Annotated in this window: 128 protein-coding genes, 1 tRNA gene and 2 riboswitches (1 of these 131 running past the window's edge); of the genes, 66 read left to right on the top strand and 63 right to left on the bottom strand. The window is 71.0% G+C overall.

Annotated elements, in window-relative coordinates; all coding sequences use genetic code 11:
- On the bottom strand, positions 1-182 hold the 5' portion of the coding sequence (locus VM685_RS11025) for a Type 1 glutamine amidotransferase-like domain-containing protein (protein WP_325460196.1). The gene continues 442 nt to the left of window position 1, outside the view; 182 of the gene's 624 nt are visible here — the first part of the coding sequence; the start codon lies at positions 180-182; its stop codon lies beyond the left edge, outside the window.
- Between the two features lie 68 nt (positions 183-250).
- Between VM685_RS11025 and VM685_RS11020 the strand changes: the two genes are divergently transcribed.
- Positions 251-562, top strand: coding sequence for a DUF1905 domain-containing protein (locus VM685_RS11020; RefSeq protein ID WP_325460195.1), 312 nt, complete (start codon positions 251-253; stop codon positions 560-562).
- Here VM685_RS11020 and VM685_RS11015 read toward each other — a convergent pair.
- Positions 559-741, bottom strand: a complete 183-nt coding sequence (locus tag VM685_RS11015; RefSeq protein ID WP_325460194.1) for a hypothetical protein — start codon at positions 739-741, stop codon at positions 559-561. The two genes, VM685_RS11020 and VM685_RS11015, sit on opposite strands and share 4 nt — an antisense overlap.
- 207 nt (positions 742-948) lie before the next feature.
- Here VM685_RS11015 and VM685_RS11010 point away from each other — a divergent pair, with 207 nt between their 5' ends.
- Together VM685_RS11010 and VM685_RS11005 are read left to right on the top strand one after the other, a co-directional pair.
- Positions 949-1,158 carry a hypothetical protein gene (locus VM685_RS11010; RefSeq protein WP_325460193.1) on the top strand — a complete coding sequence of 70 codons (210 nt, stop codon included), beginning with the start codon at positions 949-951 and terminating at the stop codon, positions 1,156-1,158.
- Between the two features lie 186 nt (positions 1,159-1,344).
- Entirely contained in the window at positions 1,345-2,304 is a 960-nt protein-coding gene (locus tag VM685_RS11005) for a hypothetical protein (RefSeq protein WP_325460192.1), read from the top strand.
- An 18-nt stretch (positions 2,305-2,322) separates the two neighbouring features.
- Here VM685_RS11005 and thiC read toward each other — a convergent pair whose 3' ends face one another.
- The gene (gene thiC / locus VM685_RS11000) at positions 2,323-4,167 is read right to left on the bottom strand and encodes a phosphomethylpyrimidine synthase ThiC (protein ID WP_325460191.1); all 1,845 of its coding nucleotides are present in this window, start codon (positions 4,165-4,167) and stop codon (positions 2,323-2,325) included.
- A gap of 39 nt (positions 4,168-4,206) precedes the next feature.
- Positions 4,207-4,314, bottom strand: a riboswitch (TPP riboswitch).
- A gap of 107 nt (positions 4,315-4,421) precedes the next feature.
- Here thiC and VM685_RS10995 point away from each other — a divergent pair.
- From VM685_RS10995 to VM685_RS10970, 6 genes are all read left to right on the top strand, one after another.
- Complete coding sequence (locus VM685_RS10995; RefSeq protein ID WP_325460190.1) at positions 4,422-4,871, top strand: DUF6491 family protein; 450 nt, start codon at positions 4,422-4,424, stop codon at positions 4,869-4,871.
- Between the two features lie 72 nt (positions 4,872-4,943).
- A complete protein-coding gene (locus VM685_RS10990; protein ID WP_325460189.1) occupies positions 4,944-5,396 on the top strand; it encodes a hypothetical protein in 453 nt (150 codons plus the stop codon).
- Positions 5,397-5,419: 23 nt separating this feature from the next.
- A complete protein-coding gene (locus VM685_RS10985; protein WP_325460188.1) occupies positions 5,420-6,436 on the top strand; it encodes a D-cysteine desulfhydrase in 1,017 nt (338 codons plus the stop codon).
- Positions 6,437-6,469: 33 nt separating this feature from the next.
- A complete protein-coding gene (locus VM685_RS10980; RefSeq protein WP_325460187.1) occupies positions 6,470-7,180 on the top strand; it encodes an aspartate/glutamate racemase family protein in 711 nt (236 codons plus the stop codon).
- A gap of 166 nt (positions 7,181-7,346) precedes the next feature.
- Complete coding sequence (locus VM685_RS10975) at positions 7,347-7,970, top strand: hypothetical protein (RefSeq protein WP_325460186.1); 624 nt, start codon at positions 7,347-7,349, stop codon at positions 7,968-7,970.
- 71 nt (positions 7,971-8,041) lie between these two features.
- The gene (locus VM685_RS10970) at positions 8,042-8,629 is read left to right on the top strand and encodes a hypothetical protein (RefSeq protein ID WP_325460185.1); all 588 of its coding nucleotides are present in this window, start codon (positions 8,042-8,044) and stop codon (positions 8,627-8,629) included.
- A 182-nt stretch (positions 8,630-8,811) separates the two neighbouring features.
- Here the strand turns inward: VM685_RS10970 and VM685_RS10965 are convergent, their stop codons facing one another.
- The 6 genes from VM685_RS10965 to VM685_RS10940 form a co-directional block, all read right to left on the bottom strand.
- On the bottom strand, positions 8,812-9,111 hold the full coding sequence (locus tag VM685_RS10965; RefSeq protein WP_325460184.1) for a hypothetical protein: 300 nt from the start codon (positions 9,109-9,111) through the stop codon (positions 8,812-8,814).
- A 77-nt stretch (positions 9,112-9,188) separates the two neighbouring features.
- The gene (gene ypfJ / locus VM685_RS10960; RefSeq protein WP_325460183.1) at positions 9,189-10,040 is read right to left on the bottom strand and encodes a KPN_02809 family neutral zinc metallopeptidase; all 852 of its coding nucleotides are present in this window, start codon (positions 10,038-10,040) and stop codon (positions 9,189-9,191) included.
- A gap of 67 nt (positions 10,041-10,107) precedes the next feature.
- Positions 10,108-10,464 (bottom strand): hypothetical protein, encoded by a 357-nt coding sequence (locus tag VM685_RS10955; protein WP_325460182.1) that lies wholly within the window; start codon positions 10,462-10,464, stop codon positions 10,108-10,110.
- A 49-nt stretch (positions 10,465-10,513) separates the two neighbouring features.
- On the bottom strand, positions 10,514-11,080 hold the full coding sequence (locus tag VM685_RS10950) for a tetratricopeptide repeat protein (RefSeq protein WP_325460181.1): 567 nt from the start codon (positions 11,078-11,080) through the stop codon (positions 10,514-10,516).
- 96 nt (positions 11,081-11,176) lie between these two features.
- On the bottom strand, positions 11,177-12,067 hold the full coding sequence (locus VM685_RS10945) for a DMT family transporter (RefSeq protein ID WP_325460180.1): 891 nt from the start codon (positions 12,065-12,067) through the stop codon (positions 11,177-11,179).
- A 56-nt stretch (positions 12,068-12,123) separates the two neighbouring features.
- Entirely contained in the window at positions 12,124-13,425 is a 1,302-nt protein-coding gene (locus VM685_RS10940) for an SLC13 family permease (protein WP_325460179.1), read from the bottom strand.
- A gap of 60 nt (positions 13,426-13,485) precedes the next feature.
- Here VM685_RS10940 and VM685_RS10935 point away from each other — a divergent pair, with 60 nt between their 5' ends.
- Positions 13,486-14,379, top strand: a complete 894-nt coding sequence (locus VM685_RS10935) for a hypothetical protein (protein ID WP_325460178.1) — start codon at positions 13,486-13,488, stop codon at positions 14,377-14,379.
- Here VM685_RS10935 and VM685_RS10930 read toward each other — a convergent pair.
- Entirely contained in the window at positions 14,376-15,434 is a 1,059-nt protein-coding gene (locus tag VM685_RS10930; RefSeq protein WP_325460177.1) for a hypothetical protein, read from the bottom strand. The two genes, VM685_RS10935 and VM685_RS10930, sit on opposite strands and share 4 nt — an antisense overlap.
- A gap of 166 nt (positions 15,435-15,600) precedes the next feature.
- Here VM685_RS10930 and VM685_RS10925 point away from each other — a divergent pair, with 166 nt between their 5' ends.
- Positions 15,601-16,023 carry a hypothetical protein gene (locus VM685_RS10925; protein WP_325460176.1) on the top strand — a complete coding sequence of 141 codons (423 nt, stop codon included), beginning with the start codon at positions 15,601-15,603 and terminating at the stop codon, positions 16,021-16,023.
- 83 nt (positions 16,024-16,106) lie between these two features.
- A complete protein-coding gene (locus tag VM685_RS10920) occupies positions 16,107-16,460 on the top strand; it encodes a DUF1428 domain-containing protein (protein WP_325460175.1) in 354 nt (117 codons plus the stop codon).
- On the opposite strand, the gene VM685_RS10915 is transcribed toward VM685_RS10920, so the two are convergent.
- From VM685_RS10915 to VM685_RS10895, 5 genes are all read right to left on the bottom strand, one after another.
- Positions 16,457-16,789 carry a metalloregulator ArsR/SmtB family transcription factor gene (locus VM685_RS10915; RefSeq protein ID WP_325460174.1) on the bottom strand — a complete coding sequence of 111 codons (333 nt, stop codon included), beginning with the start codon at positions 16,787-16,789 and terminating at the stop codon, positions 16,457-16,459. The two genes, VM685_RS10920 and VM685_RS10915, sit on opposite strands and share 4 nt — an antisense overlap.
- A gap of 47 nt (positions 16,790-16,836) precedes the next feature.
- Entirely contained in the window at positions 16,837-20,097 is a 3,261-nt protein-coding gene (locus tag VM685_RS10910; protein WP_325460173.1) for an efflux RND transporter permease subunit, read from the bottom strand.
- Complete coding sequence (locus VM685_RS10905) at positions 20,094-21,140, bottom strand: efflux RND transporter periplasmic adaptor subunit (protein WP_325460172.1); 1,047 nt, start codon at positions 21,138-21,140, stop codon at positions 20,094-20,096. Before VM685_RS10905 ends, VM685_RS10910 begins: the two co-directional genes overlap by 4 nt.
- 18 nt (positions 21,141-21,158) lie before the next feature.
- On the bottom strand, positions 21,159-21,518 hold the full coding sequence (locus VM685_RS10900; RefSeq protein WP_325460171.1) for a rhodanese-like domain-containing protein: 360 nt from the start codon (positions 21,516-21,518) through the stop codon (positions 21,159-21,161).
- Positions 21,519-21,868: 350 nt separating this feature from the next.
- Positions 21,869-21,952 (bottom strand) — tRNA-Leu (locus VM685_RS10895).
- Between the two features lie 133 nt (positions 21,953-22,085).
- On the opposite strand from VM685_RS10895, the gene VM685_RS10890 reads away from it, so the two are divergent.
- The 3 genes from VM685_RS10890 (at position 22,086) to VM685_RS10880 (ending at position 24,830) form a co-directional block, all read left to right on the top strand.
- Positions 22,086-22,418, top strand: a complete 333-nt coding sequence (locus tag VM685_RS10890) for a FeoA family protein (protein WP_414693355.1) — start codon at positions 22,086-22,088, stop codon at positions 22,416-22,418.
- On the top strand, positions 22,415-24,289 hold the full coding sequence (feoB, locus tag VM685_RS10885; RefSeq protein ID WP_325460170.1) for a ferrous iron transport protein B: 1,875 nt from the start codon (positions 22,415-22,417) through the stop codon (positions 24,287-24,289). Before VM685_RS10890 ends, feoB begins: the two co-directional genes overlap by 4 nt.
- A gap of 220 nt (positions 24,290-24,509) precedes the next feature.
- Complete coding sequence (locus VM685_RS10880; protein ID WP_325460169.1) at positions 24,510-24,830, top strand: hypothetical protein; 321 nt, start codon at positions 24,510-24,512, stop codon at positions 24,828-24,830.
- Positions 24,831-24,839: 9 nt separating this feature from the next.
- On the opposite strand, the gene VM685_RS10875 is transcribed toward VM685_RS10880, so the two are convergent.
- Genes VM685_RS10875 through hppD form a run of 7 tightly spaced genes read right to left on the bottom strand, consistent with a single transcriptional unit; the run spans position 24,840 to position 30,312 of the window.
- Positions 24,840-25,337, bottom strand: a complete 498-nt coding sequence (locus tag VM685_RS10875) for a MarR family transcriptional regulator (RefSeq protein ID WP_325460168.1) — start codon at positions 25,335-25,337, stop codon at positions 24,840-24,842.
- Complete coding sequence (locus tag VM685_RS10870; protein ID WP_325460167.1) at positions 25,334-26,338, bottom strand: fumarylacetoacetate hydrolase family protein; 1,005 nt, start codon at positions 26,336-26,338, stop codon at positions 25,334-25,336. Before VM685_RS10870 ends, VM685_RS10875 begins: the two co-directional genes overlap by 4 nt.
- Positions 26,339-26,353: 15 nt before the next feature.
- The gene (locus tag VM685_RS10865) at positions 26,354-26,626 is read right to left on the bottom strand and encodes a hypothetical protein (protein ID WP_325460166.1); all 273 of its coding nucleotides are present in this window, start codon (positions 26,624-26,626) and stop codon (positions 26,354-26,356) included.
- A 1-nt stretch (position 26,627) separates the two neighbouring features.
- Positions 26,628-26,999 (bottom strand): cupin domain-containing protein, encoded by a 372-nt coding sequence (locus tag VM685_RS10860; RefSeq protein WP_325460165.1) that lies wholly within the window; start codon positions 26,997-26,999, stop codon positions 26,628-26,630.
- The gene (locus tag VM685_RS10855) at positions 27,000-28,133 is read right to left on the bottom strand and encodes a homogentisate 1,2-dioxygenase (RefSeq protein ID WP_325460164.1); all 1,134 of its coding nucleotides are present in this window, start codon (positions 28,131-28,133) and stop codon (positions 27,000-27,002) included.
- The gene (locus VM685_RS10850; RefSeq protein ID WP_325460163.1) at positions 28,133-29,170 is read right to left on the bottom strand and encodes an isoaspartyl peptidase/L-asparaginase; all 1,038 of its coding nucleotides are present in this window, start codon (positions 29,168-29,170) and stop codon (positions 28,133-28,135) included. Before VM685_RS10850 ends, VM685_RS10855 begins: the two co-directional genes overlap by 1 nt.
- 41 nt (positions 29,171-29,211) lie before the next feature.
- On the bottom strand, positions 29,212-30,312 hold the full coding sequence (gene hppD / locus VM685_RS10845; protein ID WP_325460162.1) for a 4-hydroxyphenylpyruvate dioxygenase: 1,101 nt from the start codon (positions 30,310-30,312) through the stop codon (positions 29,212-29,214).
- A 114-nt stretch (positions 30,313-30,426) separates the two neighbouring features.
- On the opposite strand from hppD, the gene VM685_RS10840 reads away from it, so the two are divergent.
- Genes VM685_RS10840 through VM685_RS10825 form a run of 4 tightly spaced genes read left to right on the top strand, consistent with a single transcriptional unit; the run spans position 30,427 to position 32,505 of the window.
- Positions 30,427-31,005, top strand: a complete 579-nt coding sequence (locus VM685_RS10840; protein WP_325460161.1) for a YqaA family protein — start codon at positions 30,427-30,429, stop codon at positions 31,003-31,005.
- Positions 31,006-31,033: 28 nt separating this feature from the next.
- Positions 31,034-31,540 (top strand): disulfide bond formation protein B, encoded by a 507-nt coding sequence (locus tag VM685_RS10835; protein ID WP_325460160.1) that lies wholly within the window; start codon positions 31,034-31,036, stop codon positions 31,538-31,540.
- On the top strand, positions 31,537-32,100 hold the full coding sequence (locus VM685_RS10830; protein ID WP_325460159.1) for a demethoxyubiquinone hydroxylase family protein: 564 nt from the start codon (positions 31,537-31,539) through the stop codon (positions 32,098-32,100). Before VM685_RS10835 ends, VM685_RS10830 begins: the two co-directional genes overlap by 4 nt.
- 36 nt (positions 32,101-32,136) lie before the next feature.
- The gene (locus VM685_RS10825) at positions 32,137-32,505 is read left to right on the top strand and encodes an EthD domain-containing protein (protein WP_325460158.1); all 369 of its coding nucleotides are present in this window, start codon (positions 32,137-32,139) and stop codon (positions 32,503-32,505) included.
- Here the strand turns inward: VM685_RS10825 and VM685_RS10820 are convergent.
- On the bottom strand, positions 32,502-32,822 hold the full coding sequence (locus tag VM685_RS10820) for a hypothetical protein (RefSeq protein WP_325460157.1): 321 nt from the start codon (positions 32,820-32,822) through the stop codon (positions 32,502-32,504). The genes VM685_RS10825 and VM685_RS10820 overlap by 4 nt on opposite strands.
- 155 nt (positions 32,823-32,977) lie before the next feature.
- On the opposite strand from VM685_RS10820, the gene VM685_RS10815 reads away from it, so the two are divergent.
- On the top strand, positions 32,978-33,262 hold the full coding sequence (locus VM685_RS10815; protein ID WP_325460156.1) for a hypothetical protein: 285 nt from the start codon (positions 32,978-32,980) through the stop codon (positions 33,260-33,262).
- Positions 33,263-33,280: 18 nt separating this feature from the next.
- On the opposite strand, the gene VM685_RS10810 is transcribed toward VM685_RS10815, so the two are convergent.
- The 3 genes from VM685_RS10810 to VM685_RS10800 form a co-directional block, all read right to left on the bottom strand.
- Entirely contained in the window at positions 33,281-34,066 is a 786-nt protein-coding gene (locus VM685_RS10810; RefSeq protein WP_325460380.1) for a TIGR00730 family Rossman fold protein, read from the bottom strand.
- A gap of 58 nt (positions 34,067-34,124) precedes the next feature.
- Positions 34,125-34,745 carry a YceI family protein gene (locus VM685_RS10805; RefSeq protein ID WP_325460155.1) on the bottom strand — a complete coding sequence of 207 codons (621 nt, stop codon included), beginning with the start codon at positions 34,743-34,745 and terminating at the stop codon, positions 34,125-34,127.
- A 154-nt stretch (positions 34,746-34,899) separates the two neighbouring features.
- Complete coding sequence (locus tag VM685_RS10800) at positions 34,900-35,460, bottom strand: HNH endonuclease (protein ID WP_325460154.1); 561 nt, start codon at positions 35,458-35,460, stop codon at positions 34,900-34,902.
- A gap of 777 nt (positions 35,461-36,237) precedes the next feature.
- On the opposite strand from VM685_RS10800, the gene VM685_RS10795 reads away from it, so the two are divergent.
- From VM685_RS10795 to VM685_RS10785, 3 genes are read left to right on the top strand one after another with little or no spacing between them, the layout of a single operon-like run.
- Entirely contained in the window at positions 36,238-36,867 is a 630-nt protein-coding gene (locus tag VM685_RS10795; protein ID WP_325460153.1) for a TetR/AcrR family transcriptional regulator, read from the top strand.
- Between the two features lie 10 nt (positions 36,868-36,877).
- A complete protein-coding gene (gene gluQRS / locus VM685_RS10790; RefSeq protein WP_325460152.1) occupies positions 36,878-37,729 on the top strand; it encodes a tRNA glutamyl-Q(34) synthetase GluQRS in 852 nt (283 codons plus the stop codon).
- Positions 37,726-38,640 carry a DMT family transporter gene (locus VM685_RS10785; RefSeq protein WP_325460151.1) on the top strand — a complete coding sequence of 305 codons (915 nt, stop codon included), beginning with the start codon at positions 37,726-37,728 and terminating at the stop codon, positions 38,638-38,640. The genes gluQRS and VM685_RS10785 overlap by 4 nt, the downstream gene beginning before the upstream one ends.
- A gap of 106 nt (positions 38,641-38,746) precedes the next feature.
- Here VM685_RS10785 and VM685_RS10780 read toward each other — a convergent pair whose 3' ends face one another.
- On the bottom strand, positions 38,747-40,174 hold the full coding sequence (locus VM685_RS10780; protein WP_325460150.1) for a protein adenylyltransferase SelO: 1,428 nt from the start codon (positions 40,172-40,174) through the stop codon (positions 38,747-38,749).
- Between the two features lie 123 nt (positions 40,175-40,297).
- Here VM685_RS10780 and VM685_RS10775 point away from each other — a divergent pair, with 123 nt between their 5' ends.
- From VM685_RS10775 to VM685_RS10755, 5 genes are all read left to right on the top strand, one after another.
- Positions 40,298-40,942: a DUF47 domain-containing protein gene (locus VM685_RS10775; RefSeq protein ID WP_325460149.1), complete on the top strand. Its 645-nt coding sequence runs from the start codon at positions 40,298-40,300 to the stop codon at positions 40,940-40,942.
- 12 nt (positions 40,943-40,954) lie between these two features.
- A complete protein-coding gene (locus VM685_RS10770; RefSeq protein WP_325460148.1) occupies positions 40,955-41,962 on the top strand; it encodes an inorganic phosphate transporter in 1,008 nt (335 codons plus the stop codon).
- Entirely contained in the window at positions 41,962-42,408 is a 447-nt protein-coding gene (locus VM685_RS10765) for an NUDIX hydrolase (protein WP_325460147.1), read from the top strand. The genes VM685_RS10770 and VM685_RS10765 overlap by 1 nt, the downstream gene beginning before the upstream one ends.
- 93 nt (positions 42,409-42,501) lie before the next feature.
- Positions 42,502-44,163 carry a Na/Pi cotransporter family protein gene (locus VM685_RS10760; RefSeq protein ID WP_325460379.1) on the top strand — a complete coding sequence of 554 codons (1,662 nt, stop codon included), beginning with the start codon at positions 42,502-42,504 and terminating at the stop codon, positions 44,161-44,163.
- Positions 44,164-44,242: 79 nt separating this feature from the next.
- Entirely contained in the window at positions 44,243-45,328 is a 1,086-nt protein-coding gene (locus tag VM685_RS10755; protein ID WP_325460146.1) for a hypothetical protein, read from the top strand.
- Between the two features lie 4 nt (positions 45,329-45,332).
- On the opposite strand, the gene VM685_RS10750 is transcribed toward VM685_RS10755, so the two are convergent.
- A complete protein-coding gene (locus VM685_RS10750; protein ID WP_325460145.1) occupies positions 45,333-46,133 on the bottom strand; it encodes an SDR family NAD(P)-dependent oxidoreductase in 801 nt (266 codons plus the stop codon).
- A 1-nt stretch (position 46,134) separates the two neighbouring features.
- Positions 46,135-46,698 carry a carboxymuconolactone decarboxylase family protein gene (locus VM685_RS10745; protein WP_325460144.1) on the bottom strand — a complete coding sequence of 188 codons (564 nt, stop codon included), beginning with the start codon at positions 46,696-46,698 and terminating at the stop codon, positions 46,135-46,137.
- A gap of 116 nt (positions 46,699-46,814) precedes the next feature.
- Here VM685_RS10745 and nhaA point away from each other — a divergent pair, with 116 nt between their 5' ends.
- Positions 46,815-47,999, top strand: coding sequence for a Na+/H+ antiporter NhaA (gene nhaA / locus VM685_RS10740; RefSeq protein WP_325460143.1), 1,185 nt, complete (start codon positions 46,815-46,817; stop codon positions 47,997-47,999).
- Here nhaA and VM685_RS10735 read toward each other — a convergent pair whose 3' ends face one another.
- From VM685_RS10735 to VM685_RS10725, 3 genes are all read right to left on the bottom strand, one after another.
- Positions 48,000-48,944: an alpha/beta hydrolase gene (locus tag VM685_RS10735; protein WP_325460142.1), complete on the bottom strand. Its 945-nt coding sequence runs from the start codon at positions 48,942-48,944 to the stop codon at positions 48,000-48,002.
- A 62-nt stretch (positions 48,945-49,006) separates the two neighbouring features.
- Entirely contained in the window at positions 49,007-50,446 is a 1,440-nt protein-coding gene (locus tag VM685_RS10730; RefSeq protein WP_325460141.1) for an aldehyde dehydrogenase family protein, read from the bottom strand.
- A 140-nt stretch (positions 50,447-50,586) separates the two neighbouring features.
- Entirely contained in the window at positions 50,587-51,519 is a 933-nt protein-coding gene (locus VM685_RS10725) for an SMP-30/gluconolactonase/LRE family protein (RefSeq protein ID WP_325460140.1), read from the bottom strand.
- Between the two features lie 78 nt (positions 51,520-51,597).
- Between VM685_RS10725 and VM685_RS10720 the strand changes: the two genes are divergently transcribed.
- From VM685_RS10720 to VM685_RS10705, 4 genes are all read left to right on the top strand, one after another.
- Entirely contained in the window at positions 51,598-51,723 is a 126-nt protein-coding gene (locus tag VM685_RS10720) for a hypothetical protein (RefSeq protein ID WP_325460139.1), read from the top strand.
- 20 nt (positions 51,724-51,743) lie between these two features.
- Positions 51,744-52,481 carry an SDR family oxidoreductase gene (locus tag VM685_RS10715; protein WP_325460138.1) on the top strand — a complete coding sequence of 246 codons (738 nt, stop codon included), beginning with the start codon at positions 51,744-51,746 and terminating at the stop codon, positions 52,479-52,481.
- Between the two features lie 71 nt (positions 52,482-52,552).
- A complete protein-coding gene (gene folB, locus VM685_RS10710) occupies positions 52,553-52,900 on the top strand; it encodes a dihydroneopterin aldolase (protein WP_325460378.1) in 348 nt (115 codons plus the stop codon).
- 106 nt (positions 52,901-53,006) lie between these two features.
- Positions 53,007-53,402: a hypothetical protein gene (locus VM685_RS10705; RefSeq protein WP_325460137.1), complete on the top strand. Its 396-nt coding sequence runs from the start codon at positions 53,007-53,009 to the stop codon at positions 53,400-53,402.
- Positions 53,403-53,555: 153 nt separating this feature from the next.
- Here the strand turns inward: VM685_RS10705 and VM685_RS10700 are convergent, their stop codons facing one another.
- Entirely contained in the window at positions 53,556-54,443 is an 888-nt protein-coding gene (locus VM685_RS10700; protein WP_325460136.1) for a branched-chain amino acid aminotransferase, read from the bottom strand.
- A 78-nt stretch (positions 54,444-54,521) separates the two neighbouring features.
- Here VM685_RS10700 and VM685_RS10695 point away from each other — a divergent pair, with 78 nt between their 5' ends.
- The 4 genes from VM685_RS10695 (at position 54,522) to VM685_RS10680 (ending at position 57,604) form a co-directional block, all read left to right on the top strand.
- Complete coding sequence (locus VM685_RS10695; protein ID WP_325460135.1) at positions 54,522-55,013, top strand: MarR family winged helix-turn-helix transcriptional regulator; 492 nt, start codon at positions 54,522-54,524, stop codon at positions 55,011-55,013.
- Positions 55,014-55,015: 2 nt separating this feature from the next.
- Positions 55,016-55,717 carry a response regulator transcription factor gene (locus VM685_RS10690; protein WP_325460377.1) on the top strand — a complete coding sequence of 234 codons (702 nt, stop codon included), beginning with the start codon at positions 55,016-55,018 and terminating at the stop codon, positions 55,715-55,717.
- The gene (locus VM685_RS10685; RefSeq protein ID WP_325460134.1) at positions 55,717-57,093 is read left to right on the top strand and encodes an ATP-binding protein; all 1,377 of its coding nucleotides are present in this window, start codon (positions 55,717-55,719) and stop codon (positions 57,091-57,093) included. Before VM685_RS10690 ends, VM685_RS10685 begins: the two co-directional genes overlap by 1 nt.
- An 82-nt stretch (positions 57,094-57,175) precedes the next feature.
- A complete protein-coding gene (locus VM685_RS10680; protein ID WP_325460133.1) occupies positions 57,176-57,604 on the top strand; it encodes a DUF2147 domain-containing protein in 429 nt (142 codons plus the stop codon).
- Between the two features lie 82 nt (positions 57,605-57,686).
- On the opposite strand, the gene VM685_RS10675 is transcribed toward VM685_RS10680, so the two are convergent.
- Positions 57,687-57,815 (bottom strand): hypothetical protein, encoded by a 129-nt coding sequence (locus VM685_RS10675; protein ID WP_325460132.1) that lies wholly within the window; start codon positions 57,813-57,815, stop codon positions 57,687-57,689.
- A 12-nt stretch (positions 57,816-57,827) separates the two neighbouring features.
- Between VM685_RS10675 and VM685_RS10670 the strand changes: the two genes are divergently transcribed.
- Positions 57,828-58,064: a hypothetical protein gene (locus tag VM685_RS10670; protein ID WP_325460131.1), complete on the top strand. Its 237-nt coding sequence runs from the start codon at positions 57,828-57,830 to the stop codon at positions 58,062-58,064.
- Here VM685_RS10670 and proC read toward each other — a convergent pair.
- The 3 genes from proC to VM685_RS10655 all read right to left on the bottom strand — a co-directional run bounded on the left by proC (position 58,061) and on the right by VM685_RS10655 (position 59,854).
- Positions 58,061-58,855, bottom strand: coding sequence for a pyrroline-5-carboxylate reductase (gene proC / locus VM685_RS10665; RefSeq protein ID WP_325460376.1), 795 nt, complete (start codon positions 58,853-58,855; stop codon positions 58,061-58,063). The genes VM685_RS10670 and proC overlap by 4 nt on opposite strands.
- A 75-nt stretch (positions 58,856-58,930) precedes the next feature.
- Complete coding sequence (locus VM685_RS10660) at positions 58,931-59,434, bottom strand: YbjN domain-containing protein (RefSeq protein WP_325460130.1); 504 nt, start codon at positions 59,432-59,434, stop codon at positions 58,931-58,933.
- Between the two features lie 162 nt (positions 59,435-59,596).
- The gene (locus tag VM685_RS10655; protein ID WP_325460129.1) at positions 59,597-59,854 is read right to left on the bottom strand and encodes an accessory factor UbiK family protein; all 258 of its coding nucleotides are present in this window, start codon (positions 59,852-59,854) and stop codon (positions 59,597-59,599) included.
- Positions 59,855-59,975: 121 nt separating this feature from the next.
- On the opposite strand from VM685_RS10655, the gene lgt reads away from it, so the two are divergent.
- The 8 genes from lgt (at position 59,976) to VM685_RS10615 (ending at position 66,754) form a co-directional block, all read left to right on the top strand.
- Positions 59,976-60,842: a prolipoprotein diacylglyceryl transferase gene (gene lgt, locus VM685_RS10650; RefSeq protein ID WP_325460128.1), complete on the top strand. Its 867-nt coding sequence runs from the start codon at positions 59,976-59,978 to the stop codon at positions 60,840-60,842.
- Position 60,843: 1 nt separating this feature from the next.
- Positions 60,844-61,896, top strand: a complete 1,053-nt coding sequence (locus VM685_RS10645; RefSeq protein ID WP_325460127.1) for a class I SAM-dependent methyltransferase — start codon at positions 60,844-60,846, stop codon at positions 61,894-61,896.
- Positions 61,896-62,660 carry a peptidoglycan editing factor PgeF gene (gene pgeF, locus VM685_RS10640; RefSeq protein WP_325460126.1) on the top strand — a complete coding sequence of 255 codons (765 nt, stop codon included), beginning with the start codon at positions 61,896-61,898 and terminating at the stop codon, positions 62,658-62,660. Before VM685_RS10645 ends, pgeF begins: the two co-directional genes overlap by 1 nt.
- 67 nt (positions 62,661-62,727) lie before the next feature.
- Positions 62,728-63,663: a ribose-phosphate pyrophosphokinase gene (locus tag VM685_RS10635; RefSeq protein ID WP_325460125.1), complete on the top strand. Its 936-nt coding sequence runs from the start codon at positions 62,728-62,730 to the stop codon at positions 63,661-63,663.
- 121 nt (positions 63,664-63,784) lie between these two features.
- A complete protein-coding gene (locus VM685_RS10630) occupies positions 63,785-64,822 on the top strand; it encodes a hypothetical protein (RefSeq protein WP_325460124.1) in 1,038 nt (345 codons plus the stop codon).
- Between the two features lie 142 nt (positions 64,823-64,964).
- A complete protein-coding gene (locus VM685_RS10625; RefSeq protein ID WP_325460123.1) occupies positions 64,965-65,600 on the top strand; it encodes a 50S ribosomal protein L25/general stress protein Ctc in 636 nt (211 codons plus the stop codon).
- Between the two features lie 30 nt (positions 65,601-65,630).
- The gene (pth, locus tag VM685_RS10620; RefSeq protein WP_325460122.1) at positions 65,631-66,251 is read left to right on the top strand and encodes an aminoacyl-tRNA hydrolase; all 621 of its coding nucleotides are present in this window, start codon (positions 65,631-65,633) and stop codon (positions 66,249-66,251) included.
- Between the two features lie 53 nt (positions 66,252-66,304).
- Positions 66,305-66,754, top strand: a complete 450-nt coding sequence (locus tag VM685_RS10615; protein ID WP_325460121.1) for a hypothetical protein — start codon at positions 66,305-66,307, stop codon at positions 66,752-66,754.
- 6 nt (positions 66,755-66,760) lie between these two features.
- On the opposite strand, the gene VM685_RS10610 is transcribed toward VM685_RS10615, so the two are convergent.
- Together VM685_RS10610 and VM685_RS10605 are read right to left on the bottom strand one after the other, a co-directional pair.
- Complete coding sequence (locus VM685_RS10610; RefSeq protein WP_325460120.1) at positions 66,761-67,456, bottom strand: hypothetical protein; 696 nt, start codon at positions 67,454-67,456, stop codon at positions 66,761-66,763.
- Positions 67,453-68,445 (bottom strand): Tox-REase-5 domain-containing protein, encoded by a 993-nt coding sequence (locus VM685_RS10605; protein WP_325460119.1) that lies wholly within the window; start codon positions 68,443-68,445, stop codon positions 67,453-67,455. Before VM685_RS10605 ends, VM685_RS10610 begins: the two co-directional genes overlap by 4 nt.
- 191 nt (positions 68,446-68,636) lie before the next feature.
- On the opposite strand from VM685_RS10605, the gene ychF reads away from it, so the two are divergent.
- The 3 genes from ychF to VM685_RS10590 are packed head-to-tail and all read left to right on the top strand — an operon-like array spanning position 68,637 to position 71,114.
- On the top strand, positions 68,637-69,734 hold the full coding sequence (ychF, locus tag VM685_RS10600) for a redox-regulated ATPase YchF (RefSeq protein ID WP_325460118.1): 1,098 nt from the start codon (positions 68,637-68,639) through the stop codon (positions 69,732-69,734).
- A 22-nt stretch (positions 69,735-69,756) separates the two neighbouring features.
- The gene (locus VM685_RS10595) at positions 69,757-70,428 is read left to right on the top strand and encodes a dienelactone hydrolase family protein (RefSeq protein WP_325460117.1); all 672 of its coding nucleotides are present in this window, start codon (positions 69,757-69,759) and stop codon (positions 70,426-70,428) included.
- 5 nt (positions 70,429-70,433) lie between these two features.
- Complete coding sequence (locus VM685_RS10590) at positions 70,434-71,114, top strand: dienelactone hydrolase family protein (protein ID WP_325460116.1); 681 nt, start codon at positions 70,434-70,436, stop codon at positions 71,112-71,114.
- 7 nt (positions 71,115-71,121) lie between these two features.
- Here the strand turns inward: VM685_RS10590 and VM685_RS10585 are convergent, their stop codons facing one another.
- Positions 71,122-71,595, bottom strand: coding sequence for a hypothetical protein (locus VM685_RS10585; RefSeq protein ID WP_325460115.1), 474 nt, complete (start codon positions 71,593-71,595; stop codon positions 71,122-71,124).
- Between the two features lie 104 nt (positions 71,596-71,699).
- On the opposite strand from VM685_RS10585, the gene VM685_RS10580 reads away from it, so the two are divergent.
- A complete protein-coding gene (locus tag VM685_RS10580) occupies positions 71,700-72,485 on the top strand; it encodes a hypothetical protein (RefSeq protein ID WP_325460114.1) in 786 nt (261 codons plus the stop codon).
- A 73-nt stretch (positions 72,486-72,558) separates the two neighbouring features.
- On the opposite strand, the gene VM685_RS10575 is transcribed toward VM685_RS10580, so the two are convergent.
- The 3 genes from VM685_RS10575 to petA are packed head-to-tail and all read right to left on the bottom strand — an operon-like array spanning position 72,559 to position 75,294.
- On the bottom strand, positions 72,559-73,404 hold the full coding sequence (locus tag VM685_RS10575) for a cytochrome c1 (RefSeq protein ID WP_325460113.1): 846 nt from the start codon (positions 73,402-73,404) through the stop codon (positions 72,559-72,561).
- A gap of 8 nt (positions 73,405-73,412) precedes the next feature.
- On the bottom strand, positions 73,413-74,732 hold the full coding sequence (locus tag VM685_RS10570) for a cytochrome b/b6 (protein ID WP_325460112.1): 1,320 nt from the start codon (positions 74,730-74,732) through the stop codon (positions 73,413-73,415).
- A gap of 7 nt (positions 74,733-74,739) precedes the next feature.
- Positions 74,740-75,294, bottom strand: coding sequence for a ubiquinol-cytochrome c reductase iron-sulfur subunit (gene petA, locus VM685_RS10565; protein WP_325460111.1), 555 nt, complete (start codon positions 75,292-75,294; stop codon positions 74,740-74,742).
- Between the two features lie 206 nt (positions 75,295-75,500).
- Between petA and VM685_RS10560 the strand changes: the two genes are divergently transcribed.
- Positions 75,501-75,974: a tRNA (cytidine(34)-2'-O)-methyltransferase gene (locus VM685_RS10560; protein WP_325460110.1), complete on the top strand. Its 474-nt coding sequence runs from the start codon at positions 75,501-75,503 to the stop codon at positions 75,972-75,974.
- Positions 75,975-75,984: 10 nt separating this feature from the next.
- Positions 75,985-76,875, top strand: coding sequence for an oxygen-dependent coproporphyrinogen oxidase (gene hemF / locus VM685_RS10555; RefSeq protein WP_325460109.1), 891 nt, complete (start codon positions 75,985-75,987; stop codon positions 76,873-76,875).
- 7 nt (positions 76,876-76,882) lie between these two features.
- Here hemF and VM685_RS10550 read toward each other — a convergent pair whose 3' ends face one another.
- From VM685_RS10550 to VM685_RS10520, 7 genes are all read right to left on the bottom strand, one after another.
- The gene (locus VM685_RS10550) at positions 76,883-77,005 is read right to left on the bottom strand and encodes a hypothetical protein (RefSeq protein WP_325460108.1); all 123 of its coding nucleotides are present in this window, start codon (positions 77,003-77,005) and stop codon (positions 76,883-76,885) included.
- 57 nt (positions 77,006-77,062) lie between these two features.
- Entirely contained in the window at positions 77,063-77,761 is a 699-nt protein-coding gene (locus VM685_RS10545) for a type 1 glutamine amidotransferase (RefSeq protein WP_325460107.1), read from the bottom strand.
- Positions 77,758-79,008 (bottom strand): CCA tRNA nucleotidyltransferase, encoded by a 1,251-nt coding sequence (locus VM685_RS10540; RefSeq protein ID WP_325460106.1) that lies wholly within the window; start codon positions 79,006-79,008, stop codon positions 77,758-77,760. The genes VM685_RS10545 and VM685_RS10540 overlap by 4 nt, the downstream gene beginning before the upstream one ends.
- Positions 79,005-79,271, bottom strand: coding sequence for a hypothetical protein (locus VM685_RS10535; protein WP_325460105.1), 267 nt, complete (start codon positions 79,269-79,271; stop codon positions 79,005-79,007). Before VM685_RS10535 ends, VM685_RS10540 begins: the two co-directional genes overlap by 4 nt.
- 4 nt (positions 79,272-79,275) lie before the next feature.
- Positions 79,276-79,920 carry a CoA pyrophosphatase gene (locus tag VM685_RS10530; protein ID WP_325460104.1) on the bottom strand — a complete coding sequence of 215 codons (645 nt, stop codon included), beginning with the start codon at positions 79,918-79,920 and terminating at the stop codon, positions 79,276-79,278.
- The gene (locus VM685_RS10525) at positions 79,917-80,471 is read right to left on the bottom strand and encodes a DUF1285 domain-containing protein (RefSeq protein ID WP_325460103.1); all 555 of its coding nucleotides are present in this window, start codon (positions 80,469-80,471) and stop codon (positions 79,917-79,919) included. The genes VM685_RS10530 and VM685_RS10525 overlap by 4 nt, the downstream gene beginning before the upstream one ends.
- Before the next feature lie 78 nt (positions 80,472-80,549).
- The gene (locus VM685_RS10520; protein WP_325460102.1) at positions 80,550-81,062 is read right to left on the bottom strand and encodes an N-acetyltransferase; all 513 of its coding nucleotides are present in this window, start codon (positions 81,060-81,062) and stop codon (positions 80,550-80,552) included.
- A 220-nt stretch (positions 81,063-81,282) separates the two neighbouring features.
- On the opposite strand from VM685_RS10520, the gene VM685_RS10515 reads away from it, so the two are divergent.
- Both VM685_RS10515 and VM685_RS10510 read left to right on the top strand, forming a co-directional pair.
- A complete protein-coding gene (locus tag VM685_RS10515; RefSeq protein ID WP_325460101.1) occupies positions 81,283-82,539 on the top strand; it encodes an MFS transporter in 1,257 nt (418 codons plus the stop codon).
- Positions 82,540-82,572: 33 nt separating this feature from the next.
- Positions 82,573-83,505 carry an SDR family NAD(P)-dependent oxidoreductase gene (locus VM685_RS10510; protein ID WP_325460100.1) on the top strand — a complete coding sequence of 311 codons (933 nt, stop codon included), beginning with the start codon at positions 82,573-82,575 and terminating at the stop codon, positions 83,503-83,505.
- Positions 83,506-83,695: 190 nt separating this feature from the next.
- On the opposite strand, the gene VM685_RS10505 is transcribed toward VM685_RS10510, so the two are convergent.
- From VM685_RS10505 to trxC, 6 genes are all read right to left on the bottom strand, one after another.
- Positions 83,696-84,310 carry a GNAT family protein gene (locus tag VM685_RS10505; RefSeq protein WP_325460099.1) on the bottom strand — a complete coding sequence of 205 codons (615 nt, stop codon included), beginning with the start codon at positions 84,308-84,310 and terminating at the stop codon, positions 83,696-83,698.
- Positions 84,307-84,801 (bottom strand): GNAT family N-acetyltransferase, encoded by a 495-nt coding sequence (locus VM685_RS10500; protein ID WP_325460098.1) that lies wholly within the window; start codon positions 84,799-84,801, stop codon positions 84,307-84,309. The genes VM685_RS10505 and VM685_RS10500 overlap by 4 nt, the downstream gene beginning before the upstream one ends.
- 2 nt (positions 84,802-84,803) lie before the next feature.
- Positions 84,804-85,670, bottom strand: coding sequence for an NAD(P)-dependent oxidoreductase (locus tag VM685_RS10495; protein ID WP_325460097.1), 867 nt, complete (start codon positions 85,668-85,670; stop codon positions 84,804-84,806).
- Positions 85,670-86,461 carry an enoyl-CoA hydratase-related protein gene (locus tag VM685_RS10490; RefSeq protein WP_325460096.1) on the bottom strand — a complete coding sequence of 264 codons (792 nt, stop codon included), beginning with the start codon at positions 86,459-86,461 and terminating at the stop codon, positions 85,670-85,672. The genes VM685_RS10495 and VM685_RS10490 overlap by 1 nt, the downstream gene beginning before the upstream one ends.
- A 112-nt stretch (positions 86,462-86,573) precedes the next feature.
- Positions 86,574-87,659: an MBL fold metallo-hydrolase gene (locus tag VM685_RS10485; RefSeq protein ID WP_325460095.1), complete on the bottom strand. Its 1,086-nt coding sequence runs from the start codon at positions 87,657-87,659 to the stop codon at positions 86,574-86,576.
- Between the two features lie 72 nt (positions 87,660-87,731).
- Positions 87,732-88,181 carry a thioredoxin TrxC gene (trxC, locus tag VM685_RS10480; RefSeq protein ID WP_325460094.1) on the bottom strand — a complete coding sequence of 150 codons (450 nt, stop codon included), beginning with the start codon at positions 88,179-88,181 and terminating at the stop codon, positions 87,732-87,734.
- 83 nt (positions 88,182-88,264) lie between these two features.
- Here trxC and VM685_RS10475 point away from each other — a divergent pair, with 83 nt between their 5' ends.
- Entirely contained in the window at positions 88,265-88,726 is a 462-nt protein-coding gene (locus VM685_RS10475; protein WP_325460093.1) for a ribonuclease H, read from the top strand.
- Positions 88,727-88,730: 4 nt separating this feature from the next.
- Here VM685_RS10475 and VM685_RS10470 read toward each other — a convergent pair whose 3' ends face one another.
- Together VM685_RS10470 and VM685_RS10465 are read right to left on the bottom strand one after the other, a co-directional pair.
- Positions 88,731-89,189 carry a MarR family winged helix-turn-helix transcriptional regulator gene (locus tag VM685_RS10470; RefSeq protein ID WP_325460092.1) on the bottom strand — a complete coding sequence of 153 codons (459 nt, stop codon included), beginning with the start codon at positions 89,187-89,189 and terminating at the stop codon, positions 88,731-88,733.
- A gap of 96 nt (positions 89,190-89,285) precedes the next feature.
- Positions 89,286-90,314, bottom strand: coding sequence for a metallophosphoesterase family protein (locus tag VM685_RS10465; RefSeq protein ID WP_325460091.1), 1,029 nt, complete (start codon positions 90,312-90,314; stop codon positions 89,286-89,288).
- 149 nt (positions 90,315-90,463) lie between these two features.
- Here VM685_RS10465 and VM685_RS10460 point away from each other — a divergent pair, with 149 nt between their 5' ends.
- Both VM685_RS10460 and VM685_RS10455 read left to right on the top strand, forming a co-directional pair.
- Entirely contained in the window at positions 90,464-92,056 is a 1,593-nt protein-coding gene (locus VM685_RS10460; protein ID WP_325460090.1) for a carboxylesterase/lipase family protein, read from the top strand.
- 10 nt (positions 92,057-92,066) lie between these two features.
- Complete coding sequence (locus VM685_RS10455; RefSeq protein ID WP_325460089.1) at positions 92,067-93,677, top strand: carboxylesterase/lipase family protein; 1,611 nt, start codon at positions 92,067-92,069, stop codon at positions 93,675-93,677.
- A gap of 85 nt (positions 93,678-93,762) precedes the next feature.
- Here VM685_RS10455 and rnhA read toward each other — a convergent pair whose 3' ends face one another.
- Together rnhA and thrB are read right to left on the bottom strand one after the other, a co-directional pair.
- A complete protein-coding gene (gene rnhA / locus VM685_RS10450) occupies positions 93,763-94,209 on the bottom strand; it encodes a ribonuclease HI (RefSeq protein ID WP_325460088.1) in 447 nt (148 codons plus the stop codon).
- Positions 94,206-95,177 (bottom strand): homoserine kinase, encoded by a 972-nt coding sequence (gene thrB, locus VM685_RS10445; protein ID WP_325460087.1) that lies wholly within the window; start codon positions 95,175-95,177, stop codon positions 94,206-94,208. The genes rnhA and thrB overlap by 4 nt, the downstream gene beginning before the upstream one ends.
- Positions 95,178-95,262: 85 nt before the next feature.
- On the opposite strand from thrB, the gene VM685_RS10440 reads away from it, so the two are divergent.
- Positions 95,263-95,502, top strand: coding sequence for a hypothetical protein (locus VM685_RS10440; protein WP_325460086.1), 240 nt, complete (start codon positions 95,263-95,265; stop codon positions 95,500-95,502).
- 139 nt (positions 95,503-95,641) lie between these two features.
- Positions 95,642-95,860, top strand: a complete 219-nt coding sequence (locus VM685_RS10435) for a hypothetical protein (protein WP_325460085.1) — start codon at positions 95,642-95,644, stop codon at positions 95,858-95,860.
- 12 nt (positions 95,861-95,872) lie between these two features.
- Here VM685_RS10435 and ispH read toward each other — a convergent pair whose 3' ends face one another.
- Positions 95,873-96,823: a 4-hydroxy-3-methylbut-2-enyl diphosphate reductase gene (ispH, locus tag VM685_RS10430; protein ID WP_325460084.1), complete on the bottom strand. Its 951-nt coding sequence runs from the start codon at positions 96,821-96,823 to the stop codon at positions 95,873-95,875.
- A 128-nt stretch (positions 96,824-96,951) separates the two neighbouring features.
- Here ispH and VM685_RS10425 point away from each other — a divergent pair, with 128 nt between their 5' ends.
- Entirely contained in the window at positions 96,952-97,641 is a 690-nt protein-coding gene (locus VM685_RS10425) for a Tat pathway signal sequence domain protein (protein ID WP_325460083.1), read from the top strand.
- A complete protein-coding gene (argS, locus tag VM685_RS10420) occupies positions 97,638-99,422 on the top strand; it encodes an arginine--tRNA ligase (protein WP_325460082.1) in 1,785 nt (594 codons plus the stop codon). The genes VM685_RS10425 and argS overlap by 4 nt, the downstream gene beginning before the upstream one ends.
- 6 nt (positions 99,423-99,428) lie before the next feature.
- On the opposite strand, the gene VM685_RS10415 is transcribed toward argS, so the two are convergent.
- Positions 99,429-99,620, bottom strand: a complete 192-nt coding sequence (locus tag VM685_RS10415; protein ID WP_325460081.1) for a hypothetical protein — start codon at positions 99,618-99,620, stop codon at positions 99,429-99,431.
- A 48-nt stretch (positions 99,621-99,668) separates the two neighbouring features.
- On the bottom strand, positions 99,669-100,046 hold the full coding sequence (locus VM685_RS10410; protein WP_325460080.1) for a response regulator: 378 nt from the start codon (positions 100,044-100,046) through the stop codon (positions 99,669-99,671).
- 259 nt (positions 100,047-100,305) lie between these two features.
- On the opposite strand from VM685_RS10410, the gene VM685_RS10405 reads away from it, so the two are divergent.
- The 5 genes from VM685_RS10405 (at position 100,306) to gcvPB (ending at position 105,606) form a co-directional block, all read left to right on the top strand.
- A complete protein-coding gene (locus VM685_RS10405) occupies positions 100,306-100,536 on the top strand; it encodes a hypothetical protein (protein ID WP_325460079.1) in 231 nt (76 codons plus the stop codon).
- Between the two features lie 127 nt (positions 100,537-100,663).
- Positions 100,664-100,751, top strand: a riboswitch (glycine riboswitch).
- Positions 100,752-100,918: 167 nt separating this feature from the next.
- On the top strand, positions 100,919-102,058 hold the full coding sequence (gene gcvT, locus VM685_RS10400) for a glycine cleavage system aminomethyltransferase GcvT (protein ID WP_325460375.1): 1,140 nt from the start codon (positions 100,919-100,921) through the stop codon (positions 102,056-102,058).
- Between the two features lie 155 nt (positions 102,059-102,213).
- Entirely contained in the window at positions 102,214-102,579 is a 366-nt protein-coding gene (gene gcvH, locus VM685_RS10395) for a glycine cleavage system protein GcvH (RefSeq protein ID WP_325460078.1), read from the top strand.
- Positions 102,580-102,697: 118 nt separating this feature from the next.
- Positions 102,698-104,041, top strand: a complete 1,344-nt coding sequence (gcvPA, locus tag VM685_RS10390; RefSeq protein ID WP_325460077.1) for an aminomethyl-transferring glycine dehydrogenase subunit GcvPA — start codon at positions 102,698-102,700, stop codon at positions 104,039-104,041.
- Positions 104,038-105,606: an aminomethyl-transferring glycine dehydrogenase subunit GcvPB gene (gene gcvPB / locus VM685_RS10385; RefSeq protein WP_325460076.1), complete on the top strand. Its 1,569-nt coding sequence runs from the start codon at positions 104,038-104,040 to the stop codon at positions 105,604-105,606. The genes gcvPA and gcvPB overlap by 4 nt, the downstream gene beginning before the upstream one ends.
- Positions 105,607-105,737 lie beyond the last annotated feature (131 nt).

Below are 105,737 nucleotides of genomic sequence, written 5' to 3'. Positions count from 1 at the left end.
AGGCCTTGGCCGTTGAAGTGCTGCACAGGGTCGAAGACCGTGCGCGCGTGGGCCGTGCGATCCTCGGCCGGGATGAAATCAACGGCGTTGGAGATCACCGCCACCTTCGCGCGGGGTCCCAGGGCCCGCATGAGCTCGCCAAACCGGTCGCCCATGCGGAAGGAGGAAAGATAGAGCCTCAAGCGCGGCCCTCCAGACGCGGCCGGCGCGACGCCATGACCGGACTGCTATTGTGCCCGCCTGATCGGACATGGGAAGGCGCGCTGTGCGCTACGAGGCGGACTGCGAACTGTGGCTATGGCCGGGCGAGAAGGCCGCCTGGCACTTCGTGACCTTGCCACCGGAGACGGCGGCGGGCGTCCGCGCGCTGGTCGGCGGCCGCACGCGGGGCTGGGGCTCCGTGAGGGTGGAGGCGACGATCGGGAAGACCTCATGGCGCACCTCGATCTTCCCGGACTCGAAGTCGGGGTCCTTCCTGCTTCCGGTGAAGGCGCAGGTGCGGGTGCGCGAAGGCGTCGCCGCGGGCGACCGGGTGCGGCTCGCCGTGGAGATCCTGCTCTAGGCGTTGAGGGTGAACAGCTCGCGGCCGAACTCGTGGACGACCACGGACTTCGACTGCCGCTCGGCCAGCCGGCGGCGCAGCGCCGTGACGAGTTCGGCGTCGTTGGCGCACGTCAGGGCCTCGAACGCCGGAGGCGCCTGCTCGTCGTCGTGGAAATAGAGCTCGTAGGTCTTGTGCATCACGCTGAAGAAACACTGCTTTCGGGCGAACAGGGGTCTTCCTGCCAGAACGGGCGGAAAACCACACCCTGTGGAAAGTACGTAAGCGAAGCATCAGCACCGACGGGTTTCGTGCGCCCCCGTGCCGCATGGCGGATGGGCCGGGCTCGCGGCTATCTCTGGGCCTGCAGCATCGTCTCGTCTGAGTTGGGTTGAGGGCGTCACGTCATGAATTTCACGTCGAAGGAAGCGGCCGAGTGGGGCTCGGCGGTCCTGGTGTTCGCCTCGGGCGGCATGGCCGGGCACTACGCGTCCCTGGGCATGAGCCCGATCCAGTGGATGGGCGCGGCCGCCGCCGTGCTGGGGTCGGTGACGCTGGCGGTATGCGTGCGCGTCTGGCCGGCGCCTCAGAAGGCCGAGGCCGAGCAGCGCGACTGATCCCGCGCTGAGCGACTGTCCGGAAAGGCCCGCCTTGGCGGGCCTTTTTCATGTCCGCGTCACGGAACGTCGGCTAGCCGACTGAGCTGTGACCAGCGTCACCCTGGTCGGACCCAAGGTGGAGCTTAGTCCGCCCCGGGGCTGGGACGGTCGATCCGGATGCGTCGGCCCCGGAGATCGCCTTCCATGCAGACGACAAACCACAACAAGGGGTCGCGCCTTGCGACCGGCAGCTTCCTCACCGTCGGCGACTTCCTGATTTCGCCGAACCGCCGCTTCGTGGGCGTGCTCGAGCCGAACGGCTCGTTCGCGGTCTACTGGAACCCACTGGACCAGGTGGACTCGGACCCGACCACCTTCACCGGGCAACAGGCCAGCCGTGTCTGGTGGGCGCCCGGCGACAACCCCGGCCCGCACGTCTTCGTCATGCAGGAAGACGGCAACTGCTGCACCTATTGGGGCACGAGCCTGCAGGACCATTCGCAATCGCCCATCTGGGCGTCGGATACGCCCGCCGGCAAGGGACCGACCTATGTGGCCGAGCTGCGCAACGACAGCTCCTTCCACGTGCTGAAGGACGGGGTGTCCATCTTCGACTCGGCGACGCGGATCGAAGAGGTCGGGCTCAAGACCTGCGTTTCGGGGATCAACCGCTCGGCGCCGCAGAGCGGAGTCCTTGCGCTCTCGTCCCTGGCGCCGACCGGGACGGGCGCCCCCGTCCAGGGCCGCGCGAGCGCCCGCCTGCTCGGCGCCGAGCCCACGGACGATCAGGTCTGGCTGAGGCTCGACTGGAGCTTCCGCGACGACGAATACATCGGCCATCCGCGGGTCTTCAAAGGCATGGTGCTCATCAACCGGGCGACGGGCCTGGCGCTGGGATCGGACGGTCGGGGCCTGACGGCGATGACCGCCACGATCGACGACAACGCCCTGTGGGACCAGGGCGACCCGGAGTTCGGCACCGACCCTGCCACCAGGATGGCGGCGCTGCGGCTGCGCCGCGACGCGCGGTTCAACCTGAACGTCAAGGGCGACCCGCCCTACGCCTCGGGGACGGAGGTCGTCCTCTGGAACTGGTCGGGTCCGGCCGACAACCTCGTCTGGCGGCTGAGCCCTGCCAAGACCAGGGCGCCGGTCCCAGCCTAGGTTGCGGCGCGGAGCCCGCTATTCAGCGGGCTCCGAGGCCACCGGCACCAGAATCTCGCCGCCGGTCTCGCGGAACTTCCGCGACATCTCGGCCATGCCGGTCTCGACCTCGTTCTGCCCACGGGCGGCCTCGCGGATGTCCTGGCTGATCTTCATCGAGCAGAACTTCGGGCCGCACATGGAGCAGAAGTGGGCGGTCTTGTGCGCCTCCTTCGGCAGGGTCTCGTCGTGGTAGAGGCGCGCCGTCTCCGGATCGAGGCCGAGGTTGAACTGGTCCTCCCAGCGGAACTCGAAGCGGGCGCGGGAAACCGCGTCGTCCCACATGGCCGCGCCCGGATGGCCCTTGGCGAGATCGGCGGCATGGGCCGCAAGCTTGTAGGTGATGACCCCGGTCTTGACGTCGTTGCGGTCCGGCAGGCCCAAGTGCTCCTTGGGCGTGACGTAGCAAAGCATCGCCGTGCCGTACCAGCCGATCATCGCCGCGCCGATGGCGCTGGTGATGTGGTCGTAGCCCGGCGCGATGTCGGTGGTCAGCGGGCCCAGCGTGTAGAACGGCGCCTCGTGGCAGTGCTTGAGCTGCTCGTCCATGTTGGCCTTGATCTTGTGCATGGCCACGTGGCCCGGCCCCTCGATCATCACCTGGCAGCCGTGCTTCCAGGCCACCTTGGTGAGCTCGCCGAGCGTCCGGAGTTCCGCGAACTGGGCCTCGTCGTTGGCGTCCGCCGTCGAGCCGGGCCGCAGCCCGTCGCCCAGCGAGAACGAGACGTCGTAGGCCCGCATGATCTCGCAGATCTCCTCGAAGCGCTCGTAGAGGAAGCTCTCGCGATGGTGGGCCAGGCACCACTTCGCCATGATCGAACCGCCGCGCGACACGATGCCGGTCACCCGCTTCGCGGTCAGTGGCACGAAGGGCAGGCGGACGCCCGCGTGGATCGTAAAGTAGTCGACGCCCTGCTCGGCCTGCTCGATGAGGGTGTCGCGGAACACCTCCCAGGTCAGGTCCTCGGCGACGCCGCCGACCTTCTCCAGCGCCTGGTAGATCGGCACGGTGCCGATCGGGACCGGGCTGTTGCGCACGATCCAGTCGCGGATGTTGTGGATGTTGCGGCCGGTGGACAGGTCCATGACCGTGTCGGCGCCCCATCGGGTGGCCCACACGAGCTTGTCCACCTCGTCGTCGACGGTGGAGAGCACGGCCGAGTTGCCGATGTTGGCGTTGATCTTGACCAGGAAGTTACGCCCGATCGCCATCGGCTCGAGTTCGCCGTGGTTGATGTTGGCCGGGATGATCGCGCGGCCGCGGGCGACCTCCTGGCGGACGAACTCGGGCGTCACGAAGTCCGGGATCGATGCGCCGAAGTCCTCGCCGTCGCGAACGCAGGGGGAGGACTGCTCGCGGCGCAGGTTCTCCCGGATGGCGACGTACTCCATCTCCGCCGTGATGATCCCGGCGCGGGCGTACTCAAGCTGGGTGACCATCGACCCAGACTTCGCGCGGTAGACCTTCCGGCCCTCGTCGGGGAACTGCGGGGCGAGGTAGGGGCCGGTGGCGCCGCCGTTGTCCTCGGGCCGCACCTGGCGGGGCTCGGCCACCGCCTCCACGTCGCCGCGCGCCAGCACGAACGGCTCCCGCGTGCGCGGTAGGCCCTTGCGGATGTCGATCGAGACGGTCGGGTCGGTGTAGGGCCCGGACGGATCGTAGATGGTCACCGGCGGCTCGTTGGCGCTCGGATGCACCGCCACCTCGCGGAACGGCACGCGCAGCTCCGGGAACATGTCGCCGGCCGCATAGACCTTGCGCGAGCCGAGGCGCTCGCCCGTCGGGATGGTGGTGGGTTCCAGCGGGCCGGTGGGCTTGTTCATCGCGTGCTCCGTAGGCGGGACGGATCACGGGCGTCAGGTCGGACGGTTCAGCGCCTTCCCTTCGCCGGCATGACCCGGATCAGGTTCGACGGGTCGTGGGCTCACCCACCTCTCAGCCGCTCCAGCGCGGCCCCCCGAGGACGGCGGCGACGCTACGCCCGATCCTGACCGAAGGGAAGCGGTCTCACCCGCCGGTCGCCGGCGGAACCTTGGCTTTAGCGGGGGGTTTCCATAGCAACGCTTGGAGACACCCCATGAAGACCCTTGTTCCGGTGCTGGCCGCCGCCCTGGCGCTCAGCGCCTGCGCCGCTTCCCAGCCCCGGGTCCGCACGCCCGAGCAGGCCCGGACCCTCTCCGACGGCGAGGCGGCGCAGGCGGTGGCGATCGCCACTGCGCCGGGTCAGTGTTTCAAGCTGAGCCAGATGGGCCGGCACCGGGTGACGAGCGACGACAGCCTGCACGTGCGGATCGGCCGCCGCGACGTCTACCGGTTCGACATGGACGGCCCATGCCTGGCCGGCGCCACGTCCCGCGACCTGCTGCTGCGCCAGGAGCTGGCGGGCTCCGACACCGTCTGCCGGCCGAGCGCGATCCAGTTGACGATGCAGCGCCCCGACGGAAGCATCTCCCGCTGCGTGCTCAAGAACTACACCCTGCTCTCCCGCCGTGAGGCCGCCGCCCTGCCCCGGGCCCAGCGCCCCTGACCGCAAGCGCCGCCACGGGGCGTGCGGAACGGCGTTCGCTTGTCGTAGGTTGAACGCACAAGGAGGATCGCCATGAAGCTCGCACTGGCTCTGGCGCTGGGCGCGGCCACGACCCTAGCCGCCTGCGCCGACTACTACCCGCCGCCGCCGCCGCCCCCGCCGCCGCCCGGCGCGATGATCCCGCCGCCACCCCCGCCGCGCACCGCGCTGGCTCCCGGCGACTGCTTCCGAACCGCCGACATCCGCAACCACACCATGGGCGACGACCGGACCCTTTACGTCGACGTCTCCGGTCGCGGCGTCTACCGGATCGGCATGTCCGGCGCCTGCCTGGCCGGGGCCATCTCCTCGGATCCGCTGATCATGCGCCAGCCGCCGGGCAGCCCCATCGCCTGCTCGCCCATCGACCTGGACATCTCGGTCAGCAAGGGCGGCGGCAGTTTCTCCACGCCCTGCATCGTGGAATCGATCGTGCGGCTGACGCCGGCCGAGGTGGACGCCCTGCCGCCGCGGTTGCGGCCGTAAGGCTTGAGGTTTAGGGCGGGGGCATGCACCTCGCCCGCTTCAATCCCGTCCGCTTCGCCCACCTCCCCACGCCACTGGAGCCGCTGCCCCGGCTGACCGAGGCCCTGTCGGGCTCGCCGGGCGGCGGGCCGATGCTGTGGATCAAGCGCGACGACTGCACCGGCCTGGCCGGCGGCGGCAACAAGACCCGCAAGCTCGAGTACCTGCTGGGCGACGCGCTCGCCAACGACGCCGACACCCTGGTCACCCAGGGCGCCGTCCAGTCGAACCACGTGCGCCAGACGGCGGCGGCCGCGGCCAGGTTCGGCCTCGCCTGCGAGGTGATCCTCGAGCACCGCACCGGCTCCGACGCCCACGACTACAACCGCTCGGGCAACGTCCTGCTGGACGAGCTGCTCGGCGCGAAGCTGCGCACGGTCCCGGCCGGGACCGACATGAACCAGGCCTTGGCCGAGCTCGCCGCCGAGGTCGCCGAGCGCGGCGGGACGCCCTACGTCATCCCCGGCGGCGGCTCCAACATCATCGGCGCCCTGGGCTATGTGGAATGCGCCATGGAGCTGGTGATGCAGGCCAATGAGCTGGGCCTGGAGATCGACCGGATCGTCACCGCCACCGGCAGCGCCGGCACCCACGCCGGGCTGGTGGCCGGCCTGGCCATGATGGGCGCGGACATTCCGGTCCTCGGCATCGGCGTGCGCGCGCCCAAGGACGTGCAGGAGGCCAACGTCTTCCGCCTGGCCCAGGACACCGCCGACCTGATGGGGTACCGCGAGCGGGTCACCCGCGAGATGGTGGTCGCCGACTGCGACTATGTGGGCGAGGGCTACGGCCTGGTGGACCAGGGGGTGATCGACGCCCTGGCGCTCGCCGCCCGGACCGACGCCATCCTGCTGGACCCGGTCTACACGGGCAAGGCGATGAAGGGGCTGATCGCGCTGTCGCGGAAGGGCGCCTTCGACGGGGAGACGGTGGTCTTCCTGCACACCGGCGGCGCCCAGGGCCTGTTCGGCTACCAGACGGTGCTGGAGGGGCGGCTGTGACCGAGTCCCTAACGCTGGGGGTGGGGTTCTCGCATGAGTGACGACACCTCGCTCACGCTCGGCGTCCTGGGCGGCATGGGGCCGGCGGCGACGCTGGACTTCCTGGCCAAGCTCCAGGCCTACACCCCCGCCGAGCGGGACCAGGACCACATCCGCGTGATCGCCGACATCAACCCCAAGGTGCCGGACCGCAACACGCCAGGGTCCGGCGCCGGGCCCGTGCTGGCAGAGATGGCGGGGGCGCTCAGGGGCGCGGGGGCGGACGTCCTGGCCATCGCCTGCAACACCGCCCACGCCCACGCCGACCTCATCCAGCGCGCCTCGGGCCTGCCGCTGATCGACATGATCGAGACCGGCGCGCGGGCGGCGCACGAGACCGGCGCCATGCGCGCCGGCGTGCTCGGCACCAAGGGGGCGCTGAAGCTCTACCGGGAGTACCTCGCCGCCCAGGCCATGGGCATGATCACCCTCGACGCCGAGCGGCAGGAGGCCTTCATGGCCACCCTCTACCGGATCAAGGGCGGCGACACCGGCCGCGAGGTGCGGCGCGAGATGAAGGCCCACGCCGACGCCCTGGTGAAAGCCGGCGCCGAATGCATCATCGCCGGCTGCACCGAGGTTCCCCTGGTGCTCTCTCAGGAGGACCTGCGCGTGGACATGGTGGATCCCGGCGATCTCCTGGCGCGCCGCTGCGTCGCCGTGTGCCTGGGCTGGGAGGCCCTGCCCGCCTACCACGGGGCGTAGCCGACCGCGCCGATGTGACCGCGGTCACCTCCACAACCTCCGCGCGCCGCCTAGATCACAGCACGCCCAAGACGTGGTAGCGTCCCGGCGTTCCAGCGTCAGTCCCAGTCCGTAAGCGTCTTCCCGCGGCGGCGCCTTCGCGCGCCTCAAGATGGAGACCGTGACCATGGCGACCCAAATCGGCGCCCTGCGCAGCTGTTACGAGTACGAGAACCCCCAGTTGCACGACGGCCGGATCGGCTACGCCGCCGACCGCAGCGACGGCCAGGTCTGGACCGCCAGCGGCGCTTATTCCCGCAACTGGCAGATCGAGATCACCCACGCCGACCCCTCGAATCCCGGCTCGCAGGAGATCTGGCTCCTCTGGGCCCTCGACACGCAGCGCCTGAACCCGCCGCCGGGGCCCGGCGACTTCTTCATGAGCTGGGCCTATATGCCCCTGCTGCTCACCGCCCCGCCGGGCGGGCCTGTACGGCTGGGCGCGATCGGCCTCGACATCGACGAGATGAACGCCCACTGGGCGCCCGATTACCGGACCATTCCCAATCCCGACGATCCGACCCGGACGCTCGACGTCGTCAGGCTGCAGTCGCGGCTGAACCCCGGCTGGTTCCTCTGCCACGACCGCTACAACACCGGGATTCCGGGCACGGACCTGCCGATCGTGACGACGGCGCTCACCCTGAAGAACACCGAGGATCCCCAGACTGGCGGCATCGACCTCGACTGGGCGATGGAGTTCACCTCGGCCCCTTCCGCGACGGACCGGGCCAAGCCGGCGCGGGCCTGATCGGCGCCCGCCTCACCCGCATCCGACCTCATGCGCCGGCCGCGCGCCGGCCCCTCACAAGGAGTGTCCGCATGACCAGCTACGCCGCGCTGAGGAGCGCGCTTCCGATCGACCGCTTCCCGTCCCACGACGGCCGCATCGGCTACTACGCCGACCGCAGCGACTACCAGGTCTCCACCGCCACCAACCCCGGCCTCTCGCGCCGCTGGCGGATCGACACCTTCAGCCCCGTCACGCCGGGCGGGCCGCCGCGCTGGTCGCTCTTGGCCATCGACACCCAGCGGCCGGGGCAACCTGCCGGCGGCGACTACTTCATGATGTGGGCCTACCAACCGCTGCTCCTCTGCGGGATCAATGGGAAGACGACGCCGAAACTCTGGGGCGTGGGCTCCTGGTACGAGCCCGAGGAGTCCGGCGAGTGGCTGGCGGAGCAGCTGACCTGGCCCGACGGACGCGTCTTCACCCGCCTGCAGTCCCTGGCCAATCCGGGGTGGTACCTCTGCCACTCGCGGACGGACGGCTCGAACCCGGACGTCTACGACCCCCTGGTCATCAGCGACCACGTCGATCCGGCCACCGGAGGCCTCGACCTGTGCTGGACGATCGAGGACATCCCGGCGCCCGCGGCCGAGGCCCTGAACGTCTCGGCGACCGCCTGACCCAGAGCCGGGCGGCCCGGAAGGTGTCGCACGCCGCCGGTCGCCCGACTGCACGCCCACGCCGAACCAGCGCATGCGCTGCTCGGCCGAGCCGTGGGTGAAGGCGTCGTTTGGTGGCCATCACGTCCGGCTGGGATGCGGTCCCGCACTCCGTGGTTTGAACGCCGGATCGGCAGAGCGCGTCAGGGCGGGCAGCTCATCAGCGTGACGACGGCTTGTCCACCGCCTGGAAAAGCTGACATTCCGTTCCCGCCAACCGTCGGTGGCAAATCCGGTCGCGGGTCGCCGGCCGGGGTGACGCAATAGACGAATACGGAACTACTCGGCCTCACGCCGACCTGTAACTGGCTATCGACGACAAAGGCGGACGCCGGACCGCCGTCCCACACCAGGCTGGCCGCGGCCGCCGTGGCGCCAAGGCCCAGGCCAACGACCACACCTGCAACAAACACCGGCGCACTCGTGCGCAGAAATCTGATCATGGTTGCCCCCTCTCGACTTGCGCGATGATGGCGCAGACGCCCCCTTCGTTCAACGGCTGGGGCGCGGGTCGCGGGAACTAGAGCCGGGCGGCCCGGAAGGTGTCGCACGCCGCCGGGTCGCCCGACTGCACGCCGACGCGGAACCAGCGCATGCGCTGCTCGGCGGAGCCGTGGGTGAAGGCGTCGGGCATGACGCGGCCCTGGCTCTTGCGCTGCAGGGTGTCGTCGCCGACCGCGGCGGCGGCCCGCAGGCCGTCCTCGATGTCCTTGGGATCGAGCGCCACCTGCCCGTTCGACACGGCGGCGGCGTGCGCGGCCCAGACGCCCGCGTAGCAGTCGGCCTGCAGTTCCAGGCGCACTGAGCCGCTCTCCGCGCCCTTCGAGCCCAGCTTGCGCGACATCTCCGAGGCGCCGGTCAGGTTCTGCACGTGGTGGCCGATCTCGTGGGCGATGACATAGGCCCGCGCCGCCTCGCCGCGGGCGCCGAGCTGGGTTTCCAGGTCCTGCCAGAAGGTGAGATCGAGATACACCTTGCGGTCGGGCGGGCAGTAGAACGGGCCCATGGCCGACTGGCCCATGCCGCAGCCGGTGCCGGTGGCCTGGTCGTAGATCACGATGGCGGCGGGCGGCTGGTACTGCTGGCCCTGCTGGCGGAACACCTGGGTCCACACGTCGTCGACGTTGGTCGCCACCACGTCCACGAAGCGGCCGGCCTCGTCGGCCGGCGTGCCGCGGACGCCAGTCTGCTGCTCCACCTGCTGGCCGCCGCCCACTACGCTCATGGTGGTCGAGGGATCGATGCCGAACACGAAGTAGCCGATGAGGGCCAGGATCACGCCGCCCGCGCCCAGGCCGCCCACGGCGCCGGCCGGGCCCAGGCCGCGACGATCCTCGATGTTCCCGCCGCCGCGTCCGCCTGACCAGCGCATCAAATGTCTCCGCCTCTTGCCTGAGCCGAGGCGATAACGCCGTGAGCCCTGGTGCGCTCCCTGGAGCTTAGCGTCGGGTCTCCGCGGCCTCACGCACCCGCGCGTTCGAGGCCTCGAGGCGATCGTCCGGAATGGTGGCGACGCGGGAGGTGTCGAGCACCGGCGGGGGACGCTTCGGATCGTCGGGCAGGGTGGGCAGCGGCGGCAGGCTGCGCTGCACCTGGATGTCGCGCAGCGCCTGCTCGGTGCGGAGACGCGCGTCCAGCGCCATCAGCTCGTTCTCCTGGGCGATGGCGCGGCTGCGGGCCAGGTCCTGCTGCGCCTGGATCTCGCCCAGCCGGAGCTGGTCGGTGTAGGGCGTCGGCGACTGGGCCCAGGCCGGCGCGGCGGCGGCGAGGGCGGCGGTGACGATCACGGCGCGCATGGCGGGGCTCCTTGCAGCCCTGGGAGATGGGGCCTCGGCCCCCTGCCCGCTAGCGCCGGCTGACGCTGAAGCGGGTGAGCTGCTCGCGGGGCAGCGTCCACTCCGGGCTCAGCTCGATGGCCTTCTGGTAATCGAAATAGGCCGACTTGGCGTCTTCCAGTCCTTCGTGGGCCAGGGCGCGGTTGTAGTAGGCCTTGGCCGGCTCCTGCACGCCGAGTTCGAGGCCGCGATTGATGTCGGGCAGGCTTTCGGCGTAGCGCCGCGCGCCGATCGCCGCCGCGCCGCGGTTCACATAGGCCTCGCCCAGGTCCGGCTGGATGCGGACGGCGGTGTCGAAGTCCTTCACCGCTCCGTCCCAGCCGGCCCGGCGCAGCTTCATCACCCCGCGGTTGACGTAGGTGCCCGCCCGGTCGCGCGGGCTGAGCAGTTCCTCCTCAAGGGCCCGGGTGCAGAGCTTCTCGAACTCGAGCTCCCGCTCGCCGTCGAGCGCGGCCTTGGAGCAGGCCTCGGCCAGGCCGCCGCCGATGACGGTGACCGCCGCCCAGGCCTCGGTCGCGATGGCCAGGGCCGCCACCGCCGTCAGCACTCCCAGACCCCCAGCCAGAGCCTTGCGCATGATCCGCTCCATCGTACGGCCGGCGCCGAGAGGCTTGGCGTACCGGCGTTCTCCTGGAGAATCCTCCTCGGCGCGGGCGGTGTCAACGCGGCGCCGTCAGTCGGCCCGCCGGAAGCGACGCATCTCCCGGTGCAGGATGTAGACCCCGCTCCCGGCCACGATGACAGCGCCCACGAGAGTGGTGGCGCGCGGCAGCTCACCCCAGATCAGGAGGCCGATGCCGGCCGCCCAGATCAGCTGGGTGTAGTCGAACGGGGCCACCACGCCGACCGGGGCGACCCGCAGCGCCTCGGTGAGGAAGAGCTGGCCGACGCCGCCGATCAGTCCTGCCAGCACCAGCAGGCCGAGGGTCGCCAGGTCGGGCGTCACCCAGCCGAAGATCAGGCTGCCCACGAGCCCCAGCACCGTGCCGCCCAGGGTGAAGTAGAACACGATGGTCGGGCCGCGCTCGGTGTTGGCGATCTGGCGGATGGCGACCATGGCGCCCGCCGCCCCAAGCGCGCTCAGGAGGCCAAGCGTCACGCCGGGCAGGTTGAAGTGCCCAGGGGCCGGGCGGGCCATGATCAGCACCCCTACAAAGCCCACGATCACCGCGCCCCAGCGGTGGCGGCCCACCGGCTCGGCCAGGATCAGGGCCGACAGCGCGGTCATGAACAGCGGCGAGGCGAACTGCAGGGCCGTCGCCTCGGTGAGCGGCAGGTGCTGCACGGCCGAGAACCCGCAGACCATCCCGGTGAGGCCCACCGCCGAGCGCACCAGGTGGCCGAGGGGGCGCTGGGTGCGCAGCACCTCGAAGCCGGTCGTCCGCGAGATGTAGAGGCCGAGGGGCAGGAAGGCGAAGGCGTTGCGAAAGAAGATGATCTCGAAGACCGGGATTCCGCGCGAGCCAGTCCACTTCACCAGCGCCGACAGGCAGGCCATGCAGGCCATCGCCAGCACCCGGTAGGTGATGCCGAGGACCATGTTCTGGGCGGCGGGCGAGGACACGCCCGCGGTGTGGTGTGGGTCGCCGCGCGGGTCAACCGGCCGTGAGGGCGCAGGCCTCAGAACGGGAAGAAGGCGGGGATGGCGGCGATGGCCACCGCCGCCGTCAGGACATTGAGCGGCAGGCCGATGCGGACGAAGTCCATGTAGCGGTAGCCGCCCATCTGGTAGACGAGGACGTTCGTCTGGTAGCCGAACGGCGTGGCGAACGCCGCGCTGGCGGCCAGCATCACCGCCACCAGGAACGGCCGCGGATTGACGCCCAGGCTCTCGGCCAGGGCCACCGCCACTGGAGTCAGCAGCACCGCCACCGCGGCGTTGGACAGGATCTCGGTGATCAGCAGGGTGACGACGTAGAGGATGGCCAGCGCCGCAAGCGGTCCCAGGGCCTGCACCCAGCCGGCCAGCAGGTCGGTGGCGCTGGCGGCCAGGCCTGTGAGCTCCAGCGACAGGCCGACCACCACCATCCCGGCGATCAGGAGCAGGATCTCCGGCCTGAGGCCACGGTAGGCCTGCTCGGCGCTGATCACCCGCAGGAGCACCAGCAGCACCGCGCCGGCGAAGGCGGAGGCGGCGATCGGGGCGATCTCCAGCGCCGCGGCCACGACGACGCCCACGAACACCACCAGCGAGAGGATGGCGCCAGCCGGCTTCAGCGGCCGGTCGGCGGCGAAGAAGCTGGGCTCGGCCAGGGCGCCTTCGTTCTCGCCGTCGTCGAGGGCGTCGCCCACCGGCTCGGGCGCCGACGCGGGCTTGCCCAGCAGGCGGCCGCCGAACAGGTAGAGGTAGACCCCGCCGGCGACGGCCACGATCAGCGCCACCGGGGTGATCTCGAAGATGCCGAAGCCCGGCTGCCCGGCCGTGCGGGCCATGTCGTTGACCAGCAGGTTGGTGGACGTGCCGATCAGGGTGCAGCTGCCGCCCAGCACGGTGACGTAGGACAGCGGGATCAGGAACCGCCGGGGCGAGAGCTTCAGGGACTCGGCCACGTCGCGCACCACCGGCGCGCCCAGGACGACGATGGGGGTGTTGTTGAGGAAGGCGGACGCCGCGCCGCACACCCCGATCACCAGCCACAGCCCGGCCTCGCCCAGCCGGCCGCAGAGCCGGACCGCGCCGCGGATGATCAGGCCCAGGAGGCCCGTCAGCTCCATGGCGTAGGAGATCACGAACAGGGAGGCGAGCGCGATGATCGCCGGGCTGGCGAAGGCGCCCTGCACCTCCACCGGCCTCACCACGCCCAGCGCCAGCAACGCCGCGGCCCCGGACAGCGCCACCACGTCCGAGCGCAGCCGACCCCAGATCAGGGCGGCCACCACCGCGGCCATGATCACCAGCGCGGCGAGCTGCTCAAAGCTCATCGCACGGCCGCCCGGCCCCGGGGGCGCACAGGCGCGCCGTCATCTGCTAGCCTGTGGGCCATGGCGGAACATAACCACAGGCCCCCGCACCGCAACGGCGTCGTCGCTGGCGTTTTCGTGAGCCTGCTCGCGGTCGCGCTGATCGCCGCCGTCCTGCTGGCCTGGCCGCGCAGGTCGCCGCCGCCCGCCCCGGCGCCGGCGGCGCCCCCGCCCGCGGCCCCTGCGCCCACCCCGCTCGCCCCGCCGCCGCTCGGCCGGGCCGAGCTGGTCGCCGCCGCCCGGGCAGCCGCCGCGGCCTATGCCGCCGGAGCCCCCGCGCCGGAGGCAGAGGCGGCGCTCGCCGGGCGCGCCTTCCGCGTCCGCCTGCCGTTCGGATGCCTGGGGGTCTCACCCGCCGTCGAACCCGCCGCCTGGCGCTACGACGAGGCCCGCGGGACGCTCACCCTGACGGCGCGGGCGGTGGACTGGACCGGCGCGGCGCTGGCCCGCGGCCTGCCGGGCGCCGAGACCGTCGAGGCGGTGGAAGGCTTCTGGATTCCGCGCCCGTGGCTGGAGGGCGAGACCTGCCCCAGCCTGCCCGTGCCGCCGCCTGCGCCCGCCACGAGCCCCGCCAAGGCCGCGCCGAAGGCGGCGGCTCCGCCTCCGGCCGCGCCGCCGCCCCCGTCGCCCCAGACCGTCGGCCTGGCGGAAGTCTTCCGGGAGGGCGGGTCGCGGGTCTTCCGCCGGGGCGAGCGGCCCTACCAGGTGGTGGAGAAGGCCGAGCCGCCGACCGGACCGCACGTCTACCACCTGGTGCTCGAAGGCCGGGTCGTGGCCGGCGAGGACGGTCGGGCCGTGCGCTGCCGCGCCGAGACCGCCGACCGCCGCCCGGTCTGCGTGGTGACCGTGGAGTTCGACCGCGTCGCCTTCGAGGACCCCGCCGGCGGCGAGGTCCTCGGCGAGTGGCGCCGCTAGTCGGCGGCCGCCTGCTGCAGCTTTCCCCCGGGCGCCGAGACGATCAGCTTCACCAGTTCCTCCGTGACCTTCGGCTCCAGGCCCTCCGTGTGGCCCTTGTCGATGCGCACCACGTCGGCGACCACGCGGCCGTCCCGGCAGCCGGGATAGGCGAATACCTCGGCCTTGCCCGGCCGCGCCTTCGTTCCCCACACCTTGTAGCCCGCGCGCTGGTAGTCCCAGACGTAGCCGGCCTTCTCGTCGACGATGTCGGGCCGGCGCACCCGCGCCGCGCAGCCGTATTTCGCGGCCCAGGGCGAGGTGTCCGGCAGGGTCTCGATCTCGTGCTCGCCCACGGTGAAGACGTGGGAGAAGTCGCAGGCGGGCGTCGCAGCGCCCATCGGCGGGCGCGGCCGGGGCGCCGGCGGCGAGCCGTCCGGCTGCGGCGGGCCGAAGGCGGCCACGAACGGCGCCTGGCCGATCCGCCCGCCCGACAGGCTGAGCCAGCCGTCCACCTTGTCCTTGAAATAGTCCGAGCAGACGATCCGGCTCGACGTGAAGCCGCCCTGGCTGTGGCCGGCCAGCCAGAAGGACCGGATGTTCGACCGGCCGAAGCTCTCCAGCACAAAGTCGGTCACGTTCTTCAGATGCTCGTCATCGGCGGCCGCGTCCCAGCGGCGGACGCCCGGACCCTGGCCGCCCATCATCGCGCCCATGGTGGCGGCGGTGGGGGTGGCGACCACGAGGCGGTGCTTCTCCTTGTAGTCGGCGGCGGGGAAGTAGTGGCGCTGCCAGTTGCCGACCGAGCCCGCCCCATGGAGGTTGAGGATGAAGACCACCTTCTCCCCCGGCTTCAGGTCGCAGGGGTAGTCCAGGAAGAACTTGCGGCCCGTCTTGCCGTCGGTGGCGTTGCCCAGGTTGGCGAGGTCGCCGCTGGTGGCGCAGGCCTCCCCCGCGCAGCGCGCGGGCGGCGGGCTCGTGCAGGCCACCCCGCCCACGTCACGGGCCGCGGCCGGCGCGGCCGCGGCGGCTCCGGCGGCCAGGGCCCCCAGAGCGATGGTCGTCTTCAGTCTCATGGTCTCTTCCTCCCACCCGGTCTCGCGCCGGATCTCCGCCAGACTGATCGACGGAGTTTGCCGCCAGATGTCAGACCTGCAGGCGAGTCGCGCCAAGCTTGACCGTGGTCAAGGCGCGGGCGGTCCCCGTGGGGTGATCTCCCGCCGCAACCCGGAGAGTGACCGCATGACCCCTCGCTCCATCGCCCTGGGGGCGCTGGCCGCCCTGATCCTCGCCCCCGCCGCCCTCGCGCAGCCCGCCGCCTTGCCGGTGGACGCGGAGACCGAGGTCAACGGGGCGCCGGTCGCTTGCACCGGCATCGGCCAGACGCGGCTCGATCCCAAGTGGCAGGCTTATCCGGTGCGGGTGGAGGTCTCCAACCTGCTCAACGAATACCTCGTCGGCTCCGAGGTCACGATCCGCGACCGCGCCGGGCGCGAGGTGCTGAGCGCCAGCTGCGACGCCCCCTGGATCCTGGTGAAGCTGCCGCCCGGCGCCTACCGGATCGAGGGCCGCATCGCGGGCTCCCCGGCCAAGCCGCGGACCGCCCCCTTCAGCCCGCCGGCCACCGGCCAGATGCGCCTCGTCCTGCAGTTCCCCGACGCCTGATCCTTCACATTTGTCGCCGGCGGGTGTCGGATCGGCGCGCCCGCCGACGTCCTAGGCGGGACGACAGGCAGACGGAGGCTCCCATGCCCTATGTGGACGGTTTCGTGCTCGCGGTGCCGAAGGACCGACTGGACGACTACTGGCAGATGGCCCGCACGGCCGGCGAGGTCTGGATGGAGCACGGCGCGCTATCCTACGTGGAGTGCGTGGGCGACGACACGCCGTACGGCGAGCTGACCTCGTTCCCGCGCTCGGTCCAGGCCAAGGACGACGAGGTCGTCGTGTTCTCCTGGATCACCTACGAGAGCCGCGAGAAGCGCGACGAGATCAACGCCAAGGTCATGCAGGACGAGCGGATCAAGACCCCGCCGGCCGACATGCCGTTCGACGGCAAGCGGATGATCTACGGCGGCTTCCGGAGCGTGGTGGAGTTCTAGCGGGCGCCGCCGCGCGGATAGATCTCGCAGAGGGTGTCGATCACCCGCAACGCGGCCGGATCGGCGATCTGGTAGTAGATGGTCTGACCCTCGCGTCGCGTGGAGACCACCCCCTCCGCGCGGAGCTTGGCCAAGTGCTGCGAGGTGGCCGAGGGCGCCAGCCGGACGTAACGCGAGAGCTCGCCCACCGAGCACTCGCCCTCGATCAGCCGGCACAGCAGGATCAGGCGCTGCTCGCTGGACAACAGCTTCATCAACCGCGCGGCCGCGCTGGCGCTGGCCTCCAGCGCCAGAAGCTCCGAGTGGGTGGGTTCAGCAGTCGCGTCCATGGGCGGAATATGTCCGGCCACCGGCGCTTCGGGAAGGCGCGCGCCGGTCATGACCCCTTCCGAAGCTGCGGCGGCTCGACCTCGGCCTGCGTCCCGCCGTGTTTCGTGGGCCGCCGCCCATCGTCGCGCAGGACGACGTAGATCGCCGGAATCACCAGCACGGTGAGCACCGTCGACGACGCGAGCCCGAAGAGCAGCGAGATCGCCAGCCCCTGGAAGATCGGGTCGAACAGGATCACCGCCGCCCCGATCATCGCCGCCAGCGCCGTGAGCAGGATCGGCTTGAAGCGGATGGCGCCGGCCTCCAGCAGCACGTCGCGCAGCGGCCGGCCCCCGCCCTGGCTGTGGCGGATGAAGTCCACGAGCAGGATCGAGTTGCGCACGATGATCCCGGCCAGCGCGATGAAGCCGATCATCGAGGTGGCCGTGAACGGCGCCCGGAACAGCATGTGGCCGATGACGATCCCCACGAGCGTCAGGGGGATCGGCGTCAGGATCACCAGCGGCAGGCGGAAGCTTTTGAACTGGGCGACCACCAGGACGTAGATGCCGAGAATGGCCACGGCGAAGGCCGCGCCCATGTCGCGGAAGGTCACCCAGGTGATCTCCCATTCGCCGTCCCACAGCAGGGTGGGCGTGCTCTCGTCGGCGGGCTGGCCGTTCAGCCGGACTTCGGGCTTCGGCAGATCCTTCCAGTCGTGGGCCTCGATCGCCTTGTCGACCGCCAGCATGCCGTAGATCGGCGCCTCGTACTGGCCGGCCAGCTCGGCGGTGACCATCTCGGCGTCGCGGCCATCGCGGCGGTAGATCGGATAGGAGCCGGTCTCGCGGCTCGCCTCGACGACCTCGCCCAGCTCCACCAGCCGGCGGCCCTGCGGGGTCTGGGCCACCGCGAGCGGAGTCGCGGCCAGTCGCTCGCTCCAGGTGCGGTCCGACTGCGGCAGGCGGATCGCGATCTCCAGAGGGGTGCGGCCCTCGCCGCGGTGGGAATAGCCGACCGTCGAGCCGCCCAGCACCGCGCCGATGGAGTCGAACACCTCGCGCTCGGAGAGGCCGAAGAACTCCACCTGCTCGCGGTTGGGGGTCAGCCGCAGGCGCGGCCGGGCCTCGCCCCAGCTGTCGTCCACGTCGACGATGTACGGCACGCCCTTGAACAGCTGCTTCACCTCCGCGGCCACCGCGCGGCGGGTCTCCGGGTCGGGCCCGTAGATCTCGGCCAGCAGGGTCGCCATCACGGGCGGCCCGGGCGGGGCCTCGATCACCTTGATGGAGGCGCCCTTCGGCAGCGGCAGGGCCGCCAGCCGCTCGCGCAGGTCCAGCGCCACGGCGTGGCTCGCCCGCTTGCGCTCGGACTTGTGGGAGAGGGCCACGGCCAGGTCACCCTGTTCCGGGCGGCTCCTCAGGAAGTAGTGGCGCACCAGGCCGTTGAAGTTGAACGGCGCGGCGGTCCCGGCGTAGGCCTCCATGGAGACCACTTCCGGCACCTGCTGGGTGATGCCCGCGGCCGCGGCCAGGGTGCGCTGGGTGGTTTCGAGGCTGGTCCCCTCCGGCATGTCCACCACCACCTGCAGCTCCGACTTGTTGTCGAACGGCAGCAGCTTCACCGTCACGGCCTTGAAGTAGAACATCGACATGGCGAGCAGGGTCGCCACGCCCACGCCGATCAGGAACAGGGTGGCGCTGCGCCGGGTGGCGATCACCCGGCCGGCAAGCCCGCGGTAGGCGCGTCCAAGGCGGCCCTCGCCGCGGTCATGGCCGTGGCCCGCCGCCAAGGTCTTGCGGGCGAAGCGGATCATCAGCCAGGGGGCGATCACCACCGCCACGAAGAACGAGAAGACCATGGCCGCCGAGGCGTTCACCGGGATCGGCGCCATGTAGGGGCCCATCAGGCCCGAGACGAACAGCATGGGCAGCAGGGCGGCGACGACGGTGAGCGTCGCCACCACCGTGGGGTTTCCCACCTCGGCCACGGCCTCGATGGCCGCCTGCTGGCGGCTGCGCCCGTCGTTCATCGCCCAGTGGCGGGCGATGTTCTCGATCATGACGATGGCGTCGTCGACCAAGATGCCGATCGAGAAGATCAGGGCGAACAGGCTGACCCGGTTGATGGTGTAGCCCATCAGGTTGGAGGCGAAGAGGGTCAGGAGGATGGTCGTCGGGATCACGAAGGCGGTCACCGCCGCCTCCCGCCAGCCGATGGCGAAGCCGATCAGGATGACGATCGAGACCGTCGCCAGCCCGAGGTGGAACAGCAGCTCGTTGGCCTTCTCGTTGGCGGTCTCGCCGTAGTCGCGGGTGACCGCCACGTCGACGCTCTCCGGGATCAGCGAGCCCTCCAGGCTCTCCACCCGCTCGAGGATCTGGTCGGCGACCACCACGGCGTTGGCGCCTTCCCGCTTGGCGATCGCCAAGCTGACGGCGGGCGTCTGGCTCCAGGCCGCCCCCTCCTCCCGCGCATAGCGCCAGACCCGGGCTTGGTCCTCGCGCGGCGCCTGGACGACGTTGGCCACGTCGCGCAGGTAGACCGGCTCACCATTGACCGAGGCCACGGTCAGCAGGCCCACGTCGCGGGCGGACGCCAGGGTCCGACCGGCCGCCACGTCCACCGCCTGGCCGCCTTCGCGGATCGATCCCGACGGGAAACTGCGGTTGGCCTGGCGGACGGAGTCGGTCACCGCGGTCAGGGGCACGCCGCGCAGCGCCAGCCGCTCGGGGTCGGGCTCGACGCGGATCTCGTCCGGCCGGCCGCCGACGATGAAGGTCAGGCCCACGTCCTCGACCTTGGCGACCTCGGTCCTGAGCTTGCCGGCGAGGTCGTAGAGCGCCTGGTCGGTCCAGCGGGCGGCGTATCCGGGCTTCGGACTGAGCGTCAGCACCACCGCCGGCACGTCGTTGATGCCACGGGTGACGATGGCGGGCTCGGGGATGCCCACCGGGATCTTGTCGTAGTTGGCGCGCACCTTCTCGTGGATGCGCACCGCGGCGTCGTCGGGATCCTCGCCCACGTCGAAGCGGGCGGTCACCAGCACCCGGTCGTCCTCGACCTGGGTGTAGACGTGGTCCACGGCGCCCACGCTCTTGACGATGGTCTCCAGCGGCTTGGCCACCAGCTCGGCGGCGTCCTGGGCGCGCAGGCCGGGCGCCTGCACCATGATGTCGACCATGGGCACGCTGATCTGCGGCTCCTCCTCGCGGGGGATCGACATCAGGGCCAGGAGGCCCATGGCGATGGCCGCCAGCAGGAACAGCGGCGTGAGCGGCGAGGCGATGGTCGCCCGCGTCAGGCGGCCGGAAAGTCCGAGGTTCATCGCGCTGGCCCCTGGGCGAGCGTCCGCTGCGGCCCGACCAGCACGTCTCCGGCGGCGACGCCGGACAGCACCTCCACCTGGTCCTGGGCCGGGCCCGGCGCGATCTGCACCGCCACCTCGACGGCGCGGCCGTCGCGGCCCAGCAGGCGGACGAAGTCCACGCCGTAGCGGGTGGAGACGAACCGGCGCGGCACGACCAGCGCCTGGCGCTGGCCCACCTGTACGCGGACCCGCACCCGCTGGCCGACGAGGCCCGCATCGAGGCCCGGGACCGTGATGTCGGCGACCACGCGGCCGGCGGTGACGGCGGGATAGACCTGGCCGATCACGCCCACCGGCGCGACGCCGGGGAGGTCCTCCGAGACGATCGGGATGCGGTCGCCGACCCGCAAGGCGCGAGCCTGGCCTTCCGGGATCTCCAGCCGGAGCAGCGGCTCGCCGGCGGTGATGGTGGCCACCGACTGGCCCGCCGCCACCACCGAACCCGCAGGGGCGTCGGCGCGCAGCACGCGGCCGTCGGAGGGGGCGAGGATCGCGCCCTGGTTCGAGAGCTCACGGCTGGCGGCGCCCTGCGCCCGGTAGGCGTCCATCTGGCCCCGCGCCGCCTTGGCCGCGGCTTCCGCCTGCTCGAGCCGCGCCCTCGCATAGATGCCTTTCTCATAGAGGGTGCGCACCCGTGCGAGGTCGGCGTCGGCGCGGGCGACCTCGGCGGCGGCGGCGGCCGTCTGGGCGTCGTAGGCGCGGGTCTCCAGGGTCAGCCGCTGGTCGGACACGCGCGCCACGAGCTGGCCCTTGCGGACGTAGTCGCCCTCCTTGACCCGCAGCTCGGTGAGCGTCCCGCCGATGCGGGCGCGCGCCTCGCCCATGTCCTTGGTGGTCACGGTGGCGGAGACCGGCTTCAGGTCGGCGACGGTCCGCTGGGCCAGCGGCAGGCGCTCGCCGCTCGCCGCGGCCGCGGGCGCCTCAGGGCGCTCTGGTTCTCCGCCGCAGGCGGCGAGCGTCACCGCGGCGGCGAGGAGGAGGCTGGACACGGCGGCGCGCATGGCGGGCGTCCTCTTGGATCAGCTGCGGTCGACGACGGCGCCGGTCGCGGCGTCGTAGCGGACGGTGGGCAGACCGGCCGCCACCCAGGCCTGGATGCCGCCGCCGAGGTGGGAGTCCACCGCCAGGCCGGCCGCCCGGCACCGGTCGATGGCCATGGCGGAGCGCTTGCCCGAGCCGCACTGCAGCACCACCGCCTCGCGGCCGCCGGTCGGCAGGGCCTTGGGGTCGAAGGTGGAGAGCGGGAAGTTCAGCGCCCCGTGGATGCGTTCGGCTGCGAATTCGCCGGGCTCGCGGACGTCGATCAGCACGATCTCGTCGCGCTGGAGCATGGCGCGGACTTCCGCCGGGGTCAGGTCGCGGATCGGGGTGGTCGGCATGGGATGTCTCTCGGCTCGCTGTTATCATGTGCGTATTTGCGCATATATTGAACAACGAGGCCCTTTCAAGCCCATTCCGGGTGGGGCGAACAGCATTCTCCGACCTCGGGGCGCCCAAGACCGGCTTCATGATCGAGAGCATGGTCACGGCGATCTCGGGTAACCGCTGGCGCTGAGCGAGGGGCGCGCGGCCAACGCCGAGGCCACCTGGAACGCCGTCTCCCTGACGGCTTCTGCCCGGCGGCGATGGTGTTCAGGAAGCTTGGGGTGAGGCCGGGCTTGGCGTTCCGCGTCGGGCCGGCCCTGTGGTCCAGGAGCCACGGTCACGCCGTTGCGCCCCTCATCGCGCTTGGTGCCCCAGGCCGGACTCGAACCAGCACGCCTTTCGACAGCAGATTTTGAGTCTGCCGCGTCTACCATTTCGCCACTGGGGCCCGATCTACGTCAAAGACGCAGGCGGGCGGGCAATCTAGCGATGGGCCGCCGCCGGTCAACGCGGCGCTTGGTCATGGACGTCGGCGTTCGTAACTGATAATCGTTCGCAAGAAAGACGTCCTCGGGGGTCCCATGCACGACATGCTCGCCGAACCGGTCACCGCCCAGCCGCTGCTCGCGGCCGACGCGGACGGCCGGCTGGTGCGCCTCAGCGCCGCCGCCCCTGGCGACCGGGGCGTGATCGTCGACGTGCGGGCCGAGAGCCGGCCGGGCGACCATGGCGTCGGCGTCGAGGAGCTGCAGCGGCGGCTCTTGGAGTTCGGCTTCGTGGAAGGCGCGCACCTGGAGGTCCTGCACGAGGGCCTGATCCGGCGCGACCCGATCGCGGTCCGGCTCGACGACATGCGTGTGGCGCTCCGCCGCCGCGACGCCGACGACGTCTGGGTCCTGCTGGAGTCCAAATGAGTCAAGGCGTCCTGCCGACCGCCCGCGTGGCGCTGGTCGGCAATCCCAACACCGGCAAGACCGCCCTCTTCAACGCGCTCACCGGCAGCCGCCAGAAGGTGGCCAACTACGCCGGCGTCACCGTCGAGCGGAAGGAAGGCTTCGTGCAGACGGCGGCCGGGCGAACCCTCTCCGTCCTCGACCTGCCGGGCACCTATTCCCTGCGCGCCCGCAGCCCCGACGAGGCGGTGACCCGCGACGCGGTGCTCGGAAAGCTGGCCGGCGAGATGGCGCCCGACGTGGTGGTCGCCGTGGCGGACGCCACCAACCTGCGCCTGGTGCTGCGCCTGATCCTCGAGCTGAAGGCCGTGGGCCGGCCGATGGTGCTGGCGCTCAACATGTACGACATCGCCCAGCGCCAGGGCCTGCGCATCGACCTCGACGGTCTTCGGCGCGAACTGGACTGCCCGATCGTCACCACCGTGGCCACCCGCAAGCGCGGCATCGAGGACCTGGTGGCCCAGGTGGAGGCCCTGGCCGCGCAAGGCGCGCTCGGCGCCGCCAGCACCTGGCGCGAGCCGACGGCCGTCGAGATCCGCCAGGCCCACCGCGAGGCCCAGCGGATCCTCAAGGCCCACGTCCGCCCGCCCGAGCGGCCCGACACGCTCACGGCCAAGGTCGACGCGGTCCTGCTGCACCCGGTGGCGGGTCTGGCGGTGCTGTTCGGCCTGCTGTTCCTGATGTTCCAGGCGGTGTTCTCCTGGGCCGGGCCGCCGCAGGACCTGATCGAGGCGGGCTTTGCCGCCCTCGGCTCCGGCGTCGGCGCCCTGCTGCCCGACGGCCTGCTGAAGAGCCTTCTGGTGGACGGCCTGATCGCCGGCGTCGGCAGCGTGCTCGTGTTCCTGCCGCAGATCCTGGTCCTGTTCTTCTTCATCATCCTGCTTGAGGACTTCGGCTACATGGCCCGGGCCGCGTTCCTGATGGACCGGATCATGGGCGGGGCCGGCCTCCACGGACGCGCGTTCATCCCGCTGCTCTCCAGCTTCGCCTGCGCGATCCCGGGGATCATGGCCGCCCGGGTGATCGACCAGAAGCGCGACCGGCTGACCACCATCCTGGTGGCGCCCCTGATGACCTGTTCGGCGCGGATTCCGGTCTACACCCTGATCATCGGGGCCTTCATCCCCGACCGCACCGTCGGCCCGGGCCTGAACCTGCAGGGTCTGGTGATGTTCGGCCTCTACGCCTCGGGGATCGTCAGCGCGCTGCTGGTCTCCTTCGTCATCCGCAAGGTGTTCTGGCGCGGGGCCGTGGAGCCGTTCCTGATGGAACTGCCCACCTACAAGCTGCCGTCGGCGGAGAACGTCGGCCGCAACCTCCTGCTGCGCGCCCAGATCTTCATCGGCCGCGCGGGGCGGATCATCCTGCCCCTGATGGTCCTGGTCTGGTTCCTCTCCACCTTCCCATATCCGCCCGAGGGGGCGACGGGACCGGCCATCGACTACAGCTTCGCCGGCATGATCGGCCATGCGATCCAGCCAGTCTTCGCGCCCGTAGGCTTCAACTGGCAGATGGTGGTGGCCCTCATTCCGGGCTTCGCCGCCCGCGAGGTGGCGGTGGCCGCGCTGGGCACCGTCTATGCGGTGGGCGACGCCGAGGCGAACGTCGGCGCGCTGGGCGCCCGGCTGGCCGAAAGCTGGTCGCTGGCCACGGGCCTGGCGTTCCTGGCCTGGTACATCTTCGCGCCGCAGTGCGTGGCGACGCTGGGCGTGGTCAAGCGCGAGACCAACTCCTGGACCTGGGTCGGCGTGATGTTCGCCTACATGCTGGCGCTCGCCTACCTGGCCTCGTTCCTCGTCTACCGCGGCGCCGTGGCGCTGGGCTGGGGCTAGGCCGAGGCACGCGCGGATCGGGCCTCTGGCCCCGATCCTGCAGTGTCCCATGCCAGGTCAGGAGCCGCGCCGATCCCGTACTATTCCGGGATTCCATGGCCGGACGACGCGGTCGGGGCCGACGAAAATCCCGGGATGAAACCCCAGGTCGCGGTTAACCATCCATTCGCCTTGACGTTTAACCGCTCGATAAACCCACGCATGCATAGCTAAGCATGCCATGGGAAAGAACCTGGATAACTCCTCCGAGACTGCGAACGGCAAAAAGCCGGGCCGCGGGAATCAAACCCTCGCCAAGCATGTCCGTGAGGTCCTCCTGATGCTCGGCGGCGAAGCGCACCGGGCTCTGGTGATCGAGCAAGTGGCCCGCACCCTGGGGCACGACGTCCGTCAAATCCCCGAGGAGCTGCAGACCGCCCTCATCCACACGTTCGAGGAGAACTGGCGGGATGAGCGCAGGCGCGCCGCGTACGGCTTCCACCTGCCGTTCGGCGAGGGCTCGCACCGCTGGGGTTGCCGCGAGGCCGCGCTCGTCCACTAGGACGAGCCCTCAGGCAAGCCTCGGCGGCTCCGCTTCCCCGGCCAGCTGGCCCGCGACGGCCTGCAGGCGGCTGAGCAGCCGCTTGAGGAGAGCGACCTCGTCGGGCGCGAGCCCCGAGATCAGGGCCGCCTCGTAGGCCAGCGCCAGGGGCGCGATCTCGTCGAACAGCGACACCCCCTCGGGCGTCAGGGCGAGCACGTGCGACCGGCCGTCGTCCGCGTGGTCGGTGCGGCCCACTAGCCGGCGCTTCACCAGCCCCTGGGCGGCGCGGCTCACCGTCACCTTGTCCATCACCGTGCGCGCGACGATCTGGCCCTGGGTCAGGCCGCCGTCCTCGGCAAGGACGCACAGCAGCCGCCACTGCGGGATCGTCAGACCGAAGCGGTCCTGGTAGGCGCGCGCGATCAGCCCCGACACCGCGTTCGAGGCCACCGACAGGCGATAGGGCAGATAGGCGTCGAGCCTCAGCCCCGTCCCGTTCTCCTCCTTCGCCGCCGCATCCTTCACGCCGGCCGGACCTCCTGCTCGATGGCTCCGAAGATCGTGTGGCGCTTCGCGTCGCGCATCTCGATCCGCACCACGTCCCCGGCCTTCAGGAACGGGGTCTTGGCCGCCCCGTCGGTCAGCGTCTCCACGGTCCGCAGTTCGGCGAGGCACGAATAGCCGACGCCACCGGCGGACACCGGCTTGCCTGGGCCCCCGTCGGGCCCGCGGTTCGACACCGTCCCCGAACCGATGATCGTGCCGGCGGCGAGCGAGCGGGTCTTCGCCGCGTGTGCGATCAGGGTCCCGAAGTCGAAGGTCATGTCGATGCCGGCGTCGGCCTCGCCCAGCGGCTGGCCGTTCAGCTCGACCTCGAGCTTGCCGGAGAGCTTGCCGTCCTTCCAGCCGGGCAGGCTGTCGAGGGTCACCGCCACCGGCGAGAAGGCCGACGCGGGCTTGGCCTGGAAGAAGCCGAAGCCCTTGGCGAGCTCGCCCGGGATCAGATTCCTGAGGCTCACGTCGTTGCAGAGCATGACCAGGCGGATCAGGCCGAGCGCCTCCTCGCGGCTCACCCCCTGCGGCACGTCGCCGGTGACCACCGCCACCTCGGCTTCGAGGTCGCAGCCCCAGGCCTCGTCGGCCAGCGGGATCGCGTCGCGCGGACCCAGGAAGCCGTCCGAGCCGCCCTGGTACATCAGCGGATCGGTCCAGAAGCTCTCCGGCATCTCCGCGCCGCGCGCTTTCCGCACCAGCTCCACGTGGTTCACATAGGCCGAGCCGTCCGCCCACTGGTAGGCGCGCGGCAGCGGGCTGGCCGCCGAGTGCTCGTGGAAGCGCTCCTTCGGCACCGCGCCGTGCTCCAGGCTCTCCGCGAGGCCGCGCAGCTCCGGTTCCATGCGCCACCAGTGGTCCAACGCATACTGCAAGGTGGGCGCTATGTGGCTCGCGTCGGTGAACCAGGCCAGGTCGTTGGAGACCACCACCAGCCGCCCGTCACGGCCGCCCTTCAGGGACGCCAGCTTCATTCGTTCTTCTCTTTCTCAGGCCGTTTCGCGATGGATGGTGCGCACGAGGCTCACGCCTGCCTCGTAGGCGTGCGGCTCGTAGACGGTGACCTCGACGCGGATGTCCGAGCCGGGCTCGCCGTCCCAGAGGTAGCTGCGCTCGAAGCAGACGGCGCGGCCGGCAGGCGTGAAGCCCTCGAAGGTGTCGCCCCAGGGCGTGTGGCCGGAGAGCTGGCGCCAGCCCAGCGTGCAGGCGCGCTCGATCTCCTCCTGGGCGGCGGCCTGCAGGTCCTCCTCGAAGGGATCCATGTCACACGCGCACGCCGGCCGGCGCGGTGAACTCCGAGACCTCGGCGTCGCCGGTGTTCACCACCTCCGACGGCTCGAAGATCAGCACATGGGCTTCGGCGTCCGACGCCGTCCGGTGCTCGACGCCGCGCGGCACCACCACCATCTGGCCGGGCTCCAGCTCCACGACGCGGTCGCGGAACTCCACCCGAAAGCGCCCGTGGAAGCAGAGGAACATCTCCTCGGCGTCGGCGTGGCTATGCCAGGGGAACACCCCTTGCGTCTTCACCAGGCGCACGTCCTGGCCGTTGAGCTGCGCGGCGATCTTCGGGCGCCAGTACTCGGAGAAGCCGGCAAACTTCTCCGCCAGGTCGATGGCCTGGGGCGCGGTCACCTAGGCGGTCTTCCAGCTGTCCACATAGGCGGGATTTTCCACCGAAGCGGCGGCCTCGCCAACCTCCAATGGGTCCCGCGTGTCGATCATCACCGCATATTCGTCGGTGGCGGGCTTCGGCTGGCTCAGCATGTTCTTCAGGGCCTTGGGATGCGGCCCGTGGGTGAAGCCTGAGGGATGAAAGGTCATCATCCCGGCCTCGATGTGGTCGCGGCTGAAGAAGTCGCCCGCGTGGTAGAACAGCACCTCGTCGAAGTCGTCGTTGTTGTGGAAGAACGGCACCTTCAGCGCGCCCGGATCGGTCTCGAAGGGCCGGGGCGTGAAGGTGCAGACCACGAACCTGTCGGACAGGAACGTCGTGTGGACGCTGGGCGGCAGGTGGTAGCGGTGGCTGACGATGGGGCGGATGTCCTTCACGTTCAGCCGCACCGGGGCGAGTTCGCCGTGCCAGCCCACCGCATCCAGCGGATTGTACGGATAGGTCACCACCGAGACCTCGCCGCGCTTCTTGATCTCCACGCGGAACTCGCCCGCCTCGGCCTGGTGGGCCCGGAAGCCCTCGTCCAGCACGGGCGTCTCCAGCATGGCCGGGTCGAACAGGGCGTGGCCGCCGAGCAGCCCCTTGTCCGGCAGGCCGAAGTGGGTGTTGGTCGCCTGGATCATCAGGATGGCGGTGGGGGCGGCGGGCTTCAGCCGCCACATGGTCCCGCGCGGCAGGTAGAGGTAGTCGCCTGCCGTGTAGGCCAGCCGGCCGTAGTCGCAGAACAGCTCGCCCTCGCCCTGGTGGACGAACAGCAGCTGGTCGCCGTCGGCGTTGCGGGCCAGGGCCGGCATCGGCTCGGCGAGCTTCCAGAACCGCACCTCGGTGGCGGCGTTATGGAGCACCTTGCCCGCCGCCCAGGGGCTGGGCTCGGCGGCGTTCAGTCTGGCGAGGTCGAAGGCCCGCGGGCGCAGCGGCCCCTCGAAGCTGGTCCAGCCGGTCGGCGGGCGTTGGTGGTGGATGAAGGCCGCCGGGCCGAAGAAGCCCTCCTTGGATATCTCCCGCTCGTAGGTCCCCTCCGGCATGTCGGCGTGCGCCTGGCGGGAGTGGGTCCCCTGCGCGCCCCGGACCGGGATCCAGTTGCGGTTCGCCATCAGGGTTCGTCCTTGTAGATCCCGACCGTCAGCGGCTGGCCGTCGGCGATCTTCGCCCGGTACATGCCCGAGGTGTTGTAGCTCCAGGCCATCTCGCCGTTCGGGGCCACCGCGATCACCCCGCCGTCGCCCTTCAGCGCGGTGAGGTTCTTCTGGATCACCTGGTCGGCGGCGGCCTGCAGGCTCATGCCCTTGTGCTCGACCAGGGCGCAGACCTCACGGGCCACCGTCAGGCGGATGAAGTACTCGCCCGTCCCCGTGGCCGAGACGGCGCAGGAGGTGTTCGAGGCGTAGGTGCCGGCGCCGATGATGGGGCTGTCGCCCACCCGGCCCCAGCGCTTGGCCGTGGTGCCGCCGGTGGAGGTGCCGGCCGCCACGTTGCCGCGGCTGTCGAGGGCGACGACGCCCACCGTGCCGAACTTCTTGTGCAGGTCCATCAGGTCGGCGTTGCGGCCGCCGTCCTCGTCATGGGCCAGGTCGATCGTCCCGGCGGACGCCTGCGGCGCCCCGGCCGGTCGCGCGGGCGCCGGCAGGCCCTGGCGCTTCAGTTCGCGCTCCAGCGACTGCCAGCGGCGCTCGGTGAAGAAGTAGCTCGGGTCCACCCGCTCCAGGTCCTGGGTCTGGGCGAAGGTCTCGGCGCCCTCGCCGATCAGGAAGACGTGCGGCGACTTCTCCATCACCGCCCGGGCCAGGCTGATCGGGTGCTTGATCGTGGTCACGCCCGCCACCGCGCCGGCCTTCAGGTTCGAGCCGTCCATGATCGAGGAGTCGAGCTCGTTCTTTCCCTCCGCCGTGAAGACCGCGCCGCGGCCGGCGTTGAACAGGGGGTCGTCCTCCAGCAGGTGGATCGAGGCCTCGATGGCGTCCAGCGCCGAGCCGCCCTTGCGCAGCACCTCGGCGCCCGTCTCGGCGACCCGGGCCATGGCCTCGCGGTAGGCCTTCTCCTGCTCCGGTTTCAGGTCCTTGCGCTCGATGACGCCGGCCCCGCCGTGCACCACGAGGGCCCATTTGGGCTTGGCCTCTGCCACCGTACTCATCGTCATCACCGCTACTGAAAAGAGAACCGCGAAAGCCCGCATCACCCCTCCGTCGCGGGGAGCACCCCTCGGCGCATCTGGTCGAGCTCGATGGACTCGAACAGCGCCTTGAAGTTGCCCTCCCCGAACCCCTCGTTGCCCTTGCGCTGGATCAGCTCGAAGAAGATCGGACCGATCATGTTCTCCGTGAAGATCTGAAGGAGAAGGCCTTGGCCCTCCGTCGGCGCGCCGTCCACCAGGATCTTGTCGGCCTTGAGCCGCTGGAGGTTCTCGCCGTGGCCCGGCACGCGGGCGTCGAGCTGCTCATAGTAGGTGTCGGGGGTGTCCTGGAAGCGAACGCCCTGCTCGCGCATGGCCTCCACCGAGTGGAAGATGTCGTCGGTCCCCAGCGCCACGTGCTGGATGCCCTCGCCCTTGTAGTCCTTGAGGAATTCCTCGATCTGCGAGTGCTCGTCCTGGCTTTCATTGAGCGGGATGCGGATCTTGCCGCAGGGGCTGGTCATGGCCTTGGAGAACAGGCCGGTCACCTTGCCCTCGATGTCGAAGTAGCGGATTTCGCGGAAGTTGAAGATGCGCTCGTAGAACTCCGCCCACTTGGCCATGTTGCCGCGGAATACGTTGTGGGTGAGGTGGTCGATGTAGGTCAGGCCCTTGGCGTTGGCCTTCTCCTGCGCCGCCGCGCCCTCGATCGGCAGGAAGTCGACGTCGTAGATCTCCTGCGCGCCGTAGCGGTCCACCAAGTAGAGGTTCGAGCCGCCGATCCCCTCAATCGCCGGGATGTTCAGCTCCATGGGGCCGACCAGGCCCTGCACGGGCTTCGCGCCGCGCTCGATGGCGAGCTTCAGGGCCCTGGCGGCGTCCTTCACGCGGAAAGCCATGGCGTTGGCCGAGGGGCCGTGGGCCTGGCGGAACTCCGCCGGCTGGCCGGACGGCTCCATGTTCAGGATGAAGTTGATGTCGCCCTGGCGGAAGCGCAGCACGTTCTTCGAGCGGTGCTTCGAGACCGCGGTGAAGCCCATCAGCTCGAACAGCCCCTTCAGCCGCTCCGGCTCGGGCGAGGTGAACTCCACGAATTCGAAGCCGTCGGTGCCGAGCGGGTTCTCGAAGAGGTCGCGGGTCTGCGGCTGCGCCTGGATGTTCATGGCCATGTCTCCTGTCGGCGGAGTTCGTATCACTTGAAACGAGTTCGTTCCAGCGGGCGAGACAGCGCCGGCGCCCCCTGCTAACAACGCCCGACCTCCCCGCACGGATCGACGATGTTTCGAAAGATGTACGACTGGGTGATGCGGCTCGCCGCCTCACGCCACGCGCCACGGTCGCTCGCCGTCATCTCCTTCGCCGAGAGCAGCTTCTTCCCGATCCCGCCCGACGTGATGCTGGGGCCGATGGTGCTGGCCAGGCCCAACAAGGCCTTCGTCTACGCCACCATCTGCACGGTCGCCTCGGTGCTGGGCGGCCTCCTGGGCTACGCCATCGGGGTGTTCCTGGAGCCCGTGGGGATGTTCATCCTCAAGCTGTTCGGACACCCGGAGGGCCGCGAGGAGTTCCAGCACTGGTTCGACCAGTGGGGCCTGGGCGTCATCCTGATCAAGGGCCTGACCCCGATCCCCTACAAGCTGGTGACCATCACCGCCGGCTTCGCCCGCTTCGACCTCTTCACCTTCATGTGGGCCTCGATCGTCACCCGCGGCGCACGGTTCTTCATCGTGGCCGCCATCCTGAAGTACGCCGGCCCGGCCATGCTCAAGGAGTTCGAGCGGCGGCTGAACCTCTACTCGGTGATCCTGCTGCTGATCTTGGTGGGGGGCATCGTCGCCGTGAAGGTCTTCCTGTAGGCCGCCGCTTGGGGTCTTATCGCGCGCCATGCTGAACCCGATCCTCGACCGCTGGCGGCTTGCGGCCCTCCTCGCCTCCGCCGCCATGCTGGCCACCGCCCACGCCTTCGAGACCTTCGGCGGCTACGCGCCGTGCACGCTCTGCCTGCGCCAGCGGGAGGTCTACTGGACCGCCTTGGGCCTGGGCGCGGCCTTCATGGTGATCGTGCGCCTGCCGGGCGGACCGCGCTGGCGCGAGGCCACCTGCTGGGTCCTCGGCCTCGTCTTCCTGGTCGGCGCGGGCGTCGCGGCCTACCACGCCGGCGCGGAGTGGAAGTGGTGGCCCGGCCCCAGCGCCTGCGCCTCGGCCGGCGGCGGCGTCAGCCTCAGCGACATGGAGGCCTTCCTCGGCGGCGCACGCGTCCGCCCGCCGGCCTGCGACGAGGCGCCCTGGGTGTTCGCCGGCCTCTCCATGGCCGGCTGGAACGTGCTGGTCTCGCTGGGGTTGGCCGTGATGAGCGCGTTGGCCGCGCTGCGCGAAAGGTCCAAGCGATGACCGACAAGCCGATCCCGCCGCGTCCGGGCCAGGGGGCGCTCGCCGCCCGCCTCGCCGAGATCCTGCGCGTCGACCATGCGGGCGAGCTGGGCGCCGTCTCCATCTACCGCGGCCAACGCGCGGTCTTGGGCCAGGCCCCGCGGCACGAGCGCATCGCCGGCCAGCTCGCCGAGATGGAGGGCCATGAGGCCGAGCATCTCGCCCGCTTCGACCGGCTGCTCACCGAGCGCCGGGTGCGCCCGACCGCGCTGGCCCCCGTGTGGCGGCTGGCGGGCTTTGCGCTCGGCGCCGGCACCGCCCTCCTCGGCGACAAGGCCGCCCACGCCTGCACCGAGGCGGTCGAGAGCGTCATCGAGCAGCACTACGCCGGGCAGGTGGCCGAGCTCGCCGAGCTGGAGCCGGAGCTGGCCAATGAACTCGAGCGCTTCCGCCAGGAGGAGCTCGCCCACCGCGACCTGGCCGTCGACGAAGGCGCGCGGGAGGCGCCCGGTTACGCCCTGCTCTCCGCCGTCATCCGCACCGGCTGCCGCGCGGCCATCAAGATCAGCGAGAAGGTCTAGGCTGACGCGGCGTCGCGGGCGCACGCTCGCGCCGCCATGATCAAGCTCACCTTCTGCCTGGTGCGCCTGCCGCACCTCAGCCGCGAAGCTTTCCAGGACTACTGGTTCAACACGCACGGGCCGCTGGTCGCCAGCGTCGCCGAGGTCCTGCAGATTCGCCGTTACGTCCAGCTCCACAGCCTGCCGCCCGAGATCAGCGAGGCGTTGCGGACCAGCCGCGGCGCGCCGCAGCCCTACGACGGGGTCGCCGAGCTGTGGTTCGACAGCCTCGAGGCGATGGGCGAGAAAGGCCGGCGCCCTGAGGCCCAGGCGGCGGGCCGTATGCTGCTGGAGGACGAGCGGAAGTTCATCGATCTCTCGCGCTCGCCCCTGTGGTTCGGCCAGGAGAAGGTGGTCGTCGGCTAGGGTTGGGCAGGCCGGCCGTCGTCGGCGGCTCCGGGGACGGTGCTTCCCTCGATCTCGGCGGCGGACATGGCGGGTCCGACCATCGCCTGCTCGCCGGCAGGGGCGTTGACCGGCGGCGAAGCTCCCCGGCCGGTCTGCATCGGCTTGGCCACCAGGATCACCAGCAGCAGGACGACGCTGGCGGCCACCAGGAGCCAGACGGTCTTGCGGCCGCTCGGCTTGCTGTCCACAGGCGCGCCCTTTCCGCGCACCGGCCCGTCGTCGACACCGGGGGCGGAATCGGCCGCATTTGTGCGGGTCTCTCGGGGGTTCTGCATCGGACATCTCCCATCAGTCGCAACCACAACCGGGCGACGGCGGGCAGGTTCCGGGGCGATCCCTCCCCTCAGGTTGCACTCCGTGGAAATAACAGCCTCCAGGGAGTCGCGCAGGCGCAGGAGTTCTGCTTTTGTTCTATTCACGGAGGCGCGCCATGGCGGACGGGACAACGCACTACATCGCCGAGCGGACCTTCGGGGCGCCGAGGCTCGCCCAGGCGACCCAGGCCCGCGCCAGCCTATGGGCGCTCTGCCGCTGCGGCCGCACCGCGGCGGTCGATCCCGCGCCGTGGATCTGCCAGGGTCTGGCCCGGCAGCCGGTGGAGCACTTGGAGGGCCGCCTGCGCTGCGTCTGCGGCGCGCGCCGCGTCCGGCTGGAGGTGCACGGCCTCGCCGAAGCGCCGGCCGGAGTGACCGGCGGCATCTACATCTTCCGCTAGGCCGCGGCCGCCCGGCCGCTAGGGCATCGGGCTGAGGCTCTCGATGTCCTGGTGCGGCTTCACGCCGTGCTTGAGCAACTCCTCCCAGACGCCCTCGGCCGTCTCGGCGAAGCAGAAGAGCTCGAAGTCGGTTTCCGCGATCATCCCGTGGCGCAGCAGCTCGTCGAAGTTGATGATCGAGCGCCAGTACGCCTCGTCGAACAGCACCACCGGGATCTTCGGCGCCTTGTCGGTCTGGCGCAGCGTCAGGATCTCGAACAGCTCGTCCAGGGTGCCGAACCCGCCGGGGAAGACCACCAGCGCGTTGGCCCGCATCGCCAGGTGCATCTTGCGCATGGCGAAGTAGTGGAACCGGAACGTCAGCTCCGGCGTCGACCAGCTGTTGGGCTCCTGCTCGTGCGGCAGCGTGATGTTGAACCCCACCGACGGGGCGCCCACGTCGGCGGCGCCCCGGTTGGCGGCCTCCATGATCCCTGGCCCGCCGCCGGTGGCGATGACGTTGTCGCGGAACGGCTGGCCCTCCAGGAAGGCCCCGCCCCGCTTCGAGGCGATGGCTCCGAACTCGCGCGCCGCCGCGTACCATCGGCGGTGCGCGCCCTCGCCGTCCTCGCGGATCCGGGCCGAGCCGAAGACCACGATGGTGGAACGCACGCCCCAGGCCTTGAGCGCCAGATCGGCCTTGGAGAACTCCAGCATGAACCGGACGCCCCGCATCTCCTGGGAGAGCAGGAAGTCCTGGTCGTAGACGGCCAGCCGATAGGACGGCGACGCCATCTGGGGGGTGTTGGGGTGGGGCTCGGACATGGCCGCCATCTAAGCGCGTTTCGCCGGCCGGTCGATCCGGCCGGCGATGTGCGCTGGGCTACTTGGCGAGCTTCAGCTCGGCCTCGATCTCCAGCTCCACCTCGTCGCCTACGCCCGGCAGATAGGCGGTGATGCCGAAGTCGCTGCGCTTGATCTTCGCCTCGGCGTCGAAGCCGAGCGAGTAGGTCTTGTCCACCGGGTTGACGCCGGCCTGGTTGAACTCGGCCTCCAGCGTCACCGGCCGCGTGACGCCGTGCAGGGTGAGGTCACCGGTGATGTCGGCCGTGCGCTCGCCCGTGACCCGGATGCGGGTCGCCTTGAACGTGGCGGTGGGGAACTTCGCGGTGTCGAGGAAGTCGGCGGTCTTCAGGTGTTTGTCGAGGGCGTCGTTGAGCGTGCCCACCGAATTGGCGTCGACCGTCACGTCGAGCCGGCTGGCCTCGGGCCGGCGCGGGTCGAGGGTGAGCTGGCCGTCCACCTTGGCGAACTGGCCGACATAGGTGGAGAAGCCCATGTGGCTCACCGACCAGGTGATCTTCGAGTGGGCCGGGTCGAGGGTGTAGACCCCCGCGCGGATCTCGGCCGGGGCGCGGGTGAACGGGTCCTGGGCGATCGCGGCGCCGGAGAGTGCAAGGACGGCGGCGAGGCCGGCGGCGGCGAAGGTGAGCTTGCGGGACATGGGAGACCTTCCGGGCAGGGAAATGAGGTGACGGCGCAAGGCTGCGCCATCGTCCCCACCCACATGGGGCTTCTCGCCGTCCGAGAGAATGCGCTTTGTTCGGAGCACACTGCTTCCACCCCGGAAACAATCCTCCGCCGACCGGTTGACCTCCTCAGGCCTCCAGCTCGATGTCCCAGTAGAGGTAGTCGAGCCAGCTTTCGTGCAGGTGGTGCGGCGGGAACTTCCGCCCCCGCTCCTGCAGTTCGAAGGCTGTGGGCCGCCGGGGCTTCATGTGCGGATGCATGTGGGCCTCCGCCGGTGTCCGGCCGCCCTTGGCGAGATTACAGCGGGCGCAGGCGGTGACGATGTTCTCCCACGTCGTGCGGCCGCCCCGCGAGCGCGGGATCACATGGTCGAAGGTGAGGTCCTCCGAAACCGAGCAGTACTGACAACTGAAACCGTCGCGCAGGAACAGGTTGAAGCGGGTGAAGGCCGGCGGCCGGTCCTGGGCCACGTAGCTCTTCAGCGCCACGACGCTCGGCAGGCGCATCTCGAAGGAGGGAGAGTGGACCTTCTGGTCGTAGGTGGAAACAACGTCCACCCGATCCAGGAACACCGCCTTGATCACCTCCTGCCACGGCCAGAGGGACAGCGGGTAGTAGCTGAGCGGCCGGAAGTCCGCGTTCAGCACGAGGGCGGGCCAGCCGGAGGGCGGGTGGCTAAGCACCTGCATCGCCGGACCTCCCGCGGCGCGGACCCGCGCCTATGACGTACGCTTGTGGACTGAAGACGGAGCCCCTGTCTTGCGAACGCGCCAGCCAATTCCGGCTGCATGGACGACGTTACCCGAGATTCGGAGACATCTCCATGACGGCGGCCGTGGGATGAGGCCGAGCGCCTCGCCCGCGGACTGGAGCGGGCGAGGCTTACCGGCCTGACATGCGTCAGGCGCCGAGCACGGCGGTGGCGCCGGCGAGCGTGAGGCCAAGCGCCACGATCGCGTAGGAGGCCACGACATCGAGGATCCGGTTCATCAGGATCGACATTGCCTTCTTCCTTTCTTCGGTTGCGGCGGCCGGGGGATCCGTCCGCCGGGTCCATCTGGACGATGTTTAGATAGCACGCATCTAAACGCTGCCTAGATGCAAATTTATCGCGCACCGCTATGCATTTTTGAATGTGCTGCAGGAACGCTGGAGGCGGCGCGAAAGAAAAAGGGCCCCGGGGAGGGGGCCCTTCTCCGGTTCGACCGTGAGGCCGGGGCCTAGACCCCGAGGGCCACCGTGGCGCCCGCGGCGGTGAGGCCGAGGAACAGCAGGAGGGCGGGAGCGATCCGGTCGAAGAAGCGCTCGAACTTGGAAATCGCGAGAGACATGGAGACACACACCTTTCAGTTTGAACCCCGGGGGAGCGGGGGCGTTTCTTATTTGAACAACGCTAAGATAACGCCGATCTGAGCGGCGTCAAGATCATCTTTACGGCGATCAGATTGAGTTTTACAGTGGAGCCGATGAGAGAATCTCAGGCCGCCGAAGCCCGCCCTTATCACCACGGCGATCTGCGCCGTGCGCTGGTCGACGCCGCACGCCGGCTGCTGGAGTCCGAGGGCCCCACGGCGCTCTCGCTTCGCGCCGTGGCGCGCGAGGCGGGGGTCAGTCCCGCGGCCCCCTATCACCACTTCAAGGACAAGGGCGAGCTCCTAGACGCCGTGGCCCATGAGGGCTGGGAGATGCTGGACGAGGCGCTCGCCCGCGCCAAGGCCGGGGCCCCCTCGCTGAAGGAGAAGATGTCGGAGCTGGGCGTGGCCTATGTCTGCTTCGCCCGCGACAACCCCGCCCTCTACCGGATCATGTACGACACCGCCCGGGACAAGGAAGCCCTCCCCGACGCGGTCCAGGGGAAGGACGACGGCGCCTACTGCAAGGTCCGCGACACCCTGATCGAGGCGGGCGCCGATCCCGCCGCGGCGATCGACCTGGAGCTCGCGACCGTCGCGGCCTGGTGCGCCGCCCATGGCCTGGCCGAGATGCGAGGCTTCAAGCAGTTCGAGCCCCTGAAGGAGGCCATGGGCGGGGAGGCTCCCTTCCTGCGCGCCGTCTTCGATCACATGGGCCTGTTCCCGAAGCACCTGGAAGACTAGACCGGCCCGCGTGAGCCGGCCCTTCGTCACCCGTTTCGCCCCCTCGCCCACAGGGTACCTGCACCGCGGGCACGCCTTCTCGGCGCTCACCGCCTACGAGGCCGCGCGTGCGGCCGGCGGCCGCTTCATCCTGCGCATCGAGGACATCGACCGCACCCGCTGCCGTCCGGAGTACGAGGCCGCGGTCTACGAGGACCTGGCCTGGCTCGGGCTTGCCTGGGAAACGCCCGTGCGCCGGCAGTCCGAGCACATGGAGGACTACGCCCGGGCGCTGCGCGAGCTCGCCGAGCGCGGCCTGCTCTACCGCTGCTTCCGCACCCGCCGGGAGATCGCCGAGGAGATCGAGCGGGCCCCGCACGGGCCCATGGAGGTGTTCCGCGGCCAGCCGCTGCCGGCCGACGAGGAGGAACGCCGCGTGGAAGCCGGCGAGCCCTTCGCCTGGCGGCTCTCGCTCGAGGCCGCCGAGCGGACCCTGGGCGGCTTCGGAAGCCTCACCTTCCAGGAGGAGGGCGAAGGCCCGGCCGGCGAGCGCGGCGTCCTGCAGGCGCGCCCCGACCTGGGCGGCGACGTGGTGCTGGCCCGCAAGGACGTGGGCGTGGCCTACCACCTGGCCGTGGTCGTCGACGACGCCCTGCAGGAGATCACCCACGTGATCCGCGGCCAGGACCTGTTCGAGGCCACCCACGTCCAGCGCCTTCTGCAGGCCCTGCTGGCCCTGCCGACCCCGGTCTACCGCCACCACCGCCTGCTCACCGGCCCGGACGGCAGGCGCTTCGCCAAGCGCGACCGCGCCGAGACCCTGCGGGAGCTCCGCGCCCGGGGCGTGACGCCGGCCGAGCTGCGCCGGGAGATGGGCCTTTGACCGAGGCTCGGCAGCGCTGGCGGGCGCTCGCGGTGCTGTTCTTCGGCGCCACGGTCATCGGGCTCTCGCCGATCTTCGTGCGCCTGGCCGACGCCGGTCCCGCGGCGGCCGGCATGTGGCGCCTGGCCTTCGCCCTGCCCTTCCTGTGGCTGATGGTCCACCGGACGCCGGGCGGGCCTGGAAGGCCGTCGCGCATGGGCCTGATCGCCGGCGTGATGTTCTGCCTGGATCTGGGCTTCTGGCACTACGGCATCACGCTTACCTCGGTGGCCAAGGCGACCGTGCTCACCAACCTCACGCCGGTGGTGGTGACCGCCTTCTCCTGGATCTTCCTGCGCGAGCGGCCGCGGGCCCTCTTCCTGGTGGCCGTGGCGCTCGCCGTCGGCGGCGCCTGGACGATGGCGGCGGCCAGGGGCGTCGGCGCCCAGGGCCCGAACCCGCCGCTCGGCGACGCCTTCTCGCTCACCACCGCCCTCTGGTACGCCCTCTACATGCTGGCCATCGGCCAGGGCCGGAAGACCGAGACCACCGGGCGGCTGATGTTCTGGTCCGGCGTCGTGGGAACGCCCCTGATGCTCGTGGCGGCCCTGGTGCTCGGCGAGCGGCTGCTCCCCGCCACCCTCGGCGGCTGGGCCGCCTGCCTGGGCCTGGGCCTGATGCACGTGGTCGGCCAGGGCTCGATCGCCTGGGCCATGGGCCGCCTGCCCGCCTCCACCGCCTCTGTGGTCGTCCTGATGCAGCCGGTGGTCGCCGCCTGGCTGGGCTGGGTGCTGTTCGCCGAGGCGCTGGGACCCTGGCAGGGCGTCGGCGCCGCCATCGCGCTCGCCGGCGTCGTGCTGGCGCAGTGGGCCTCGCGGCCCAGGGCGGCGGCCGCGCCCTACGACGAGCTGGCCAGCAGCCCGAAGACGTAGATCACCACGAGCATCGGCAGCGGCACGGTGGCGAACCAGCGGAGAGCGCCGCGCATGGCAGGTCTCCCGAATGCGCCCCCCGTCAAGCCAACGGGACGCCGCGACCTCAGGTTCCCTGGGCCGGCAGCCCCCAGGCCACGCGCGCCGCCTCCAGCCGCCCGAGCTTGGCCTCGAACGCCGACCAGTCGTCGGCCTCGGCGATCGGGGCCCAGATGGCCTCGATCTCGTCGTAGAGCAGCTCCTCGGGCGCGGCGCCCTGGAAGTAGGGGTGCGCCAGCCGCTCGGGCCGGTCGGCTGCGTAAGGCGCAATCAGCCGCCGGAACTCCTCGAAGCCCTCGCCGCGGTAGACCTCGGCCCGCGGCCCGGCCAGCGCCCGGTGTTCGGCGTTGCAGAACCAGTCGAAGAAGAACGGCTCCCAGCGCAGTTCGTCGCCGCCCTCCGCCAGCGCCTTGAACGCCGACTGCACGAGGGCGGCGTCCTCGTCCTCGCCGCGCCGGACGAGTCCGAGGCGGTCCAGCATGGCGGCCACCAGCTCGCGCCGGTAGGCGGGGCCGAAGGCGTTGAGCGCCTCGATCAGCGGCTCGTCGCCGGCCACATAGGTCAGGCAGCCGCCGAGCTGCTGCAGGTTCCAGAACACCGCCTCCGGCTGACGGCCGAAGGCGTAGAGCCCCTGCTGGTCGAAATAGGCCGCCGTGAAGGCCGGGTTCGACTTCGGCAGGAAGCGGTAGGGGCCGTAGTCGAAGCTCTCGCCCGTCAGGCTCATGTTGTCGGTGTTGAGCACCCCGTGGACGAAGCCCGCCGCCATCCAGCGGGCGGTGAGCCTGGCCATCCTTGCGGTCACCTCGCGCAGCAGGGCCACCGGCTTCTCGTTGGAGCCCTCCAGCGCCGGATAGTAGTGGGCGACCACATGGTCCACGAGGGCGGCCACGCGGTCGGGGCGCTCGAAGAAGGCGTGGCGCTGGAAGGTGCCGAAGCGGATGTGGCTGTGCGACAGGCGCACCAGCACCGAGGAGCGGGTCGGGCTGGGCTCGTCGCCGCGGACGAGCTCCTCGCCGGTCTCCACGAGCGAGAAGGACCGCGAGGTCGGTACGCCAAGGGCCTCGAGCATGGCCGTGGCCAGCACCTCGCGCACGCCGCCCTTCAGGGTCAGCCGGCCGTCGCCCGAGCGCGACCAGGGCGTGCGGCCCGAGCCCTTGGTGCCGAGGTCGAGCAGCCGGCCGGTCCCGGCCTCCCGCATCTGGGCGAAGACGAAGCCCCGGCCGTCGCCGAGCTCGGGGTTGTAAACCCGGAACTGGTGGCCGTGGTAGCGCTGGGCGAGCGGCGGATCGAGGTTGTCCGACAGCGGCTCGAAGCGGCCGAAGTGGGCGATCCACTCGTCGTCGGTCAGGGTGTCGAGGCCCACGGTCGCCGCCGCCCGGTCGTTGCGGTAGCGCAGGATGGTCTTCGGGAAGACCTCCGCCCGCACCGGGTCGGCGAACTCCGCCCCCAGCTCCTGGAACTTCGGATCGGGGCGGTAGGCGGGGGCGACGGGCATCCGAGCCAGATGGCGGTTCGCGGGCCCCGCGGCAACCCGTGCGCGGCCCACGCACGGGCCTTCACAGAACTGTCACAAAAGCCTAGAGCCCTGAATCTCCAACCGGGCCGAGGTGGATTCCGCATGCTGAGATGGTTCCAGGCGCTCCTGCCGCGCGAGGAGGGCTTCTTTGACCTCTTCGAGGAGCACGCGCGCACCCTCTGCGCCGGCGCGCGCGCCCTGCGCCAGATGCTCGACGGCGGCGACCAGGTCCCCGAGTTCTGCGCCGAGGTGGCCCGCCACGAGGAGGCCGCCGACGCCATCACCCGGCAGGTGATGCTGGCCGTGGGCCGCACCTTCATCACCCCCTTTGACCGCAGCGACATCCGCGAGCTGATCAGCTCCATGGACGACGCCATCGACCAGATGCACAAGACCGCCAAGGCGGTGACCCTGTTCGAGCAACGCGCCTTCCACCCGCACATGGTCACCATGGGCGACGTGATCGTGAAGACCGCCGACCTCACCGCCGAGGCCGTGCCCCTGCTGCGCTCGCTGCGCGGCAACGCCAGCCGCCTGCACGCCATCACCGAGGAGGTCACCCGGCTGGAGGAGGATTCCGACCAGCTCTACGACCACGGCATGGCCGCCCTCTACCGCGGCCCGGCGCGCACCGACGCCATGGCCTTCGTGGTCGGCGCCGAGATCTACGACCACCTGGAGAAGGTGGTGGACCGCTTCGAGGACGTGGCGAACAAGATCAGCGGCGTGCTGATCGAGCACCTCTAGGAGCCGGCGCGCGTGGATCCGGCCCTGCTGCTGATCTTCCTCGTCATCGTCGCGCTGGCGTTCGACTTCCTGAACGGCCTGCACGACGCGGCCAACTCCATCGCCACCATCGTCTCCACCCGCGTGCTGCCGGCCAACTACGCGGTGATGTGGGCGGCCTTCTTCAACTTCATCGCCTTCCTGGTCTTCCCGCTGCACGTGGCCAACACGGTCGGCAAGGGGATCATCGAGCCCGGGATCATCTCCGACGCCGTGATCTTCGGGGCGCTCGGCGGGGCGATCACCTGGAACGTGCTCACCTGGCTCCTGGGCATCCCGTCCTCCTCGTCGCACGCCCTGATCGGTGGCCTTCTGGGGGCCGGCATGGCCAAGGCGGGGCTGGATCCGGTGGTCTGGGCCGGCGTGATCAAGACCGCGGCGGGGATCGTCGTCTCGCCGACGCTCGGCTTCATGCTGGCGCTGACGCTGGTCCTGATCGTCTCGTGGCTGTTCCTGCGCTCGACGCCGTCCTTCGCGGATTCCACCTTCCGCAAGCTGCAGTTCGTCTCCGCCTCGCTGTTCTCGCTTGGCCACGGCGGCAACGACGCCCAGAAGACCATGGGGATCATCGCCGTGCTGCTCTATTCGCACGGCCAGCTGGGCGGGGAGTTCCACGTGCCGTTCTGGGTGGTGATCAGCTGCCAGGCGGCCATGGGCCTGGGCACCCTGATGGGCGGCTGGCGCATTGTGCACACCATGGGGTCGCGGATCACACGACTGTCGCCGCAGCAGGGCTTCTGCGCCGAGACCGGCGGGGCGATCGCCCTGTTCTTCTTCACCAACCTGGGCGTCCCGGTCTCCACCACCCACACCATCACCGGCTCCATCGTCGGCGTCGGCGCCGCGCGGCGGGTCTCGGCGGTGCGCTGGAACGTCGCCGGGCGGATCGTCTGGGCCTGGATCATCACCCTGCCGGCCGCGGCCCTGATGGGCGCCGGCTTCTACTTCCTCGCCCGCCTGGGCGACCGGCTGGTCGGCTGATGGCCAAGCGCGCCGTCCGCGCCGAGCCGGACCGGGAGCCGAGGGCCCAGTACGCCGCCCTGCCCTGGCGCCGCCGGCCGGACGGAGCGGTGGAGGTGCTGCTGATCACCTCCCGCGAGACCCGCCGCTGGGTGATCCCCAAGGGCTGGCCGATCAAGGGGCTGAAGTCGCCCAAGTCCGCCGCCCGCGAGGCCTTCGAGGAGGCCGGGGTGACCGGCGAGGTGGGCAAGAAGAAGCTCGGCGCCTACCACTACGACAAGCGCCTCGCCAGCGGCCGCACCCAGCACGTCCGGGTCACCGTCTATCCCCTGCTGGTCGAGGCCGAGGCCGAGACCTGGCCCGAGCAGGGCCAGCGCGAGAAGCTGTGGACGCCTGCCGCCGAAGCGGCCCCCCTGGTGGACGAGCCCGAGCTGCAGGCCCTGATCGCCGCCTTCGCGCCGGATTGAACCTGAGCCGCACGGAAACATTGCAGTAATCCGCCGTCAGGCATCCTCATAGGCCCCGGGCGCCTCGCCCGTGGGCGCGGGAGGTGAACCGCCATCGAGCTCTCCCTGACCCTCCTCGAGTTGGCCGGCTTCGCGGCGCTGCTGCTGTGGGGCGTGCACATGGTGCAGACCGGGGTGCAGCGCACCTTCGGGCCGAAGCTCAAGACCTTCCTGGCCGGCGCCCTGCGCAACCGGATGAAGGCGTTCGGGGCGGGCGCGGCGGTGACCGTGGCGCTGCAGTCCAGCACCGCCACCGGGCTGATGCTCACCGCCTTCCAGGCCGGCGGCCTCGTGGCGCTCGCCCCCGCGCTGGCGGTGATGCTGGGCGCCAACGTCGGCACCACGCTGGTGGTCCAGGTCCTCTCCTTCGACGTCGCCGCCGTCGCCCCGCTGCTGGTGCTGGCCGGCGTGATCCTGTTCCGCCGGGCGCAGGACGCCCCCCACGACTTCGGACGGGTGCTGATCGGCCTCGGCCTGGTGCTCACCGCCCTGCACCAGTTCCTGGCCCTGCTGGAGCCGGTGGTCGCCGCCCCTGCCGCCGAGGCCTTCCTGGCCCAGGTCGGCCGCTACACCCCGCTCGCCGTGATCGTCGCGGCGATCCTCACCTGGGCCGCCCACTCCAGCGTCGTGACGGTCCTGCTGGCCATGAGCCTGACGACCGGCGGCGTGATCCCGCTGGAGACCGGCGTCGCCCTGGTGGTGGGCGCCAACCTCGGCTCGGCGCTCAATCCCCTGCTGGAAGGCGCCGACGCCGCCGATCCCGCCGCCCGGCGCCTGCCGCTCGGCAACCTGATCAACCGGCTCGCCGGCCTGGTGCTGGTGATGGGGGCGTTCAGCTTCGTCGCCCCGTGGATCGCCCGGCTCGGGCCGACCGAGGCGCGGGCGCTGGCCAACTTCCACACCCTCTTCAACCTGGCGCTGGCCCTGCTCTTCCTGCCCTGGATCCGCACCTATGCGAAGCTGATCGCCAGGCTGCTGCCCGCCCGGCAGGCCGCCGATCCCGGCGCGCCCATCTACCTCGATCCCGACGCCCGCGGCACGCCGGCCGTGGCGCTCGGCGCCGCCACCCGCGAGGCGCTGCGGATGACCGACACACTGGAGGAGATGCTCAAGGGCCTGAAGGAATCCCTCGCCGGCTCCAGCCGCACGTCGATCCAGGCCACGAAACGCCTCGACGACGTGCTCGACCGGCTGAACACCGCCATCCGCGCCTATCTGATCTCGATCCCGCCCGAGACCCTCACCCCTGACGAGTCCGCGCGCCTGGCCCAGATCCTGGCCTTCGCCACCAACATCGAGCACGCCGGCGACCTGGTGGACCGCAACCTGCTCAGCGTCGCCGCCCGCCGGCTGAAGCGTGGCGTCTCCTTCTCACCCGAGGGCGAGGCCGACCTCGTTCGCCTCACCGACCGCGTGCTGGCCAACGTACGGCTTGCGGGCGCGGCGTTCGTGAGCGGCGACCGCTCGGCCGCGCGCCTGCTGGTCGCCGAGAAGGAGTCCCTCCGCGCCGTGGAGGCGGACGCCGTCGCCGCCCACTTCCAGCGCCTGCAGTCGGGCGACGCGAATACGCTCGACACCAGTTCGCTGCACCTCGACGCGCTTCGCGACCTGAAGCGCATCAACTCCCACCTGGTGGAGGGCGCGGCCTATCCGATCCTGCAGTCGGTCGGCGAGCTCCTGCCCACCCGCCTGCGGCAGGTCGGCGACCGGGGCTGAGCCTCTTCCCCGCTTTCAGAAGCAGCGGTACGCTCCGGTCCTGAGGCGGGACGTCAGATCCTGCCCAGGGAGGACATCCATGAGAGCTTCGCGCCTCGCGCTCGCGCTGGCGGCCACCGCCCTGACCGCGCTCGCCGCCGTTCCCACCCTGGCCGCCGCCCAGGACCGCCCCGCCGCGCCGGGCTACAAGGCGCCCCGCAACGCCTGGGGCCAGCCCGACCTGCAGGGCGTCTGGACCAACGCCACCATCACCCCGCTGGAGCGGCCGGCGGAGTTCAGTTCGCTGGTCATTCCCGACGCCCAGGCCCGCGCCATGGAACAGGCGAACGCCAGCCAGAACGCGGAGGGCCTGAAGCCCACCGATCCCAATGCCAAGGTCACCGACCTGCCGGTCGACTGCGGCCGCGGCTTCCGCGGCACCGACTGCGGCTACAACAGCTTCTGGGTGGACCCGGGCACGCGGCTCATCCGGATCGGCGGCGAGGCGCGGTCCTCGATCATCGTCGACCCGCCGACCGGCAAGCTGCCCGCCCTGACGCCGGAGGCCCGGCAGCGGCTCGCCCAGCGGTTCGGCCGAAACAATCCCCGCGCCTTCGACGGGCCGGAGAGCCGCTCGCTCGGCGAGCGCTGCATCCTCTCCTTCGGGACCAGCGCGGGGCCGCCGATGCTGCCCCTGCTCTACAACAACACCTACCAGATCGTTCAGAACAAGGACGAGATCGCCATCCTGGTGGAGATGGTCCACGACGTGCGGATCATCCGGCTGAACGCGAAGCCGCTGCCCTCCAGCGTCCGGCAGTGGATGGGCGATTCCATCGGCCGCTGGGAAGGCGACACCCTCGTCGTCGAGACCACGAACATGCGGCCCGAGCAGGGCCTGCGCGGGGCCTCGGGCGGGACCTTGAAGGTCGTGGAGCGGTTCACCCGCGTCTCGCCGACGCAGATTCTCTACCGCTTCACCGTCGAAGACCCGGCCACCTATGTGGCGCCGTTCACCGGCGAGGTGGCGATGAACGCCACCAAGGGCCCGATCTACGAATACGCCTGCCACGAGGGCAACTATGCGCTGGAGGGCATCCTCGCCGGCGCCCGCGCGCTGGAGAAGGAAGGACGCACGCCCACCTCCGATCCCGTCGCCGACCTGCAGGGCGAAGGCGGGCTTTAGCCCCCTACCCGATCCTCACGCCCATGCCGCCGTCCACCGGCAGGATCGCGCCGGTGACGAAGCGAGCCTCGTCGGAGGCCAGGAACAGGGCCGCATAGGCGGTGTCCCAGGCCGTCCCCATCTCGCCGATCGGCACGCGAGCGTTGCGCTCGGCCCGCACCTCCGCCTCGCTGCGCCCGGAGCCCCGGGCGATGCCGGCCACCGCCATCGGCGTGTCCATCAGCCCCGGCTGCACCGCGTTGCAGCGCACCCGGTGGCGGGCGTTGGACTGCGCCACGCTGGTGGTTAGCCGGTTCACCGCGGCCTTGGAGACCTCGTAGGCGGTCTGGGCGCCGCCGGCGATCGCCGCCAGCGACGAGGTGTTGACGATGGAGCCGCCGCCCTGCTCGCGCATCACCGGCAGGGCCGCGCGGATGGTCAGCCACATGCCCTTCAGGTTGACGTCGAGGATGCGGTCGAAGGCCTCCTCGGTCAGGCGGTGCGCCGGGCCGTCGCCGCCCCCGCCGATGCCCACGTTGTTGACGAGAATGTCGAGCCGCCCGAACCGCGACATGGCCTCGGCGACGATGGCCGCACAGTCGGCGGCCTTGCGGATGTCGGCCTCGATCGCGCCGGCGCGTCCACCGTCGGCGGCGATCATCTCGGCGGTCTCCACGGCCCGCTCGCGCACGCGGTCGACGCAGAGCACGTCGGCGCCTTCACGTGCGAACAGCAGGGCCATGGCGCGGCCGTTGCCGATGGTCTCGCCCGGCGTCTGGCCGGCGCCCACGACCACCGCCGCCTTCCCCTGCAGCCGGCCCGCCACGTCAGTAGCCCTTCAGCTCGGGATCGAGGGTCTGGCCCTCGTCCAGCTGCACCCCGAAGGTGTTCAGCATCATCGAGACCTGGGTGTACTGGCCGGCGGTGAACACCAGGTCCATGCACTGCTTCTCGCTGAAGTGGCGGCGCAGCTCCGTCCAGGTGGGATCGGTGACGAACTGGTCGGCGTGCAGCTCGTCGCAGGCGCGGATCAGGGCCGCGTCGGCCGCCGACCAGCCGGCGTCGGTGCCCCGCTTGATGGCCTCGATCTCCTCGGCCGAGAGGCCCGACTGCAGGCCGATCCGGGTGTGCTGGGTAAACTCGTAGCCTGAGCGGCAGAGGAAGCCGATCCGCAGGATCACGATCTCCCGCTCCCGCGCCGGCAGGTCGTTGCGCCGGGAGAGCACGTAGCCGCCCCAGGCGTTGAACCGCGACAGCGCCTTGGGCGCATGCGCGAGCGTGCGGAAGATGTTGAGCACCGGGCCCGGGCGGAAGGCTTCGAGCGCCTCCTTCTGCTCGGCGTTCAGCTGGTCGTCGGCGAGCGGCGCGATGCGCGGCTTCGTCAGTCTCATGGGGATCCCTCCAGCGCCTCTAAACGGGCGTTTGAAGTCGCCACCTTAGCCGGTCGGCGGCGGCGCTCCACAGGGATTCGTTGGCGAGCGGCCACGGCTGTTGCTACGCAGGGTGCGTGTCCACGCGGTCGAGACTCGAATTCCTGAAGACCGAGACCGGCGCGGGCCTGCTGCTGGTCGCGGTGGCCCTGTTCGCCACCGCCTGGGCGAATTCGCCCTGGGCCGGCGCCTACGCCCGGTTGATCGGCAATCCCGTCACCCTGCAGTTCGGCCCCTTCGCCGAGACCATGACCTTCGCCGCCTGGGTGAAGAGCGCGCTGATGCCGGTGTTCTTCTTCGTGGCCGGGTTGCAGATCAAGCAGGAGATCCTGCGCGGCGAACTCGCCAATCCGCGCCGCCTCGCCCTGCCGCTGATGGCCGCCGCCGGCGGGGTTCTGGTCCCGGGGGCCATCTACCTGCTGATCAACTTGGGCGAAGGCGGCGTCGCCCAGGGCTGGCCCACGGCCGCGGCCACCGACATCGCCGTGGCGCTTGCGGTGCTGGCGCTCGCCGGCCCCCGCCTCCCCTCCACCCTGCGCGTCTTCCTGCTCACGGTCATGCTGCTCGACCTGCTGGCCGGGGCGGTGCTGGCCGCCGTCCTGTTCCCGGAGGATCTGCGACCGTGGATGCTCGGCGGCGCGGTCGCCACGGTCGCCGTCCTGGCGGGCATGGCCCGCTGGCGCACGGCGCCCTACGTCTTCTGGACCGTCGGCCTGATCCTGCTCTGGGGCTTCACGCTGAAGTCCGGGATCGACACCGCCGCGGCGGGGCTGGCGGGGGCCGCCTGCATCCCGCTGCGGCCCAAGCGGACCGGCGGCGTCGGCGTGCTGGACGAGCTGATCGCCGCCCTGCACCCCTACGTCGGCTACTTCGTCCTGCCGCTGTTCGTGCTCACCGCCGCGGGCTTCTCCCTCGCCAACCTGCCGGCCGACGTGCCCACCGCACCTGTCGCCCTGGGAGTCGGCCTTTCGCTGTTCCTCGGAAAGCAGATCGGCATCTTCGGCGCCACGGCCCTGGCCATCGGGCTGAAGCTCGCCCGCCACCCCACGGCCGTGAAGTGGCTGGAGCTCTATGGCGCAGCCGTGCTCTGCGGCGTCGGCTTCACCATGAGCCTCTACATCGGCGAACTGGCCTTCCCCGCCGCCGACGCCCTGGCGCAGACCAAGGTCCGCATGGGCGTCCTGGCGGGGTCGCTCGCCTCGGCCTTGGTGGGCGGGGCCGTGCTCGCCGTCTGCAACGCGCGGCGCCGCGAGGCCGGCTGATCAGCCGATCGCGGCCTTCAGCGCCTGGGCGGTCTCCCTGGCCGCGGCGTTCACGGCCGGCGAGACGTCGGCCATGACGTAGAAGTCGTGCGGCAGCTCGGGATACTCCACGTGCCGCGCCGCGACCCCGGCCGCCTTCAGCCGCTCGGCGTAGGCGCAGCCCTCGTCCTTCAGGCAGTCGTGCCCGGCGGTGACCACCAGCGCCGGCGCGACGCCCGCCACGTCGCGCGCGTCCAGCGGCGACAGCCGGTGCGCCTCGGGATGGTCGCCGACGCCCAGGTTCTTCTCGAACCAGCGCATCACCTCGAAGGTGAGCGTCGGGCCGTCGAGGGTCTTGCGCGACTCCGTCTTCCACTCCGCCGTGGTGGCGGGATAGAGCAGCAGCTGGAAGGCGATCTTCCGTTCGGGATCATCCTTCAGGTCGATGGCCACCGAGGCCGCCAGGTTGCCGCCGGCGGAATCCCCGCCGACCGCGATCCGCTTCGGGTCCGCCCCGATCTCGGCGGCGTGGTCGAAAGCCCAGCGGGTGGCCGCCAGGGCGTCGTCGTGGCCCTTGGGGAACGGGTGCTCCGGCGCCAGCCGGTAGTCGACCGCCATCACCCGGCAACCGCCCCAGGCGGCCATCCGGCGGCAGTGGCCGTCGTGGGTCTCCAGGTCGCCGATCGTCCAGCCGCCGCCGTGGAAATAGACCAGCAGGCCGGAGGGGCGGGCGAGGTCGTGGGGCTCGTACAGGCGCACGGGCACGTCGCCGTGCGGGCCGGGCAGGCTGAAGTCGCGGACGTCGAGGTCCTTCGGCGCGTTCTGGTCCTGGCTCTGCCGCTGCATCCGGTAGCCGGCCCGGAGCATCTCCGGCGGCACCGCCTCGAGCGGCGGCATGGGGTTCTCCTTCAGGAGCGCCGCCTGGGCCTCCAGGAAGGACGCGAAGTCCGGATCGATCACGGCCATGCCGGCCTCCTCCCCAAACAGATGGGGGCCGCCCGGTGGGCGGCCCCTCGTTGTCGTAAGTCTTACTCCGCGGCCTGCTTCGGCGCGTAGCCGAGCATCGCCTTGGTCTCCAGGAACTCGTGGAAGGCGTAGTCGCCCCACTCGCGCCCGTTGCCGCTCATCTTGTAGCCGCCGAACGGGGCGGTCATGTCGCCGCCGCCGCCGTTGATCGACACCTGGCCGGCGCGGAGCTTGGCCGCGACCTTGCGGGCCTGCTCCAGGTCGGCCGCCTGAACGTAGGCGGCCAGGCCGTACTCGGTGTCATTGCCGATCTCGATCGCCTGGTCGACGCTGTCGTAGCCGAGGATCGCCAGGACCGGGCCGAAGATCTCTTCCTTGGCGATGGTCATGTCGTTGGTGACGTTGGCGAACACCGTGGGCTTCACGAAGTAGCCCTTCTCCAGGCCCTCCGGCCGGCCCGTGCCGCCGATGACGAGGGTCGCGCCCTCGTCGATGCCGGCCTGGATCAGCTTCTGGATCTTGTCGAACTGGGTCTTGTTGACCACCGGCCCGAGCTGGGCGTTGCCGTTCGGGTCCCCGACGGTGATGCCGGCCGCCGTCTCGCGGGCCACCGAGATCGCCTCGTCCATGCGCTTCTTCGGCACGAGCATCCGGGTGGGCGCGTTACAGGACTGGCCCGAGTTGGTCATCATGGTGGCCACGCCGCGGGAGACCCCTTTTGCGAAGGCGTCGTCGTCCAGGACGATGTTCGGGCTCTTGCCGCCCAGCTCCTGCGCCACGCGCTTGACGGTCGGGGCGGCCGCCTTGGCCACTTCGATGCCGGCGCGGGTCGAGCCGGTGAACGAGACCATGTCCACGTCGGGGTGACTGGAGATCGCCGCGCCGACGCCCGGGCCGTCGCCCTGGATCATGTTGAACACGCCCTTGGGCACGCCCGCCGCATGCATGATCTCGGCGAAGATCTGGCCGGTGAAGGGCGCCACTTCCGACGGCTTCAGCACCATGGTGCAGCCCGTGGCGATGGCCGGCGCCACCTTGCAGACGATCTGGTTCAGCGGCCAGTTCCAGGGGGTGATGAAGCCGCAGACGCCGATCGGCTCCTTCACGATCATCGTCGGGCCGCGGTCTTCCTCGAACTTGAAGTTCTTCAGGACCTCGATGGCGGTGGCCAGGTGCGCCATGCCGATCGGCACCTGGGCGCGCTGGGCCAGGGAGGCGGGCGCGCCCATCTCCTCGGTGACCGCCGTCGCCAGATCGCCGAAGCGCTTCTGGTACTCGGCCAGGATCCGCTGCAGCACCTCGAGGCGCTCCTCGCGGCTGGTCTGCGACCAGGTGGCGAACGCCTTGCGGGCGGCCTTCACGGCCTTGTCCACGTCGGCGGCGGAGCCGATGGCGATCTTGCCGACCGTCTGCTCGGTGGCGGGGTTCTCGACGTCGAGCGTCTTCAGCTCGACGGGATCCACCCATTCGCCGTCGATGTAGAATTTGAGGTATTCGCGCATGACGTCCTCCTGGAACGGCTTTCTTGATTGAGCCCACCGCCGAGGCCATCCGCCCCGACTTCAAACGCTCATTTTAGTGATCGGCGATAAGTGGGGAAGCCCCCATCCTCCGCCGTCGTCTGCGCGACGGGGGAGGAGCGCTAAAGTTGGTGCACCTGCGGCTGGCCCGCAACCGGCGAACGCGCCTTCAGCACATAGTCCGCGCGGATCGAGCCGATGTAGAGGTCCTTCAGGTCGGGGCCGCCCCAGGTGACGTTGGTCGGATGGTTCACGATCTGGCCGGACGGGTCGTAGATCACGCTCGTCACCTCCCGGCGGGGCGAGATCGCCACCACCCGGTTGGCGCCCGGCAGGCAGACCCAGAGATTGCCCTCGGCGTCGAAGCCGATGCCGTCGGTGTAGCCCAGGGTCCCATGCTCAGGCGCGGGCTCGCCGGGCCGCATCAGCTCGCCCAGGACCGGCCCGTAGCGCTCGGCGGGACCGAGCCTGGCCCCCGGCAGCACCGGGAAGCGCACCACGTCGGCGGCGCTGGTCTGGGCGCAGTAGAGGAACCGCTCGTCGGCCGACAGCGCCAGGCCGTTGGGGAACTTCAACCCCTCCGCCACGACCGAGGCCGAGCCGTCCGGCCGCAGCACGAACAGGAAGCCGTCGTCGCGGCCGTCCAGCGCCTGCGGCCAGGTCTCCGCGTGGGTGGAGTTGGCGCACCAGATGTTCCCCGCGCGGTCGATCACCGGATAGTTGGAGGAGGTCAGCCGGCGGCCCTCCACCTCGGTCAGCAGGGTCTCGTGCAGGCCGCTCGCCGGATCGAACCGCTGCAGCGGGCCCGGCTCGCGGTCGTAGATGCCGAAGTTGGCGATGACGATCCGCCCCTGGGCGTCCATGTTGATGCCGTTCGGCGCGCCGCCCTTCGGCCCCATCCGGTGGAAGCTGCCGCCGCCCATCAGCTCAGCCACCGCGCACTGGTGGTCGGCGGCGAAGACGCGGCCGTCCTTGCCCACCACCACGTCCTCGGGCCGGTCGATGCCGAGCGCGACCTTCTCGAAGGCCGACACCGGAATGGGCTGCAGCGGCATGGGCGTTCCCCGTTTCCCTGTTTTCCCGAACCTTGAGCGCGCCTTTGGCCGTTGGACAAGCGTCCTTGCGGCGGAGGCGTGCGCTCGCTAAAGCCCGGACGACTGATTTCCGGAGCCGTCCCCATGATCGGGATCTACACCGTCCTCATCTTCCTGGCCGTCATGGTCGCGCTGAACGTCTTCGAGTTCGGCCGCATCGACTGAGCTGATCGGAGCCTGACGCCATGCCCAGCCGCGGCGCTGCCCTGATCACCGGCGGCGCGCGGCGGATCGGCCGGGCGCTGGCGGGCGCCGCCGCCGACGCGGGCTATGACGTCGCGATCCACGTCCGCGAGACGGACGACGACGCGGAGGCCGCCGCCGGCGAGGTCCGCGCCCGCGGCCGCCGCGCCGCCATCCTCGCCTGCGACCTGCGCCAGGAGGGCCGCCTCGTGGCCCTGGTCGGCGAGGCCGAGGCCGAGCTCGGCCCCGTCACCCTGCTGGTCAATTCCGCCAGCGTCTTCGAGGAAGACGCCTTCGCGGACATGAACCGGGCCTCCTGGGACCTGCACCTGGAGACCAACCTGCGCGCGCCCCTGGTCCTGGCCCAGGTCTTCGCCCGCCGCCTGCCGGCCGACCGCGAGGGGCTGGTCGTGAACCTCCTCGACCAGAGGGTCCTCCGCTCCACGCCGGAGTTCTTCTCCTACTCCCTCAGCAAGGCTGCCCTGTGGGACGCCACGAAGATGATGGCCCAGGCGCTGGCGCCCCGCGTGCGGGTGAACGGCATCGGGCCGGGCCCGACCCTGCCCTCGATCCACCAGGACCAGGCCGCCTTCGACGCCGAGGCCCGGGCCACGCTCATGGGCCGACCCACCTCCCCCGCCGAGATCGCCGCCGCCCTGCGCTACCTGATTGACGCGCCGTCGGTGACCGGCCAGATGATCGCCGTCGACTCCGGCCAGCACCTGGCCTGGAAGAGCTGAAGGGGCCGCCCGTGGTCGCCTCGCCCCGTCCCGAAGACGCCGCCAAGCCCGCGCCCGAGGCCCGGGTCGTCATGACCAAGGTCTTCGTCACCGGCGTCGAGGTGCAGGCCGGGATCGGCGTCTACCGCCACGAGGTGGGCCGTCTGCAGCCGCTGGTCGTCGACGTGGAGCTGGACGTCCCCACCGCCGGCGCGGAGCGGCTGGCCGACACCCTCAACTACGAGATGATCCTCCAGGCCGCCCGCGACGTGGCCGCCGAGGGCCACATCGGCCTTGTGGAGACCTTCGCGGAACGCCTGGCCCGCGCCTGTCTCTCCGACCCCCGCGTCACCCGCGCCCGAGTCCGGGTGGAGAAGCCGCTCGCGCTCGCCCCGCACGCCACCGGCGCCGGAGTCGAGATCACCCTCGTCCGCGCCTGAGCGCGCACCCGGATGAAGTTTGCGTAACCTGGGCCTTGGCCGATTGAATTCGCGCCGAACGGGGTCACATCCACACCGACGTGGTTTCCACGAGGAGAAGACTGAATTGACCGACCGCCTGGGCTACGGATCCGTGGAGGACCGGACGATGCCCGCCATCGTCTACGGCCTCTACCTGCTGGCCTTCGCCACCGGGGTCACGGCCCTTATCGGCCTGATCCTCGCCTACGCCCAGCAGGGCCAGGCGGGCGCGCGGATGCGCAGCCACTACACCTTCCTGATCCGCACCTTCTGGATCTCGATCTTCTGGTGGATCGTCGGCGGCGCCCTGTGCCTGTTCGGCGGCGTCTTCTCGGTCATCCTGATCGGCCTGCCGTTCCTGGCGATCGGCGTCCTGATCCTGGCCGTGATCGGCGTCTGGTGGGCCCTGCGCTGCATCGTGGGCGTCATCTACCTCGCCCGCGACGAGCCCCACCCGCGCCCCTACACCTGGCTCGCGTAGGGCGTCCGACGCATCGTGCTGGCCCGGCTTGTCCCGGCCACCCATGATCATGGCGAATACAGAAAGGCCCGCGGCGTCTCCGCCGCGGGCCTACTGGTCATCGGTGTTCAAGGATCCGCGGGACAGACCCGGGAACGACGAACGTCTCGAGGACTAGGCCGCCACCGTCTCGCGGCGGACCATCCGGGCGTAGTCGTCCATCAGGCTGAGCGAGATGTTGCCCGGCCGGAAGGTGAACTCGCCGATCTGCGCCACCGGGGTCACCTCGGCGGCGGTGCCCACCACGAAGCATTCGGAGAAGCCGGAGAGCTCCTCCGGCTTGATGTGGCGCTCGATCACCTCGAACCCCTTGGACTTGGCGAGCCGGATCACCGACTGGCGCGTGATCCCGTTCAGGAAGCAGTCGGGGGTCGGCGTATGCAGAGCCCCGTCCTTCACGAAGAACACGTTCGAGCCGGTCGATTCCGCCACATAGCCCCGGTAGTCGAGCATCATGGCGTCGGTGTAGCCGTCCTTCTCCGCGGCGTGCTTGGAGATGGTGCAGATCATGTAGAGGCCGGTGGCCTTGGCGTGGACCGGCTCGGTCTCGGGCGAGGGCCGCTTGTACTTGGCCCAGCACATGCGGATGCCCTTGGCCTTCTCCTCGGGCTTGAAGTAGCTCGGCCAGTCCCACACGGCGATCGCCACGTGGATTTTGGTGTTCTGGGCCGAGACCCCGATCATCTCCGAGCCGCGCCAGGCGATGGGCCGGACGTAGGCGTCGGTCAGGCCGTTCTTGGCGCAGGTGTCCTTGCAGGCCTGGTCGATCTGGGCCACCGTGAACGGGATTTGGAAGTCCAGGATCTCGGCGGACTTGAACAGACGCTCCGTATGCGCGGTCAGCTCGTAGATCTCGCCCCCATACATCCGTTCGCCCTCGAACACGGCCGACGCGTAGTGCAGGCCGTGCGTGAGTACGTGCACCTTCGCCTCGCGCCAGGGCACGAACTGGCCGTCCAGCCAGATCCAACCGTCGCGATCGTCGAAGGGAACAAGAGACATGAGGGTGCGACCTCCTTTCGTGGGGTTCCCCTTGAAGCCCCCGCGGGCCGCGCCGTCAAACGAAATGGGCGCGGCTAAGTGAACGCCCCCGCCGATCCCAGGCTGATCCTGCGCGAGGACGAGCTCGACGCCGGCGTGGAGCTCCTGATGCTGGCCGAGGCCTCGCTGTGGGCCGGCGTCGACGCGGGGCTGGAGGCCGAAGGCCTGGGGCTCGGACGCTCCCACTGGCGCGCGGCTTTCCTGCTGCGCCGCCGGCCGGGCGTGGGCGTGCAGGAGCTCGCCCACCTCACCAGCCTCTCCAAACAGGCCGCCAGCCGCATCCTCGTGGACCTCGCCGGCAAGGGCCTGGTGGAGAAGACGGCAGGCGACCTCGACGGCCGCCGCCGCAGCGCCGCGCTCACCAGGGCAGGCGAGGCCTTCGAGGCGGCGATCACCGAACGCCTGAGGAGCCAGCTCGCCCGCGCCTACCGGTCGGCCGGGCTGGACGGGGTGGCCGGCGCCCGGCGCATCCTGGCGGCGCTCGCCGGCGGGCGGACGCGCAGCCCCGGAACGGGGGGAGGGATGGGATGACCATGACCGAGACGGCCCGCCGCGGCCGGCACCTGCTGATCGTCGACGACGACGACCGCATCCGCGAACTCCTCAAGGAGTATCTGGCCCGCGCCGGCTTCCGGGTGACGGCGGCGAACGGTGGCGGGGCGGCCCGCCGGCTGATCGAGAGCCTCGACTTCGACCTGGCGGTGTTCGACGTGATGATGCCCGGCGAGGACGGCTTCTCGCTGACCCGCTGGCTGCGCGACCAGCGCGGCCCCGCCGGCCGCACCCCGGTCCTGATGCTCACCGCCCGCGGCGACGCCAACGACCGCATCGAGGGCCTGAAGCTCGGCGCCGACGACTACCTGCCCAAGCCCTTCGAGCCCGAGGAGCTGCTGCTCCGCATCGAGGCCATCCTGCGTCGGGCCCGCGACAAGCCCTCGGGCGAGGGGCCGCTGTCGCTCGGCCGCTGCGAGTTCGATCCCGATCGGGGCGAGCTCACCTGCGACGGGGAGCTGGTGCGCCTGACCGAGGCCGAGGTCGCCCTGCTGCGCCAGCTCGCCCGCACCCCGCACGAGCCGGTGGACCGCCTGGAGCTCGCCCGCGGCACGGTCGATCCCTCCGGTCGCGCGGTGGACGTGCAGGTCACCCGCCTGAGGCGTAAGATCGAGGACGATCCCAAGGCGCCCCGCTACCTCCAGACGGTGCGCGGCGTGGGCTACAGGCTGGCTCCGGACTGATGCGCCTCGTCCGATCCCGGGCGTTCGGCCGCTGGCTGAAGCGGCAGCTGCCGAGCACCCTGTTCGGCCGTTCGCTGCTGATCATCGTCCTGCCCGTGGCGCTGATGCAGGTGGCGGTCACCTGGATCTTCTTCGACGCCCACTGGCAGACCGTCACCAGCCGCCTGTCCGAGGGCCTGGCCGGCGACATCGCCTGGGCGGTCGAGAGCTATGCCGAGGACCCGACCGACGAGGAATTCGCCAAGCTCTCCGCGCGCGCCGAGGAGTCCATGGGCCTCTCCATCGCCCTGCAGCCCGGCCGCGTCCTGCCGGCCACCCGCCGCGACGCCCCGGCCCCGCTGGAGCCCTTCTTCGCCCCCATCGACCGCTCTCTGGAGCGCGCCCTGGAGGCCCGGCTCGACGACCCCTTCTGGTTCGACACCACCCGCTACCCGGCCTACGTCGACATCCGCGTGGCCGTGCCCGGCGGGGTGATGCGGGTGCTCGCGCCGCGCGATCGGGCCTTCGCCACCCAGGGCCACATCTTCGTCCTGTGGATGACGCTCGCCACCGTGCTGCTTACGACGGTCGCCATCCTGTTCATCCGCAACCAGGTGCGCGCCATCGAGCGGCTGGCCAACGCCGCCGAGGCGTTCGGGCGCGGCGCCGACGTGCCCACCTTCAAGCCGCACGGCGCGCGCGAGGTCCGCCGCGCGGCGCATGCCTTCATCGACATGCGCAGCCGCATCCAGCGCCACATCGACCAGCGCACCACCCTGCTCGCCTCCGTCAGCCATGACCTGCGCACGCCGCTCACCCGGCTCAAGCTCGCCCTGGCGCTGGCCGAGCCCTCCAAGCGCAACGAGGCCATGAAGAAGGACCTCGCCGAGATGGAGCACATGATCGACGAGTATCTCGCCTTCGCCCGTGGCGAGGGCGGCGAGGCGTCCGAGACCGTGCGCCTGCGCGACCTGCTGGACGAGGTCCGCGAGGGGGCGCGGCGCGCCGGCGCCCGGGTGAGCGTCACCGCCGATCCGGAGCTCTCCGCCAGCGTTCGCCCCAACGCCCTGAAGCGCGCGCTGTCCAACCTGGTCATGAACGCCGCCGTCCATGGCGAGCGGGTGGAGGTGGCCGCCCGCCCGCGGCCCACCGGCGGGGTGGAGATCACCGTCGACGACGACGGCCCAGGCATCCCGGCCGAGCAGTACGAGGACGCCTTCAAGGCCTTCGGCCGCCTCGACGAGGCTCGCAACCAGAACACCAAGGGGGTCGGGCTGGGCCTGGCCATCGCCCGCGACGTCGCGCGCGGCCACGGCGGCGACATCACCCTCGACCGCTCGCCGCTCGGCGGCCTGCGCGCCGTGGTCCGCCTGCCCGGCTCCGCGCCCCAGGGCTGAGCGCCACTCCGATAACACCGTTCAGCCACGGTTCAGCCACCACAGTGAAGCTTGCTCCCCGGGATACCTGGGGAGGACTTCCATGCGACACCTGCTCGTGGCCGCCATGCTCGCCTGCGCCGCCTCGCCGGCGCTCGCCGCCGATCCGGTGGAGGGGGACTGGCTGACGCCCAGCGGCTCGGCCAAGGTCCGCATCGCGCCCTGCCAGGGCCGCCCGGACCGGCTCTGCGGCGCCATCGTCTGGCTGAAGGATGCGCTGGACAGGGCCGGCCAGCCGGTGCGCGACACCGCCAACCCCGACCCCGCGCTGCGCGGCCGTCCCGTGATCGGCCTGCCCTTCATCCGCGACTTCCGCCGCGTGGAGACCGCCCGCTGGACCGGCGGCAAGATCTACGACCCGCAGAGCGGCAAGACCTACGACTCGCGGCTGCGGCTCAATCCCGACGGGACCCTGAAGCTGGAGGGCTGCGTGCTGGTGGTCTGCCAGGCCCAGACCTGGCGGCGGCCCTGATGGCCTGGCCGGCCCACCGCCTGGCGGCGGCCGCGGTGCTGGTCCTGGGAATCTATCTGCAGGTGGTCGCCTGGGTGGACCTCTATCCGTGGAACGACGTCCGCCGCAGCGACGGCCAGGAGACGCTCGACGTGCTCGCCGCGGCCGCCACCGGGGTGCTCACCGGCGCCCTGTGGGTCAGCCGCGTCTGGGCGCCGCTGCTCTCGGCCATGGCGCTCTCCATGTGGGCCTGGCTGCAGGCCATGACCTGGTGGGCGCCTACATCGCCGGCGCGCCGCCCAGCGCGCCCGCGGTCTACGGCCTCTGGTTCGAGAACACCCTGCATGTACTGCCCCGGGACGGGGGGCGCCTGCCGCCCGACGCCAACCACCTGACCCTGCACCTGCTGATCGTAGCCGCCCTGGCCGCCTCGCTGCTGGCCGCCTGGCGCGGCCTCTCGCCCGGCGCGGAGCCCCGCTAGGCGCCGAGTTCCTTCGAGCGCTTCACCGCCCGCGTCACCGCCTCGCGCAGCAGGGTCGGCAGGCCATCGCCGGCCAGCAGCACGTTCAGCGCCGCCTCCGTCGTGCCGCCGGGCGAGGTCACCTGTCGGCGCAGCTCCGCCGGCTCCTCGCCGCTCTGGGCGAGCAGGGCGGCCGCCCCGGTGAGCGTCGAGCGGGCCAGCCGCTGGGCCTCCTTGGCGGGCAGGCCCGCGGCCTGGCCGGCGCCCTCCAGCGCCTCGATGAACGCGTAGAGATAGGCCGGGGCCGAGCCGGAGACGGCGGTGGCCGCGTGCATCAGGTTCTCGTCGGCAAGGTCCACCACCGCGCCCAGCGGCTCGAACAGGGCGTGCGCCCGGGCCAGGGCCGCGGGATCGTCGGCGAACAGGCTGGCGGTGCCCTGGCCGATGGCGGCGGCGGTGGTGGGCATGACGCGCGCGACGCAGCGGCCGCCGAATTCCTTGGCCAGGTCCTGGGACTTCACGCCCGCCGCCACCGAGACGATCACCGCGTCGGCGGCGAGCCAGGGCGCGGTCTCGGCCGCCGCCTCGCGCCAGAGCTGCGGCTTCACGCACAGGAGCACCGTCTTTGCGCGGGCCAGCTCGGCGTCCGGAGGGTTGAGCTGCGCGCCCTCGAGCGCCAGCGCCAGCGCCGGCGGGCTCGGCGAAGGATCGCGGATCAGCAGGTCGGAAGGGGCGAAGGCCTGCGCCCGGCGCCAGCCCTCGAGCACCGCGCCGCCCATGCGCCCGGCGCCCAGCATCAGGATGGGAGTGATCATCGGCGCGACCCTAGCGGGGGCCGGGCCGGGATGCGAGTTCCCTTCTCCCGCAGCGGGAGAACGGATCGCGGCTTACGCCTCGCCGACCGTCTCGAACATGCAGGCGGCGATGGCGTCCTGGGGCGACTTGGAGCCCCGCACCAGGAAGTCGAAGGCCGGGTAGAAGCGGTCGGCCGCCTCGACGGCCACGTCGATCATCGCCGCGGCCTGGGCGAGGCTCGGCTGTTCCCCGGTCATCAGCGCCATCCCGTGGCGGAAGATGACCTCGCCGTCTTCCCAAAGCTCGAAGTGGCCGAGCCAGACGCGCGGGTTGACCGCGGCGATCAACTCCTGCGCCGCCTGCCGCTGGTCCTTGGCCACCGCCAGATCCATCGAGAGGCAGAGCTGGAGGCAGTCACCTTCCGGCCGCCAGGCGAACCAGAGTTCGTAGTCCTTCCAGTCGCCCGCGAGGGCGAAGGCGAGATCCCCGTCTTCTGTACGGTCGAACGGCAGGTTTTCCGCCGTGAGCACGTGCTCCACGACATCCAGGGGATCGTTCCCGAGGAGGACGTTGTCGTCAGACTGGGTGATGTCCATGAGACCCGAGGTCCTTTCGCAAGGGGCGGGGAGCGGATGGCCGCCCCCGAATCGCCTGCGATATTGAAAGTAAGCTGCTTTGCGACGGGGCCGTCACCCGGTTCTTGCCCGGGGCGACCCACGTTCGCGCGATTGGTTGTGGGGGAATCAGCGGCGTCGCGCTCAGGGGGCGTCGGCCGGCGGAGCCGCCGGCTTGGACTTCTTCGTCGCCCGCAGCGCCTCCACTTCGGCGCGGAGCGCGGCCACCTCGGCCTTCAGCGCGTCGAAATCCTCGCGGCGGATCAGGTCGAACTCGGCGGCGATGCGGTCGGCCTGCGAACGCATGGCGGCCTTGGCCTCCTCGCCGGCGGCCTGGGCGAGGCCCATGGCGGCGGAGGTCAGCTTGGCCATCTCGTCGAGAAAGGGGTTCTGGGTCTGCATCTTAAGCTCTGGCGGCGGCCGGAACTGGCCGCCATGTCTCCTATATGGCCCCGCGAGGGGTGAAAGCGAAGGGCTAGTCGTCTAAACCCGTCATCACCTGAACGCTGGAGCCGCCCAAACCGTGCCCTTCCCCGAATTCGATCCCGTTCTGGTGCAGATCGGGCCGTTCGCGATCCGCTGGTACGCCCTCGCCTATGTGGCCGGCATCCTGCTCGGCTGGCGCTGGGCCGTGGGGCTGGTGAAGAACGCCCGTCTCTGGGTCAATCGGCCGCCCCCCGTCAGCCCCGAGCAGATCGACGACCTGATCCTGTGGGTGACCATCGGCATCATCGCCGGCGGCCGGCTGGGACACGTGGTGTTCTACACCCCTTCTCTGATCGTCGAGGACCCGGTGCAGATTGTGCAGGTCTGGAAGGGCGGGATGAGCTTCCACGGCGGGGCCATCGGCGTCTTCCTGGCGATGATCTTCTTCGCCCGCCGCAACGGCATCGACCTCTGGCGGCTCGGCGACGTGGTGGCCCCGGCCGTGCCCATCGGCCTGTTCTTCGGCCGCATCGCGAACTTCATCAACGGCGAGCTCTGGGGGCGGCCCACCACGCTTCCCTGGGGCATTGTCTTCCCCGGCGCGGGCCCGGAGCCCCGCCACCCGAGCCAGCTCTACGAGGCGGCGCTTGAGGGCCTGCTGCTGTTCGCCGTCCTGATGTGGGCGACGCACGGGGCCAAGCTGCTCAACCGCCGCGGCGTGGTCATGGGGATCTTCACCGCCGGCTACGGCCTGATCCGGGCGAGCCTCGAGAACGTCCGCCAGCCCGACGCCTACCTGCCCGCCTTCCCCTTCGGCCTGACCATGGGGATGATGCTGTCGATCCCGATGATCCTGTTCGGCCTGTGGCTGATCTGGCGCGGGATGCGCGAGCCCCTGCCGCCGGCGCTGCCGGCCGAGTCCGCGCCGCCGCAGGCCAGCCAGGCCGAGCCGAAGTCCGTCTGAGATGAGCCTGCGTGACCGGCTGGCGGCGGAGATCGCCGCCGGCGGCCCGATGACGGTGGCCCAGTTCATGACCCGGTGCCTGCACGACCCGCAGGAGGGGTACTACGCGACCCGCCCGGGCCTCGGCGAGGCCGGCGACTTCCTCACCGCGCCCCTGGTCAGCCAGATGTTCGGCGAACTGGTCGGCGTCTGGGCCATGGCCGCCTGGCGGATGATGGGCGCGCCGTCCCGCCTGCGGCTGGTGGAGATGGGGCCAGGCGACGGGACGCTGATGAGCGACCTGCTGCGCGCCGCCCGCATGGCGCCGGACTTCCTCACCGCCTGCGAGGTCTGGCTGGTGGAGGTCTCCGAGCCCCTGAAGGCCCGCCAGCGCGCGCTGCTCGGCGAGGACGTCCGCTGGGCCGGCGCCCTGGCCGAGGTTCCGGCGGGCGAGCCGCTGATCCTGGTCGCCAACGAGCTGCTCGACTGCCTGCCCGCCCGCCAGTTCGTGCGCACCGCCACCGGCTGGGCCGAGCAGGTGGTGGGCCTGGACGCGAACGGCGCCCTGGCCATCGGCCTCGCCGCCGCCCCCGTCCTGCCCTTCCCCGACGCGCCCGAGCGGGCGGTGTGGGAGCAGTCGGCGGCCCAGGCGGCGCTCGGCCACGAGATCGGCCGCCGGCTCGTGGACGACGGCGGCGCGGCCCTGCTCATCGACTACGGCCGCGACCGGCCGGGCTTCGGCGACACCCTGCAGGCGCTGCGCCGCCACCGGAAGGTCGACCCGCTCGCATGCCCGGGCGAGGCCGACCTCACGGTCCACGCGGACTTCCCCGCCGTGATGGCGGCCGCCGCCGCCGAGGGCGCCGAGACCGCCATCCTCACCCAGGCCGAGTTCCTGGCGCGCATGGGCGTGGGCGAGCGGGCGGAGGCCCTGGTCCGAGCCCGACCCGAGAAGTCCGCCGCCCTTGGCCGCCAGCTCCACCGCCTGGTCGCCGCCGACCAGATGGGCGAACTCTTCAAGGCTTGCGTGATCCATTCGCCGGGCTGGACCCCGCCCGCCTTCGAGGACGCCTGATGGACCTGCCGATCATCACCTCGCCGCTGCTCGACCTGGCCGGCGTCCGCCACGCCTTCTTCACCCGCCAAGGCGGGGTCTCGGAGGGGATCTACGCCAGCCTGAACGTCGGCGTGGGCTCGAAGGACGACCCCGACGCCGTGCAGGAGAACCGGCGCCGGGCCGCCGCCTGGTTCGGGGCGCAGTCCATCGTCACCGCCTACCAGGTGCATTCCGCCACCGCGCTGGTCGCCGACGGCGCCTGGCCCGCCGGCCCGCCCCAGGCCGACGCCGTGGTCAGCGCCACCAGCGGCGTGGTCTGCGGGGCGCTCGCCGCCGACTGCGCGCCCGTCCTGATGGCCGACCCGGTGGCCCGGGTAGTCGCCGCCGCCCACGCCGGCTGGAAGGGCGCGCTGACCGGCGTCGTCGAGGCGGCGGTCGCGCGGATGGAGGAGCTGGGCGCCGAACGCAGCCGCATCCGCGCCGCCATCGGCCCGTGCATCGGCCAGGCGTCCTACGAGGTCGGCGTGGAATTCCTGGAGCGCTTCACCCACTTCGACCGCGGCTACGGGCGCTTCTTCGCGCCCGGCGCGGCGCCCGACAAGCGGATGTTCGACCTTCCCGGCTTCGTCCTCGCCCGCCTCTCGGCCGCGGGCGTGGGCAAGGCCGAGTGGATCGGCCGTGACACCTGCGCGGAGCCCGACTGGTTCTACTCCAACCGCCGCGCCTTCAAGCTGGGGGAGCCCGACTACGGGCGCCTCCTTTCGGCCATTGCGCTGACCTGACGCCTAGACTCGTGCGCCTTCGCTGCTACAAGGCCGGCCCAATGGCGAAAACGCTGTGGGGGTCTCGATGAAGCTGCTGGCCGGCAATTCGAATCGTACGCTGGCTCAGTCCATCGCCGACTACCTCGACATGCCCCTGACCCGGGCCCAGGTGCGCCGGTTCGCGGACAACGAGGTCTTCGTGACCATCGACGAGAACGTCCGCGGCGAGGACGTCTTCGTCATCCAGTCGACGAGCTATCCGGCGAACGACAACCTCATGGAACTCCTGATCTGCGTCGATGCGCTGAAGCGCGCCTCGGGCCGCCGGATCACCGCCGTGCTCCCCTATTTCGGCTATGCGCGCCAGGATCGGAAGACCGGCGGCCGCACCCCCATCTCGGCCAAGCTGGTCGCCAACCTGATCACCCGCGCCGGCGCCGACCGGGTGCTGACGATGGATCTCCACGCCGGCCAGATCCAGGGCTTCTTCGACATCCCGACCGACAACCTGCTGCCGGCGCGGCGCATGGCCGACGACATCCGCGAGCACTATCGCAAGACCGATGACATCATGATCGTCTCGCCCGACGTGGGCGGCGTGGTGCGGGCCCGCGCGCTCGCCAGCCGCCTCGGCGCCGACCTGGCCATCGTCGACAAGCGCCGCTCGGGCCCGGGTCAGTCCGAGGTGATGAACATCATCGGCGACGTCAGCGGCCGCCGCTGCATCCTCTACGACGACATCGTCGATTCCGCCGGCACCCTGTGCAACGCCGCCAAGGCGCTGATGGAGCACGGCGCCACGGAGGTCTCCGCCTACGTCACCCATGGCGTCCTGTCGGGGGGAGCGGTGGAGCGGGTCACCGCCTCGGTCCTGCGCGAGCTGGTTGTCACCGACTCCATCGAAGCCACCGAGGTGGTCACCCGCAGCGACAAGGTCCGCGTGGTCACCTGCGCGCCCCTGATCGGGGAGGCGATCCGCCGCATCGCCAATGAAGAAAGCGTGTCGAAACTGTTCGACTGAGATTTGGCGTGGCCGCATGGCCACGCTTGCTCAGCAAGAATTTACCATGCGAGATCACAATCTCGCCTGCCGACCATGTATCTTCAGCTCCACTGATCTTCAGGGGGAAGGCTTTCCGCAGATGATGTCCGCGTTCCCGGTCCGCCGGACCCTCTCCTTCGTCGCGCTCGCCGCGGCGGTCGTGCTCACCGCCTGCGCCGAGCCGCCCGCGCCCGCGCCGCCGCCTCCCCCGCCGGCCGCGGCCCTGTCGCCCAAGGTGATCGAGCAGGCCGCCGCCTACCGGGCCTATGTCACCCGCGCCCAGTCGATCTCCCCGATGTTCACCAACGGCGCCTCGGTCGCCGAGGGCGTGCGCGTCGGCGCCGCCTACGAGCCGCAGCAGATGGTCCGCGGGGCCATTGCCTACGGCGCCGTCGCCGCCATGCAGGACCAGGCCTTCGTGGCCGGGGTCCGCACCTACGCCGGCGACGCCGAGCAGCGGCGCACCATCGCCTACGAGATCATGAAGGACCCCGCCTACGTCATCGGCATCCAGGGCTCGGCCAGCGCCGCCGGCCAAGTGATCGCCGCCCTCGGGGGTGACGGCCAGAAGCTCCTGGAGCAGGGCCGGCTGGTGAAGCAGGCCGCCTACGACGTGCAGCGCTCGTCCTGGTCCAAGGCCGAGGTCGCCGACCGCGTCGCCCGCCTGGCCTACGCCAAACAGGCCTCCGTCACGCCGGTGATGGGCGACATGGCCGAGACCACCCGTCTTCAGTCGGCCGCCGTCGGCGCCGCGCCCCTGGGGCTCACCGCCCAGACCGCCGCGCCGCCGTACACGCCGGTGGTGATCCGGGCGATGGCCGTGGCCGCGCTCGCCAACCTCGGCTACGGCGACGACGCCAGCCTCCAGCAGGTCATGCCGCTGCTGGCGGACCCGACCTCGGCCTCGTGCCTGAACATGTCCAAGCTCAACCTCTACCAGTGCCTGGCCGTGTCCAAGCCGCACTACGAGGACGTCTTCTGCCTCGGCCAGCACGTGCTGATCGACACCGGCAAGTGCCTGATCAAGGGCGCGGGCCTGCCCGAGCCGACCGACGGGCGCATCAACATCGCCGCCAGCGCCACGCCCGCCCCGGTGGCGGCCGAGCGGAGCCTCGGGACCACCACCCGCACGCGCTGAAACCGGCGACGAAACTAGAGCCCCGCCCCCGTTGCATGGGGCGGGGCTTTTGTGTATCTACGCGCACCCTATTGACCCCTAGGTCACGGATTTCCGTCGCCGCGCGGGCCTCGCGCGGCGGCTTTCGTTTTGAGGCAAGGCTATGGCCGAGATCATCCTGAACGTTGAAGTGCGCGAGCGGACCGGCACCGGCGGCGCGCGTGAAGCCCGTCGCTCGGGCATGGTCCCCGGCGTGCTGTACGGCGGCGACAAGGACCCGGTGGCCATCGCCGTGAAGTCCAACGAGTTCCGCAAGGCGCTCTACACGGGCAAGCTTCTGGGCCACCTGGTGACCCTGAAGTACGGCAAGGAGACCCAGCCGGTCATCGCCAAGGCCGTGGACATGCACCCGGTGACCGACGAGCCCGTGCACTTCGACCTCTATCGGGTCGACGAGCACCAGCAGATCAAGATCGAAGTGCCGGTGCACTTCACCAACCAGGACGAGGCTCCGGGCCTGAAGCGCGGCGGCACCCTGAACATCGCCCTGCACACGCTCACCGTCTCCTGCGCCGCCGACGAGATCCCGGAAGAGATCGTGTTCGACCTGACCGGCCTGGACATCGGCGCCACCATCCGCGTCTCCGACCTGACGATCCCCGGCAAGGCCGAGGCCGCCGTCGACGGCGACACCGTGGTGGCCACCGTGGCCGGCGCCATGGCGGAAGTGACCGAGGAAGCGGCGGAAGGTGGCGAAGAAGCCGCGGCGCCGGAAGCTTCGGAAGGCGGCGAGGAGTAGTCCTCCTCGCGGTTCGCAGGCGGGGGCCGGATGCTGCTCATCGCGGGCCTGGGCAATCCCGGGCAGGCCTACGCCAAGAACCGCCACAACATCGGCTTCATGGCCGTTGACGAGATCGCGCGCCGGTGGGGGTTCTCGCCGGCGCGTTCTCGTTTCCAGAGCCTGGCGTCCGAGGGCTCCATCGACACGCCGCAGGGCCCGGTCCGGGCGCTGATCCTCAGACCCCAGACCTACTACAACGAGAGCGGCCGCGCGGTCGGCGAGGCGTTGAAGTTCTTCAAGCTGAAGCCCGCCGACCTGGTGGTTTTCTACGACGAGATCGATCTCGCCCCCGGCCGCTTCCGGATGAAGACCGGCGGCGGCGCGGCCGGCAACAACGGCATCCGCTCGGTCACCGCCCAGGTCGGTCCCGACTTCCGCCGCGCGCGGCTGGGCACCGGCCACCCCGGCCAGAAGGAGCTGGTCCAGGGCCACGTCCTCTCCGACTTCCACAAGGTCGAGATGAAGTGGGTCGAGCCCCTGCTCGAGGCCTGCGCCGACGCCGCGCCCCTGCTCGCGCTCGGCGAGGACGAGAAGTACCAGGCCGAGGTCATGCGCCTGGCCCCCGCCGAGAAGGCCGACCCCCGCAAGCTGGCCCGCGGCGGCGATTGAGCCTGCCGCCCTAGCGACTATGATACCGGTGTCATTCAACCGGAGAGACACCGATGCGGCTCCTCCCCCTCGCCCTTGCGCTGACCGCCCTCGCCGGCCAGGCCTTCGCCCACACCGTGCCCGCCGACGTCGCCGCGGCGGTGAAGAAGGCCATGCCGCAGATGACCATCTCCGAGGCCGAGCTGAAGGCGCGCGACGGCCGCCGCTACTACGACGTGGAGGGCAGGCTGCCGGACGGCTCCGAGATCGAGCTCGACATGCTGCAGACCCCGCAGGGCTGGGAGGTGGTGGAGATCCAGCGCGACATCGCCTGGGCCAGCGCCCCCGCCCCGGTCCGCGCCGCCGCCGGCCGCGCCGAGCCGGTCCGCGTCATCGAGAGCCGGCAGACCGACGGGACCGTCATCTACGAGCTCTTCGCGCAAGGCCAGCCGAAGGATCCGGCGCTGGAGGTCAGGTGGCGGGACGGCAAGGCCGAGCTCCTCACCAGCCGCTGGCCGCACTGACCCGGCTCACGGCCAGATCTTCAGCACCCCACCCCATTTCTCGGTCGTCTCGTGGGGGCGCAGATCGAACTCGGGCGGGTAGTCGGCCGGATACTCCATGACCAGCGAAGGCGGGGGCCGTTGTGGTTGCCTGAACCACGTCATCCAGGGTCTTCGCCAATACGGCCCATCAAAGATGGAAATGAACGCACGCGCCCAGGCCCATTCGGCGTCCCAGGCCGCGATCCCGGCTTGCATCACGGAAACGGCCATATCCTGATCGCGCCAGATGGGGCTCGCCAGGGGGAAGCCCAGCCTCACCATATTCGCGCTGTTCTCCACCGTGTCTCCGGCATGAACCGTCATGCCGGAGCTCATGGGATCGACCCCCGGCCGATTTGTGTGAAAGCTGATGGAATAGCCCCATCTGCTCACGGGCTTCGGCGCCTTCGGCGGATCAGGTCGCCCCTTCCGATCGATCAGCTCCCCGAGCGCTTCGGGCGACATTTCCCTCACGAATCCGGGGTCGCCAGATCGGAAGGGCCTCGACGCCAGCACCGGCCGAACATCGGCCCAGATCGGCTCGACTGCAGAGAGCAGATCGGCCGTCTTCAGGACGCGGTCTGCCACGCTGCGCGCGGTCTCGCCGCGAGCCGGCCATCCGAAGACGAACTCGCGATCGAAGTGGTTCTCCTCCTGAGCGAACCGGAGCTGTGCAGTCATCTGGGCGCCGTGTAGATGACGCGGATCGGCGGAACGCCGACGTCCCGGAAGTGATCCACCGCGCCACGCTCGGCGACATGCCAGTCGACGGGACGACCCTGCGAAGCTTCCCGCTGCCGCTTGGCCTGATTGTCGCGCTTTTCCGCGAGCCGCTTGGCGAACGTCGAATTGAAGGCTGCCGAGAAGAGGCTCGCGTAGCCCGGCCCCTTAGCCTCCAGCAGCTCCCTGCGAGGCGTCCAGACCGCGCAACCGTCGAACTTCACAGGATTTGATCCCGGATTCCGGACGACGTAGTCCAACCCAGGCGCGCGGGTGATCTGCTCCTCATAGTCCTTCGTCCACTGCGGGTAGCGAGGGAACTGCGCGTCGACCTCCCATCCGCCGTTCGGGTGGCAGGTCGGATCTAACTCCCTCTCTCCCTTCGCGAGTTCGCTCGCCTGCGGGATCCGGCCATCCCTGAAGCGGTCTGCCGAGCGAACGCGGGCGAGTGGCTCATCCTCGGCTTCGCCACTCAGCCGATCCTGCTGCTCCGCGTAAATCCGATCAACCTCAACGGCGCCCTTCACGACGCTGCCGTCGCCCAGTTCGTACCACCCTCCGAAGCGCGGTCGGACGTAGTTCAACGGACTTGGCAGGTCCGTCAGATAGGCGTCGCCGTTCGGCGAAGGCGTCGGACCGTTGCTGCCGAAGAACCCGCCGGCGCCGCTACCAGTCTCCCCGTACGGCGACACGCCGGGCGCAAGGCGCTCCGGCGCCGGCTGCACCTTGGCGGGAGGAGCGGTTCGTGGGCTCAGCCTGACCTGCCGCCACCGCGGCTGCTCCTCTGAAGCAGCCTCGCCCTCATGGATCAGGCTGCCGGTACCTAAGTAGGCGTCGTAAGCTTCCCGTTCCGCCAGCGCACGCTCACGATCGAGCTCCTCTGGCGTCCGGAGGTACCATCGCTCCAGCTCCTCCCCCTCGAGCAGCGCCGGATCCACGCGTCGCGCCATGCCATCTCCTCCCATCAGGCACTTACAATGGCACAGCTTGCCTAAAATGAGAACAAAATACGAACATAGAACGTCTTGGCGGATCGTCCTACGCCCCAGCGCGCATGCGGCCCTTGAGGAGGACACCTCCCTTTGTCCCTGCGCCCCCGCCGTGGTAGGTCCCGCCGCTCTTAGAGGAACCGCACCACCCCATGGCCCTGAAAGTCGCCATCGTCGGCCTGCCCAACGTGGGCAAGTCGACCCTGTTCAACGCGCTCACCCAGACCGCCGCGGCCCAGGCCGCGAACTATCCGTTCTGCACCATCGAGCCCAACGTCGGCGACGTGGCCGTGCCCGAGCCGCGCCTGGAGAAGCTCGCCGCGATCATCCCCTCCAAGGAGATCATCCCGGCCCGCATCAACTTCGTGGACGTGGCGGGCCTGGTGCGCGGCGCCTCGAAGGGCGAGGGCCTGGGCAACCAGTTCCTGGCCAACATCCGCGACTGTGACGCCGTGGCCTTCGTCGCCCGCTGCTTCATCGACGACGACATCACCCACGTGGAGGGCCGCGTCGATCCGCTGGCCGACCTCGACACCATCGAGACCGAGCTGATGCTGGCCGACATGGAGAGCCTCGAGAAGCGGGTGGTGAACCTGGAGAAGCGCGCCAAGACCGGCGACAAGGAGAGCGCCCAGACCCTGCGCCTCGTGCAGGTGGCCCTGGCCGAGCTCAACGAGGGGCGCCCCGCCCGCGTAGCCAAGATCGCGCCCGAGGACGAGAAGGCCTGGCGCATGCTCCAGCTCCTCACCTCCAAGCCCGCCCTCTACGTGGCGAATGTGGACGAGGGCTCCGCCGCCACCGGCAATGAACTGTCGAAGCAGGTCGAGGAGCGGGCCCGCAAGGACGGCGCCGACAGCGTGGTCATTTCCGCCAAGATCGAGAGCGAGATCGCCCTCCTGGATCCGGAGGAACGCGGCGAGTTCCTGGAGACCCTGGGCCTGGCCGAGCCCGGCCTCAACAAGCTGATCCGCGAGGCCTATCACCTGCTGGGGCTGCAGACCTATTTCACCGTGGGGCCTAAGGAGGCCCGCGCCTGGACCATCCACAAGGGCGACACCGCCCCGCAGGCGGCCGGCGTCATCCACACCGACTTCGAGAAGGGCTTCATCCGGGCCGAGACCATCGCCTACGAGGACTATGTGAAGCTCGGCGGCGAGGCGGGCGCGCGCGACGCCGGCAAGCTGCGCTCGGAAGGCAAGGAGTATGTCGTGAAGGACGGCGACGTGATGAACTTCCGCTTCAACGTGTAGGCCAAGAAATCCGAGGGGCGAGATGGGCGAGACGATCAAGATCGCAGGGGCCGACGGCTTCGAGTTCACCGCCTACCACGAGCCCAGCTTCACGCCCCGCAAGGGGGGCGTGGTCGTCATCCAGGAGATGTTCGGCATCGACCGCCACGTGCGGGCCGACGTCGAGCGCTGGGCGAAGATGGGCTACGAGGCCGTCGCCCCAGCCCTGTTCGACCGCCGCCAGCGCGACTTCCACGCCGAGCACGACGACGCCGGCATCCAGGCCGGGATCGCGCACGCCCGCGCCACCCCGCTCGACCAGGCGCTCGGCGACATCGCCGCGGCCCGCGACTTCCTGAAGACCCGCGGCGAGAAGGTCTGCGTCGTGGGCTACTGCTACGGCGGCTCGCTGGCCTGGCTCTCCGCCTGCCGCCTCGACGGGATCGCCGCGGCGTCCAGCTACTACGGCAGCCTGGTGAAGCAGTTCGCCGCCGAGACGCCGAAGGCCCCCGTCATCGTCCACCTGGGCCGCACCGACCCCGGCATCCCCGCCGACGAGGTGGCCGCCGCCGTCGCCCAGCACCACGCCGACGTCCCGGTCTACATCTACGAAGGCGCCGGCCACGGCTTCAACAACCAGAGCCCCGAGCGCTACAACGCCGAAGCCGCCGACCTCGCCCGCCACCGCACCCTCGAACTCTTCGACCGGGCCTGAGCGCCATGGGCGAGACGATCACCCTAAAGAGCCGCCACGACGGCTTCGAACTCTCCGCCTACCACGTGAAGCCCACCGACGCCCGGCGCGGCGGGCTGCTGCTGATCCAGGAGATCTTCGGGGTCACCGACCACATCCGGGAGCTCGCGGACGGCTTCGCGCAGGACGGCTACGAGGTGATCGCGCCGGCCTTCTACGACCGCCTCGAGCCTGGGTTCGAGGCCGACTACAGCCCAGACGCCATCCAGAAGGGCGTCCGCTATTCCACCGCCACGCCGTGGGACCAGGTGGCCGGCGACGCCCAGGCGGCCATCGACGCCCTCCAGCCGCCGGTCTTCGTGGTCGGCTACTGCTGGGGCGGGGCGGCGGCCTGGCTGGTCGCCTGCCGCGGCGAGGGCGTGGCGGCGGCCTCGGCCTTCTACGGCCGGCGGATCAGCGAGCTTGTGGACGAGATCCCGAAAGCCCCCACCATCCTGCACTTCGGCAAGACCGACGCCTCCATCCCCATGGAGAAGGTGGACGAGATCCGCGAGAAGCATCCCGACCTGCCGGTCTACCTCTACGACGCCGGCCATGGCTTCAACTCCGACCGCCGGGCCGACTACCACGCCGACAGCGCCCGCCTCGCCCGCCTGCGCACTCTGGCCCTGTTCTCCCGCAGCGGCGGCGGCAAGGGCGAGGTCTGACCCGCCCCTACTCCTCGACCTCGATCGCGCGCCTCACCTCGGGATGCCGCTCCAGCACCCGCACCAGCAGCGCCTGGGCGCCCAGGATGCCGATGCCGGCGGCGTAGCCGGAGAAGACGCCGGCCGGATAGCGGCCGCCATTGGCCGCGCTGCCGATCTGCCAGTACATGAACAGCGCCGCCCCGGCCAAAAGCCCGATGCCGATCAGGACCGAGCCCACGCTCTGCCCGAAGCCGGCGTTGAAGCTCATCCAGACATAGCGCGCGAGCCCGCGCCGCAGCCGCCCGACCACCAGCGGGATGGCCAGCGACAGGAACAGGAAGCCCGCCGGCCAGACCAGCGTCCGCTCGGCGATCAGGGAAAGGCTGCCCGGCAGCCGCTGGAAGGCGTCCAGCACGGCGCCGGCGTAGATCAGGCACGCGGCGGCGACCGTGATGTCCTGCATCCGGCGGAAGTTGGTCCAGGCGCGCGTGTAGGCCATCGTCCCCATATTGGCGCGCGTTGCGGCAGGCGTAAGGCGCCGTGTGCTGAGCGCTCTGCCGCCGCTCGCCGCCGGCCCGCGGCTTGGCTATGGTCGGGGCGCCCGTGAACACCGCCGCCCTCCCCCTCGCCCTGGCGCTCGCCGCCCTCGCCGGCCCCGCCGCCGCGGACGAAGCGGCTTGCTGGTACGAGAACGGCGTCGTCGTGGTCACCGCCGAGGTGGCCGGCTTCGTGGGCGACTACATCCTCGACACCGGCCAGGCCGCCACCCAGCTCGCCGAGACCCAGGCGCTGGAGCTGGGCTACGTGGAGCCCGCCGTGACCGGCGAGGTCCGGCTGGCGGGCCTGCGCCTGCCCGCCCGCCCCGTTCAGGTGGCCGATCTGGACGTCCGCACCGGCCTCTTCCCGACCCCCATCGCGGGCGTCATCGGCGCCGACGTGCTGAAGGACCATGTGCTGGACGTGACCTTCGCCCCCTGCCGGGTGCGCCTGTCATCCCCCGGTCGCGCGCCACGCTTTGCCGGGGCCCGGCTGCCGCTGGCCTGGGCCGAGGGGCGTCCGGTGGCGCTGGCGGGGGCCGCCGACGGCCCCACGGCGCTCAGGGGGCCCTTCGTCGTCTCCACCGGCCTGGACGCCCCGGTGCGGCTCTCCGAGGCCCTGGCGGCCGCGCCAGGGGCGGAGAAGCCGGCCGAGCTCCTGCCCTACGGCGTGCTCAGGCCGAGGCTCGCCGCGGTCTCGTTCGGCGACGTGCTGCTGGCCGACGTCCCGGCCGGCCTGATGAAGCCCGAGCCCGACGCGGTGGCCGGCGCGCTGGGCGCGCCCGTGCTGGCCCGCTGGCGGCTTCGCTTCGACTTCCCGGGCGGCGCGCTCGGGCTCGCCCCCGCCCCCTGAGCCGCCTCCGCGCGCATGCGAAAAGGGCCCCGGTTTCCCGGGGCCCTTTCCTGGTCTCGAAGGCTCGGCCGCCTCAGTGGGCGACGTTGCGCCAGATGCGGCGGTAGCTGAACCACAGCAGCACGGTGAAGATCAGCAGGTAGATCATCGCCGCGAAGCCGAACTGCTTGCGCTCCTGCATCTTGGGCTCGGCGGCCCAGGCGAGGAAGGCGGTCACGTCCTTGGCCTGCTGCGCCACCGTCGACTTGGTGCCGTCGTCGAACGACACCTGGTCGGGCTGGATCGGCGGGGCCATGGCCAGGAAGCCGCCCGGCGGCACATGGGCGTGGTCGCCGCTCCAGGACGCCGTCAGGTCGCCCGGAAAGTACTGGTTGTAGTAGGAGCCGGCCGGCACCGTCAGGCCCGCGGGCGGGGCGGCGTAGCCGGTCAGCAGGGAGTAGATGTACCGCGGCCCGCCGGAGCGCGCCTTGGCGATCACCGACAGGTCCGGCGGCAGGGCGCCGCCGTTCGAGGCCCGCGCCGCCGCCTCGTTGGCGAACGGCGAGGGGAAGCGGTCGGCCGAGGTGGCCGGGCGCTGGATGACGTCGCCGGTCTCGGAATCGATGTCGTTGACCTGGATGTCCTTGGCCAGGGCCTTCACGTAGGGATTGTCGTTCGGGTTCGGGTACTTCGGGTCGTAGAACGGCCCGCCCTTCTGGCCGAGGTTGCGGAACGACATCAGGTTCATCGCGTGGCAGGCCGAGCAGACCTCGCGATAGACCTTGTAGCCCCGCTGGAGCTGGGCCTGGTCGAACTTGCCGAACGGGCCTTCGAAGCCCCAGGAGACGGCCTTCGGCTCCTTCGGATGGGTGGCCGAGAGCGCCGGGCCTGCGATCAGGGCGAGCCCAAGCGCCGCGAGCGCGGAAACTTTGCGCAGCATCTTAAGCCTCAACCCCTCTTTTCAGGCGAAGCCACGGCGCCCGCGGGCGTGGTGGCCGGATGTGACAGGACAGGCGCCGAGATCGAGTCCGGAACCGGCAGCGGGGTCTCGGTGAGGCCCAGGATCGGCAGGATCACGACGAAGTAGGCGAAGTAGTAGGCGGTGGCGATGCGGCTCAGCCAGACGAAGCTGTTCAGGTCGGCGTCGAACAGCTGGAAGGTCGAGACGCCCGGGATCACCGGATCGTCCGGCAGCTTGGCGCCGCAGAAGCCCAGCACCAGGCAGGCCACCACGAAGATCAGGAAGTAGAGCCGCGCCGTCGGGCGGTAGCGCATGGAGCGCACCTTCGAGGTGTCCAGCCACGGCAGGACGAACAGCACGCCGATGGCGCCGAACATCAGGAGCACGCCGCCCAGCTTGTCCGGGACCGCCCGCAGGATCGCGTAGAACGGCAGGAAGTACCATTCGGGCACGATGTGGGCCGGGGTCACCAGCGGGTTGGCCGGGATGTAGTTGTCGGCGTGGCCCAGGATGTTCGGATTGTAGAACACGAAGCTCGCGAACATCAGGAAGAACACCGCGATCGCGAAGCCGTCCTTCACCGTGTAGTACGGGTGGAACGGCACCGTGTCCTCGGCGGACTTCACGTTCACGCCGGTCGGGTTGTTGTTCCCCGGCACGTGCAGCGCCCAGATGTGCAGGGCGACGACGCCCGCGATCATGAACGGCAGCAGGTAGTGCAGCGAGAAGAAGCGGTTGAGGGTGGGGTTGTCCACCGCGAAGCCGCCCCACAGCCAGGTGGTGATGGCCTCGCCCACGATCGGCAGCGCGCCCAGCAGGTTGGTGATCACCACCGCGCCGTGGAACGACATCTGCCCCCAGGGGAGCACGTAGCCCATGAAGGCCGTGGCCATCATCAGGAGGTAGATCACGCAGCCCAGGATCCAGAGGATCTCCCGCGGCGCCTTGTAGGAGCCGTAGTAGAGGTTGCGCAGGATGTGGATGTAGACGGCCACGAAGAACATCGAGGCGCCGTTGGCGTGCATGTAGCGGATCAGCCAGCCGTAGTTCACGTCGCGCATGATCCGCTCGACGGAGGCAAAGGCGTGGTCCACGTGCGGCACGTAGTGCATGGCCAGCACGATGCCGGTGACCAGCTGCACCACCAGCATGACCGCCAGGATGCCGCCGAAGGTCCACCAGTAGTTGAGGTTCTTCGGGGTGGGGAAGGCCAGCGCCGTGTCGTGCGCCATGCGCACGATCGGCAGGCGCATGTCGAGCCAGCGTTCGAAGCCGGTCTTCGGCTCGTAGGTGGAATGTCCGCTCATCTTGTGATCAGCCGATCTTGACCGTGGTGTCGGTGAGGAAGTCCCAGGTCGGCACTTCCAGGTTCCGCGGCGCCGGGCCCTTACGGATCCGGCCCGAGGTGTCGTAGTGCGAGCCGTGGCAGGGGCAGAACCAGCCGCCGTAGTCGCCGCCCTGGAAGGTCGGGACGCAGCCCAGGTGGGTGCAGGTGCCGATCAGGACGAGCCATTGGGCCTTGCCCGGCTTGTGGCGCGCCTCGTCCGGCTGCGGGTCCGGCATGGAGGCGTTGTCGTCCTTGATGGCCGCGGCGATCTCGGCCGGCGTGCGGTTGCGCACGAACAGCGGCTTGCCGCGCCACTTCAGGACCACCTGCTGGCCTTCGGGGACCTTGCTCAGGTCGAACTCGACGGACGCGAGCGCGAGCGTGTCGCCCGACGGGTTCATCTGGTCGATGAACGGCCAGGCCAGGGCGCCGACGGCGCCGACCGCGGCCGCGCCTGCGGCGATATGGATGAAGTCGCGACGGCTCGGGTCTTCTCCCGGAGCGTGCGGATCGGGATTTGCGCCCACGACGGTGTCGGCCACCTAAAGCTACCCTTCGAGTTCGGGGCCCTCGGGAACAGCGAGAGGGCGCCCAGCCTTGCGGGCCCTGTCAGACGCTCTGGCAGGGCCACATTGCGGGGCAGGTCTCGGAGCAGGACTTGGTCCCAGGAAGCGTTTGCGAAAGTTCGCAAAGGTCTTCCGTGATTCGTCTATCAAGCCCCGGCCTATCCCGTGGCGGTTCGCTTAGAATGCGTTTGGCCCTTTTTCAACCGGACATTCCGCAAAACCTCGGCGCGGCCCTCAGACTGGGCGCCTGCCTTGGCGTGCCCGTGGACGTCATCGAGCCCTGCGGCTTCCCGCTTTCCGACCGCGCCGTCGCCCGCGCGGCCATGGACTATGCGGCGAAGGCGGAGGTGAGACGCCACGACAGCTGGGCCGGATTCCTCGCAGATCCCCTGCGCGCCGAGGCCCGGCTCGTGCTCTTCACCACCCGCGCTGCGGCGCCATACCACAGCTTCGCCTTCCGCCGGGGCGACGTGCTCCTGATGGGGCGCGAGAGCGCCGGCGTCCCCGACGAGGTGCACGACGCCGCCGACGCCCGCCTCTACATTCCGCTCGTGGCCGGCGCCCGTTCGCTGAACGTCGTCACCGCCGCCGCGATCGCGCTCGCCGAGGCGCTCCGCCAGACGAATGGCTTCCCAACCCCGCCGGGAACCGGCTAGCAAGCCGGCCATGTCAGACGCGCCATCCACCCTGCCCCCCGAGATCCTCGAGCGCCGCGAGCGCGCCAAGGCCTGGTTCGAGGCCCTGCAAGCCCGCATCTTCGCCGCCCTCGAGCAGCTCGAGGAAGAGGCGCCCGCCGACCTCTATCCCGGCGAGGCCGGCCGCTTCGAGACCCGCCCCTGGACGCGGGAGACCGGCGTCGGCGGCGGGATCGGCGGCCACTTCAAGGGCCGCCTCTTCGAGAAGGCCGGCATCCACACCTCCGCCGCCACCGCCCGCTTCTCGCCCGAGATGGCCGCCCAGATGCCGGGCGCCGACAAGGACCCATCCTACGTCTCGGCCAGCATCAGCCTGATCATCCACCCGGTCAGCCCGCGCGTGCCGACGGTGCACATGAACACCCGCTTCCTGTCGACGGCCGAGAGCTGGTTCGGCGGCGGCGCGGACCTGACGCCCATGATCGCCGAGCAGCGCAGCCAGGAGGCCGACGACGCCGTCCTCTTCCACCGCGCCATGCAGGCCGCCTGCGATCCCTTCGATGCGGAGTGGTACCCCCGCTACAAGGCGTGGTGCGACGAGTACTTCTTCCTGCCGCACCGGAACGAGACCCGCGGCGTCGGCGGCATCTTCTACGACCGGCACAACACCGGCGACTTCGAGCGCGACTTCGCCTTCACCCGCGCGGTCGGCGAGGCGTTCCTGGACGTCTATCCGAAGATCGTCCGCCACCGCATGAGCGAGCCCTGGACCGAGGAAGACCGCCGCGAACAGCTCGTCCGCCGCGGCCGCTACGTGGAGTTCAACCTGCTCTACGACCGCGGCACCATGTTCGGCCTCAAGGCCGGCGGCAACGTCGACACCATCCTGTCGTCCATGCCGCCCCTGGTCGCCTGGCCCTGACGCCTCTCTAGCGTTGCGCCACCACCGCCGGCGGCGCGACGTCCAGCGCGCCCGCCTGGGCGCCCAGGCCTATCGCCAGCGCCGCCGCGGCGCTCGCCACGACGATCAGGGTCTGCCAGGTTCGGGTCATCTCGGGCCTCCGACGCCGGCGCGTACTGCGCCACGGAGCCCTAAACCCGGAACGCGGCTAGGCCGTTGCCGTCCCTAGGAAATTTCGGATCCAGCCGCCCACGCGCGCCCGGTCGTCCGGCCGGCCGTAGGTGTGGATCGCCGCGTCCGCCTGCTCGGGCGTGTAGCGGTCGCCCCGCCGGTGCTCGATCAGCGCCACGGCGTACTCGGGCTCGAACTCCGGATGCAGCTGGATGGAGATCGCCCGGTCCCCGTAGTCCAGCGCCCCCATCGGCGTGAACTCGCTGGCCGCGAAGATCTCCGCCCCCGGCGGCAGCTCCACGACCTGGTCCTGGTGCGAGGCCGGCAGGCGGATGGCCTGGGTGTGGTCCATCCACGGCCTGGGCTTCAGCACCTCGTACTCGTGCTCGCCCACGCCCCAGCCCTTCGGCGACTTGATCACCTTGCCGCCGAACGCCTCGGCCATCAGCTGGTGGCCGAAGCAGACGCCGACCAGGGCCGTGCGCCCCCGCGCCGCCTGGAGCCAGGCCTTGGCGTCCGCGATCCACGGCTCCGGATCGTACACCCCGGCGGCCGAGCCGGTGACGATGTAGGCGTCGCATTGGGCGGGGTCGGCCGGCAGCACGCCCTCGTCGACGGCGAAGGTCCGGTACTCGTACTCCGGCCCCAGCAGCCGGGCGAACATGTCCGGGTAGGTCCCGAAGCGCTCGATCGCCGGCTTCGGCGGCCGGCCGGTCTTCAGGATGCCGATCCTCAATAGACCATCCCCTGGACCACCGACTTCAGCTTCTCCACCGCGCTCATCGGGTCGTCGATGAAGTCGTGGTCGATCCACCACTCCTCCACCTCTCGCAGCACCTGGCCGACCACCGGCCCCTTGGGCGCGCCGGCCTTGATCACGTCCTCGCCGGTCAGCGGGAAGGCCGGCGGGCTCCAGCCCTCACCCAGCGCGATCATGCCCCGCCACTGCGGCGTCACCGCCGTGCGGTTCGAGGCGGCCCAGGCGAGCTTGGCCCGGTCGCGGAAGGCCTGGGCGCCCAGGCGGTAGACCGCGCGCCGGATCTCACGCGGGCTCATCCAGCTCTTGAACACGGGCGTGGGCGACAGCGCCGCCACGATCCGGTCGCGCTCGGCGTTGGAGAGCCGCAGCCGCTCGGCGAGCTTGCCCGCCGCGATCTGGTCGTCGGGCAGCAGGGCCGCCAGCCGCAGCACCGCGTCGGTCTCGAAGAGCTGCTCGGTCTCGATCGCCACCAGGCCGTCCAGGCGCGCGAGGTTCACCTCGCCGGGGATCACCACGCCCAGCACGCCGGTCTGCGCCATCAGCCGCACCGCCGCGCGCGGGTCGTCCGCCCCCAGCAGCTTCAGGAGCTCGGCCGAGATGCGCTCGGCCGCCAGCTTGCCCACCTGGTCCTTTAGCGCCGTGATCGCTGAAAGCGCCGCCGCGTCCGGCTCGCCCTTGCCGTACCAGGCCAGGAACCGGAAGAACCGCAGCGAGCGCAGGTGGTCCTCGCGCAGCCGCTGCTCGGCCTCGCCGACGAACACGATGCGGCCGGCCTTGGCGTCGGCCACCCCGTGTCCGGTGGGGTCGAAGATCGTCCCGTCGCGGCGGGCGTAGAGCGAGTTCAGGGTGAAGTCGCGGCGCATCGCGTCCTCCATCCAGTCGGTGGTGAAGGCCACCACCGCGCGCCGCCCGTCGGTCTCCACGTCGCGGCGCAGTGTCGTCACCTCGAACGGCTGGTGGTCGGCCACCGCCGTCACCGTGCCGTGCTCCACCCCGGTCGGGACCGCGCGGATCCCCGCCGCCTGCAGCGCCGCCGTCACCTGGTCCGGCGTCAGGGTCGTGGCGATGTCCACGTCGTTGATCGGCCTGCCGATCACCGCGTTGCGCACGCAGCCGCCGACGAAGCGCGCGCTGTCGGCGCCGCCGGCCGCCTCCAGCGCGTCCATCACCGCCACGGTCTGCGGCTTGGTCATCCAGGGACGCTGTCCGATCGTCTCGCTCATCGGGGGGCCGGGACCTGTTTCTCGTAGTGGCCTGGGCTGACGCGGCCATCGGTGGTGACCTCGCCGGGCACATAGACCTCGCCGCGGTTGTCCCTATGGAACAGCGGCGTCGCGAGCAAGCTGAGGCCGAACAGCACCGCGCCGGCCGCCAAGAGCCAGGCCCAGGGCGTCGCGCCCATCTCGCGCCCGTTGCGCCGCGCCCAGGCGGCCCAGACGAACCAGACCACGAAGGGAAGCGCCACCAGGGCGCCCCGGATGAGCACGATCCTAAGCAACGGCGGCGCCGTAGAGCCGGTCGTAGAGCGCCCGCAGCATGCCCGCCGTGGCGCCCCAGATGAACCGGTTCTCGTGGGTCATGGCGTAGAACCTGCGCCGCTCGCCGGTCGGCAGCTCGCGCTCGTGCTCCTCGTGGTTGCCGGGGTCCATGAGGAAGCCGAACGGCGTCTCGAAGATGTCGGCCACCTCGTCGGGGTTCGGGGTCAGCGAAAAGCCGTGCGCCACGAAGCCGACGACGGGCGTGATCAGGTAGCCGGTCCCGGTCCGGTAGGGCGTCGACAGCCCGGCCACGGAGACGAAGCTCGGATGCAGGCCGATCTCCTCCTCCGCCTCGCGCAGCGCCGTCTGCCACGGCGTCTCGCCCGGGTCTTGCCGGCCGCCCGGCAGGGCGATCTGGCCGGTGTGGCGGCGAAGGGTGTCCGAGCGCCGCGTCAGGAGGACCGACAGCCCGTGCTCGCGCTCCACCAGCCCCACCAGCACCGCGGCCGGGGTCAGCGGCTGGTCAGGCTGCGGCCGCTCCGGATTGAGATCGAAGTCCGAGCGCATGACGCCGTCGGCCGGCGCGCCCGCCTCCAGCGGGTCGAGGTGGCGGGCGATCCAGGCGCGGAGGTCGTGCAGGGAGGACGTGGCGTTCACTGGGCCGGCCCGATCGGGAACCAGGCGCCGTTGGAGGCGACGCCGAGCACCCCGTCCCGTTCCTCCGCCATCTCGGCGAGCTCGTAGAACACCGGCCGCGCGATCAGCGCCTCCAGCCCCCGGCGCACGTGCACATAGGGCCGGGGCTCGCCGTCGGCGCCGGTCTCGACGCGGATCGGGTTCTCCGGCCCCGCCTCGATGGTGTCGCCAACGTTCGTCGTGAACCGCAGCGCCTCGCCCTCGCGGTCCACCGCCACGGCCACGAACGGGGCGTCCTCGACGGCGATCTTCAGCTTCTCCACGGGCGTGACCAGGAAGATCCCGTCCGGGTCCTTGCGCAGGATGGTGGAGAACAGGCGCACCAGCGCCTCGCGCCCGATCACCCCGCCCTCGTGGACCCAGCTCCCGTCCTTGCGGATGACGATGTCGATCTCGCCGGTGTGCGCCGGGTTCCACAGGTGCACGGGCGGCAGGCCGCGCCCGGGCGCCTGCGCCCCGCCGGCCGCCTCGACCACACGGTCGAGCGCCTTCCTGTCCTGAACATCCGCCATGCCTGCAAGGTAGGGCTGCGGCCGCCTCGCCTCAAGCGACGCTCTCTCCCGCTCCGGCTTCGCGGGAAAGGAATGGGCTCAGAGCGGCGAGAACGCGCCGGCCGGCGCGGGCCCGTCGCCCTTCAGCCGGCGGGCCAGCACCCGGCGCTGGTCGACCGGACCGGGCAGGCGCACGTCCGCCGCCAGCTCCGCCGAGAAGCCAAACCGCTCGAAATACGGCGCGTCGCCCACAAGCACGACGAAGGCCTCGCCGGCGGCGTCCGCGGCCTGGCAGGCGCGGGCCACCAGCCGGCCGCCCAGCCCGGCGCTGCGCTGGTCCTGCTCCACGGCCAGCGGCCCCAGGAACACCACCGGCTGGCCGCCGACGCGGACCCGCCACATGCGAACCACGCCCATCAGCTCGCCCGCGTCCCAGGCGCAGAACGACAGCTCCGGGGCGAACTCGGCGATCTCGCGCACGCGCTCGGACGACTTCACGAACCGTCCCGGCCCGAAGGCGCGGTCCAGCAGGGCTTCGATGCGATCGGAATCAGCCAGTTGCTCGGGCTTCAGGATGAGCGACGGCGGCGGCGGGCAGAACTCGACGGACATGGGACGGCTGCGACCTTGCGGAAAGAGCGACGACGCCGCGGGAGCGCTGCAACGCGCAGTCCCGCGGGAGAGTTCAGAGCGCCTCAGGCGCCGAGCGTTCGTCGCAGTCGCATGGGTCGGGACTTTCCTGGCCCTTGTCGGAGCCGCGCACATAGGGCCGGGGGCCCCACGCGTCAACGGCATTGCGAGTAGCTGCGGCGCAAGGCAGGGTCCCGGACCCATGCCGCCCGAGCCCCCGCAGGACTCCGTCCCCTCCGCCCGCGCCCTGCTGCGGGAACGGGATTACCTCTTCTTCTGGGCCTCCCGCTGGACCGGCAGCTTCGCCGCCCAGATCCAGAGCGTGGCCATGGGCTGGCACATGTATGCGCTGGCCCGCGCCACCCGCTCGGTGGAGGAGAGCGCCTTCCTGGTCGGCATGATCGGCCTGGCCGCCTTCGTCCCCGTGCTGCTGCTCACCCTGCCCGCCGGCGAGACCGCCGACCGCTACGACCGCAAGAAGGTGCTGCTGCTCTGCCTCACCGGCGAGGTGATCAGCGTCCTCACCCTGGCCATCGCCACCTTCCGCGGCCAGGCCTCCGTGCCCCTCCTGTTGGGCGTCGCGGCGCTCTTCGGCGCCAGCCGCGCCTTCTTCGCCCCGGCCAACACCGCGCTCGGCCCCATGCTGGTGCCCCGCGCCCTGCTGCCCCGGGCCATCGCCTGGAATTCGCTGGCCTGGCAGACCGCCTCCATCGCCGGCCCCGCCGCCGGCGGCATCCTCGTGGCCATCTCCCCGGCCCACGCCTACTTCACCACCTTCGTCCTCTATCTGGTGACCGCGCTTTCGGTGACGTTGATCGCGAAGAACGCCAAGCCCGAGGTCCAGCCCGGGTCCCGCTGGCGGCTGATGAAGGAAGGCCTGGCCTACGTCTGGCGCCAGAAGATCGTCTTCGGGGCCATCTCCCTCGACCTCTTCGCCGTGCTGCTGGGCGGGGCCACCGCGCTGCTGCCGGTCTTCGCGCGCGACGTGCTGCACGTGGGCGCCGAGGGCTTCGGCATCCTGCGCGCCGCGCCCGCCGTGGGGGCCACCTGCGTCGCCCTGTGGCTCGCCGCCAACCCGATCCGGGCCAAGGCCGGCGTCTTTATGTTCGCTGGCGTCTTCGTGTTCGGCGCCGCCACGGTGGTCTTCGGCCTCTCCAAGGCGCTGTGGCTGTCGGTGGCGGCGCTGGCCGTCCTCGGCGGCGCCGACATGCTCAGCGTCTACGTCCGCCAGACGCTCGTGCAGCTCGTCACCCCAGACCCCATGCGCGGACGGGTGGCGGCGGTCTCCTCGGTCTTCATCGGCGCCTCCAACGAGCTCGGCGAGTTCGAGAGCGGCGTGGTGGCCCGCCTGCTGGGCCCGATCGGCGCCGCCATCTTCGGCGGGGTCGGCGCCATGGGCGTCACCGTGCTCTGGGCCTGGCTGTTTCCCGCCTTGCGGAAGGCCGATCGCCTCGAATAGCGTCTCTCCCCATTCATTAGGGAGATTGCACTCATGGGTGTTTTGGATGGGAAGGTCGTCCTCGTCACGGGCGGCGGGAACGGCATCGGGCGCGATTGTGCGCTCATCGCGGCGCGCGAGGGCGCCAAGGTCGTGGTCAACGATCTGGGCGGCGGCCTGAAGGGCGAGGACGAGGGCTCCGCGGGGCCGGCCGAGCAGGTGGCCCAGGAGATCCGCGCCATGGGCGGCGAGGCGGTCTCCAACTCCGACAGCGTCACCAGCATGAGGGCCGTGCAGGGCATGGTCGAACAGGCCCGCGACACCTTCGGCGGCCTCCACGCCGTCATCAACCCGGCCGGCATCCTGCGCGACGTGATGTTCCACAAGATGAGCGAGGACGACTGGGACCGGGTCATCGACGTCCACATGCGCGGCTCGTTCAACGTGGCCCGCGCCACCATCGAGCTGTTCCGCGAGCAGAACGACGGCGCCTACATGTTCTACACCTCGACCTCGGGGCTGTTCGGCAACATCGGCCAGGCCAATTACGGCGCGGCCAAGATGGGCATCGCCGGCCTCTCCCGGATCATCGCCATGGAAGGCGCGCGCAACAACGTCCGCTCCAACTGCATCGCCCCGGTCGCCTGGACCCGCATGACCCAGTCGGTGCCGATCAAGGACGAGGCCGCCGCCGAGCGCCGCAAGGTGATGGCCGAGAAGATCCGCCCCGACCAGCCGGCCCGCTTCTCGGTGGCCCTGGTCTCCGACGCGGCCAAGCACGTCACCGGCCAGATCTTCGGCGTCTCGGGCGAGAACATCATCCTCTACTCCCAGCCCCGGCCCATCGAGACCTGCTCGAAGCCGGAGGGCGAGGAATGGACGGTGCAGACCATCCTCAGCGAGGCCGTGCCGAAGATGGCGCCCAAGTTCTACGACCTGAACCGGGCGCCCCCGTCCGCCCAGCCCAAGCAGGCCCAGCCGGCCTAGGCGCCCCGCCCCTCCCTCCCCTTCATGGGGAGGGCGGACGGGGCGAAGCCCCGCCGGGTGGGGAAGTCACGATCAGTCTCAGCGCCGGCCGGAGGGACGCCCTTCCGGCCGGTGACGGCGCCTGGCCGGCGCTTCCCCACCCGGCTCGCTTCGCGAGCTGTCCCTCCCCATGAAGGGGAGGGAAGACGCCTCACAGCCTGTGCAGCCGCTCCCAGTCGTCGCGGGTCAGCTCCCAGTAGACGCTGCGCCGGATCGTGCCGTCGGGCCGCGTCACGTCGCGCTCGCCCATGCGGCGGAAGCCGGCCGCGTCGATGCCCTTCTGCGAGCGGACATTGTCCAGCGCCGCCGTCAGGCACATCAGCCGCACGCCCAGGTGCTCGAAGATCCAGCCGAAGCTGCGCGCCATCCCGGCTCCGCCCTGCCCGCGGTTCTGCAGGTCCGCGCGGATCGCGCCCGCCAGCTCCGCCGACGACCGCTCGGGCCAGACGGCGATGTGGGAATAGCCCGAGACATCGCCCGCCTCGTCCAGGGTGACCAGCAGCAGGGCCTCGCCGGCCAGCCGCCTGGCCTGGTTCTCCGCCACCCAGCGGGTGACGCTCTCCGCCGTGATCGGCCTGGGCAGGTCGTAGATCCAGTCCGACACCGCCGGGTCGGCGAGCAGGGCCACCAGCCCCGGCACGTGCTTCAGCTCCGCCACCGCCCGTCCGGGTCCGAGGCCCGAGAGGTCGGCTTCGCGCACCGCCCCGCGGATCGCCTCGGCCTCCTCCGGGGAGGCGTGGAGCACCGTCTTCGGCGGGGCGCTCACGCCACCGCTTCGCCCTCCGCCGCCAGGCGGAAGAGCGCCTCCCCGTCGAGCCTGCGGACCGTCCACTCGGTCATCGCCCCCGCGCCGAGGCTGTCGTAGAAGGCGATCGAGGGCGCGTTCCAGTTCAGCACCGCCCACTCCAGCCGGCCGAGGTCGGCCTCCACGCAGCGCTGCGCCAGCCTGCGCAGCAGCGCCTTGCCGGCCCCGACGCCACGCGCCGAGGGCTCCACGAACAGGTCCTCCAGGTAGATCCCCGCCCGCCCGCGGAAGGTGGAGTAGTTGTAGAACCACAGCGCGAAGCCCACCGGCTGGCCCTGGTGCTCGGCGATGTCGCAGAAGGCCCGGGGGTTCTCGCCGAACAGGTCGCGGCGGATGTCGGCCTCGGTGGCCTCCACCTCGTGCAGCAGCCGCTCGTACTCCGCCAGGTCGCGGATGAACTGCAGGATCAGCGGGGCGTCGGCCGGGGTGGCCACGCGGACGTTCACGCTCATCCTTACGCGTCCACGCCGATCTTCACGCCGGGCGGCGGCACGCTGTCCTCGGGCACGAAGAAGTCGGGCATCAGCGGCTCGGTCGGATCCACCCGGTACTTGTCGAAATCCCGCTCGCCTTCGCCGTAGAGGAAGGTGTCGTCGATCAGGAAGTTGCCGGTGAAGCTCCGCGACGGCTTGTTGAACACCGCATAGGCGGCGTCCGCCATGATCTCCGGCGTGCGGCAGCGGCGCATGCCCTCGTCGCCCGCGAGTGCGAACCGGATCGCCGCCGTGGCGATGCCGGTGCGGGGCCACAGCGCGTTGAACGCGATCCCGTCGCTCCGGAACTCCTCGGCCATGCCCAGCACGCACATGCTCATGCCGAACTTGGCCATGGTGTAGGCCACGTGCGGCGCGAACCACCGGGGGCTCATGTCCAGCGGCGGCGACAGCATCAGCACGTGCGGATTGGGGCTGCGCTTCAGGTGCGGGATGCAGGCCTTGGAGGTGAGGTAGGTCCCGCGCGCATTGATCTGGTGCATCAGGTCGTAGCGCTTCATCTCCGTGCCCAGGGTGCCGGTCAGCTGGATCGCCGAGGCGTTGTTCACGCAGATGTCGATGCCGCCGAACCGGTCCACCGTGGCGTCCACCGCCGCCTGGACGCTGGCCTCGTCGCGCACGTCGACCACCAGCGGCAGGGCCTGGCCGCCCGCCCCCTCGATCTCCTCGGCGGCGGTGTAGATGGTCCCCGGCAGGTGCTTGTGCGGCTCGGCGGTCTTGGCCGCGACCGTGACGTTGGCGCCGTCGCGCGCGGCCCGCAGCGCGATGGCCAGGCCGATCCCGCGGCTCGCCCCGGTGACGAAGAGCGTCTTGCCCTGCAGCGACATCACGCGGGCTCCCGGGTCTTGGAGAAGTCCGGCGGCCGCTTCTCGGCGAAGGCGGCGAAGGCCTCGGCGGCCTCCGGCGACTTCAGCTGGGCGGCGAACAGCCGGCCCTCCTCCTTGTAGCGGGCCTTGATCGGCTCCGGCTCGCGGCGCATCAGCGCCTTGGTGGCCGCCACCGAGGCCGGCGCGCGGGCCGCCACGGCGTCGGCCGCCGCCCGCGCCCTGGCCCGCAGCTCGCCGGCCGGGACCACCGCATTGGCGATCCCCCAGTCGACGGCTTTCCTCGCGTCCACCGCCTCGCCGAGCACGAACATGGCGAACGCCCGCGCGTGCCCGATCCGCGCCGGCAGCAGCATCGAGGACGCCGCCTCCGGCACCAGCGCCAGGTTCACGAACGGGGTGGTCAGCAGCGCGTCCTCGGCCACGAACACTAGGTCGCAGTGCAGCAGCATGGTGGTGCCCACGCCGACCGCCCGACCGTTCACCGCCGCCACGAGCGGCGTCTTCGCCCGCTCCAGCGCGTTCAGCAGCGGGTTGCCGCCCTCCCGCGCCTCGTTGGCCGACGGGTCGCCGCGGTTCACCGCCGCGAAGTCGCCGAGGTCGTTGCCGGCGGTGAACATGTCGCCCTCGGCCTGGATCAGCACGCAGCGCACCGACGGATCCGCGTCCGCCGCGTCGATACCGTCGGCCAGCGCCTGGTACATGGCCCGCGTCAGCGCGTTCTTCTTCTCCGGCCGGTTGAGCGTCAGGGTCAGCACCCCGCCCGACGTCTCCGAAACCACGTGCCCGGTCATCGCCCGACCTCCTCCATGAGCTTACGCCGTCAAGCTTAGCGCCTCCAACTGGCGTCGCGCGAGTCACCTCTTTCCTTCTCCAACAAGGGGAGAAGGGCAGTGACGCCGTCCCCTACGCGGCCCGGTACCAGTCCACCCCCTGGGCGTCGCGCTCGCGCACCGCCTGGCCGCGGGCCAGCAGCCAGTTGAGGTGCGCCAGGCTCTCGCCGGTGGCCAGGCCCAGCAGGCCGCCGTCGATGTTGCGGCGGAACAGCACGTGGAACACGTCCACCGCCCGCTTCGGCTCGGCGAGCGTCTGGCGCAGCCGCGTGAGCCCGCGCTCGTGGCCGCCCACCAGATGGTCGATCCGCGCGTGCAGACCGTGGAACGGGTCGTTGTGCGCCGGCAGCACCAGGACGTCGTCAGGCACCCGGCCCTTGATCCGCTTCAGGGACTCCATCCAGTCCGACAGCGGGTCCCCCTCCGGCTCGGTCGGGAACACCGCCACGTTGGAGGAGATCTTCGGCAGCACCTGGTCGCCCGAGATCATCAGCTTGAGTTCGGGGCACCACAGGCAGGCGTGCTCGGGGCTGTGGCCGGAGCCCACCACCACCCGCCAGACGTGGTCGCCGATCCGGATCTCGTCGCCGTCGGTCAGCCGCTGGAACGAGTCCGGCAGCGCATGCAGCCCGCGCCCGAAGCCGCCGAACCGCGCTCGGTAGGTCTCGATGGCGTCGTCGTCCCAGCCGGCCGCCCGGTAGAAGCTCAGCGCATCGGCCGGCGCCTCGCGGCCGGTGTCAGCGGCCAGCGAGCGGCACATCAGGAACTCGAGCCGGGTGATCCACAGCCGGCACTGGAACTTGCGCGTGATCCAGCCGGCCATGCCGATGTGGTCGGGGTGCATGTGGGTGACGAACACCCGCGTCACCGGCCGCCCGCCCAGAGCGCCGGCGAACGCCGTGCGCCAGGCCTGCGCGGTCTCCGGCGTGGAGATGCCGGTGTCGACGATCGCCCAACCCTCGCGCCCGTCGGCCGTTCGGTCGGCGATCGCCCAGACGTTGATGAAGGCCAGCGCCCCGCCCAGCGGCATGCGCAGCCACTTGACCCCCGGCGCCACGTCGATGGCCTCGCCGGGCTTGGGCCCCTGCTCGAACGGATAGGTCAGCTTCGGCCGCGGATGCTCCGGGATCGCCGCCGTATCTTCAAGTCCGTCCCGCAACGCCTCACTCCCCTGCTCGCCTGCCATTGTCCGACGGCGCCCGCGGGGAAAGCAACGGCCCGGATGCGCGCCCTACGCCGCGAGCCTCGGCGCGAAGCGGTCGACCCAGCCCTGCAGCTGCTCGACCTTGGCCATGCCCGACTGGCGGGCCGCCACCTTGCCGCCCTGGAAGGCGAACAGCGCGGGGATGCCCTGGATGCCGAACCGCCGGGCGAGGTCGGGATTGGCGTCCACGTCGATCTTAATGAACCGGGCGCGCGGCTCCAGCGCCTGGGCCGCCCGCTCGAAGACCGGCGCCATGGCCCGGCAGGGGCCGCACCACTCGGCCCAGAAGTCGACGATCAGCGGCAGGTCGCTCCTGGCCAGGTGCTTGTCGAACCGCGCGGCGTCGAGCGCCACCGGCTGGCCGGTGAACAGGGCCTGCTTGCAGCGTCCGCACTTGGCCGCCTGGCCCAGCCGGTCGGCGGGCAGGCGGTTCGTCCCATCGCAATGGGGGCAGACCACGTGTAGGGCTTCGGTCATCAGGGACCTCCGGAACTAGCCCTCCATCTGGGGAACCAGACCGAAGTTTCCAAGCGGCCGCGCGAGATGCTACCCGCGGCGCCATGTCCGCGCCCCACCGCCTCTGGCTCGCCGCCGCCCACCACAGGGCCTTCCTGAACGGCGGCTGGGCCTTCGTGCGCGCCGTCGGAGCCGACATCACCGGCGCGGCCGGCGGCGAGCGCCGCACCACGCCCGTCCGCATGGCCCTGGCCGGCTTCGCCGAGGCGCTGAAGGACCTGCCCGCGGGCGAGGCCTTGCTGCATGTTGACGCCGCCGACGCGGCGCGCCTGGCCCCGCTGTTCGGCGGCGAGCCCCCCGCCGACGAGGACCTCGCGCCCTACGCCCCGCTGGTGGCCGCGCTGGCGGCCCGCGCCGTGCGCCTCACCCGCATCGCGGACGCCGCCGGCACCCCGCTCGCCTTCGCCCGCGCCTGGGCCGACCTCGCCTCCGATAAGGCGAAGGCCGCCGGCCCCTTCCGCTCCCCGATCCCGAAGACCAACCTCGCGAAGGTCCAGGGGCTCTAGCCCCTCACGCCGGCAGCGGGTCCTTCTCCGACAGCCAGGCGCGCAGGGCCCGCAGGAACGGCAGGGCGTCGCGGAACTCCTTCTCGGTGAAGCCCTCGCGCAGCATCTCGATCTCCGGCTTCAGGCCGGCCATGGCCTGGGCGTAGACCTCGCGGCCGCCGGGCGTCAGCCAGACCCGCTTGCGGCCGCCCTCGGCGGGGCCGTGCTCCACCTCCACCAGCTTGCGCGCCCACAGCCGCTGCAGGGCGCCGGTGAGCCCGCCGCTGGGCGCGTGCAGCGCCTCGGCGATCTCGCCCGGCGAGGCCCCGTCCGCCCGCCGCGCCAGCAGCTTCAGCACCTCCCACTGCGCATAGGTCAGCCCGACCGGCAGCAGCCGCGAGATGGTCGCGCGCACCAGGTGCTCGATGGAGCGGATCTCGTCGAAGACCTGCACGTCCAGGCGCTCTTCCCGTTCCGGCGGCATGCGGTCCCTCCTCAAGCTCCAGCTTCCCACCGCAGGTGGGAAGTCGCGTAACGCCGGTCAAGGTTTGCCCCGCGCGGAATGCGCCGGCCGCCGGGCTCATCCCGCGCGGGTGAAGTCCAGCGGCTCCGCCACGGGCGTCCACGGCCGCGGAGCGCCCGGCCGCAGCCAGCGGGGGCGCTCCGGATCGCGGACCTGCAGCCAGGCGCGGCTCGCGTCCTCGAAGCGCATCGCGCCGAGCACGCCGGTTTCGTAGGCGCCGGTGTCGAGGCCGATGCGCGCGGGCGTCACCACCGGCCTGTCGTCCTCCCAGGTGTGGCCATGGACGATCACCTTCTCGAACGGACCCCGGGCCTCGAGGAACTCGCGGCGGATCCACAGGAGGTCGCGCGCGCTCTGCCGGCGCAGCGGCTCTCCGGGCGCCACTCCGGCATGGACGAAGGCGTAGTCCCCGACCAGCGCCATCAGGTCGAGGGTCTGGAGCAGGCGCAGGTGCGAGGCCGGCATCCGCCGCAGCAGCTCGTCACGGGCGGCCACATAGGCCTGCGACGGGCTCGCCGGCGTGGGCGGCTCCACCCCGTAGGAGAGAAGCGTCGCGGCTCCGCCGAACGCGATCCACGGCGCGCCGTCGGCCGGCGCGTCCAGGAACGTCAGCAGCGCCTCCTCGTGGTTGCCCTTCAGCATGCAGACCCCGAAGGGCGCGCGAGCCTTGAGCAGGCAGAGCGCCTCCAGAACCCGGGCGCTGTCCGGCCCGCGGTCCACATAGTCGCCCAGCAGGATCAGGGTCGGCGCCGGACCGTCGGCGGCGTCCTCGCCCAGTCGGGCGAGCAGGCCGATCAGCAGGTCGTAGCAGCCGTGGACGTCGCCCACCGCATAGATCCGCCGCCCCTCGGACCGTCCCGCCGCGGCGCCCGTCCAGCTCCGCTTCGGCGCCCGGCCGGGCACCTGGACCAGCTTGCCGCCGGCTCCGGCTCCGAAGCGGGCGATCGCCGCCCCGCGATCCCCGGCCGAGGCTTCCGGCCAACGGGAGAGGGCCTGGGCGATCTGGGCCTCCACCCCCTCGAGGACGGCGGCGAGGTCCCGCCGGGCGGCCGCCCGCAGGGTTTCGGTGTCGACACGCTGGAGCATGCGCCACCTCTGCGCCTCGCCCCTTGAACCGCGCCTGAACGGAGCCTTGGCGGCGCCTTCGCCGGCCTTGCGAATATTCGAATATCCGGTACGAATTCTTCCCATAGCCAAGCAAGGCGCGCCGCCCGAGCGACGCGGGGGAGCGGGGAATGCTGGACTGGGGAATATCGCGCCGCGGCCTGATCGGCGGGGGTGTCGGCCTGCTGGCGGCGGGCGCGGCCGGGGCCCAGGGGGCGGGCGGCGCGGTCGTGGAGACCACCGAGGGTCGCTACCGCGGCCGGCTCGAGAACGGCGTCCAGGTCTTCAGGGGCATGCGCTACGGAGCGGACACCTCCGGCGACGGCCGCTTCATGCCCCCCAGGCCAGCCGGGAAGTTCGCCGGGGTCCGCGACGCCTTCGAATTCGGCGACCAGGCGCCCCAGCCGCGCACCATCCTGACCGTCCCAGGGCCGATCAGCGAGGACTGCCTGCGGGTCAATGTGTGGACGCCGGAGACCGGCGGGACGCGCAGGCGCCCGGTGATGCTGTGGTTTCACGGCGGCGGGTTCGAGGCCGGCACGGGGTCGAGCGGGCTCTACGACGGGACCAACATGGCCAAGCGCGGCGACGTGGTGGTCGTGACGATCAACCACCGCCTCAACGTCTTCGGCTTCTGTGATCTCTCGGACCTCCTGGGCCCGGAGTTCGTGCAATCCGGGAACGTCGGCTACCTCGACCTCGTGGCGGCCATGGGCTGGGTCCGGGCGAACATCGCCCAGTTCGGCGGCGACCCGGGCAATGTGACCATCTACGGCCAGTCGGGCGGCGGCCGGAAGGTCAGCGTCTGCTTCGCAGGCGCGGAGGCCGACGGCCTCTTCCACAAGGGGATCGTGCAATCCGGCTCCCACCTGCGGGTCCACACGCCCGAGCAGGCCCGCGCCCTGACCGACGCGCTGCTGAGGAAGCTCGAGATCGCGCCGGCGGAAGCACGCCGGCTGCAGGCCGTCCCGCAGGACCTGCTGGGGGCCAAGCAGCGCGAGGTGATCGCCCAGGCCGGCTACCGGTTCGAGCCGGTGATCGACGGCGTCTCGTTCAAGGCCGATCCCTGGCTGCCCAATGCGCCGAAGCACACCGCGAAGGTCCCGCTGATGCTGGGTACGACGCAGACCGAGCTGTCGAACCAGCTGGGCCGGGACCCGTCGATCTTCGCCATGGACGAAGCGGCGCTGAAGACGCGGCTGGCGAACACGATTCCGCCCGAGGCGGTCGACGAGGCGGTGCGGGTGTTCAAGGCCTCGACGCCGTCTGGCTCGACGGCGGAGATCTACTTCAAGATCGCCTCGTGGCGGGCCTACATCACCAACGCCACGGTGATGGCCGAGCAGCGCCACGCGCTGAACGGCGCGGCCAATCCCACCTGGGTCTACCAGGTCACCTGGCGCTCGCCGGTGCAGGGGGGCCGTCGCTTCTCTGAGCACACCATCGACCTGCCCTTCATGTTCGACAACGTCGCCCGCGCGCCGCACCTCACCGGGCCGGAGAGCGCCGAGACCAAGCTCATGACGGACGCCATGGCCGACGCCTGGCTGGCCTTCGCGCGGAACGGCGATCCGAACCATTCCGGCATTCCCCGGTGGCCGACCTACGACGCCGCGACCCGGCCGGTGATGCTGTTCGACGCGCCGCCGAAGCTGGCGAACGATCCCTTCCGCGAAGAGCGCCTGCTGATGGGGCGCTTCCCCGCCGTGCGCGGCGGCAGCTAGGAGCCCGAAGATGACGACGTCAAACGCCAGCCGGCGCGCGGTGCTGGCCGCCGCCGGGGCTTCGTTCTTCATGGCGGGGGTCGCGCGCGCCGCGACGAGCGACATCTTCCCGATCGTCGAGACGACCGACGGCAGGCTCCGCGGCCTGGTCTCCGGGGGGGTCAAGGTCTTCAAGGGCGTGCCCTACGGCGCCGACACCTCCGGCCGGCACCGCTTTCTGCCGCCGCAGCCGGTGAAGAAGTGGGCCGGCGTCCGCGACGCGCTGGACTACGGGAACGTCTGTCCGCAGATGCCGGGCGACCGGCGGTCGGACTACGCGAATCTGATCTTCCTCGACTACCAGCCGGGCGGGATGGGCGAGGACTGCCTGAACCTGAACGTCTGGACGCCCGAGCTGTCGCGGTCGGCGAGGAAGCCGGTGATCGTGCGCTTCCACGGCGGCGGCTTCTACGGCGGGTCCAGCAACTCCCCCGGCATGGACGGCGAGATGCAGGCGCGGCACGGCGACTGCGTGGTGGTGAGCGTGAACCACCGCCTGTCCGCCTTCGGCTTCCTTCACGTGGCCGACAGCGGGGCGCCGGGCGAGTTCGCGCAGAGCGGCATGGCCGGGATGCTGGACCTGTCGGCCGCGCTGCGCTGGGTGAACCGCAACATCGAGGCCTTCGGCGGCGATCCTGGCCGCGTGCTGATCATCGGCCAGTCGGGCGGCGGGGCCAAGGTCAGCGGGTTGATGGCGATGCCCTCGGCGAACGGGCTGTTCCACCGGGCGGTGCAGATGAGCGGCGCGATGCTGCGGGTCGCGCCGCGCGAACGCGCGAAGGCCACGGCGGACGCCTTCCTGAAGGGCGTGAACCTGTCCGGCGGCGACATCCGCAAGCTGCAGGCCATGCCGTTCTACGACCTGCTTTCGGCGCAGGCCGACATGGAGGCCTCGCAGCGCGCGCGCGGCGAGGCCCCGAACGCCTTCACGCCGGTGCTGGACGGCGTGGCGATGCCCCGGCACCCCTTCGACCCCGACGCCCCGGCCATCAGCGGCGACGTGCCGATGATCATCTCCACGACCCTGGACGAGCGCACCTACCGGCAGCGGAACTTCGATGAGACCTGGGAGGGCGTCACCAGGATGCTCGCCGGCCGGGTGGGCGGCCGCGCCGCCGAGGTGCTCGACCTCTACCGCCAGGAGGACCCCGCGGCGTCCCCCTACCTGATCCAGTCGCGGATCATCAGCGACCAGGGCCGCGGCGCGAGCTTCGCCATGGCCGAGCGGAAGGCCGCGCTGGGCGCCGCGCCGGCCTATGTCTACCTCTGGAAGGCGCCGAGCCCGGCCTGGGGCGGCCGCTATGGCGCCACGCACGGTGTCGACGTCGGGCCCAGTTCGCGCGAGGTGCGTGGCGCGCTCCAGGGCCCGAACCCGACGAGCGCGCGGCTGGCCGACGAGCTGTCCTCGGCGATCGTGGCCCTGGCCGCCACGGGGGACCCGAACACCGGAAAGCTGCCGCGCTGGACCCCGTACGACGCCGCGACCCGCGCCACCATGGTCTTCGATCAGCCGGCCAGCCACCTGGAGCCGGACTACCGCGGCGTCTTCCGCAGGCTGTGGTCCGCCGCGCCGGGGGCGTAGCGCCCGGCTTGGGGAGCATGGCGGGCGTTGCGGGCCCGAGCGCTGATCCAGGCCCCCGGCCCGACCGGGCTGGGAGCCTCGGCCCCTACCCCTGCTCCAGCCGCTCCTTGAGCCCCGCGCGCGCCAGCGCGTCCGCCCGCTCGTTGAGCTCGTGGCCGTTGTGGCCCTTCACCCAGCGCCAGTCGACGTCGTGGCGCTGGCGGGCGGCGTCGAGGCGTTTCCAGAGGTCGTCGTTCTTCACCGGCTTCTTGTCAGCGGTCAGCCAGCCGCGCTTCTTCCAGCCGTGGATCCACTCGTGGATGCCCTTCTGGACGTACTGGCTGTCGGTGTGCAGCTCCACCTTGCAGGGCTTCTTCAAGGCCTCCAGCGCCTGGATCGCCGCCATCAGCTCCATGCGGTTGTTGGTGGTGGCGAGCTCGCCGCCCTTCAGCTCCCGCTCGGTGTCGCCGTACTGCAGGATGGCGCCCCAGCCGCCCGGGCCGGGGTTGCCCGAGCAGGCCCCGTCGGTGTGGATGATCACCTTCGGCGTCATGGCGCGGCCGGCGCCCCGAACAGCACCAGGTCCGGCGAGGACCGGTGGACCGCCAGCTTGCGCTCGTACTCCATGGGGTCCTTGGGCTTGACGAGGGCGCCGGCGGGCGTGGCGTGCCAGTCGTGCAGCCGCGTCAGGAAGAAGCGCATGGCCGCCCCGTGGGCCAGCACCGGCAGGGCGTCGCGCTCGGCGCCCGAGAGCGGCCGGCGGCTCTCGTAGCCGGCCACCATCGCGCGCGCCGCGGTGATGTTGAAGCTGCCATCGGGCTCGAAGCACCAGGCGTTCAGCGCGATGGCCACGTCGTAGGCGAAGGCGTCGTTCGCGGCGAAGTAGAAGTCGATGGCGCCTGCGAACTCACCCGCCTTGAAGAACACGTTGTCCGGGAAGAAGTCGGCGTGGATCACGCCCTGCGGCAGCCCCTTCGGCCAGCGGGCGTCCAGCATTGCGAGGTCGGCGTCGATCACCTTCGCGAGCCCGGGCTTGAAGCCCTCGGCCTCGGCGTGGAGGTTCGCGAACATCGGCGCCCAGGCGGCCTGGCCCAGGTCGTTCTCCCGGCGCATCGGGAAGCCCGCCACCGCCAGGTGCAGCTCGGCCAGGCCCCGGCCGGCCTCGCGGCATTGGGCGACGGTCGGCCGGCGCACGGACAGGCCCGACAGGAAGGAGACGATGGCGCAGGGCTTGCCGCGCACGGTCTTCAGCATCTCGCCCGTCCGGTCGGCGATCGGCGTGGCGCTCGGATAGCCGTGCTCGGCCAGCCAGCGCATCAGGCCCAGGAAGAACGGCAGCTCGTCCGCCTTCACCCGCTTCTCGTAGATCGTGAGGAAGAAGCGGCCGGCCTCGGTCTCAAGAAGGAAGTTGGAGTTCTCCACGCCCTCCGCCACGCCCTTCAGGCTTAGCGGGGCGCCGAGGTCGAAATCGGCGAGAAGCTTGGCCAGCTCCTCGTCCGTTATGTCCGTGTAGACCGCCATGATCCGTGCGGAGTGCGGGACCGCGCGGAGTCGGTCAAGACGCCAGATCGTGCTAGAATTCCAACTCTCCTGACGGAGGAGCCCGATGATTGCGCTGAAGGTCGAGAAGATCGGCGACCAGGTCGCCGTGGTCCTCACGGAAGAAGCCCGCCAGGTGCTCGGCGTCGAGGTCGGCGGAACCCTGCACCTCGAGCCGTCGCAGGACGGGGTCCTGTGCGCCACCACCCAGGAAGTCTGGCTGGAGGATCCCCACGCCCGCGGCCGCGCCTTCCTGAAGCGCTACACCAAGAGCCTCCAGCGCCTCGAGCCCGCCGCCGAGGCGTAAAAGGTGTCCCCGCCGCCCTTGTCGCGGCGGCCCTGGCGCCCATCTCCCTGGTGAGCCGGCGGCGCACGCCGGGACACACTCCCGCGCCGCCGGCCGCCACGCGAACAAGCAACACGCAAGCCATCGAGGAGAACTCGCCATGGACGCTATCCGTCTGCATGTGCGCCCGGCCGGAGACGGCTGGCTCGTCGACGCCGCCGGCGCTGTGGAGCCGCTGGTCTTCGCCTCCGGCGGCCGGGCCGAGGCCCAGGCTCACGCGCTCGCCCGCACGCTTGCCCGCTCGGGCCAGGCCGCCCGCGTCCTGGTCCACGACCGCGCCCACCGCGTGGTGGGCTCCACGATCTATCCGCCGGACTAGGGGCGCTTCCGGCTAGCTCTGGCTGGCCAGCACCCGCGGCAGCTTGAAGGTCACCGTCTCGCGGGCCGCCTCGACCTCGTCGAGGGTGATGTCGAACACCTCGGCCAGGCGATCGATCAGGCCCTGGACCAGCACCTCGGGCGCGCTCGCCCCGGCGGTGACGCCCACGGTGCGCGCGCCCTCCAGCCAGCCGAAATCGAGGCCCGAGGCGTCGTCGATGAGGTAGGCCGCCGCGCCCGCCCTGCGGCCGACCTCGGCCAGCCGGACGGAGTTCGAGGAGTTGCGGCTGCCCAGCACCAGCAGGACGTCGGACCTCGCCGCGATCGTCTTCACCGCCTCCTGGCGGTTCGTCGTGGCGTAGCAGATGTCTTCCTTGTGTGGCGCGGCTATGCCCGGGAACCTGGCCCGCAGCGCCGCCACGATCTCGGCGGTGTCGTCCACCGACAGGGTCGTCTGGGTGACGAAGGCGACGTTGGCCGGGTCTCTGGGCGCGAAGACCTGGGCGTCCTCCACCGTCTCGATCAGCGCCACCGCGCCTTCGGGCAGCTGGCCCATGGTGCCCACCACCTCCGGGTGGCCGGCGTGGCCGATCAGCACGATCTCGCGGCCCGCGTCATGGTGCCGCTGGGCCTCCACGTGCACCTTCGAAACCAGCGGGCAGGTGGCGTCGAGGTAGAGCATCTTCCGCGCCTTCGCCTCGGCCGGCACGGCCTTGGGCACCCCGTGGGCGGAGAACACCACCGGCCGGTCCGGGGGGCATTCCTCCAGCTCCTCCACGAACACCGCGCCCAGCGCCTTCAGCCGCTCCACGACGTGGCGGTTGTGGACGATCTCGTGGCGGACGTAGACCGGCGCGCCGTACTTCCCGATCGCCCGCTCGACGATCTGGATCGCCCGGTCGACCCCCGCGCAGAATCCGCGCGGGGTGGCCAGGAGGACGGTGAGCTGCGGGCGGGTCGACATGGCGCGGAACTTAAGGGCTCGCGCCCGCCGCCGCCAGCCGCGTTGCCGCCGCATTCCTGAGGCTGTACTTAGGCCCCGAACCGCGGGCCGCCGTCGCGCCCGCAATGAGTCCTGGACGCCCTATCGCCATGCGCCGCCTGTTCCTCGTCGCCGCCGCCATCGCCGCGGCCGTCACCGCCGTCCCGCCGTCCGCCGACGCCCAGGGCCGCCGCCAGGATCCCGAGCAGCAGCAGCGCGACGACGCGGCCAAGAAGCGCAAGCGCGACTCGGAGTGGGGCAACAACCAGTCGCCCCTGCCGGCGCTGCGCAACGCCGGCCCCTGCCCGTTCGTGAAGACCCTCTACGACGCCGCCCGCTACGTGGAGTTCAAGGACGACCGCGAGGCCTCCGCCAACGTCGGCTTCTCCGGCGAGATCCAGGGCATCTCGGCCGGCTGCCAGTACAAGGACGACGAGCCGATCAAGGTGGCCATGGAAGTCCTGTTCGAGCTGGGCAAAGGCCCGCAGGCGACGGGCAACCAGAAGACCTACCGCTACTGGGTCGCCGTCACCGACCGCAACCGCTCGGTGCTGGCGAAGGAGACCTTCGACCTGCCGGTCAACTTCCCGTCCGGCAAGGACCGCGTCTACGTCACCGAGAAGATCAACGAGATCACCATCCCGCGCGCGGCGCTCACCACCTCGGGGTCCAACTTCGAGATCCTGGTGGGCTTCGAGGTGACGCCGCAGATGGCCGCCTTCAACCGTGACGGCAAGCGCTTCCGCCTGAACGCCGGCGCGGCCCAGGCGGCCGCCGGGACGACCACGCCGCCGCAATGACCGACCTCAAGACGGGGCTCAGCGGGGCGGTGGAAGCCGCCTTCGCCGCGCTTGGCCTGCCTCCCGAACTCGGCCGCGTCACCCCCTCCGACCGGCCGGACCTCGCCGACTTCCAGTCGAACGGCGCGCTCGCCGCCGCCAAGCGCGTGGGCCGCAATCCGCGCGAGATCGCCGGCGAGGTGGCCGAGCGTCTCGCCGCCGACCCGCGGGTCGCCGCCGTCGAGGTGGCGGGCCCCGGCTTCGTCAACCTGAAGGTCGCCGAGGCGGCGCTGTCCGCCCGCGCCGACGAGATCGCGGCCGACCCGCGGGCCGGCGGCGAGCTGGTCCCCGCCCCCCGCCGCGTGCTCGTCGACTACGGCGGCCCCAACGTCGCCAAGCCGATGCACGTGGGCCACCTGCGCGCCTCGATCATCGGCGAGGCGATCAAGCGCATCTACCGCTTCCGCGGCGACGTGGTGGTCGGCGACGCCCACTTCGGCGACTGGGGTTACCAGATGGGCCTGCTGATCGGCGCCGTCATGGACGAGCACGCCGACATCGCCGCCCTGATCGCGAAGCTCAACGCGCAGGGCGCGGACCCGCAGGGGCCGATCCCGCCGGCGTTCGAGCGCATCACGCTCGCCGACCTCGACCGCCTCTATCCCCTGGCCGCGGCGAAGGGGAAGGAAGACCCCGCCTACCGCGACCGCGCCCGCAAGCTCACCGCCGAGCTGCAGGCCCACGCCCCCGGCCACTACCTGCTGTGGCGCCGCTTCCGGGACGTCACTCAGGTGGCGCTGGAGCGCGACTTCCATGCGCTCGGCGTCGACTTCGACCTCTGGAAGGGCGAGAGCGACGTCGACCACCTGATCGAGCCCATGGTCGCCGAGCTCCACGCCAGGGGCCTGCTGGTGGACGACCAGGGCGCCCGCATCGTCCGCGTCGCCCGCGAGGGCGACAAGCGCGAGCTGCCGCCCCTCCTCGTGGTCTCCTCCGAGGGCTCGGCGATGTACGGCACGACCGACCTCGCCACCATCCTCGACCGCAAGCAGACCTTCGACCCGGACCTCGTCATCTACTGCGTCGACCAGCGCCAGGCCGACCACTTCGAGATCGTCTTCCGCGCCGCCTACCAGGCCGGCTACGCCGCCGAGGGCCAACTGCAGCACATCGGCTTCGGCACCATGAACGGCGCCGACGGCAAGCCCTTCAAGACCCGCGAGGGCGGCGTCCTGAAGCTCAACGACCTGATCGAGATGGCCCGCGACAAGGCCCGCGAGCGCCTGCACGAGGCCGGCCTCGGCGAGGACCTGCCGGAAGCCGAGTTCGAGGACATCGCCGGCAAGGTGGCCGTGGCCGCCCTGAAATTCGCCGACCTGTCCAACTTCCGCGGCACCTCCTACGTCTTCGACCTCGACCGCTTCACCAGCTTCGAGGGCAAGACCGGCCCCTACCTCCTCTACCAGGCCGTCCGGGTGAAGAGCCTCTTGGCCAAGGCCCGCGACCAGCAGGCCGCGCCCGGCCCGGTGCGCGTCGCCGAGCCGGCCGAGCGCGACCTCGTCCTCACCCTCGACGCGTTCAACGCGGCCCTGGTCGAGTCCTACGAGCGGTACGCGCCCAACGCCGTGGCCGAGCACGCCTACCGCCTGGCCCAGAGCTTCTCCAAGTTCTACGCCGCCTGCCCGATCCTGACCGCCGAGCCCGACGTCCGCGCCAGCCGCCTGACCCTGGCCCAGGCGACCCTGCGCCAGCTCGAGCAGGCCCTCGACGTCCTCGGGATCTCGGTGCCCGACCGGATGTAGCGGAAACTAGGCGCTGGCGTCGGCGTCGCGCACCCCGGCCGGCCCGCCGGCTCCTGGGGGTCGGGCCTCGAGCGCGTCGGCCTGCCGCCGCAGCTCCGCGGCGCGGGCGGTCAGCCGCGCCTTGTCCGGCGCATAGCTGACGACGGTGGCCAGATGCTCGGCGGCCTCGGCTTCCTGGCGCAGGTCGTCTGGCTTCATCTCTGTTGAACCAGCGGGAGCGGCGCCCGTTCCATCGGCCGGCGTCCGTCAGTGCGCGCCGCGGCTCCCCGGGGCGATCGCCTCGGTCACCCGATCCGCCAGCTCGCCGGGATTGAAGGGTTTGGGGAACATCTCCCCGCCCGGGACTCCAAACCGCGAAAGCTGGGCGGTCAGGCCGGTGATGTAGATCACGTGGATGGTGGGATGGAGTTGGCGCGCCCGCCGCGCCACGTCGAACCCGGTCGTGCCGACGCCCAGGTTCACGTCCGTGACGAGGACGTCGAAGCTGCGGGCCTCCTTGTCCAGGATCGCATAGGCGGCCTGGTCGCTGTCGGCGGACCGGACCCTGAGCCCGCGGTCCTCGAAGGCGTCTTCGATGAGCTCGCGGATCTCCGCCTCGTCCTCCACCAGAAGAACGTCCGCCATGCCACAACCCCCTTGTTGAAGGACCCGTCCGGTCGCCTGAACCGACGCGTGTCCGCCACTGTTCCCGCCCACGTCCGGGGCGGTTTGTTCACCTGCTGTCGCTTGCGAGGCGGTGCATCATCACAAGCGGCGATACGGATCAAGGCCGCGCCCGCTGTCCGGCAGAGCGCGGCCCGGGCTCCAGTAACAGGGCTATGTCAGGAACCCAACACTGAAGGTTGCGTTTTCGGCCCGAGGGACGACTTCCTGGGGTGATGCCTTGCTCGAACACCTGCTGGACCGGGATCGCCCGGCCTCCGATGACACCGCCACACCGTCCGCACGCGCCTCGCAGGCCCGCGTCTCCGAACTGAGGCAGAGGGAGCGGGAGGCCCTGCTGCTCGCCGCCGAGGCGGCCCTGCCCCACGTCCGCGCCGCCCACGAACGGGCCGCCGCCAAGTGGCGCGAGCTCGCCGACCGCCGCGAGCGCCGCCTGGGCGAGGACTCCTGACCCGCCGGGAGCGGGCCACGGCGACCCACAGGGTCGCGCCCGGGCGATCTTCACCTGCCTAGGCGCCCCGGCGGAGCTGCGCCGCAGTCGCGCATTGACTCCCGACGTCCCGCCGCTACACGGTCGGCCAACTCTCGCGGGAGAGACCGGATTCGTCCGGAGCCGAAGGCGCAACCGCCCCGGAAACGCTCAGGCAAAAGGACCGCGACGGGCTGATGCACGCTGGAAAGTAGCGTCCGGTTTCCGGGCGCTCGCCGAAGGAGCAAGGGCGCGAGCGCCCGAAATCTCTCAGGCCCAAGGACAGCGGGGGCGCAGGATGCCGGGGCCGCAGGGCCGCGGCGGACTGCATGGTCGTCAGCCGGAGTCGCCTCACGTGTCAGACATGCCCGCCGAGAAGGTCCTCAAGACCACCCCGCTCACCGAGGCGCACGTGGCCCTGGGCGCCAGGATGGTCGAGTTCGCCGGCTACTCCATGCCCGTGCAGTACCCCGAAGGCGTTCTGAAGGAGCACCTCTGGTGCCGGGAGCACGCGGGCCTGTTCGACGTCTCCCACATGGGCCAGGCGCGCCTGCGTGGTGTCTCGCCGCTCTCGGCCTTCGAGGAGGTCACCCCTTCCGACTTCATCGGCCTGAAGGCCGGCAAGCAGCGCTACTCGGTCCTGCTGAACCGCAAGGGCGGGATCATCGACGACCTGATGGCCGCCCGCCCCGTGGCGCCCGACGGCTCCGGCGACGACGGCCTCTTCGTGGTGGTCAACGGCGCCTGCAAGGACAACGACTTCCACGTCATCGACGACGAGCTCGCCCCGCAGGTGACCATCGAGCGGCTGGAGGACCGGGCGCTGATCGCGCTTCAGGGCCCCAAGGCCCAGGACGTGCTCAAGCGCCACGTGCCCGAGGCCGCGGCCATGGTCTTCATGGACGCCCGCCTGCTGCACGGCTTCGGCGTCGACCTGATCGTCTCGCGCTCCGGCTACACCGGCGAGGACGGCTACGAGATCTCCGTCCCCGCCTACGCCGCCGTCTCGGTCTGGAACCAGCTCCTGGCTGACGAGCACGTGAAGCCGATCGGCCTGGGCGCCCGCGACTCCCTGCGCCTCGAGGCCGGCCTGCCGCTCTATGGCCACGACCTCGACGAGACCGTCAGCCCGATCGAGGGGGACCTCGCCTTCGCCGTCTCCAAGAAGCGCCGCGACGCCCGCGACTTCCCCGGCGCCGCGCGTATCGCCAGGGAGCTGGCCGAGGGCCCGGCCCGCGTCCGCGTCGGCCTGAAGGTCACCGAGGGCGCGCCGGCCCGCGAAGGCGCCGAGATCGCGGACGAGGGCGGGACGGTGATCGGCAAGGTCACCTCCGGCGGCTTCTCGCCCGTCCTGCGCTACGGCATCGCGCTCGGCTTCGTGCCGCCCTCCCATTCGGAGCCGGGCACGCAGCTGCAGGTCATCGTCCGCGGCAAGCCCCAAAAGGCCGAGGTCGTGAAGACCCCGTTCGTCCCCCACCGCTACGTGCGCAAGGTGAGCGCATGACCCCCATCCCCGCGCCGCAGGCGCAATCCTTCAAACCATGGATTTCACCGATTTCACGGATGTCGGCCGGGACCATCCCATCCGTGAAAACCGTGAAGTCCGTGGTTCCAGATATCGGCGGCTGCGCCGCCCACAGCCTCTAGGAGAGAACCCCCATGCGCTTCACCAAGGATCACGAGTGGGTCCGGCTCGACGGGGACGTGGCCACCGTCGGCATCACCGGCTACGCCGCCGAACAGCTCGGCGACGTGGTGTTCGTCGAGGTCCCCGACGTCGGCAAGTCCGTGAAGGCCGGCGACGGCTTTGCGGTGGTCGAGAGCGTCAAGGCCGCCTCCGACGTCTACGCGCCCGTGGCGGGCGAGGTGGTCGAGGCCAACGGTGAGCTCTCCGGCGCGCCCGAGACCGTCAACGCCGACCCCACCGGGGCCGGCTGGTTCGCGAAGCTGAAGGTCTCCGACCCCTCCGAGGTCGACGCCCTCATGGACCAGTCCGCCTACGACGCCTACCTCGCCACGCTCTAGTCACCCCTTGTCCGCTCATCCCGGCGAAGCCCGGGACCCAAGCTGACCCGCCGTATGGATCCCGGCTTTCGCCGGGACGAGCGGCGGGAGGGGGCGGGGGCGGAGGAACAGAACACCCATGCGCTACCTGCCCCTGACCCCTGACGACCGCGCCGAGATGCTCGGCGTGATCGGCGCACCCGACGTGGACGCCCTGTTCGCCGACGTGCCGGCCGCCGCCCGCAAGCGCGACCTCTTCGACCTGCCGCTGCACGCGGGCGAGCTGGAGGTGGAGCGGGAGCTCGCCCGGCTCGCGGCCATGAACCGGCCGGCCGGCGCGGGGCCGTTCTTCTGCGGGGCCGGCGCCTACCGCCACCACGTCCCGGCGACGGTCGACCACATCATCCAGCGCTCGGAATTCCTGACCTCCTACACGCCCTACCAGCCGGAGATCGCCCAGGGCACCCTTCAGGTCCTGTTCGAGTTCCAGACCCAGGTCGCGGCGCTCACCGGCCTCGATGTGGCCAACGCCTCCATGTACGATGGCTCCACGGCGTGCGCCGAGGCCGTGATGATGGCGCAGCGCGTCACCCGCCGGGAGAAGGCCATCCTCTCCGGCGGCCTGCACCCGCACTACGCGGCCACCACCCAGACCATCGCCCACGCCGAGGGCATGGAGATCGTCCGGCAGCAGGCCGCCATCGACGCCGAGGCCGCGGTGATCGAGGCCATCGACGGCGAGACCGCCTGCGTCGTCGTCCAGACCCCCAACGTCTTCGGCGTGGTCACCGACGTGACCAGGATCGCCGAGGCCGCCCACGCCAAGGGCGCCCTGCTGATCGTGGTGACCACCGAGGCGGTGTCCTACGGCCTGCTCAAGTCCCCCGGCGACATGGGCGCCGACATCGCGGTCGCCGAGGGCCAGTCGATCGGCAACGCGCTCAACTACGGCGGCCCGTACGTCGGCCTGTTCGCCGCCCGCGAGAAGCTGGTCCGCCAGATGCCCGGCCGCCTCTGCGGCGAGACCATCGACGCCGAGGGCCGGCGCGGCTACGTGCTCACCCTGTCGACCCGCGAGCAGCACATCCGCCGCGAGAAGGCGACGTCCAACATCTGCACCAACTCCGGCCTCTGCGCGCTGGCCTTCACCATCCACCTCTCGCTGCTGGGGGAGACGGGGCTGAAGCAGCTCGCCGCCCTCAACCACAGCCGGGCCCGCGAGATGCGCGCCGCCCTGGCCGGGGTGGGCCTGGAGATCCTGACGCCGCGGTTCTTCAACGAGATCGCCGTCCGCGTGCCCGGCGACGCCGGCGCCATCGTGGAGAAGGCGCTCGCCGACGGCGTCGTGGCCGGCGTCCCCTACTCCCGCCTCGACCCGCACGCCGGCCTGGACGACGTCCTGCTGCTCGCCGCCACCGAGACCACCACCTCCGACGACATCGCGGCCCTGGCGGCCGCCCTGACCAAGGCCTGCGCCCAATGAGCATGTCCAACGTGGGCCGCCCCACCCGCCCCGAGGGCGCCGTCGCCTCGACCGCCCACCAGTCCCTCTCCGGCGGCCGCGGCCTGCTGCAGGACGAGCCCCTGCTGTTCGAACTGGGCGGCTGGGACAAGACCGGCGTCGACCTGCCCTTGCCCGAGCACGACGCGTCGGACCTCGGCGACTTGGTGCGCGCGGGCCCCATCGGCCTGGCCGGGCTCTCCGAGCCCGAGGCCGTGCGCCACTACGTGCGCCTGTCTCAGAAGAACCACGCCATCGACCTGGCGCTCTATCCGCTCGGCTCGTGCACGATGAAGCACAACCCGCGCCTCAACGAGAAGGCCGCCCGGATGGCCGGCTTCGCCGACCTCCACCCCCTCCAGCCCCAGAGCACCACCCAGGGCGCGCTCGCCCTCATGGACCGCCTGGCCCACTGGCTGAAGACGCTCACCGGCATGCCCGCCGTCGCGCTTTCGCCCAAGGCCGGCGCGCACGGCGAGCTCTGCGGCCTGCTCTGCATCAAGGCCGCCCACGAGGCCGCCGGCCAGGGCCACCGCCGCCGCGTCCTGGTGCCCACCTCGGCCCACGGCACGAACCCGGCCACCGCCGCCTTCGTCGGCTATTCGGTCACCGAGATCGCCCAGACCGCCGACGGCCGGGTCGACCTGTCCGACCTCGAATCCAAGCTCGGGCCCGACGTCGCGGCCATCATGGTCACGAACCCCAACACCTGCGGCCTGTTCGAGCGCGACATCCTGGAGATCAGCCGGCTGACCCACGCGGCGGGCGCCTACTTCTACTGCGACGGCGCCAACTTCAACGCCATCGTCGGCCGGGTCCGGCCCGGCGACCTCGGCGTCGACGCCATGCACATCAACCTGCACAAGACCTTCTCCACCCCGCACGGCGGCGGCGGTCCGGGCGCGGGTCCCGTGGTGCTCTCGGAGGCCCTCGCCCCCTTCGCCCCGGCGCCCTGGGTGGTCAGCGACGCCCACGGCCTCCGCCTCGTCGAGGAAGCCGTCGACGAGGCCGCCCAGGCCTTCGGCCGGATGAGCGCCTTCCACGGCCAGATGGGCATGTTCGTCCGCGCCTATGCCTACATGCTGAGCCACGGCTCCGACGGCCTGCGCCAGGTGGCCGAGGACGCCGTCCTCAACGCCAACTACGTCAAGGCCCGCCTCTCGGCCGAGATGAGCCCCGCCTTCCCGGAAGGCCCCTGCATGCACGAGGCGCTGTTCGACGACGCCTGGCTCGAGGACACCGGGGTCACCACCCTCGACTTCGCCAAGGCGATGATCGACGAGGGCTTCCACCCGATGACCATGTACTTCCCGCTGGTCGTCCACGGGGCCATGCTCATCGAGCCTACCGAGACGGAGCCGAAGGCCGAGCTCGACCGCTTCTGCGAGGCCCTCCTGGCGCTCGCCCGCGCGGCCAAGGCCGGCGACGTCGACCGCTTCAAGGGCGCGCCTTACCTGGCCCCGCTGCGCCGCCTCGACGAGACCCTCGCCGCGCGCAAGCCGAAGCTGACCTGGAAGCCCGAGCCTGCCGCGTCCGAGGCGGCCTGACCTGAACATGTCCGCTCTGCGGCGGCCCTGTGTCAGTACTGCAACGGCGACTGTGGCTTCGGCGCCATTAGCCGGGGAATAGGCCCGCGTTAGCAAAATTTAACGCGCCTCTGCCTTTACGATTCACCGGG

The sequence above is a fragment of the Phenylobacterium sp. genome, from assembly GCF_035539035.1.
Lineage (GTDB): Bacteria > Pseudomonadota > Alphaproteobacteria > Caulobacterales > Caulobacteraceae > Phenylobacterium.
The sequence above is the reverse complement of the archived record's forward strand: the minus strand, read 5'-3'. Positions and strand labels throughout refer to the sequence as shown.

Bases quoted from the DNA above. Each gene is read 5' to 3' on its own strand.
- VM685_RS11020 (WP_325460195.1), top strand. From the start codon at position 251: ATGGGAAGGCGCGCTGTGCGCTACGAGGCGGACTGCGAACTGTGGCTA.
- VM685_RS11015 (WP_325460194.1), bottom strand. From the start codon at position 741: ATGCACAAGACCTACGAGCTCTATTTCCACGACGACGAGCAGGCGCCT.
- VM685_RS11010 (WP_325460193.1), top strand. From the start codon at position 949: ATGAATTTCACGTCGAAGGAAGCGGCCGAGTGGGGCTCGGCGGTCCTG.
- VM685_RS11005 (WP_325460192.1), top strand. From the start codon at position 1,345: ATGCAGACGACAAACCACAACAAGGGGTCGCGCCTTGCGACCGGCAGC.
- thiC (WP_325460191.1), bottom strand. From the start codon at position 4,167: ATGAACAAGCCCACCGGCCCGCTGGAACCCACCACCATCCCGACGGGC.
- VM685_RS10995 (WP_325460190.1), top strand. From the start codon at position 4,422: ATGAAGACCCTTGTTCCGGTGCTGGCCGCCGCCCTGGCGCTCAGCGCC.
- VM685_RS10990 (WP_325460189.1), top strand. From the start codon at position 4,944: ATGAAGCTCGCACTGGCTCTGGCGCTGGGCGCGGCCACGACCCTAGCC.
- VM685_RS10985 (WP_325460188.1), top strand. From the start codon at position 5,420: ATGCACCTCGCCCGCTTCAATCCCGTCCGCTTCGCCCACCTCCCCACG.
- VM685_RS10980 (WP_325460187.1), top strand. From the start codon at position 6,470: ATGAGTGACGACACCTCGCTCACGCTCGGCGTCCTGGGCGGCATGGGG.
- VM685_RS10975 (WP_325460186.1), top strand. From the start codon at position 7,347: ATGGCGACCCAAATCGGCGCCCTGCGCAGCTGTTACGAGTACGAGAAC.
- VM685_RS10970 (WP_325460185.1), top strand. From the start codon at position 8,042: ATGACCAGCTACGCCGCGCTGAGGAGCGCGCTTCCGATCGACCGCTTC.
- VM685_RS10965 (WP_325460184.1), bottom strand. From the start codon at position 9,111: ATGATCAGATTTCTGCGCACGAGTGCGCCGGTGTTTGTTGCAGGTGTG.
- ypfJ (WP_325460183.1), bottom strand. From the start codon at position 10,040: ATGCGCTGGTCAGGCGGACGCGGCGGCGGGAACATCGAGGATCGTCGC.
- VM685_RS10955 (WP_325460182.1), bottom strand. From the start codon at position 10,464: ATGCGCGCCGTGATCGTCACCGCCGCCCTCGCCGCCGCCGCGCCGGCC.
- VM685_RS10950 (WP_325460181.1), bottom strand. From the start codon at position 11,080: ATGCGCAAGGCTCTGGCTGGGGGTCTGGGAGTGCTGACGGCGGTGGCG.
- VM685_RS10940 (WP_325460179.1), bottom strand. From the start codon at position 13,425: ATGAGCTTTGAGCAGCTCGCCGCGCTGGTGATCATGGCCGCGGTGGTG.
- VM685_RS10935 (WP_325460178.1), top strand. From the start codon at position 13,486: ATGGCGGAACATAACCACAGGCCCCCGCACCGCAACGGCGTCGTCGCT.
- VM685_RS10930 (WP_325460177.1), bottom strand. From the start codon at position 15,434: ATGAGACTGAAGACGACCATCGCTCTGGGGGCCCTGGCCGCCGGAGCC.
- VM685_RS10925 (WP_325460176.1), top strand. From the start codon at position 15,601: ATGACCCCTCGCTCCATCGCCCTGGGGGCGCTGGCCGCCCTGATCCTC.
- VM685_RS10920 (WP_325460175.1), top strand. From the start codon at position 16,107: ATGCCCTATGTGGACGGTTTCGTGCTCGCGGTGCCGAAGGACCGACTG.
- VM685_RS10915 (WP_325460174.1), bottom strand. From the start codon at position 16,789: ATGGACGCGACTGCTGAACCCACCCACTCGGAGCTTCTGGCGCTGGAG.
- VM685_RS10910 (WP_325460173.1), bottom strand. From the start codon at position 20,097: ATGAACCTCGGACTTTCCGGCCGCCTGACGCGGGCGACCATCGCCTCG.
- VM685_RS10905 (WP_325460172.1), bottom strand. From the start codon at position 21,140: ATGCGCGCCGCCGTGTCCAGCCTCCTCCTCGCCGCCGCGGTGACGCTC.
- VM685_RS10900 (WP_325460171.1), bottom strand. From the start codon at position 21,518: ATGCCGACCACCCCGATCCGCGACCTGACCCCGGCGGAAGTCCGCGCC.
- VM685_RS10890 (WP_414693355.1), top strand. From the start codon at position 22,086: ATGCACGACATGCTCGCCGAACCGGTCACCGCCCAGCCGCTGCTCGCG.
- feoB (WP_325460170.1), top strand. From the start codon at position 22,415: ATGAGTCAAGGCGTCCTGCCGACCGCCCGCGTGGCGCTGGTCGGCAAT.
- VM685_RS10880 (WP_325460169.1), top strand. From the start codon at position 24,510: ATGGGAAAGAACCTGGATAACTCCTCCGAGACTGCGAACGGCAAAAAG.
- VM685_RS10870 (WP_325460167.1), bottom strand. From the start codon at position 26,338: ATGAAGCTGGCGTCCCTGAAGGGCGGCCGTGACGGGCGGCTGGTGGTG.
- VM685_RS10865 (WP_325460166.1), bottom strand. From the start codon at position 26,626: ATGGATCCCTTCGAGGAGGACCTGCAGGCCGCCGCCCAGGAGGAGATC.
- VM685_RS10855 (WP_325460164.1), bottom strand. From the start codon at position 28,133: ATGGCGAACCGCAACTGGATCCCGGTCCGGGGCGCGCAGGGGACCCAC.
- VM685_RS10850 (WP_325460163.1), bottom strand. From the start codon at position 29,170: ATGAGTACGGTGGCAGAGGCCAAGCCCAAATGGGCCCTCGTGGTGCAC.
- hppD (WP_325460162.1), bottom strand. From the start codon at position 30,312: ATGAACATCCAGGCGCAGCCGCAGACCCGCGACCTCTTCGAGAACCCG.
- VM685_RS10840 (WP_325460161.1), top strand. From the start codon at position 30,427: ATGTTTCGAAAGATGTACGACTGGGTGATGCGGCTCGCCGCCTCACGC.
- VM685_RS10835 (WP_325460160.1), top strand. From the start codon at position 31,034: ATGCTGAACCCGATCCTCGACCGCTGGCGGCTTGCGGCCCTCCTCGCC.
- VM685_RS10830 (WP_325460159.1), top strand. From the start codon at position 31,537: ATGACCGACAAGCCGATCCCGCCGCGTCCGGGCCAGGGGGCGCTCGCC.
- VM685_RS10825 (WP_325460158.1), top strand. From the start codon at position 32,137: ATGATCAAGCTCACCTTCTGCCTGGTGCGCCTGCCGCACCTCAGCCGC.
- VM685_RS10820 (WP_325460157.1), bottom strand. From the start codon at position 32,822: ATGCAGAACCCCCGAGAGACCCGCACAAATGCGGCCGATTCCGCCCCC.
- VM685_RS10815 (WP_325460156.1), top strand. From the start codon at position 32,978: ATGGCGGACGGGACAACGCACTACATCGCCGAGCGGACCTTCGGGGCG.
- VM685_RS10810 (WP_325460380.1), bottom strand. From the start codon at position 34,066: ATGTCCGAGCCCCACCCCAACACCCCCCAGATGGCGTCGCCGTCCTAT.
- VM685_RS10805 (WP_325460155.1), bottom strand. From the start codon at position 34,745: ATGTCCCGCAAGCTCACCTTCGCCGCCGCCGGCCTCGCCGCCGTCCTT.
- VM685_RS10800 (WP_325460154.1), bottom strand. From the start codon at position 35,460: ATGCAGGTGCTTAGCCACCCGCCCTCCGGCTGGCCCGCCCTCGTGCTG.
- VM685_RS10795 (WP_325460153.1), top strand. From the start codon at position 36,238: ATGAGAGAATCTCAGGCCGCCGAAGCCCGCCCTTATCACCACGGCGAT.
- VM685_RS10780 (WP_325460150.1), bottom strand. From the start codon at position 40,174: ATGCCCGTCGCCCCCGCCTACCGCCCCGATCCGAAGTTCCAGGAGCTG.
- VM685_RS10775 (WP_325460149.1), top strand. From the start codon at position 40,298: ATGCTGAGATGGTTCCAGGCGCTCCTGCCGCGCGAGGAGGGCTTCTTT.
- VM685_RS10765 (WP_325460147.1), top strand. From the start codon at position 41,962: ATGGCCAAGCGCGCCGTCCGCGCCGAGCCGGACCGGGAGCCGAGGGCC.
- VM685_RS10755 (WP_325460146.1), top strand. From the start codon at position 44,243: ATGAGAGCTTCGCGCCTCGCGCTCGCGCTGGCGGCCACCGCCCTGACC.
- VM685_RS10745 (WP_325460144.1), bottom strand. From the start codon at position 46,698: ATGAGACTGACGAAGCCGCGCATCGCGCCGCTCGCCGACGACCAGCTG.
- VM685_RS10735 (WP_325460142.1), bottom strand. From the start codon at position 48,944: ATGGCCGTGATCGATCCGGACTTCGCGTCCTTCCTGGAGGCCCAGGCG.
- VM685_RS10730 (WP_325460141.1), bottom strand. From the start codon at position 50,446: ATGCGCGAATACCTCAAATTCTACATCGACGGCGAATGGGTGGATCCC.
- VM685_RS10725 (WP_325460140.1), bottom strand. From the start codon at position 51,519: ATGCCGCTGCAGCCCATTCCGGTGTCGGCCTTCGAGAAGGTCGCGCTC.
- VM685_RS10715 (WP_325460138.1), top strand. From the start codon at position 51,744: ATGCCCAGCCGCGGCGCTGCCCTGATCACCGGCGGCGCGCGGCGGATC.
- folB (WP_325460378.1), top strand. From the start codon at position 52,553: ATGACCAAGGTCTTCGTCACCGGCGTCGAGGTGCAGGCCGGGATCGGC.
- VM685_RS10700 (WP_325460136.1), bottom strand. From the start codon at position 54,443: ATGTCTCTTGTTCCCTTCGACGATCGCGACGGTTGGATCTGGCTGGAC.
- VM685_RS10690 (WP_325460377.1), top strand. From the start codon at position 55,016: ATGACCGAGACGGCCCGCCGCGGCCGGCACCTGCTGATCGTCGACGAC.
- VM685_RS10685 (WP_325460134.1), top strand. From the start codon at position 55,717: ATGCGCCTCGTCCGATCCCGGGCGTTCGGCCGCTGGCTGAAGCGGCAG.
- VM685_RS10680 (WP_325460133.1), top strand. From the start codon at position 57,176: ATGCGACACCTGCTCGTGGCCGCCATGCTCGCCTGCGCCGCCTCGCCG.
- VM685_RS10675 (WP_325460132.1), bottom strand. From the start codon at position 57,815: ATGGCCGAGAGCAGCGGCGCCCAGACGCGGCTGACCCACAGGGCGCCG.
- VM685_RS10660 (WP_325460130.1), bottom strand. From the start codon at position 59,434: ATGGACATCACCCAGTCTGACGACAACGTCCTCCTCGGGAACGATCCC.
- VM685_RS10655 (WP_325460129.1), bottom strand. From the start codon at position 59,854: ATGCAGACCCAGAACCCCTTTCTCGACGAGATGGCCAAGCTGACCTCC.
- VM685_RS10645 (WP_325460127.1), top strand. From the start codon at position 60,844: ATGAGCCTGCGTGACCGGCTGGCGGCGGAGATCGCCGCCGGCGGCCCG.
- pgeF (WP_325460126.1), top strand. From the start codon at position 61,896: ATGGACCTGCCGATCATCACCTCGCCGCTGCTCGACCTGGCCGGCGTC.
- VM685_RS10635 (WP_325460125.1), top strand. From the start codon at position 62,728: ATGAAGCTGCTGGCCGGCAATTCGAATCGTACGCTGGCTCAGTCCATC.
- VM685_RS10630 (WP_325460124.1), top strand. From the start codon at position 63,785: ATGATGTCCGCGTTCCCGGTCCGCCGGACCCTCTCCTTCGTCGCGCTC.
- VM685_RS10625 (WP_325460123.1), top strand. From the start codon at position 64,965: ATGGCCGAGATCATCCTGAACGTTGAAGTGCGCGAGCGGACCGGCACC.
- pth (WP_325460122.1), top strand. From the start codon at position 65,631: ATGCTGCTCATCGCGGGCCTGGGCAATCCCGGGCAGGCCTACGCCAAG.
- VM685_RS10615 (WP_325460121.1), top strand. From the start codon at position 66,305: ATGCGGCTCCTCCCCCTCGCCCTTGCGCTGACCGCCCTCGCCGGCCAG.
- VM685_RS10610 (WP_325460120.1), bottom strand. From the start codon at position 67,456: ATGACTGCACAGCTCCGGTTCGCTCAGGAGGAGAACCACTTCGATCGC.
- VM685_RS10605 (WP_325460119.1), bottom strand. From the start codon at position 68,445: ATGGCGCGACGCGTGGATCCGGCGCTGCTCGAGGGGGAGGAGCTGGAG.
- ychF (WP_325460118.1), top strand. From the start codon at position 68,637: ATGGCCCTGAAAGTCGCCATCGTCGGCCTGCCCAACGTGGGCAAGTCG.
- VM685_RS10595 (WP_325460117.1), top strand. From the start codon at position 69,757: ATGGGCGAGACGATCAAGATCGCAGGGGCCGACGGCTTCGAGTTCACC.
- VM685_RS10590 (WP_325460116.1), top strand. From the start codon at position 70,434: ATGGGCGAGACGATCACCCTAAAGAGCCGCCACGACGGCTTCGAACTC.
- VM685_RS10585 (WP_325460115.1), bottom strand. From the start codon at position 71,595: ATGGCCTACACGCGCGCCTGGACCAACTTCCGCCGGATGCAGGACATC.
- VM685_RS10575 (WP_325460113.1), bottom strand. From the start codon at position 73,404: ATGCTGCGCAAAGTTTCCGCGCTCGCGGCGCTTGGGCTCGCCCTGATC.
- VM685_RS10570 (WP_325460112.1), bottom strand. From the start codon at position 74,732: ATGAGCGGACATTCCACCTACGAGCCGAAGACCGGCTTCGAACGCTGG.
- VM685_RS10560 (WP_325460110.1), top strand. From the start codon at position 75,501: ATGCGTTTGGCCCTTTTTCAACCGGACATTCCGCAAAACCTCGGCGCG.
- hemF (WP_325460109.1), top strand. From the start codon at position 75,985: ATGTCAGACGCGCCATCCACCCTGCCCCCCGAGATCCTCGAGCGCCGC.
- VM685_RS10550 (WP_325460108.1), bottom strand. From the start codon at position 77,005: ATGACCCGAACCTGGCAGACCCTGATCGTCGTGGCGAGCGCCGCGGCG.
- VM685_RS10540 (WP_325460106.1), bottom strand. From the start codon at position 79,008: ATGAGCGAGACGATCGGACAGCGTCCCTGGATGACCAAGCCGCAGACC.
- VM685_RS10525 (WP_325460103.1), bottom strand. From the start codon at position 80,471: ATGGCGGATGTTCAGGACAGGAAGGCGCTCGACCGTGTGGTCGAGGCG.
- VM685_RS10520 (WP_325460102.1), bottom strand. From the start codon at position 81,062: ATGTCCGTCGAGTTCTGCCCGCCGCCGCCGTCGCTCATCCTGAAGCCC.
- VM685_RS10515 (WP_325460101.1), top strand. From the start codon at position 81,283: ATGCCGCCCGAGCCCCCGCAGGACTCCGTCCCCTCCGCCCGCGCCCTG.
- VM685_RS10510 (WP_325460100.1), top strand. From the start codon at position 82,573: ATGGGTGTTTTGGATGGGAAGGTCGTCCTCGTCACGGGCGGCGGGAAC.
- VM685_RS10500 (WP_325460098.1), bottom strand. From the start codon at position 84,801: ATGAGCGTGAACGTCCGCGTGGCCACCCCGGCCGACGCCCCGCTGATC.
- VM685_RS10495 (WP_325460097.1), bottom strand. From the start codon at position 85,670: ATGTCGCTGCAGGGCAAGACGCTCTTCGTCACCGGGGCGAGCCGCGGG.
- VM685_RS10490 (WP_325460096.1), bottom strand. From the start codon at position 86,461: ATGACCGGGCACGTGGTTTCGGAGACGTCGGGCGGGGTGCTGACCCTG.
- trxC (WP_325460094.1), bottom strand. From the start codon at position 88,181: ATGACCGAAGCCCTACACGTGGTCTGCCCCCATTGCGATGGGACGAAC.
- VM685_RS10475 (WP_325460093.1), top strand. From the start codon at position 88,265: ATGTCCGCGCCCCACCGCCTCTGGCTCGCCGCCGCCCACCACAGGGCC.
- VM685_RS10470 (WP_325460092.1), bottom strand. From the start codon at position 89,189: ATGCCGCCGGAACGGGAAGAGCGCCTGGACGTGCAGGTCTTCGACGAG.
- VM685_RS10465 (WP_325460091.1), bottom strand. From the start codon at position 90,314: ATGCTCCAGCGTGTCGACACCGAAACCCTGCGGGCGGCCGCCCGGCGG.
- VM685_RS10460 (WP_325460090.1), top strand. From the start codon at position 90,464: ATGCTGGACTGGGGAATATCGCGCCGCGGCCTGATCGGCGGGGGTGTC.
- VM685_RS10455 (WP_325460089.1), top strand. From the start codon at position 92,067: ATGACGACGTCAAACGCCAGCCGGCGCGCGGTGCTGGCCGCCGCCGGG.
- rnhA (WP_325460088.1), bottom strand. From the start codon at position 94,209: ATGACGCCGAAGGTGATCATCCACACCGACGGGGCCTGCTCGGGCAAC.
- thrB (WP_325460087.1), bottom strand. From the start codon at position 95,177: ATGGCGGTCTACACGGACATAACGGACGAGGAGCTGGCCAAGCTTCTC.
- VM685_RS10440 (WP_325460086.1), top strand. From the start codon at position 95,263: ATGATTGCGCTGAAGGTCGAGAAGATCGGCGACCAGGTCGCCGTGGTC.
- VM685_RS10435 (WP_325460085.1), top strand. From the start codon at position 95,642: ATGGACGCTATCCGTCTGCATGTGCGCCCGGCCGGAGACGGCTGGCTC.
- ispH (WP_325460084.1), bottom strand. From the start codon at position 96,823: ATGTCGACCCGCCCGCAGCTCACCGTCCTCCTGGCCACCCCGCGCGGA.
- VM685_RS10425 (WP_325460083.1), top strand. From the start codon at position 96,952: ATGCGCCGCCTGTTCCTCGTCGCCGCCGCCATCGCCGCGGCCGTCACC.
- argS (WP_325460082.1), top strand. From the start codon at position 97,638: ATGACCGACCTCAAGACGGGGCTCAGCGGGGCGGTGGAAGCCGCCTTC.
- VM685_RS10415 (WP_325460081.1), bottom strand. From the start codon at position 99,620: ATGAAGCCAGACGACCTGCGCCAGGAAGCCGAGGCCGCCGAGCATCTG.
- VM685_RS10410 (WP_325460080.1), bottom strand. From the start codon at position 100,046: ATGGCGGACGTTCTTCTGGTGGAGGACGAGGCGGAGATCCGCGAGCTC.
- gcvT (WP_325460375.1), top strand. From the start codon at position 100,919: ATGCCCGCCGAGAAGGTCCTCAAGACCACCCCGCTCACCGAGGCGCAC.
- gcvH (WP_325460078.1), top strand. From the start codon at position 102,214: ATGCGCTTCACCAAGGATCACGAGTGGGTCCGGCTCGACGGGGACGTG.
- gcvPA (WP_325460077.1), top strand. From the start codon at position 102,698: ATGCGCTACCTGCCCCTGACCCCTGACGACCGCGCCGAGATGCTCGGC.
- gcvPB (WP_325460076.1), top strand. From the start codon at position 104,038: ATGAGCATGTCCAACGTGGGCCGCCCCACCCGCCCCGAGGGCGCCGTC.